At 66.7% G+C, this 113,134-nt stretch carries 101 protein-coding genes and 2 tRNA genes (2 of these 103 cut by a window edge); 51 read left to right on the top strand and 52 right to left on the bottom strand.

Annotated features, from left to right (window positions below; translation table 11 throughout):
- Positions 1-773 carry the 5' end (the start) of a TonB-dependent siderophore receptor gene (locus ASE63_RS03370; RefSeq protein ID WP_056796342.1) on the bottom strand. The gene continues 1,453 nt to the left of window position 1, outside the view, so 773 of the gene's 2,226 nt are visible here — the first part of the coding sequence; the start codon lies at positions 771-773; its stop codon lies beyond the left edge, outside the window.
- Positions 774-1,031: 258 nt separating this feature from the next.
- On the opposite strand from ASE63_RS03370, the gene ASE63_RS03365 reads away from it, so the two are divergent.
- The gene (locus ASE63_RS03365; RefSeq protein WP_244491254.1) at positions 1,032-1,880 is read left to right on the top strand and encodes an AraC family transcriptional regulator; all 849 of its coding nucleotides are present in this window, start codon (positions 1,032-1,034) and stop codon (positions 1,878-1,880) included.
- A gap of 307 nt (positions 1,881-2,187) precedes the next feature.
- Positions 2,188-2,805 (top strand): helix-turn-helix transcriptional regulator, encoded by a 618-nt coding sequence (locus tag ASE63_RS03360; protein ID WP_056796336.1) that lies wholly within the window; start codon positions 2,188-2,190, stop codon positions 2,803-2,805.
- 6 nt (positions 2,806-2,811) lie between these two features.
- Here the strand turns inward: ASE63_RS03360 and ASE63_RS03355 are convergent, their stop codons facing one another.
- Genes ASE63_RS03355 through ASE63_RS03345 form a run of 3 tightly spaced genes read right to left on the bottom strand, consistent with a single transcriptional unit; the run spans position 2,812 to position 5,320 of the window.
- A complete protein-coding gene (locus ASE63_RS03355; RefSeq protein WP_056796332.1) occupies positions 2,812-3,834 on the bottom strand; it encodes a biotin-dependent carboxyltransferase family protein in 1,023 nt (340 codons plus the stop codon).
- Complete coding sequence (locus ASE63_RS03350) at positions 3,831-4,565, bottom strand: carboxyltransferase domain-containing protein (RefSeq protein WP_056796329.1); 735 nt, start codon at positions 4,563-4,565, stop codon at positions 3,831-3,833. Before ASE63_RS03350 ends, ASE63_RS03355 begins: the two co-directional genes overlap by 4 nt.
- Positions 4,562-5,320, bottom strand: a complete 759-nt coding sequence (locus tag ASE63_RS03345) for a 5-oxoprolinase subunit PxpA (protein WP_056796326.1) — start codon at positions 5,318-5,320, stop codon at positions 4,562-4,564. The genes ASE63_RS03350 and ASE63_RS03345 overlap by 4 nt, the downstream gene beginning before the upstream one ends.
- 226 nt (positions 5,321-5,546) lie before the next feature.
- On the opposite strand from ASE63_RS03345, the gene ASE63_RS03340 reads away from it, so the two are divergent.
- The 3 genes from ASE63_RS03340 to ASE63_RS03330 all read left to right on the top strand — a co-directional run bounded on the left by ASE63_RS03340 (position 5,547) and on the right by ASE63_RS03330 (position 9,007).
- Positions 5,547-7,466: a PAS domain-containing sensor histidine kinase gene (locus ASE63_RS03340; protein WP_056796323.1), complete on the top strand. Its 1,920-nt coding sequence runs from the start codon at positions 5,547-5,549 to the stop codon at positions 7,464-7,466.
- A 197-nt stretch (positions 7,467-7,663) separates the two neighbouring features.
- Positions 7,664-7,963, top strand: coding sequence for a hypothetical protein (locus ASE63_RS03335; RefSeq protein ID WP_156410157.1), 300 nt, complete (start codon positions 7,664-7,666; stop codon positions 7,961-7,963).
- A gap of 375 nt (positions 7,964-8,338) precedes the next feature.
- Positions 8,339-9,007 (top strand): SGNH/GDSL hydrolase family protein, encoded by a 669-nt coding sequence (locus tag ASE63_RS03330; RefSeq protein WP_082609598.1) that lies wholly within the window; start codon positions 8,339-8,341, stop codon positions 9,005-9,007.
- Between the two features lie 528 nt (positions 9,008-9,535).
- Here ASE63_RS03330 and ASE63_RS26365 read toward each other — a convergent pair.
- From ASE63_RS26365 to ASE63_RS03300, 7 genes are all read right to left on the bottom strand, one after another.
- Positions 9,536-9,964: a DUF4440 domain-containing protein gene (locus tag ASE63_RS26365; RefSeq protein ID WP_162261707.1), complete on the bottom strand. Its 429-nt coding sequence runs from the start codon at positions 9,962-9,964 to the stop codon at positions 9,536-9,538.
- A gap of 254 nt (positions 9,965-10,218) precedes the next feature.
- On the bottom strand, positions 10,219-11,052 hold the full coding sequence (locus ASE63_RS03320; RefSeq protein ID WP_056796310.1) for a hypothetical protein: 834 nt from the start codon (positions 11,050-11,052) through the stop codon (positions 10,219-10,221).
- Positions 11,049-14,105 carry a type ISP restriction/modification enzyme gene (locus ASE63_RS03315; RefSeq protein ID WP_162261706.1) on the bottom strand — a complete coding sequence of 1,019 codons (3,057 nt, stop codon included), beginning with the start codon at positions 14,103-14,105 and terminating at the stop codon, positions 11,049-11,051. Before ASE63_RS03315 ends, ASE63_RS03320 begins: the two co-directional genes overlap by 4 nt.
- Positions 14,023-14,895, bottom strand: a complete 873-nt coding sequence (locus ASE63_RS26360) for a DUF6538 domain-containing protein (protein ID WP_156410156.1) — start codon at positions 14,893-14,895, stop codon at positions 14,023-14,025. Before ASE63_RS26360 ends, ASE63_RS03315 begins: the two co-directional genes overlap by 83 nt.
- Positions 14,896-14,986: 91 nt before the next feature.
- A tRNA-Thr gene (locus ASE63_RS03310) sits at positions 14,987-15,061 on the bottom strand.
- Between the two features lie 210 nt (positions 15,062-15,271).
- Positions 15,272-15,982: a ligase-associated DNA damage response endonuclease PdeM gene (pdeM, locus tag ASE63_RS03305; protein WP_244491253.1), complete on the bottom strand. Its 711-nt coding sequence runs from the start codon at positions 15,980-15,982 to the stop codon at positions 15,272-15,274.
- Positions 15,979-18,468 (bottom strand): ligase-associated DNA damage response DEXH box helicase, encoded by a 2,490-nt coding sequence (locus tag ASE63_RS03300; protein WP_056796295.1) that lies wholly within the window; start codon positions 18,466-18,468, stop codon positions 15,979-15,981. The genes pdeM and ASE63_RS03300 overlap by 4 nt, the downstream gene beginning before the upstream one ends.
- Before the next feature lie 206 nt (positions 18,469-18,674).
- On the opposite strand from ASE63_RS03300, the gene ASE63_RS03295 reads away from it, so the two are divergent.
- The gene (locus tag ASE63_RS03295) at positions 18,675-19,154 is read left to right on the top strand and encodes a VOC family protein (RefSeq protein WP_056796681.1); all 480 of its coding nucleotides are present in this window, start codon (positions 18,675-18,677) and stop codon (positions 19,152-19,154) included.
- 10 nt (positions 19,155-19,164) lie between these two features.
- Here the strand turns inward: ASE63_RS03295 and ASE63_RS03290 are convergent, their stop codons facing one another.
- Complete coding sequence (locus ASE63_RS03290; RefSeq protein ID WP_056796678.1) at positions 19,165-20,124, bottom strand: methyltransferase domain-containing protein; 960 nt, start codon at positions 20,122-20,124, stop codon at positions 19,165-19,167.
- A 77-nt stretch (positions 20,125-20,201) separates the two neighbouring features.
- Here ASE63_RS03290 and ASE63_RS03285 point away from each other — a divergent pair, with 77 nt between their 5' ends.
- On the top strand, positions 20,202-21,215 hold the full coding sequence (locus ASE63_RS03285; RefSeq protein WP_056796676.1) for a ligase-associated DNA damage response exonuclease: 1,014 nt from the start codon (positions 20,202-20,204) through the stop codon (positions 21,213-21,215).
- Between the two features lie 7 nt (positions 21,216-21,222).
- On the opposite strand, the gene ASE63_RS03280 is transcribed toward ASE63_RS03285, so the two are convergent.
- Entirely contained in the window at positions 21,223-21,990 is a 768-nt protein-coding gene (locus ASE63_RS03280; protein WP_162261705.1) for an SGNH/GDSL hydrolase family protein, read from the bottom strand.
- A gap of 114 nt (positions 21,991-22,104) precedes the next feature.
- Here ASE63_RS03280 and ASE63_RS03275 point away from each other — a divergent pair, with 114 nt between their 5' ends.
- From ASE63_RS03275 to ASE63_RS03265, 3 genes are all read left to right on the top strand, one after another.
- Positions 22,105-23,742 carry a cisplatin damage response ATP-dependent DNA ligase gene (locus tag ASE63_RS03275; protein ID WP_056796287.1) on the top strand — a complete coding sequence of 546 codons (1,638 nt, stop codon included), beginning with the start codon at positions 22,105-22,107 and terminating at the stop codon, positions 23,740-23,742.
- A 128-nt stretch (positions 23,743-23,870) separates the two neighbouring features.
- Positions 23,871-24,551 (top strand): response regulator transcription factor, encoded by a 681-nt coding sequence (locus ASE63_RS03270; RefSeq protein ID WP_056796284.1) that lies wholly within the window; start codon positions 23,871-23,873, stop codon positions 24,549-24,551.
- Positions 24,552-24,632: 81 nt separating this feature from the next.
- Complete coding sequence (locus ASE63_RS03265; protein WP_056796281.1) at positions 24,633-24,902, top strand: DUF6460 domain-containing protein; 270 nt, start codon at positions 24,633-24,635, stop codon at positions 24,900-24,902.
- A gap of 33 nt (positions 24,903-24,935) precedes the next feature.
- Here ASE63_RS03265 and ASE63_RS03260 read toward each other — a convergent pair whose 3' ends face one another.
- Both ASE63_RS03260 and ASE63_RS03255 read right to left on the bottom strand, forming a co-directional pair.
- Positions 24,936-26,024 (bottom strand): quinone-dependent dihydroorotate dehydrogenase, encoded by a 1,089-nt coding sequence (locus ASE63_RS03260; protein ID WP_056796278.1) that lies wholly within the window; start codon positions 26,022-26,024, stop codon positions 24,936-24,938.
- Positions 26,021-26,365: a DUF952 domain-containing protein gene (locus ASE63_RS03255; protein WP_056796674.1), complete on the bottom strand. Its 345-nt coding sequence runs from the start codon at positions 26,363-26,365 to the stop codon at positions 26,021-26,023. Before ASE63_RS03255 ends, ASE63_RS03260 begins: the two co-directional genes overlap by 4 nt.
- Positions 26,366-26,532: 167 nt before the next feature.
- Between ASE63_RS03255 and ASE63_RS03250 the strand changes: the two genes are divergently transcribed.
- On the top strand, positions 26,533-27,162 hold the full coding sequence (locus ASE63_RS03250; protein WP_056796670.1) for a helix-turn-helix transcriptional regulator: 630 nt from the start codon (positions 26,533-26,535) through the stop codon (positions 27,160-27,162).
- A gap of 12 nt (positions 27,163-27,174) precedes the next feature.
- Here ASE63_RS03250 and ASE63_RS03245 read toward each other — a convergent pair whose 3' ends face one another.
- The 4 genes from ASE63_RS03245 to ASE63_RS03230 all read right to left on the bottom strand — a co-directional run bounded on the left by ASE63_RS03245 (position 27,175) and on the right by ASE63_RS03230 (position 33,742).
- On the bottom strand, positions 27,175-28,635 hold the full coding sequence (locus tag ASE63_RS03245; protein ID WP_056796275.1) for a HAMP domain-containing sensor histidine kinase: 1,461 nt from the start codon (positions 28,633-28,635) through the stop codon (positions 27,175-27,177).
- Positions 28,636-28,645: 10 nt separating this feature from the next.
- Positions 28,646-30,094, bottom strand: coding sequence for an FAD-dependent oxidoreductase (locus tag ASE63_RS03240; RefSeq protein WP_244491252.1), 1,449 nt, complete (start codon positions 30,092-30,094; stop codon positions 28,646-28,648).
- A 240-nt stretch (positions 30,095-30,334) separates the two neighbouring features.
- Complete coding sequence (locus ASE63_RS03235; protein WP_082609592.1) at positions 30,335-32,662, bottom strand: EAL domain-containing protein; 2,328 nt, start codon at positions 32,660-32,662, stop codon at positions 30,335-30,337.
- Positions 32,663-32,785: 123 nt separating this feature from the next.
- A complete protein-coding gene (locus tag ASE63_RS03230; RefSeq protein WP_082609591.1) occupies positions 32,786-33,742 on the bottom strand; it encodes an enoyl-CoA hydratase-related protein in 957 nt (318 codons plus the stop codon).
- A 342-nt stretch (positions 33,743-34,084) separates the two neighbouring features.
- Here ASE63_RS03230 and ASE63_RS27045 point away from each other — a divergent pair, with 342 nt between their 5' ends.
- The 8 genes from ASE63_RS27045 (at position 34,085) to ASE63_RS03195 (ending at position 40,452) form a co-directional block, all read left to right on the top strand.
- Positions 34,085-34,333, top strand: coding sequence for a hypothetical protein (locus tag ASE63_RS27045; protein ID WP_156410155.1), 249 nt, complete (start codon positions 34,085-34,087; stop codon positions 34,331-34,333).
- Positions 34,334-34,388: 55 nt separating this feature from the next.
- Positions 34,389-35,678, top strand: a complete 1,290-nt coding sequence (murA, locus tag ASE63_RS03225; RefSeq protein WP_056796268.1) for a UDP-N-acetylglucosamine 1-carboxyvinyltransferase — start codon at positions 34,389-34,391, stop codon at positions 35,676-35,678.
- 31 nt (positions 35,679-35,709) lie between these two features.
- Positions 35,710-36,156, top strand: coding sequence for a DUF2948 family protein (locus tag ASE63_RS03220; RefSeq protein WP_056796265.1), 447 nt, complete (start codon positions 35,710-35,712; stop codon positions 36,154-36,156).
- A gap of 33 nt (positions 36,157-36,189) precedes the next feature.
- Positions 36,190-37,482 (top strand): histidinol dehydrogenase, encoded by a 1,293-nt coding sequence (gene hisD, locus ASE63_RS03215; RefSeq protein ID WP_056796262.1) that lies wholly within the window; start codon positions 36,190-36,192, stop codon positions 37,480-37,482.
- 37 nt (positions 37,483-37,519) lie between these two features.
- Complete coding sequence (locus ASE63_RS03210) at positions 37,520-38,008, top strand: UPF0262 family protein (protein WP_056796259.1); 489 nt, start codon at positions 37,520-37,522, stop codon at positions 38,006-38,008.
- 4 nt (positions 38,009-38,012) lie between these two features.
- On the top strand, positions 38,013-38,459 hold the full coding sequence (locus ASE63_RS03205; RefSeq protein WP_056796255.1) for an arsenate reductase ArsC: 447 nt from the start codon (positions 38,013-38,015) through the stop codon (positions 38,457-38,459).
- A 155-nt stretch (positions 38,460-38,614) separates the two neighbouring features.
- The gene (locus ASE63_RS03200) at positions 38,615-38,983 is read left to right on the top strand and encodes a hypothetical protein (RefSeq protein WP_156410154.1); all 369 of its coding nucleotides are present in this window, start codon (positions 38,615-38,617) and stop codon (positions 38,981-38,983) included.
- Positions 38,980-40,452 carry a methyl-accepting chemotaxis protein gene (locus ASE63_RS03195; protein ID WP_056796249.1) on the top strand — a complete coding sequence of 491 codons (1,473 nt, stop codon included), beginning with the start codon at positions 38,980-38,982 and terminating at the stop codon, positions 40,450-40,452. The genes ASE63_RS03200 and ASE63_RS03195 overlap by 4 nt, the downstream gene beginning before the upstream one ends.
- 5 nt (positions 40,453-40,457) lie before the next feature.
- On the opposite strand, the gene ASE63_RS03190 is transcribed toward ASE63_RS03195, so the two are convergent.
- The 6 genes from ASE63_RS03190 to ASE63_RS03165 form a co-directional block, all read right to left on the bottom strand.
- Positions 40,458-41,675: a phosphopentomutase gene (locus tag ASE63_RS03190; RefSeq protein WP_056796246.1), complete on the bottom strand. Its 1,218-nt coding sequence runs from the start codon at positions 41,673-41,675 to the stop codon at positions 40,458-40,460.
- Between the two features lie 3 nt (positions 41,676-41,678).
- Positions 41,679-43,307 (bottom strand): ABC transporter ATP-binding protein, encoded by a 1,629-nt coding sequence (locus ASE63_RS03185; RefSeq protein WP_056796244.1) that lies wholly within the window; start codon positions 43,305-43,307, stop codon positions 41,679-41,681.
- A complete protein-coding gene (locus ASE63_RS03180) occupies positions 43,304-44,476 on the bottom strand; it encodes an ABC transporter permease (protein WP_082609590.1) in 1,173 nt (390 codons plus the stop codon). Before ASE63_RS03180 ends, ASE63_RS03185 begins: the two co-directional genes overlap by 4 nt.
- 1 nt (position 44,477) lies before the next feature.
- Complete coding sequence (locus tag ASE63_RS03175; RefSeq protein WP_056796238.1) at positions 44,478-45,563, bottom strand: microcin C ABC transporter permease YejB; 1,086 nt, start codon at positions 45,561-45,563, stop codon at positions 44,478-44,480.
- A gap of 6 nt (positions 45,564-45,569) precedes the next feature.
- Positions 45,570-47,441 (bottom strand): extracellular solute-binding protein, encoded by a 1,872-nt coding sequence (locus tag ASE63_RS03170; protein WP_056796236.1) that lies wholly within the window; start codon positions 47,439-47,441, stop codon positions 45,570-45,572.
- A gap of 198 nt (positions 47,442-47,639) precedes the next feature.
- Entirely contained in the window at positions 47,640-48,182 is a 543-nt protein-coding gene (locus ASE63_RS03165) for a cytochrome c family protein (RefSeq protein WP_056796666.1), read from the bottom strand.
- A gap of 202 nt (positions 48,183-48,384) precedes the next feature.
- Here ASE63_RS03165 and ASE63_RS03160 point away from each other — a divergent pair, with 202 nt between their 5' ends.
- Together ASE63_RS03160 and ASE63_RS03155 are read left to right on the top strand one after the other, a co-directional pair.
- Positions 48,385-49,128 carry a 3-deoxy-manno-octulosonate cytidylyltransferase gene (locus tag ASE63_RS03160; RefSeq protein WP_056796233.1) on the top strand — a complete coding sequence of 248 codons (744 nt, stop codon included), beginning with the start codon at positions 48,385-48,387 and terminating at the stop codon, positions 49,126-49,128.
- Between the two features lie 2 nt (positions 49,129-49,130).
- Complete coding sequence (locus tag ASE63_RS03155) at positions 49,131-49,982, top strand: prephenate dehydratase (RefSeq protein WP_056796230.1); 852 nt, start codon at positions 49,131-49,133, stop codon at positions 49,980-49,982.
- Positions 49,983-49,998: 16 nt separating this feature from the next.
- On the opposite strand, the gene nudC is transcribed toward ASE63_RS03155, so the two are convergent.
- On the bottom strand, positions 49,999-50,955 hold the full coding sequence (gene nudC / locus ASE63_RS03150) for an NAD(+) diphosphatase (protein WP_056796227.1): 957 nt from the start codon (positions 50,953-50,955) through the stop codon (positions 49,999-50,001).
- A gap of 60 nt (positions 50,956-51,015) precedes the next feature.
- The gene (gene mmsB, locus ASE63_RS03145; RefSeq protein ID WP_082609589.1) at positions 51,016-51,975 is read right to left on the bottom strand and encodes a 3-hydroxyisobutyrate dehydrogenase; all 960 of its coding nucleotides are present in this window, start codon (positions 51,973-51,975) and stop codon (positions 51,016-51,018) included.
- Here mmsB and ASE63_RS03140 point away from each other — a divergent pair.
- Complete coding sequence (locus ASE63_RS03140) at positions 51,963-52,241, top strand: type II toxin-antitoxin system RelE/ParE family toxin (protein ID WP_056796221.1); 279 nt, start codon at positions 51,963-51,965, stop codon at positions 52,239-52,241. The two genes, mmsB and ASE63_RS03140, sit on opposite strands and share 13 nt — an antisense overlap.
- Positions 52,216-52,560: a HigA family addiction module antitoxin gene (locus tag ASE63_RS03135; protein WP_056796218.1), complete on the top strand. Its 345-nt coding sequence runs from the start codon at positions 52,216-52,218 to the stop codon at positions 52,558-52,560. The genes ASE63_RS03140 and ASE63_RS03135 overlap by 26 nt, the downstream gene beginning before the upstream one ends.
- 2 nt (positions 52,561-52,562) lie before the next feature.
- Here ASE63_RS03135 and ASE63_RS03130 read toward each other — a convergent pair whose 3' ends face one another.
- Complete coding sequence (locus tag ASE63_RS03130) at positions 52,563-53,717, bottom strand: isobutyryl-CoA dehydrogenase (protein ID WP_156410153.1); 1,155 nt, start codon at positions 53,715-53,717, stop codon at positions 52,563-52,565.
- A 184-nt stretch (positions 53,718-53,901) separates the two neighbouring features.
- Positions 53,902-55,398 (bottom strand): CoA-acylating methylmalonate-semialdehyde dehydrogenase, encoded by a 1,497-nt coding sequence (locus tag ASE63_RS03125; protein ID WP_056796215.1) that lies wholly within the window; start codon positions 55,396-55,398, stop codon positions 53,902-53,904.
- Between the two features lie 121 nt (positions 55,399-55,519).
- On the opposite strand from ASE63_RS03125, the gene ASE63_RS03120 reads away from it, so the two are divergent.
- A complete protein-coding gene (locus ASE63_RS03120; protein WP_156410152.1) occupies positions 55,520-56,440 on the top strand; it encodes a LysR family transcriptional regulator in 921 nt (306 codons plus the stop codon).
- A gap of 25 nt (positions 56,441-56,465) precedes the next feature.
- On the opposite strand, the gene ASE63_RS03115 is transcribed toward ASE63_RS03120, so the two are convergent.
- The 3 genes from ASE63_RS03115 to ASE63_RS03105 form a co-directional block, all read right to left on the bottom strand.
- Positions 56,466-57,764: a diguanylate cyclase gene (locus ASE63_RS03115; RefSeq protein ID WP_056796655.1), complete on the bottom strand. Its 1,299-nt coding sequence runs from the start codon at positions 57,762-57,764 to the stop codon at positions 56,466-56,468.
- A gap of 151 nt (positions 57,765-57,915) precedes the next feature.
- Positions 57,916-59,661, bottom strand: a complete 1,746-nt coding sequence (locus ASE63_RS03110; protein WP_056796212.1) for an iron ABC transporter permease — start codon at positions 59,659-59,661, stop codon at positions 57,916-57,918.
- Positions 59,658-60,638 carry an ABC transporter substrate-binding protein gene (locus tag ASE63_RS03105; protein ID WP_056796210.1) on the bottom strand — a complete coding sequence of 327 codons (981 nt, stop codon included), beginning with the start codon at positions 60,636-60,638 and terminating at the stop codon, positions 59,658-59,660. The genes ASE63_RS03110 and ASE63_RS03105 overlap by 4 nt, the downstream gene beginning before the upstream one ends.
- A gap of 217 nt (positions 60,639-60,855) precedes the next feature.
- Here ASE63_RS03105 and tal point away from each other — a divergent pair, with 217 nt between their 5' ends.
- From tal to ASE63_RS03090, 3 genes are all read left to right on the top strand, one after another.
- Positions 60,856-61,812, top strand: coding sequence for a transaldolase (gene tal / locus ASE63_RS03100; protein WP_056796206.1), 957 nt, complete (start codon positions 60,856-60,858; stop codon positions 61,810-61,812).
- Positions 61,813-62,154: 342 nt separating this feature from the next.
- Positions 62,155-62,715 carry a YceI family protein gene (locus ASE63_RS03095; RefSeq protein WP_056796204.1) on the top strand — a complete coding sequence of 187 codons (561 nt, stop codon included), beginning with the start codon at positions 62,155-62,157 and terminating at the stop codon, positions 62,713-62,715.
- A complete protein-coding gene (locus ASE63_RS03090; RefSeq protein ID WP_082609587.1) occupies positions 62,712-63,263 on the top strand; it encodes a cytochrome b/b6 domain-containing protein in 552 nt (183 codons plus the stop codon). Before ASE63_RS03095 ends, ASE63_RS03090 begins: the two co-directional genes overlap by 4 nt.
- Positions 63,264-63,295: 32 nt before the next feature.
- Here the strand turns inward: ASE63_RS03090 and ASE63_RS03085 are convergent, their stop codons facing one another.
- The 5 genes from ASE63_RS03085 to ASE63_RS03065 all read right to left on the bottom strand — a co-directional run bounded on the left by ASE63_RS03085 (position 63,296) and on the right by ASE63_RS03065 (position 69,865).
- A complete protein-coding gene (locus tag ASE63_RS03085) occupies positions 63,296-63,799 on the bottom strand; it encodes a hypothetical protein (protein WP_056796199.1) in 504 nt (167 codons plus the stop codon).
- A gap of 107 nt (positions 63,800-63,906) precedes the next feature.
- Complete coding sequence (locus tag ASE63_RS03080) at positions 63,907-65,577, bottom strand: thiamine pyrophosphate-binding protein (RefSeq protein ID WP_056796197.1); 1,671 nt, start codon at positions 65,575-65,577, stop codon at positions 63,907-63,909.
- A 110-nt stretch (positions 65,578-65,687) separates the two neighbouring features.
- Entirely contained in the window at positions 65,688-66,872 is a 1,185-nt protein-coding gene (locus ASE63_RS03075; RefSeq protein ID WP_056796194.1) for a CoA transferase, read from the bottom strand.
- A gap of 111 nt (positions 66,873-66,983) precedes the next feature.
- Positions 66,984-68,201 carry an acyl-CoA dehydrogenase gene (locus ASE63_RS03070; RefSeq protein WP_056796191.1) on the bottom strand — a complete coding sequence of 406 codons (1,218 nt, stop codon included), beginning with the start codon at positions 68,199-68,201 and terminating at the stop codon, positions 66,984-66,986.
- Between the two features lie 143 nt (positions 68,202-68,344).
- Positions 68,345-69,865 (bottom strand): aldehyde dehydrogenase family protein, encoded by a 1,521-nt coding sequence (locus ASE63_RS03065; protein ID WP_056796188.1) that lies wholly within the window; start codon positions 69,863-69,865, stop codon positions 68,345-68,347.
- Positions 69,866-70,109: 244 nt separating this feature from the next.
- Between ASE63_RS03065 and ASE63_RS03060 the strand changes: the two genes are divergently transcribed.
- From ASE63_RS03060 to ASE63_RS03050, 3 genes are all read left to right on the top strand, one after another.
- Positions 70,110-71,024, top strand: a complete 915-nt coding sequence (locus ASE63_RS03060; RefSeq protein WP_056796186.1) for a LysR family transcriptional regulator — start codon at positions 70,110-70,112, stop codon at positions 71,022-71,024.
- 87 nt (positions 71,025-71,111) lie between these two features.
- Positions 71,112-72,332 carry an FAD-binding oxidoreductase gene (locus ASE63_RS03055; protein WP_056796183.1) on the top strand — a complete coding sequence of 407 codons (1,221 nt, stop codon included), beginning with the start codon at positions 71,112-71,114 and terminating at the stop codon, positions 72,330-72,332.
- A gap of 57 nt (positions 72,333-72,389) precedes the next feature.
- Positions 72,390-72,896: a DinB family protein gene (locus ASE63_RS03050; protein ID WP_056796181.1), complete on the top strand. Its 507-nt coding sequence runs from the start codon at positions 72,390-72,392 to the stop codon at positions 72,894-72,896.
- A gap of 19 nt (positions 72,897-72,915) precedes the next feature.
- On the opposite strand, the gene ASE63_RS03045 is transcribed toward ASE63_RS03050, so the two are convergent.
- Complete coding sequence (locus ASE63_RS03045) at positions 72,916-73,452, bottom strand: hypothetical protein (protein WP_056796179.1); 537 nt, start codon at positions 73,450-73,452, stop codon at positions 72,916-72,918.
- A 165-nt stretch (positions 73,453-73,617) separates the two neighbouring features.
- Between ASE63_RS03045 and ASE63_RS03040 the strand changes: the two genes are divergently transcribed.
- Entirely contained in the window at positions 73,618-74,250 is a 633-nt protein-coding gene (locus ASE63_RS03040) for a LysE family translocator (protein WP_056796652.1), read from the top strand.
- Positions 74,251-74,375: 125 nt separating this feature from the next.
- Here ASE63_RS03040 and ASE63_RS03035 read toward each other — a convergent pair whose 3' ends face one another.
- A complete protein-coding gene (locus tag ASE63_RS03035) occupies positions 74,376-75,326 on the bottom strand; it encodes a hydrogen peroxide-inducible genes activator (protein ID WP_056796177.1) in 951 nt (316 codons plus the stop codon).
- A 128-nt stretch (positions 75,327-75,454) separates the two neighbouring features.
- On the opposite strand from ASE63_RS03035, the gene katA reads away from it, so the two are divergent.
- The 3 genes from katA to ASE63_RS03020 all read left to right on the top strand — a co-directional run bounded on the left by katA (position 75,455) and on the right by ASE63_RS03020 (position 79,678).
- Positions 75,455-76,954, top strand: coding sequence for a catalase KatA (gene katA, locus ASE63_RS03030; RefSeq protein ID WP_156410151.1), 1,500 nt, complete (start codon positions 75,455-75,457; stop codon positions 76,952-76,954).
- 218 nt (positions 76,955-77,172) lie between these two features.
- On the top strand, positions 77,173-78,378 hold the full coding sequence (locus ASE63_RS03025) for a M20 family metallopeptidase (protein WP_056796173.1): 1,206 nt from the start codon (positions 77,173-77,175) through the stop codon (positions 78,376-78,378).
- Positions 78,379-78,589: 211 nt separating this feature from the next.
- A complete protein-coding gene (locus ASE63_RS03020) occupies positions 78,590-79,678 on the top strand; it encodes an acyltransferase (protein WP_056796170.1) in 1,089 nt (362 codons plus the stop codon).
- Here the strand turns inward: ASE63_RS03020 and ASE63_RS03015 are convergent.
- Both ASE63_RS03015 and otsB read right to left on the bottom strand, forming a co-directional pair.
- The gene (locus ASE63_RS03015; protein WP_056796167.1) at positions 79,650-81,491 is read right to left on the bottom strand and encodes a glycoside hydrolase family 15 protein; all 1,842 of its coding nucleotides are present in this window, start codon (positions 81,489-81,491) and stop codon (positions 79,650-79,652) included. The genes ASE63_RS03020 and ASE63_RS03015 overlap by 29 nt on opposite strands.
- A gap of 2 nt (positions 81,492-81,493) precedes the next feature.
- Complete coding sequence (gene otsB / locus ASE63_RS03010) at positions 81,494-82,291, bottom strand: trehalose-phosphatase (protein ID WP_056796649.1); 798 nt, start codon at positions 82,289-82,291, stop codon at positions 81,494-81,496.
- A gap of 294 nt (positions 82,292-82,585) precedes the next feature.
- Here otsB and ASE63_RS03005 point away from each other — a divergent pair, with 294 nt between their 5' ends.
- The 5 genes from ASE63_RS03005 (at position 82,586) to prmC (ending at position 88,937) form a co-directional block, all read left to right on the top strand.
- Positions 82,586-84,160: a trehalose-6-phosphate synthase gene (locus ASE63_RS03005; RefSeq protein WP_082609585.1), complete on the top strand. Its 1,575-nt coding sequence runs from the start codon at positions 82,586-82,588 to the stop codon at positions 84,158-84,160.
- Between the two features lie 182 nt (positions 84,161-84,342).
- Positions 84,343-86,610, top strand: a complete 2,268-nt coding sequence (ptsP, locus tag ASE63_RS03000) for a phosphoenolpyruvate--protein phosphotransferase (RefSeq protein WP_056796165.1) — start codon at positions 84,343-84,345, stop codon at positions 86,608-86,610.
- 54 nt (positions 86,611-86,664) lie between these two features.
- Positions 86,665-87,750 (top strand): peptide chain release factor 1, encoded by a 1,086-nt coding sequence (prfA, locus tag ASE63_RS02995; protein WP_056796163.1) that lies wholly within the window; start codon positions 86,665-86,667, stop codon positions 87,748-87,750.
- 69 nt (positions 87,751-87,819) lie between these two features.
- Complete coding sequence (locus tag ASE63_RS28180) at positions 87,820-88,098, top strand: hypothetical protein (protein ID WP_244491251.1); 279 nt, start codon at positions 87,820-87,822, stop codon at positions 88,096-88,098.
- Complete coding sequence (gene prmC / locus ASE63_RS02990) at positions 88,068-88,937, top strand: peptide chain release factor N(5)-glutamine methyltransferase (protein WP_056796646.1); 870 nt, start codon at positions 88,068-88,070, stop codon at positions 88,935-88,937. Before ASE63_RS28180 ends, prmC begins: the two co-directional genes overlap by 31 nt.
- 263 nt (positions 88,938-89,200) lie before the next feature.
- On the opposite strand, the gene ASE63_RS28175 is transcribed toward prmC, so the two are convergent.
- Positions 89,201-89,599, bottom strand: a complete 399-nt coding sequence (locus tag ASE63_RS28175) for a hypothetical protein (RefSeq protein WP_244491249.1) — start codon at positions 89,597-89,599, stop codon at positions 89,201-89,203.
- On the opposite strand from ASE63_RS28175, the gene ASE63_RS02985 reads away from it, so the two are divergent.
- On the top strand, positions 89,579-90,328 hold the full coding sequence (locus ASE63_RS02985) for a hypothetical protein (protein WP_244491248.1): 750 nt from the start codon (positions 89,579-89,581) through the stop codon (positions 90,326-90,328). The genes ASE63_RS28175 and ASE63_RS02985 overlap by 21 nt on opposite strands.
- Positions 90,329-90,387: 59 nt before the next feature.
- On the opposite strand, the gene ASE63_RS02980 is transcribed toward ASE63_RS02985, so the two are convergent.
- Together ASE63_RS02980 and ASE63_RS27665 are read right to left on the bottom strand one after the other, a co-directional pair.
- Positions 90,388-91,173, bottom strand: coding sequence for an MOSC domain-containing protein (locus ASE63_RS02980; protein WP_056796158.1), 786 nt, complete (start codon positions 91,171-91,173; stop codon positions 90,388-90,390).
- 98 nt (positions 91,174-91,271) lie between these two features.
- Positions 91,272-91,616, bottom strand: a complete 345-nt coding sequence (locus ASE63_RS27665) for a DUF2293 domain-containing protein (RefSeq protein ID WP_056796156.1) — start codon at positions 91,614-91,616, stop codon at positions 91,272-91,274.
- 174 nt (positions 91,617-91,790) lie between these two features.
- Between ASE63_RS27665 and clpB the strand changes: the two genes are divergently transcribed.
- Both clpB and ASE63_RS02965 read left to right on the top strand, forming a co-directional pair.
- Complete coding sequence (gene clpB / locus ASE63_RS02970) at positions 91,791-94,409, top strand: ATP-dependent chaperone ClpB (RefSeq protein WP_056796154.1); 2,619 nt, start codon at positions 91,791-91,793, stop codon at positions 94,407-94,409.
- A gap of 101 nt (positions 94,410-94,510) precedes the next feature.
- Positions 94,511-95,167 carry a class I SAM-dependent methyltransferase gene (locus ASE63_RS02965; RefSeq protein ID WP_082609582.1) on the top strand — a complete coding sequence of 219 codons (657 nt, stop codon included), beginning with the start codon at positions 94,511-94,513 and terminating at the stop codon, positions 95,165-95,167.
- Here ASE63_RS02965 and metW read toward each other — a convergent pair whose 3' ends face one another.
- Positions 95,168-95,800 carry a methionine biosynthesis protein MetW gene (metW, locus tag ASE63_RS02960; RefSeq protein WP_280137432.1) on the bottom strand — a complete coding sequence of 211 codons (633 nt, stop codon included), beginning with the start codon at positions 95,798-95,800 and terminating at the stop codon, positions 95,168-95,170. It lies immediately after the preceding gene.
- Positions 95,801-95,963: 163 nt separating this feature from the next.
- Positions 95,964-97,133, bottom strand: a complete 1,170-nt coding sequence (locus ASE63_RS02955) for a homoserine O-acetyltransferase (protein WP_056796149.1) — start codon at positions 97,131-97,133, stop codon at positions 95,964-95,966.
- Between the two features lie 299 nt (positions 97,134-97,432).
- Between ASE63_RS02955 and ASE63_RS02950 the strand changes: the two genes are divergently transcribed.
- The 7 genes from ASE63_RS02950 (at position 97,433) to ASE63_RS02920 (ending at position 103,717) form a co-directional block, all read left to right on the top strand.
- Positions 97,433-98,269, top strand: a complete 837-nt coding sequence (locus ASE63_RS02950) for a chorismate mutase (RefSeq protein ID WP_056796638.1) — start codon at positions 97,433-97,435, stop codon at positions 98,267-98,269.
- Between the two features lie 160 nt (positions 98,270-98,429).
- A complete protein-coding gene (gene hisC, locus ASE63_RS02945; protein WP_056796147.1) occupies positions 98,430-99,530 on the top strand; it encodes a histidinol-phosphate transaminase in 1,101 nt (366 codons plus the stop codon).
- Positions 99,530-100,489 (top strand): prephenate/arogenate dehydrogenase family protein, encoded by a 960-nt coding sequence (locus tag ASE63_RS02940; protein ID WP_056796143.1) that lies wholly within the window; start codon positions 99,530-99,532, stop codon positions 100,487-100,489. Before hisC ends, ASE63_RS02940 begins: the two co-directional genes overlap by 1 nt.
- Positions 100,490-100,589: 100 nt before the next feature.
- Positions 100,590-100,665: transfer RNA gene (locus ASE63_RS02935), tRNA-Thr, on the top strand.
- Between the two features lie 808 nt (positions 100,666-101,473).
- Entirely contained in the window at positions 101,474-102,337 is an 864-nt protein-coding gene (motA, locus tag ASE63_RS02930; RefSeq protein WP_056796140.1) for a flagellar motor stator protein MotA, read from the top strand.
- A gap of 22 nt (positions 102,338-102,359) precedes the next feature.
- Positions 102,360-103,235 (top strand): flagellar motor protein MotB, encoded by an 876-nt coding sequence (locus tag ASE63_RS02925; protein WP_056796138.1) that lies wholly within the window; start codon positions 102,360-102,362, stop codon positions 103,233-103,235.
- Positions 103,236-103,384: 149 nt separating this feature from the next.
- The gene (locus ASE63_RS02920; RefSeq protein WP_056796135.1) at positions 103,385-103,717 is read left to right on the top strand and encodes a hypothetical protein; all 333 of its coding nucleotides are present in this window, start codon (positions 103,385-103,387) and stop codon (positions 103,715-103,717) included.
- A gap of 15 nt (positions 103,718-103,732) precedes the next feature.
- On the opposite strand, the gene ASE63_RS02915 is transcribed toward ASE63_RS02920, so the two are convergent.
- From ASE63_RS02915 to ASE63_RS02890, 6 genes are all read right to left on the bottom strand, one after another.
- On the bottom strand, positions 103,733-104,659 hold the full coding sequence (locus ASE63_RS02915; RefSeq protein ID WP_056796132.1) for an acetamidase/formamidase family protein: 927 nt from the start codon (positions 104,657-104,659) through the stop codon (positions 103,733-103,735).
- 158 nt (positions 104,660-104,817) lie between these two features.
- Positions 104,818-106,137 carry a TRAP transporter large permease gene (locus ASE63_RS02910; protein WP_056796129.1) on the bottom strand — a complete coding sequence of 440 codons (1,320 nt, stop codon included), beginning with the start codon at positions 106,135-106,137 and terminating at the stop codon, positions 104,818-104,820.
- Positions 106,134-106,646 (bottom strand): TRAP transporter small permease, encoded by a 513-nt coding sequence (locus ASE63_RS02905; protein WP_056796126.1) that lies wholly within the window; start codon positions 106,644-106,646, stop codon positions 106,134-106,136. The genes ASE63_RS02910 and ASE63_RS02905 overlap by 4 nt, the downstream gene beginning before the upstream one ends.
- A gap of 82 nt (positions 106,647-106,728) precedes the next feature.
- A complete protein-coding gene (locus ASE63_RS02900) occupies positions 106,729-107,718 on the bottom strand; it encodes a TRAP transporter substrate-binding protein (RefSeq protein WP_056796123.1) in 990 nt (329 codons plus the stop codon).
- A 317-nt stretch (positions 107,719-108,035) separates the two neighbouring features.
- On the bottom strand, positions 108,036-110,036 hold the full coding sequence (locus ASE63_RS02895) for a biotin carboxylase N-terminal domain-containing protein (protein ID WP_056796121.1): 2,001 nt from the start codon (positions 110,034-110,036) through the stop codon (positions 108,036-108,038).
- 8 nt (positions 110,037-110,044) lie between these two features.
- On the bottom strand, positions 110,045-111,619 hold the full coding sequence (locus tag ASE63_RS02890) for a carboxyl transferase domain-containing protein (RefSeq protein WP_056796634.1): 1,575 nt from the start codon (positions 111,617-111,619) through the stop codon (positions 110,045-110,047).
- A gap of 183 nt (positions 111,620-111,802) precedes the next feature.
- Here ASE63_RS02890 and ASE63_RS02885 point away from each other — a divergent pair, with 183 nt between their 5' ends.
- Together ASE63_RS02885 and ASE63_RS02880 are read left to right on the top strand one after the other, a co-directional pair.
- Positions 111,803-112,978, top strand: coding sequence for an acyl-CoA dehydrogenase family protein (locus ASE63_RS02885; protein WP_056796119.1), 1,176 nt, complete (start codon positions 111,803-111,805; stop codon positions 112,976-112,978).
- A 148-nt stretch (positions 112,979-113,126) separates the two neighbouring features.
- Positions 113,127-113,134: the 5' end (the start) of a TetR/AcrR family transcriptional regulator gene (locus tag ASE63_RS02880; protein WP_056796116.1), read on the top strand. 640 nt of this gene lie beyond the right edge of the window; only the first 8 of its 648 coding nucleotides appear in the window; it begins with the start codon at positions 113,127-113,129; its stop codon lies beyond the right edge, outside the window.

Raw genomic sequence — 113,134 nt, 5'->3', positions numbered from 1 at the left:
CGGGTCGCCCCGGTCGGCTGGTAGGCGATCTGCGGCAGGATGAAGCCGCGAAAATCGCGGGACACGTCGGTGTACTGGTCGCCGCCGCTGAGGCGCCCGGTGAGGCGCGTGCTCCAGACGCCTTGCTTGTCGCTGACGCCGATGTCGACATTGGTATAGGCGTTGCCGAACTGGGTGATTCCGGCTTCGACCAGCCCGAAATTCTTGCCGTTTGGCCGCTTGCTGACGAGGTTGACGATGCCGCCGGGGTTGCCGCCGCCATAGAGCACCGAGGAGGGGCCCTTCAGCACCTCGACGCGCTCAAGCTGGAACGGGTCGATCTGGAAGCCGCCGAAGCCGAAGGCGTAGTTCGACAGCCCGTCGAGGAAGACGCCGCTCTGCGTCGCCTGGAAGCCGCGAATGAAGATCCAGTCGGTGTCCGGGTCCGGCCCGAAGGGCTGGGCCGTCACGCCAGAGGTATAGCGCAGCACCTCGTCGACCTTCTGCGCGTTGCGGTCCTCGATCTCCTGCCGGCCGATCACGGAGACCGATTGCGGGATCGCGGTAATCGGCGTGTTCGTCTTCGAGCCGGTGGCCGTGCGCTGGGGAACATAGCCGTTCACCGGTCCAGTCGCCGTCTCGGCCTGGCCTTCGACGACGACCGCATCGAGCTGGACGGTCCCGCCCGGCGCCGCGGGAGCCTGCGCGAAGGCGGCAGGGCCGCACGTCAGGGCGGCGAGCGAAACGGCTGATGCAAGAATAGATCTGATTTTCTTTGATCTAAGGTAGTTCATTTTTAGATTCCGTCCCAAATAAAGGCGGCAATGTTGATCTATTCTGATTTAGAATGGTTCAAAACAAGCTGCGCTCGAAGCTGTTTCTCCGTAACAGCTAATCCATCGGGCGGATTGATCGTTTCTGTTGTGTATTGAATATTCCTGGGTGTCGACCCGCTAATTCATGTGGCATAGTTGTATTTTGGCCGCTCGCCGGCGCCAGGTCGGGAAATGTCAATGTCGTTCCAGCCGCGGATGAAGTCTGTGCGAGAAGGCGTGTCGGTCCTCGATCCGCTGAAATGCCGCGTGTTCAACGGGATCGTCGCCGATCTCTGGTGCGCTCAGTGCGACCGGGACGCGCGCGGGGAATATGTCTCGGCGGATCCGCGTCTCTTCATCGTCCTGGATAGGGTCGGGGGCGAATTCGAGACGCGGCTCGACCGGCTGCGGGGCAAAGCGAGCCCGTCACGGCCGGGCTCGATCAGCTATCTGCCGGCAGAGGTCCCGGTCTGGGGGCAGACGAATGAGAGCCTGCGGATCAGGCATCTGGACCTGCATTTCAACCCGGAGCTGATCGCCGAGCGTCTCTCGGAGCGCCTCGACGTCGCCCTGCTGGCGCAGCCCCGTATCATGTTCGAGAACGAGCGCATCATGGCGCTGGCGCACATGATCGCCGCCGAATGCGCCGCCTCCGATGCCCGGCATGATCTCTATGGCGACAGCCTCGCGCTGGCGCTGCTGATCGAGCTCTTCCAGGTCCGTCGCGCCCAGCCGCGCAAGCGTTCGTCGCTGACACCAGGGCAGTTGCGTCGCGTGACGGATTACATCTCTGCCCATTGCGGCACCAACATCCGGCTTCAGGATCTCGCTGCGCTGGTGGACATCTCCCAATCCCACTTCAGCCACGCCTTCAAAGCGGCGACCGGCCTGCCGCCGCATCAGTTCCAGCTGCAGGCGCGGATCAGGCGAGGGCAGGACATGCTGGCCGCGGGCGAGCATTCGCTGACCCAGATCGCCGTCGAGACCGGCTTCTCCGACCAGGCCCATTTCACGCGCGTGTTCCGCAAGGTCGTCGGCGAGACCCCCGCGGCCTGGCAGCGCGCGCGGCGCAGCCTCGTCGCCTGAAGCTTGATGATTCTTCGTGGAAGCACGCCGTCATCCTGGGCGACCTGAGGGCGTCCCAGGATCGGTCATGGCCTGCCCTGTGACCGATCCCGGAGGTGCGCGGCTTCGCCGCTTGTCCAGGATGAGGGCAGGTTTCTAACGGACCTCATCCGGCGCTGGGTTACCGTTACGCGAGAGAACAGCCCCGCTCGTTGAACCTCCGGCCACCCTGACGCGACGAAAGGGGGACGGAACTCTTCCGCCTGTCATACCCGGAAACGGCTGCCAGGATACCGCGAAGACAATCGAGCTCGGGGAACATCTGCGTATGTCCATGATCTTCTCCCTCTCCCCCGCGACGGGCTATGTCCCCCTCCCGCCGCGCCATTCCCAGCCCGAAGCCGAGGATGCGGGGCGCGGCGCCAAGCCGCTTTTCATTATCGACGCCGACCTGCGGGTGCATTTCAGCAATCAGGGCGCTGCGGCCCTGGCGCGGGAGGGCCTCGGAGCGGGAGGCCGCTTCGTCTGCGCCGACAAGCTCTTCGGGGCCCGCCTCCAGACCTGGCTCAAGCGCCGCTGCGCCGGCGCCGCGCCGGAGGAGATGCGCCTGCCGCTGTCGATGCGCTGCGGCCGCCAGATCGTGATCGATATCGTCCATCTCGGCGGCGCCGGCATGGACCTGTTCGTGCTGACGGTCGACGATCCGCAGCGCTCGCTTGATCGCAATGTCGAGCAGGTTGCGGATGCCTGCGGGCTGACACCGACCGAGGCGCGCATGCTCGGCCTGATTGTCAAGGGGCTTGATACGGTGGTCGCCGCCAAGAAGCTCGGCATCGCCCGCACCACGGCGCGCACGCATCTCCAGCGCCTCTTCGCCAAGACCGGAACCGCCCGCCAGAGCGAGCTCGTCCGCTTCGTCGCCACCTTCGTCGAGGAGGCGGGCTGAGGCCCGTCATTCCCGCGCCCGCGCGTCCACCCAGCCATCGACCAGGTTCAGCCCGAACAGGAACTCGGAGCTGAACCGGTTGCGTATCAGCGGCTCGATCGTGATCTCACGGGAGAGGAAGCCCTGCTCGGCTGCCCGCGCCTGGACCGCCTCGGCATGGGAGACGGCCCTGAAGGCGAGGCGCGTCCCCGGTCGTGCCTGGGCCAGCCGTCCGAGATCGGCACCGATCACCGTCGCGATCTTGGGATAGCCGCCGGTCGATTGGCGGTCGGCCATCAGCACGATCGGTAGTCCTTCGCCCGGAACCTGGATCGCGCCCATCGCGACGCCGTCGGACGGGATGTTGAAGCCGAGCTGGTGGCTGAGCCGAGGCCCTTCCAGGAAGCAGGCCATGCGGTCACCGCGCGGCGAGATCGTCCAGGGTCCGGCCAGGAAGACCGCGATCTGGTCCGCCGAGAAGTAGTCGTCCTGCGGGCCGAGCAGGACACGGATCGTCTCGGCCGGCCGCTCCAGCAGCGGCGCGACGATGCGCCCGGTTGCGATCTCCCCGGCCGCCGCACCGATCGCAAGCCGGTCGCCGGGCTGCAGCATGCGCCCGTCGAGGCCGCCCATCCCGGTGCGTGTATGCGTCGCGCTGGAGCCCAGCACCTGCGGCAGCTCGAATCCGCCGGCGATGGCGAGATAGCTCCACATGCCGGCGGCCCCGGCCCGCAGCTTCAGTTTCCCGCCCGGTTCCAGTCGCATGACCGCCGCCGACGGCATGGCCTGCCCGTCCAGCGTCACCTGGAAGGCCCCGCCGGCGATCGAGACGGTGACAGGGCCGTCCTCGGCCGAAACCTCCATGCCGGCCAGCGAGACCTCGATGGCGGCGCTGCCGGGAGCATTGCCAAGCGCCCGGTTTGCCAGCGCATGGGCAAAAGGGTCCATCGGCCCGGCGCCGGTCACGCCGTAGCGCAGATAGCCGTGGCGCCCGCCATCCTGGACGGTCGAACCGGGGCCGGCAGAAACAATGCGCAGCATCGCCGTCATGGCGTCTGCCTGCGGGCGACGATCTCGCCGCTCTCCGCCCGCGCCTCAAGCGCCGCGAAGGTCGCCGTATCGATCGGCTCGAAACGCAGGCTGTCGCCGGGCTCGAACAGAAAGGCGCTGGCGCGATCGGGCGCATAGAGACGCTCGGGCGTGCGGCCGACGACATACCAGCCGGTCGGCATGGGAAAGCTCGCGATCGCGCTCAAGCCTCCGCCGACCAGGATCGCCTTGCTGTCATGCGGCGGGCGCGGCTTGGTCCGGCGCGAGATCGCCAGCGCCTCGGGCAGGCCGCCGAGATAGGTGAAGCCCGGCGAGAAGCCGTACATGTAGACGCGGTAGCGCGCCGCGGCATGCAGCCGCGCCGCCTCCGCCGCCGGGAGTCCGAGCAGCCCGGCCATCTCGGCGAGGTCTTCGCCATGCGGTAGCTCGTAGCAGCAGGGCACCGTCCAGAGCGCGGCGGCGGTCTTGCGGGCCACCGGCGCGTGCAGGTGCTGCTCGACCAGCGCGATGAGCTTTGCGCGGTCGAGCTGCAGCGGATCGTAGTGGATCATCAGCGAGCGATAGGTCGGGACCAGCTCGCGCAAGCCCTCCGGCGCGGCCGCCGCCAGCGCGGCATCGAGGGCGAGCACCCGGTCGCTGATATCCGCATCGACCGTGCGGCCGAACTCGACCACCAGCGCCGCCTCGCCGGCGTCGAGGAAGAGCGGAGGCGTGGCCGGCGCGCCGTTCATCCGAAGGAGGCGACCTTGACGCCCGCCTCTTCCAGCGCGGAACGGACCCGGCGGGCGGTGGCAACGGCGTGGCTCGAATCGCCATGGACGCAGATCGAGCGGATCGGCGTCGGCAGGCGCCGTCCCGAGAGGGTAATGATCGCACCCTCCGACACCATGGCGACGACGCGGTCCGCCGCCTCCTGCGGATCGCTGATCATGGCGCCCGGAAGGCTGCGCGCGACGAGAAGGCCTTCCTCGGTATAGCCGCGATCCGCGAAGACCTCCTGATGCACCCGCAGGCCGGCGGCCTCGCCGGCGGCGACCTGGGCGGTGAGTGCGGTCGCGAGAAAGGACAGGCCGGGGTCGACAGCCTTGATGGCGCGCGCGATCGCGTCCGCCACGGGGCGCTCTTCGCAGGAGATGTTGCCCAGCGCGCCATGCGGTTTGACATAGGTGATGCGGTGGCCGGAATAGGCGGCCAGCGCCGCCGCCGCGCCGATCTGGTAGGCGACGAGGCGTTCGATCTCGCCGGCCGAGAACGGAATCCGCCTGCGGCCGAAGCCCCAGAGGTCCGGAAAGCCCGGATGCGCGCCGACCGCCACGCCGCGTTCGCGCGCGACCGTGAAGGCATGGGCCATGATCTCAGGGTCGCCCGCATGCAGGCCGCAGGCGATGTTCGCGGAGGTCACGATCGAGAGCATCGCGTCGTCGTCGCCGCAGCGATAGGCGCCGAACCCCTCGGCGAGGTCCGCGTTGAGATCGATCGTCGTCATGCAGCGCTTCTCCTCAAGCCGGGCTCGCGCCGGTGCGGCCTCGAATCCCCTCAGATTACGACGATCCGCCCCGTCCGAGATAGACATCGCTTGGCTCTGCGAGGTGCCCGCGTTATCGCCGAGGCGGTTCTCCGCGAGATCGCAATTCGTTGTGGCGGCAAGGAACCCGGGCGCCTCTCCAGCGTTGATGCGCTGGCCCGAAAGACCGGGGCTGGGGAACACGGCGGTGGAAGAGCTGGATGTCAACGAACGCTATCGCCTGCTCGTCGAGGCGGTGACGGATTACGCGATCTACATGATCGATACTGACGGCCGTGTCGCAAGCTGGAACGCCGGGGCACGGCGCTTCAAGGGGTATGACGACCAGGAGATCATCGGGCGCCCCTTCTCCGATTTCTACACCCCCGAGGACCAGGCCGTCGGCCTGCCTGCGCACGCCCTCCAGAAGGCCCGTACCCAAGGCCGTTTCGAAAGCGAGGGCTGGCGGGTCCGCAAGGATGGCACCCGCTTCTGGGCGCATGTCATCATCGACCCGGTCCTGCATCCGGTGACGGGTAATCTCCTGGGCTATGCCAAGATCACGCGCGACCTGACCGAGCGCAAGCAGCGGGAGGATGCGCTGCGCCGCAGCGAGCAATCGTTCCGGCTGCTGGTGCAAGGCGTCACCGACTACGCCATCTTCATGCTTGACGAGCAGGGGATCGTCTCAAACTGGAATGCCGGCGCAGAGAGGATCAAGGGCTATCTCCCCGAGGAAATCGTCGGCCGGCACTTCTCGATATTCTACACCGAAGAGGACAGGGAGGGCGGCCTGCCGGCGCGGGCCCTGGACATCGCCCGCTCTGCCGGCAGCTTCGTGACTGAAGGGTGGCGGGTGGCCAAGGGCGGAAAGCGCTTCTGGGCCGCCGTGGTCATCGATCCGATCCGCGACGATGGCGGCACGATCATCGGTTTTGCGAAGATTACCCGCGACATGACGGCGAGCAAGGAGGCCGAACGGGCGCTCGCCGCTGCGAGCGAGGCGCTCTACCAGTCGCAGAAGCTCGAGTCGCTCGGCCAGCTCACCGGCGGCGTCGCCCATGATTTCAACAATCTGCTGACCGCGGTGATCGGGAGCCTGCAACTGCTGAGGAAGCAGGTGACGGATGACCGCCAGCAGCGCCTGATCGACAATGCGCTGGAGGGAGCGACGCGCGGGGTCACCCTGACCCAGAGAATGCTCTCCTTCGCGCGCAAGCAGGAAATCCAGCCGCGTCCGGTGGAGCTGCTGGAGGCGGTCTCCGGGATGCGGCCGTTGCTGGATCGCTCGCTCGGGCCGGAGATCCAGCTCGACATCGCCATTCCCGACGGCCTCCTGCCGGCATTCGTCGACCTCAACCAGCTCGAGCTCGCGATCCTCAACCTGGTCGTCAATGCACGCGACGCCATGCCGGCCGGGGGCACCATCACGATCCGGGCCGAGGAGCGGACGGTTCCGGCGGAAGGACCGGACGGTCTCGCGGCCGGCGATTATCTGTACCTGTCGGTGATCGATACCGGCGCAGGCATGGCCACCGATACGCTGGCCAAGGCCGTCGAGCCCTTCTTCACCACCAAAGGTGTAGGCAAGGGCACGGGGCTGGGGCTTTCCATGGTGCTCGGAACGGCCGAGCAGCATGGTGGCCGGCTACAGCTCGAAAGCAGCCCGGGCCAGGGCACCGCGGCGCATCTCTGGCTGCCGGCGAGCGAGCCGAGGGCAGGCCACCCCGAAGCTGCTGCCGCCGCGCCGGAGGCGACGGCACGAACGCTCAAGATCCTCGCCGTGGACGACGACGGTCTGGTGCTGATGAACACGGTCGCCCTGCTGGAGGATCTGGGGCATCAGGTCATCGAGGCCCAATCCGGCAAGGAGGCACTCGCGATCTTCGACGCCAGCGTGGATCTGGTCATCACCGATCATGCAATGCCGGGCATGACCGGCGCCGAACTCGTCGGCGAGCTGATCAACCGCCGGCCCGCTCTGCCGATCATCCTTGCGACCGGCTATGCCCAGCTGCCAGCGGGCCTGCCCGCCACGGTGAAGCGGTTGGCCAAACCGTTCTGGCAGAACGAACTCGACCAGGCGATCGCGGCTGCCATGAGCCGAGATCGCGAGCCGGCGCGTTGAGGAGCGCACCCGAACGACGCTGAACCGCCGGATCTGTCGGAGGATATTGGAGCGGGCAAAGCCCTCGGAGCGTCCCATCATGGTGCGTGTAGGACACATCGCCACGCATCCCTGAATAGGTCGCTTGAAGGGCGAAGCTCCCGCTTGTGTGACGGCTAACCAAGGGTTAGGTTTCGTGCCCCGGGGGGGACGGATGGATGTCGGGTGCGCGCGCGCGGCCATGGTCGTACCATGTGCTGGTCCTGGTCGAGGGCGAAGAATCCTTGTCGAGGCTCGGTGCGATGGAGGTCTGGCTTCGCCAGTGGGAAATTCCCTATCGGGTTGTGTCGGTGCCTCGCAATGATGGTGCGATCCGGGTCTGCTTCTCCGAAGACAAATACGCTCGGGCGTTCCAGATCAAGTTCGGCGCGCTTCGTGTTCCAGCGGATGCCTGTGCCGCTGCGCAAGCGGCCGAATCCTCAAGAATCGATGTCTGCCAGCTCGTCGAGGGCAAATAGCGGGCCTGCCGCCTCCGATAAGCCAGGTTCGATCAGCGCTGGCGCGGACGCATGTTCCCCGCATCGGCGCTCCACGCCGGTCTTCTCAGCAGCTTATATCCGGCTGCCCTGCCTTCAGTGCGGCGGCATTTCGGCGCAAATGGAATTGAACCTGACGTAGCTCAAGCCTATAAGCTCCGGTTGCGCCGACAAAAACTGAATACAGGCGCGCAAATCTGGGGCGGGGGCTCCTGGCATGACGGTTATTGGCTTGACTGCAGCTGCACTGGTCGTGCTGCTGCCGGTCATTGGTTTTGTTGCCTATTGCCGAGCATCGAGCATGGGCGCGCCAGGTGGAAGCGAGACATCCTCGGCGATTCCGTTCGGTAACGTTCGATGAAGCGCTCTTTACTGATTGTGTCGGCATTGCTGCTTGCCGCCGCTGCCGGCGCTGGCTTCAGCAGGGTGAACGGGTCCGCGAAATCGAGCGCCAGCTCTTATCATGAGGCCCGCTCGCAAATCGTTGGCGCCCATCTGCGGCAGCTTCCCGGTGACTACATTCTTTTGATGGGAGACTCCCATGCCGAAAGCTGGTTCACGCCGATGGGGTGCAATCTCCCCGTTGTGAACGCGGGTCTCGCGGGGGCGACGGCCCAGTCCTATTCTCGCTTTTTCGCGACCCTGACCCTGCCGCGCCCGCCGCGTGCAATGATCCTGACGATCGGCACGAATGATGCGCAAATCCGCCGTATCGGCGATCCGGACGAGGCGGTTGCAACCTACCAGCGCACGGTCGAGGCGCTCCTGAAAAGGGCGGCGGAGCAGACCGAAAACGTCATCGTAACACCTGTCCCGCCGCTCGATCCCAAGCGCGCCAGCGGCTTTTCGCGTGAGACAGCGTTGCGCTTCTCGACCGTCCTGGAAAACACATGCCGCAAGCAAGGGTGCCGCTTTGTCGATCCGTTTCCTGAGGGGACGGAGCTGTTCGATGGCGTCCATCTCGTCGATTATGCAAGGTCCTACGGAAATATCTGGGCTGCGCTGTGCCCCGCAATCAGCCGCTAGAGTGATCGGCCCGTTCGCCGGCAAATGGCAGAGAATTCAGGCTTTTTCGTCCGAATCGGGCGGTCCGTGATGGTGCGTCAGTCGATCATGTTGCTTGGGTTGGCTTCAGCGCTTACCGGATGTGTCTCCCTGACGGCAGCGACACCAATCACGGGGCAAAGTCCGGTGCCGCCCGGCTGGAAAGCCCGGATCGTGTCCGGCGCGTCGGATGTGTGAAATGATCCCAGCTCCATTCACGATGCCGAAATCTCGTGGACGGTCCAGGATCCCAACAGCTCCGAGCGCCTGGTTTGTGTTCGCGCCCAGAGGCGCGACGCAAACGGCCAATGGGAGAAGAAAATGTGTCTGATCTCATTCAGCAAGACGGACTTCATTCTGCGCGGCAGCTGGAACAGCCCGTTTTGCGCCAATCCGTCGCTACACTGGCAGCCGTTTCCGGAAATCCGAGCCGCCCGAGGGTAATGCGTCGATGACCCGCCGGCCTGCACCGGCGGGCCTTGTCGTAAATCGCCGCACTCGGGGGCAGTGCTACTGATCGAGGTTCCAGGTGTGGAGGGCTGTGCGCCACTGGCCGTCCTCCCGCTTGAGGACATTGACCCAATGGCCGGCCAGCTTCTTTCCGCCGGCATCGGCTTGCCAGCGCCCATAGGCATAGCCCTCGTTGCCCTCTCCATTGCCGCCCTGGACCGTGATCCTGTGGTCCTTGACGCCTCCCTTGATGAAGCCCCCGAACAGTTGCGCGGCTCCCTCCTGGCCGGTGACCGGCTGGCCGCCGGCGGGCAGGATCACGGCGTCGCGGGTGTAGGCTTTCGAGAGTTTGGTGGCGTCACTGGCATTGAAGGCTGCGTCCCGCTGGGCCGCGGCCGCCGCCGCTTGTGTTTTGAAGTCCTGCGCGGATGCTGCTCCTCCAGCGAATATTCCGGCAACAACAAACAAACACCTGGTGACTGGTTTCACGGCTCCCTCCCTTGTGAGATGCCACCCAGCATCAGGAAATATGCGCTCGAACCCCTTTCAAGGCTACGCCATTTCGCAAAAGCGCCTTATGGCGCCGGATAACGCTATGATTTCAGCGCTTGGGGCTGGTGCTGCGAGAGAGGATTGAAATCCCTCAATCTCAGCCTTTCCATCTGATTATAAAGGGTTTTTCAGCCCGAAATTTCGATCCTATGTACCTCTTGCAGGTATCAGTGGCAATACCAGCTTTTTGGTCAATCGACAGGATCGACGCTGTAGACGTTCGTAATGCGATAGGCGTGTGGGCTTCCCCGGACAGTCTCGACGTTCACATCGACGACAAACGCCTTCTTCAGCGGATTATCGTCCTCGCGTAGTTCGGATTTGATGCGCTGGCCTGCCAATTCGGATGCATAGACCAGCTTGAGCGGTCGCTCGCTGATGGTCCCAATGATACCTTTCTCACCCGCCGCCCGTCCGGCGCGAGCCGCGTCTAGACTAGCCTGATGTAGTGACATCACAACTTGCTTGTATTCGCTTTGGGAGGGGGCTTGGCGCTCGATTTGCTCAGCTGCGATATTGTCTCGAACAATCCGTGCCTGATGCGTGCTCACTGCAAATTCGCTTCGCACCTCTTCACCGGAGCCGTCGCGGCGTACATAGCGTGCCTTCATCTCCAACGATCCGGATGGATCCTTGGCAATGGCGGTGACCGCCCGATAGAAACCTTGCAGGTCTTTCAATGAAGCGTCTGGGTTGCGTCCGCCCGGCGCGAGCCAAGGACTAATCTTGGCTCGAACCATATCGACAAAGTCGACGATCGTCTTGACCCGCTCCATGTCGGAAACGATGGGGGCAAGGACCGCGACAACATCGACGATAATGGAGCCAGAGCGGACTGTCTTGACGATCAGCTTCGCTTCTTCATCGTCCGTTTCAGCATGCGTGCGCTCATAGTGCCGCCGAAACTGTTCTTCGAAGGTTTGTAGGCTTTCGATGAAATCACGAAGCTCAACGGGGTCATTTGTATCAATCCTGATGGTCAGGATCGCATCCGCATCACCGATGGCAGCCAACACATCGCTCATGCGCTCTCCGGCATCTCGCGCTTCTTCCGCTTCGCCTTTGCGTCGCGGGCGGCCTTCCTTGCCTCTTCCCGGTTGGCTATCATCGCGGGCGTCAGTTTCTGGGAGATGCCTCGCTTCTTAGTCTTGGCGGTCCTGCGTTCGCGCGCGGCATCGCGCGAAAGGTCCAACGCCTCGTATGTCTGAGCATCGGCAGCGCAGGCGAGATAGCTAGCGTCCAACGCCGGACCCATCGTGAGAATCGCCGCAATTCGGCGCACCGTCTCGGAAACGTAAAGCGCTTCGTCAAGCTTGAGCGGGCGGCCAAGAACGGATTGCTCGCGGTAGCTCAGCCATTTCTTGATGACCTGATAGCCGCCAAGCGTATAGTCCCAAACCTTCTCGGGGACATTGGCCCAATAAACGTCAGTGTTGAGAAGCACGTCATAGGTCTTGCCCCCGATAAGCCCGAGCAGGGTATCGAAGGGCATCCCCTGCTGCATGGCTTCTGCTTCGAGCGCGGCGCGTTCCTCGGGCGTGTAGTCCCGCAGGAGGGTTAGGCCGCGACCGGGCATGACGATTGAGCCCCCGCCGGCATTTTGGACCGAGCCCCAGCCGGCCGTTAGCGCGAGGTCAGCGGCTTCAATCGCTGCATCGCCTCGCTTCGTCGCGACGCCAAGCACACGTAAGCCGATCCGCAACGTCCCTATCGAAACGCCGGGCGCTGGCGTCTCGGGGTTGAGAAGCGTCGCCAATGTCTCGCCGAGATCAGCCGATAGCTTGAGCGTTTCCGCCATGCCAGGGATTGGCACGCGAGGCCAGTCCATGCGCAATGCGCCCTCGTTGTCCGCTCGATAAGCTGGGGAATGCAACAGGGCTATCGCAGCGTAAAACGCTGCCTGCGGTTGCTGTCCTCGATCCTTGAGGAACTTATGGACTCCACGTGGGGTATTGGGCGTCAGGCTACCAGATTGCGCATCCTTAACGAACAACGGGAAATTGGTCGAGCCCCGGTCAATTAGGTCGAGACATGCGATCGGCCCCGTAATCTGAGAGGATTGCCAATCGCTACGCGGCTTTTGCTGAGTTGATAACGCAAGATTTCCTTCCGAAACGTGGGGCAAATACTCTGCACGCTTTTCATCGAGCAGCTTGGTTTCCGGCTCCCAATAAAGCCAGCGCACATCGAAAGGACGGTAGACATAACGCCTGATGTGCCCCGGCTCCACGCCGCGCTGTTGCAATCTCGCGCGCGTCGCAATGGGATCGAACCGATCCGAGCTGGCCATTACCTGAGGGTAACGCTTCTGAACATCGTCATTGCTTATCTTCGGGTTGAAATAGTCGGCGATGCGACGGGCTAGTGCATTTTCGTCGATATCGACAAGAAATTCGTCGCGGCTGGTCTTCACGCCGGGAAAGGAAGTCGGGAAGAGGTCGGGTAGGGATGTCCAATCAAAATAACCCATACCTGCAGATGCCGCAATGAAGGGTAGTCCTAATTCCAATATCGGTGTAATTTTCTGATAGAGAAGAGCTGATTTTACTTCAGAGCTATCTAATAATTCTTTACGTTTTTTAGTGCCCCAAAGGTCTCTATACTCTATGCTGTTGATAGATTGATGATCTTGTTTCCGAACCAGCGTCGAAATCGCGGTGCCTTTTCGGATCCCTTCGCGATTATGCTCAGTGGAAAAGATGGATGGATCGGGTGCGCCGTCGGGCGTTTTCTTGCCAGTCTTCCGACTGTCTCCGTTCAGATTATCGATACGCACGATGTCGAATGCTTCGAGGTACCGCTCACGCATTGCAGGATGCGAGAGACCGTCCAACCATTCTGAATTTGTAATGAGGCAGACGACGCCTTCGCCGGCATCCCCATAGTGAAAGCGCATATCGTCCGACAAGAGGTCCTTTTTCTCTACCGTCAGCTTCTGGACGATACGCCGCTCGGCCATGCGGAAGAAGCGAACATACGGGTCATTGAGCCCTTGTCCCTCGGGTCTGCGCACCTTCTTGGGATTTTTGTAGGCGTTGGTCAGCGCGCGCTCTTCGGGGCCTTCGGTGACGCCCGCGAACCCGTTGTACGGTGGGTTCCCGATGATCACGAGAATCGGCGAATCCTGCTTCACTTTATCGGCGGCTGCGCGCTCTTGTTCCAGTTCGGGGAAGGGCAGCGGCTTCGAGACATGCGGCTCCCACCCCGTCAGCGCGTTGGTGAGAAACACCCCCGCGCGTTCGGTACCGGCATCAAGCGAGACGCCCATCTCGCGAAGAGTGAGGCCAACCTGAAGATGCGCCACGACAAAAGGCGCGGGCATGATCTCGAAGCCAAAAACGCGATTTAGCGCTGCTTGCTTGACCTTCTGCCCCTTCAACCCGCCCAGCGCCTTACCGTCCAACGTGGTGCTGATCCGCTTGAGCACGGCCGCAAGGAACGCGCCTGTGCCGCAGCATGGGTCCAGCACGTACACTCGATCGGACGCCAGACCGTCATCAATGCCCAAATCCTCGCGCAGTGCCATATCGACCCGCGCGACCATGTACTTCACTACTTCGTTCGGCGTGTACCAGACTCCAAGTTCCTTCCTCAGTTCGGGGTCGAACGCTTCGAGGAAAGGCTCATAGAAAAACTGCACCGCATCGGCGTCGTTGAAGCGCTTGAAGAATTCCCCGGTGTCGACCCGGTTCAAAGTAGCAGCGGTCCAATCCAGCACTTCGACAAGTCGAAGGGGCTGCAAGTGCATCGGGCTCGCCATCTGCTGGAAAAGTGTGCGGATGAAGGGCACGGTCAGGTGCCAAACCGCTGCCCGCCAATCAAACCTAGGCGAAGACCGTGGCACCTCGCGGGCCCAAAGCACCCATGCGGAGAACACGCCATAGAACAGCGTTTGCACAAGGGTGGAACGAAAGAAGTGATCCCCCTTCTCGGCTTCAAACCGGACGCCTAGGGCTTCCTCAAGCGACGACCGGACGTTCACTAGCGCCGGCATGTCACCTGCCTCCTCGACGCGTTGCAACGCGTCGCGGGCAATCGCCTTGGTCTTGAAGATCGTGCACCCAGCTCGAAATTTCATCGTGGGTGACGTCGAGAGCGTCCTCATTGCCACGATGGTTGGTGAAACTCGCCGCCTCGCGCCGGAATTTCGTAAACGTCTTCTCTCTCACGATCTTGCCGCCCGTTCCACGGGTGCGTGCGGCATGCTCATCGTCAATGATCGACTTGAACGTGATCGGATCTTGAGGCTTAGCAGGGGCCACCTCAGGCGCGTCCAGACGGGGGTAGCGGCGCATCGAATAGTCGCGGTGCGCCATCGCCTCAACGTGCTTGAATGCGTCGCGGACGGCGAGACCGATATCCTCTAGCAGTTCATCGTGGCTTTCGTCGGTGATCCGCCACCCGCGCTTTGAAAGCGCCTCGTCAACGAAGTCCCCGACCAACATGTCCAGCAGTTTGATGCGGGCCTCACGGTCGTGGTCCAGCTCGAGTGCTACGTCCATTGCCCCGGCGAAATCCTGCCACTGCTCCGGCTTGCCCGGCTCATGCTCATGACGGGCATTGATTTCCCGATGAACCTCCCCGGCAAGAGCCTGTCGCTCCATGGACGACAAGGTTCTAGGGCCATTCCTCAAGGTGAGCCAAAATTTCTCGATGGCGTCGTGGGCCTCGACGAAGCGCCGCTTGGCTTCGGGCCGGTCTTTCGTGCCAAGGCTAACCTTCGCGTGGGTGCCGATCTTGATCGGGTGCAGCTTCCCCGACACCGGAACGCTGATCCGTTCGCCTCTCGCTTTAGCGGCAAGGTCGGCTGGAACGATGATCCGGCAGTAGAAGGTGCCGGTTTTCGGATGGGGCCAAGGCTCAGGCATTTTGAGGCTCAAAGGTACCACCCCCATGTACCACCGGGGGCCGGAAAACCTCAAAGAAATCAGAAAGTTCAACGTTGTCAACGTTGGGTGCTGGTGCTGCGAGAGAGGATTGAACTCTCGACCTCTCCATTACCAATGGAGTGCTCTACCACTGAGCTACCGCAGCAGGATCGATCGGCCATGGTGTCTGGCGGTCGCCATAGGCGAGGTCAGCGCGGGCGTCGTTCCGAAGCGGCGTCCTGATGCCACAAGCCCTGCGCAGAAGCAACCCGTCTCGTCGCGGTTATGACAGTGATATCGACAGTGATGTGCGCGGGGCGCCGTCGGTCGCCTGGCGGCAGGCCTGTCGGCCGCGTGTTGGCGGGCTTGGGCCGGCTCAATCGGGCAGGAGAAGGCGTGGATCGATGCGGAAAAGCCGGGCATCGCCGAGCATATGGGCGCTGAAGCCTACGCCCAGCAGGGGGCGGAAGGCCGCGTCGCGCAGGTTGAGCCCGCCCGCATAGGCGCCCATCGCCGGCATGACGCAGCGCCGCCCGGAGATCGCGAAGCTGCGCCGGCGCAGCGCCCGCCCGCGCATCCTCACCTTGGCGGCGGGGTGGAGATGGCCGGCGATCTCGAAGCCCTTCTCGGCGGCATCCGGCTCGTGCCGCAGCGTGACACCGGACAGCATGATCGTGGCCGCTGTGTCCCCGCCCATGGTCCCGCTGATCTGCGGATCGTGGTTGCCCGTTACCCAGAGCCAGTCGCGGCCGGCCTGCAGCCGACGCAGCGCGGCGAGATCGGCGGCATTGATGCGGGTTTCCGCCCCGCCGTCATGAAAACTGTCGCCGAGCGCGATGATGCGGGCGGGGGCGTGGCGTGCGATCGCGGCTGCAAGCGTGGCCAGCGTCGCGGCGGAATCATAGGGCGGCAGGAAGACTCCGCGCGCGGCATAGGCCGAACCCTTCTCCAGGTGCAGGTCGGCGACGACGAGCGTGCGCTCGTCCGGCAGCCACAGCGCGCCGGAGATGTCGGGCAGGGCCGCGAGCCGCCCCAGCATGAAGGCCGGCGCGATTCGCGATACGGCCACGGTCGCCGCTACGTTCACGCCATCGCCTCTTCCGTCAGCATCGCTTCCGCCTCCGCCAGGATCTCGTCCGCCGCCTCGCCATAGACCGCCTCGCGCCCGATCTCGAGCATCACCGAGACGCCGAGCGGCGAGACATGGTCGAGCGGCTGATGCACGATTCGCCCGCTGATCCGTGTCAGCATCTCACCGAGCCGGCGAATGTCGAGCAGGCCCGTCGCCGCATCGGCCCGTGCCGCCTTGAGCAGGATGTGGTCCGGCTCGTGCCGGCGCAGCACGTCGTAGACCAGATCGGTCGAGATCGTCACCTGCCGGCCGCTCTTCTCCTGGCCCGGAAAGCGCCGCTCGATCAGCCCACCGATGATCGCGCAGGAGCGGAAAGTGCGCTTCATCAGCGCCGATTCCGCCATCCATGCCTCGAGATCGTCGCCCAGCATGTCCTGCGCGAACAATTCGTCGAGATCGAGCGCGCCGCGCGCGATCGCGGCGGTTATGTCGCCGAGCGCCCAGCAGGCCATGCCGTAATCGTTGCAGACGAAGCCGAGCGGACGCATCCGCGCTCGCTCCAGCCGGCGCGTGAGCAACATGCCGAGCGTCTGATGAGCGAGGCGGCCCTCGAAAGGGTAGGCGACGAGGAAGAAGCGCCCGCCGCGCGGGAAGGTTTCGACCAGCAGTTCGCCGGGTTTGGGCAGGCGCGATTTCAGCTTCTGTGCGTGCAGCCAGGAGGAAACCTCCTCGGGCAGGGTGTGCCAGAGGTCGGGCGAGGCCAGCATGGCGCGCACGCGGGCGGCGAGGAAGGTCGAGAGCGGGAACTTGCCGCCGTCATAGGAGGGGATCTTCGGGTCGGTGCCGGCGGCGGCGCGCGAGCAGACCGCCTCGTTCTCGACGATCCCTTCGAAGCGCAGCACCTCGCCGGCGAAGATGAAGGTGTCTCCGGCGACCATGGTCTCGGCGAAATACTCCTCGATCTCGCCGAGGATGCGTCCGCCCCGGGTGATTATACCCGGCTGTCCCGCCTTGCCGGCACGCGCCCGGCCGAGCCTGACCTTCAGCATCGCAGCCTCGACGATGGTGCCGACATTCATGCGGTATTGCTGGATCACGCGGGCATGGCTGGCGCGCCAGAGACCGGCCTTGTCCTGCCGGAGCTTGGCGAAGCGCTCATAGCTCTTCAGCGCATAGCCGCCGGTCGCGACGAAATTCACGACCGCGTCGAAATCCTCGCGGGCGAGCTCGGCGTAGGGCGAGGCGGTGCGGACTTCCTCGTAGAGAGCATCGGCCTCGAAGCCGTCCGAGCAGGCGACGCCGAGGACATGCTGGGCGAGGACGTCGAGCGCTCCCAGGCGGGGTGGCGGGGTGTCCTGCGCGGCCTCGTGCACCGCTTCCAGCGCGGCGCGGCATTCCAGCAGCTCGAAGCGGTTGGAGGGGACGAGCAGCGCCTCCGAGGGCTCGTCCATGCGGTGGTTCGAGCGGCCGATGCGCTGGATCAGCCGGCTTGCGCCCTTGGGCGCGCCGAGATTGACGACGAGATCGACATCGCCCCAGTCGATGCCGAGATCGAGCGTCGCGGTGCAGACCACCGCCTTGAGCCGTCCCTCCGCCATCGCGGCCTCGACCTTGCGGCGCTGCTGGGCATCGAGCGAGCCGTGATGCAGCGCGATCGGCAGGTTGTCGTCGTTGAGGTTCCACAGGGCCTGGAAGGCGAATTCCGCCTGCATGCGGGTGTTGACGAAGACGAGGGTCAGCTTGTGGCTGCGGATCGCCTCATAGACCTCGGCCATCGCATGCAGGGTCGTATGGCCGGCGATCGGCAGTTTTCGCGCGGTGTCCAGGATTCCGATGCGCGGCTTCGCGCCGCCCGCCACGGTGACGAGGCCTGCCGGGGTCGTGGCGCCGCCGAGATAGAGCTGCAGGTCGGCGGGCTCGCGCACGGTGGCGGAGAGGCCGACGGCGGAGACCTGCGGCGCCAGCGTCTTCAGCCGGGCGAGATCGAGCGCGAGCAGGTCGCCGCGCTTGGATGTGACGAGCGCGTGCAGTTCGTCCAGCACGATGCGGCGGAGCGAGGCGAAGAACGGCGCGGCGTCGCGATGCGAGACCAGCAGCGCCAGCTGCTCCGGCGTCGTCAGCAGGATGTCCGGCGGGCGCTGGATCTGGCGCGCGCGCTTGGCGGCGGAGGTGTCGCCGGTGCGGGTCTCGATGCTGATCGGCAGCGCCATCTCGCGCACCGGCGCCTCGAGGTTGCGGGCGATGTCGACCGCAAGCGCTTTCAGCGGCGAGATATAGAGCGTGTGCAGGCCGCCTTCATCTCCGCGACCACGCTCGGCAAGCTCCACCAGCGAGGGCAGGAAGCCGGCGAGCGTCTTGCCGGCGCCGGTCGGTGCGACGAGCAGCGTCGAACGGCCGGCACGCGCCTCCTTCAGCAAGGCGAGCTGGTGCGGCCGCACGCTCCAGCCGCGGCTTGAAAACCAGGCGTCGAAAGCGGGCGGGAGCGGGGAGGGGGCGGCCATGCCGGCCGAAGATAGGGCGGGAGATGGGGGAACGAAAGGGGAATGCAGCGCGTCGGGAGGCTGACCCTGCCGCCAGCTCTCGGCAAGATGTGCTGCGGAACGTGCTGCCGCTTGTCGCATTCCTTGAGGTGTGCACCATCCCGATGGCCCGTCGAATTCAACAATTCGACGGGCCGAACCTGCTCCAGCAGAAGAAGGATCCCGTCATGGCGATTGCCAAGAACACGATCTGCCTCTGGTACGACAAGGATGCCGAGGCCGCCGCCCGCTTCTATGTCGAGACCTTTCCGGACAGCGCCATGGGCGCCGTCCATCGGGCGCCGACCGACTATCCCTCCGGTAAGGCCGGCGATGTGCTGACGGTGGAGTTCACGGTCGCGGGCATCCCCTGCATCGGCCTCAATGGCGGGCCTGTCTTCAAGCCCGACGAGGCCTTCTCCTTCCAGATCGCGACCGACGACCAGGAGGAAACCGACCGCTACTGGAACGCGATCGTCGGCAATGGCGGGACGGAAAGCGCCTGCGGCTGGTGCAAGGACCGATGGGGCCTGTCCTGGCAGATCACGCCGCGTGTGCTGACCGAGGCGATGGCTGCGGGCGGCGAGGAGGCGAAGCGCGCCTTCACCGCGATGATGGAGATGGGCAAGATCGACGTCGCCGCGATCGAGAAGGCCCGGCGCGGCTGAGAGGCTGCCGTCAGCGCCGCTCCGCGACGACCAGCAGCCCCGGCACCGGAGCGCCGCGATCCTGACGCGTGCTGGCGGGCTCGACGAGTATCGGGGTCAGCCCGGCTTCCACCAGCCTCTCCCGTAGCCAACCCTCCGCATGCGCGAACCGCCGATCCTGACCGACGACGACGCCCTCGCCCTCATGGCTCTGCACCGTGAAGGCGAACAGGCCGCCGGGCTCCAGCACGCGCGCACTCTGGGCGAAGCAGGGCGCAAGCTCGCCGAGATAGACGAAGACGTCGGCCGCGACGACGAGATCGGCGGACGCGTCTGGCCGGCTGGTGAGGAAGCCGGTCAATCCGGCGACAGCAAGCTTGTCGTAGAGCGGCGTGCCGTCCGGGGCCAACTTGGTCCGCGCTCGCTCGATCATGCGTGGCGAGAGATCGCAGCCGGCGATGAAGCCGCTCTGCTCGTGGATCGCTTCGCCCATCAGCCCGGTACCGCAGCCGAGATCGTAGACGATATCGAACCGGAACGGCCGGCCCGCGTTGCTGCAACAGCGGACCAGCGCCGCCTTCAGCAAGGCAGGGGCACTGTAGTGCAGGGTTTGCGTCAGATGGCTGTCGAAGCGGTCGGCATAGGCGTCGAACAGGGCGCCGGAGAAGTTCTCGGAAGTCGCCTGCTCTGCCGGCAGCGCGCCGATGCGCGCCAGATCGAGCCTGGCTCCGAAATGGTCATTCGGGTCGAGGTCGAGGCATTGCCGCCAGGCCGTGGCGGCCTCCTCGTTGTGGCCGAGCGCTTCCTGCGCCAGCCCGTAGAGATGCCAGGCGGCGGTGAAGCCGTAGGCCTCGGTCAGCGTCTGGTCGAGGATCTCGATGCAGGCCTGGGCGTCTCCATCCTTCAGGGCGGCTTCGGCCCAGACATAGCGGCGGTCGAGCGTCGGGTCGCCGGAGCTGGCGAAATGCGAGGGAGAGCCCTTTTCGATCATGCTCGTGGGCATAACCGAGGACTATGACGCTGGCCAGACAAAGCGCCCGCTGGCGCCCCTCCGAACTTCTGGTGCCGATGCCGGCCGGGCTCTATTGCCCGCCGGCCGACATCTATATCGACCCCGTCAGGCCGGTGGCCCGCGCGCTGATCACCCACGGCCATTCCGACCATGCCCGCTCCGGCCACGGCTCCGTTCTGGCGACGCGCGAAACCCTCGCGATCATGGCGCTGCGCTATGGCGAGGGCTTCACCGAGGCGCAGCAGGTGGCGGTACCCGGCGAGACGATCCGCATCGGCGAGGTCGATTTCCGCTTCGTGCCGGCCGGCCATGTGCTTGGTTCGGCCCAGATCGTCGTGGAGAGCCGCGGCCTGCGCATTGTCGCCTCGGGCGACTACAAGCGCGAGCGCGACCCGACCTGCGCCGGCTTCGAGCCGGTGGCCTGCGATATCTTCATCACCGAGGCGACCTTCGGCCTGCCGGTGTTCCGCCATCCGCCGGCCGCTGGCGAGGTCGCCAAGCTGCTGGAATCGGTCAGGCTCTTTCCGGAACGCAGCCATATCGTCGGCGCCTATTCGCTCGGCAAGGCGCAGCGCGTCATGGCGCTGATCCGCGAGGCCGGTTACGAGCAGCCGCTCTACATCCACGGCGCGGTCGAGAAGATCACCGGCTTCTACGAGAAGGAAGGCATCGCGCTCGGTGAGATCAGGCCGGTCGCGCGCACGGATCGCAAGGCGCTTGGCGGCGAGATCGTGATCTGTCCGCCCAGCGCCGCCCAGGACCTCTGGGCGCGCCGGTTCCCCGACCCCGTCACGGCCTTCGCCTCGGGCTGGATGCGGATCAGGGCGCGGGCGCGGCAGAAGGGCGTCGAGCTGCCGCTGGTGATCTCGGATCATGCCGATTGGGACGATCTCCAGGCGACCATCCGCGAGACGGGCGCCGGCGAGATCTGGGTCACGCATGGCGAGGCCGAGGCGCTGGTGCACTGGTGCGGCACGGCCGGACTCAAGGCCAAGCCGCTCCATCTCGTCGGCTATGGCGACGAGGGCGAGGCCGAGCCTGTCGAGGAGGCCGCCGATGCGGCCGTCTAGTTCTGGATCAGCGCGATGCGGCGACCACCGGGCGGGCCGGCGAGGCCATGCCGGCCATGGCGTTGGCCATGTCGCGGGCGAGGCAGTCATAGCCGGCATCGCTCATATGGAAGCCGTCGGTCGAGAGCGCGGCCTTGAAGGCCTCGGCGTCGAACTGATGCCATTCGCGCATCGCGGCATAGCGGCCGAAGACCGGCACCGCCTCCCGCCGCGCGATCTCGCCGATCGTCTCGACATAGGTGCCGTAGCGCTGCGGCTCACGCACCGTCGGGAAGAACTGCGGGTCGAGGATGGCCAGGGCCGGACCGGCTTCGCGCACGGTCGCGATTCCGTCCGCGACCATCGCCTTGAAGGCGTCGAGATCGCCGCCCCTGACGGCATCGTTGGTGCCGACCTGCCAGATCACCAGGTCGAAGGAACGTTGGGCGAGCGCTGTCTTCAGCCGCAGCAGCGTCTGCGGCGCGGTTTCACCGCCGATGCCGGCATTGACGATCTCGATCTGCGATTTCGGCCAGCTCCTGCCGAGCAGGGCCTGCAGGCGGGCGGGGTAGGTCTTGTCCTTGGCGCTGGCACCGACGCCCTCGGTCGAGGAGGAGCCGATCGCCAGAATCGACAGCTGCTGGCCTTGCGCGACCTTGGTGGACAGCGAGGCCAGCGTCGCGTTCGAGCGGATGATCGGCGTCTCGCGGCAGGAGAAGCCCGCTGCCTGGGCGGCCCCGACCGAAAGCGCAGCGGCGATGACAGGCAAGGCAAGCAACCGAATTGCGGCACGCATCGGCGAGGGTCCCCCCGTGTATGACTTTGCCGGTAAGGTTTTCCGCATGAACGGTCGCTGAACGATGCGCTGCGATACGCCCGATCTTCGGGAGTGTGTCCGGAGGGCCACGGCATGAACCGCTTCGCCTGGCTGCTCGATCGGCTGGCCTATGAGCCGCGCCGCAACGCCAAGCTCGCCCTGATCGCCGATTATCTGCGCACGACGCCCGATCCCGACCGCGGGCTGGCGCTTGCGGCGATGACGGGCGGGCTCGCCTTCCCCAATGCCAAGCCCGGCCTGATCCGCGCTTTGATCGCCGAGCGCACCGATCCGGTGCTGTTCGCGCTTTCCTACGACTATGTCGGCGATCTCTCGGAAACCGTCGCGCTGATGTGGCCGGCACGGCACGGCGCCAACCAGGTGCCGCATCTGCCCGACGTGGTCGACGGGCTGCGCAATGCCGGCAAGACCGACCTGCCGCGTCTCGTCTCGTCATGGCTCGATGCGCTCGACGAGACCGGGCGCTGGGCCCTGCTCAAGCTGATCACCGGCTCGCTCAGGATCGGCGTCTCGGCCCGCCTCGCCAAGACCGCGGCGGCGAGCCTCGGCGGCGTCTCGGCCGACGAGGTCGAGCATGTCTGGCACGGGCTGGAGCCGCCCTATGTCGCGCTCTTCGCCTGGCTTGAAGGGCGCGGGCCGCGGCCCGAAGCCACCGACCCCGCGCCGTTTCGGCCGGTCATGCTCTCGCACCCCGTCGAGGAGGGCGATTTCGCGCGGATGGAGCCGGCCGCGTTCCAGGCCGAGTGGAAATGGGACGGCATCCGCGTCCAGGCCGTCAGCGGAACACGCCCCGACGGCACCCGCGTCACCCGGCTGTTTTCCCGCACCGGCGAGGACATCGCCGCCTCCTTCCCCGACGTGGTCGAGGCGCTGACGCTGGACGGCGCCCTCGACGGCGAGCTTCTCGTGCGCCGCGACGAGACGGTGCAGAGCTTCAACACCCTCCAGCAGCGCCTCAACCGCAAGAGCGTGACGGCGAAGATGCTGGTCGAATACCCGGCCCATATCCGCGCCTACGACCTGCTGATCGACGGCGAGGAGGATCTGCGCGACCTGCCGCTGTCGGAGCGTCGCCTGCGCCTCGAGGGCTTCGTCGCGAAACTCGCGAGCCCGATCGTCGATCTCTCGCCGCCGATCGCCTTCGCGAATTGGGACGAGCTTGCGGCAGCCCGGGCCGATCCGGCCGCCGCGGGCGCCGGCAGCGACGCGGAAGCGGTCGAGGGCTGCATGATCAAGCGCCTCGAATCGCCTTATCTGCCGGGTCGTCCGAAAGGGCATTGGTGGAAGTGGAAGCGCGAGGCGCGGCTCGTCGATTGCGTGCTGATGTATGCCCAGCGCGGCCACGGCAAGCGCTCGTCCTTCTATTCGGACTTCACCTTCGGCGTGTGGCGGACCGGCGAGGAGGGCGCCGATGAGCTCGTGCCGGTCGGAAAGGCCTATTTCGGCTTTACAGACGAGGAACTGGTCGAGCTCGACCGCTATGTCCGCAAGCACACGCTGAACCGCTTCGGCCCGGTGCGGGAGGTGAGGCACGAGGCGGAAACCGGCCTCGTCTTCGAGGTCGCCTTCGAGGGGCTGCAGCGCTCGACGCGGCACAAATCCGGCCTTGCCATGCGCTTCCCCCGGATAAGCCGCATCCGCTGGGACAAGCCGCCGCGCGAGGCTGACCGGATCGAGGCGTTGGAGAACCTCCTGCCGGCTTCGGGCTGAGAACGGCGCGGCGTCATCCCAAATGCGGATTTCGCCCTCCCGCGCGATGCTTTAGCCGGCGGTGGCAAGCTTGAGGTCGGGCGCCGATCTGGGGCAGGATAGCGGCTGGGCAAGGAGATCGGTTTGATATGAAGCGGCAGCCTTCGACACGCATCGTGATCGCGGATGATCACCCGCTCTTCCGGGGCGCGCTGCGGCAGGCCGTGTCCACGGCGATCGAAGGTGCCGATGTCAGCGAAGTCGGCTCGCTCGAGGCGCTCACCGAGGCGCTCGACGGTGGCGGCGACGCCGATCTCGTGCTTCTCGACCTGACGATGCCGGGTGTCCAGGGCTTTTCGGGCCTGCTCTTCCTGCGCGCGGACCACCCCGAGATCCCGGTCATCGTCGTTTCCGGCAATGACGATCCGTCCGTGATCCGGCGCTGCATCGAGTTCGGCGCGCTCGGCTTCCTGCCGAAGACGGCGGATGTCGAGCAGATGGGCGAGGCGATCCGGGCGGTGCTCGAGGGCGGCGTCTGGACCCCGCCGGGCATCGATCTCAATGCGCCCGTGGATGCCGAGACCGCGACCATGGTCCGCAATCTCTCGACGCTGACGCCGCAGCAGGTGCGCGTGCTGATGATGCTGTCCGAAGGGCTCCTGAACAAGCAGATCGCCTATGAGCTCGGCGTCTCCGAGGCGACGGTGAAGGCTCATGTCTCGGCCATCCTGACCAAGCTCGACGTTGACAGCCGCACCCAGGCCGTGATCGCTGCCGCCAAGATCGCCGGCACCGCCTGGGCCACGGCCGGCGCCTCAACGACCTCTTGATTTCGACGGCGTCAGCCCCGGTCAAGCGGCCGGGGGCTCCGACCGGGAATCAGGTCTACGCGTATTGGGAATAAGTCAGCCATGGCCAACGGCAACATCGATCGCTTCCTCGGCGGCTCTCCGCTCTCCGTGCTCGTGCGGCTGCTCTTCATCTCGCTTCTGGTCGGCGCCGCCATGGCCTTTCTCGGCCTGTCGCCGCGCGGGCTCTACGAGGTCGTGGCGCGCTTCGTGCGTTCGCTCGGTGATCTCGGCTTCGGCGCGGTGCGCGAGGTCGGGCAATGGGTCATCGCCGGCGCGTTGATCGTGGTGCCGCTCTGGCTGCTGGCGCGGCTCTTCGCGGCGCGGCGCTGAGCGCTCTCCGGGCGAGCGGCGGATCGATCCGCCTCAGAGGCGCTCGCCGCGCGCGATCGCCTGCGCGTCGCGCCCGACCAGCGCGCTGAGCTTCGACAGGCCTGCCTTGCGCGCCTCGGTTGCGAGCCCGGCCTTGACCGTCTTCACCAGCCCTGGCCCCTGGAAGACCATCGCCGAATAGAACTGCACGAGATCGGCGCCGGCCCGGATCTTGGCGAAAGCGGTGGCGGCCGAATCGATGCCGCCGACGCCGATCAGCGGGAACTGGCGCTCGACCCGCAGGAAGGTCTCGGCCAACAGGCGCGTCGACGGCTGGAACAGGGGGCGGCCCGAGAGCCCGCCCGTCTGGGTCTTCTCCACGCTGCGCAGGCTTTCCGGCCGCGCCACCGTCGTGTTGGACACGACCATGCCGTCGATGCCGCGCTTGCGGGCGACCGCGACCATGCCGTCGAGCTCAGGTAGCGTCAGGTCGGGGGCGATCTTGAGCAGCATCGGGGTGAGCCGGCCGCCGGCGGCGGCCTCGTCGCGCGCGGCGAGTGACCGCGCGATCAAGTCGTCGAGCGCCGATTCGGCCTGCAGGTCGCGCAGGCCGGGCGTATTTGGCGAGGAGACGTTGATCGTCAGGAAATCGGCGAGCGGCGCGAGCCGCCGCGTCAGCACGGCGTAATCGGCGGTGCGATCGGTTGAATCCTTGTTGGCGCCGAGATTGACGCCGACGATGCCGCCGCGCGCGCGCCTTGCCGCGAGCCGCTGCGCCACCGCCTCCATGCCCTCGCTGTTCAGCCCGTAGCGGTTGATCACGGCCTCATCCTCGATGAGGCGGAACACGCGTGGCTTCGGGTTGCCGGGCTGGGGCAGGGGCGTCACGCCGCCGACCTCGACGAAGCCGAAGCCGAGCCCGAGCGCGCCGTCGACGGCCTCGGCATGCTTGTCGAAGCCGGCTGCGAGGCCGACCGGATTGGCGAAGGACAGGCCGAAGGCCTGGGTCGCGAGGACCGGGTCGTCGGCAGCCGGGCGCAGCGACGGGGCGGCTGCGAGCGCCGCGACCGTCAGCCGATGCGCGGCTTCGGCGTCCATGCGATGGATCAGGGGACGGGCGAGGCTGAACAGGGAACCGATCACGCGACGTCCTCCGGAATGATGTGCAACCCGTCCGGGCCGTCTTGCAGCGGCGCCACCCAGCGCACGATCCTCGGATCGAGCGGAGCGTAGAGATGCGGGAACAGGGCGCCCCCACGCGAGGGCTCGTAGCGTAGGGCCGCACCGAGCCGGGCATCGTCGACCGCGATCAGCAGCAGCCCGCGCTGGCCGGCGAAGTGCTTCGCGGCGGTATCGCGCAGCTGCGCGCCCGTCGAGAAATGGATGTAGCCGTCGGCGAGGTCGATCGGCGCGCCGGAAAAACGACCGGCGGCCTCGGCCTCGCGCCAGAGCGCGTCGGGACAGATCTTGTAGATGAGCGGCACGCGTGACCTCGCCGGATAAAGCTGGCGGACGGCATAGCGGCTGCCGGGCGGCTTGGGCAATTTTAATCCGCCGGCCCATGCAAATCAGATTGAAGTCTTATCGGATAGGGGATATTTCCTATTTCGATCCCCGCCCGATCGGCGACCTCTCCTGCAAGGGCTTCGCGGTGCTCTCCCACGACCAGATCTGGAGCGCGATCGACGCGCTTGCCGAGCGCTACGGCTTCACTGCCTCGGGCCTGGCGCGCAAGGCGGGGCTCGACGCGACCACCTTCAACCGCTCCAAGCGCATCGGCCCGGACGGGCGCGAACGCTGGCCCTCGACCGAATCGATCGCCAAGATCCTCGCCGCGACCGGCGCTTCCCTCGACGAGTTCATGAGCGTGGTGATGCGGCGCGGCGTGGCGCCGGTCCGCACCATCCCGCTGATCGGCTTCGCCCAGGCGGGGTCGGGCGGCTTCTTCGACGATGGCGGCTTCCCCGTCGGCACCGGCTGGGAGGAAGTCGCCTTTCCGGGGGGCACCGACGAGAAGGCCTATGCGCTCGAGATATCCGGCGATTCGATGCTGCCGCTCTATCGTGACGGCGACACCATCATCGTCTCGCCGACGGCAACCGTCCGACGTGGCGACCGGGTCGTGGTCAAGACCGTCGAGGGCGAGGTTCTGGCCAAGCAGCTCAAGCGCCAGACCGCCAAGACGATCGAGCTCGCCTCGCTCAATCCGGATCATGCCGATCGGCTGCTGAACCTCTCCGAGATCGCATTCATGGCCCGCGTGATCTGGGCGAGCCAGTAGGTCGCGTCGATCTCAGGCAGCGGCCTGCCGCCGTGACGGCAGCGTCACCCTGAACACGGCGCCGATCTCCGACGGCTCGAGTGCGATCGCGCCGCCATGAAGGCGTACCAGCTCCGCGGCGACGGCGAGGCCAAGCCCCGTTCCGCCGGGCGTGACCGAGCCGCGGAAGGCCTGGAACAGGTTTGCCCGCGCGCGCTCGGGCACGCCGGGGCCGTTATCGGCGATGCGCAGGATGACGGAGCCGCTGCCGTTCTCCGCCCTGACGGTCAGCGTCGGCTGCCCGTCTTCCGCCGTGCCGGCCTGGGTCAGCGCCTGCACCGAATTGCGCATCAGGTTGAGCAGGACGCGCGCCATCTGGTCAGGGTCGCAGGGCACGATCAGCTCGGACGGAGCCTCGTTGCGGAAGACCAGCTGCTTGTTGTCGGAGAGCCCGAGCATCTCGGCCTGTTCGGTCACGAGCTGGCGCAAGGCCACATCCTTGAGGACGGGGGTCGCTTCCGCAGCCCGGCCATAGGCCAGCGTCGCCTGGCAGAAATCGATGGCGCGGCCGAGCGTGGCGATCAGCCGGGGCGCGAACCGCCTGATCTTGGCGTCGCGCGTCTCGGTGAGCTGATCCGACATCAGCTGCGCCGCCGCCAGCATGTTGCGCAGATCGTGGTTGATCTTGCTGACCGCGAGCCCGAGCTCGGCGAGATGTTTCTTGGTCCGCAGTTCGCCGGCGAGCGTCATCTGCATGCGGGCGAGCGCGCGTTGCGCCTCGCCGATCTCGTCGGCCCGCCGCGTCGGCTCGATGATGCGATGCGGGTTCTCTGGGTCGATCTCGAATTCCATCACATTGGCGGCAAGCTGGCGGATCGGCCCGACGATCATCCAGTTGAGGGCGACATAGACGGCGACCGCGCTCAAGCCCGAGATCAGCAGCGAAAGCAGCAGGAGGGTGCCGGCAAATTTCAGCAGGGCGCGCCGCAGCGGCGCCTCGTCGATGATCAACTCGACGAAATCGGCCCCGCCGACCGCCTCGCCGATGACACGGATCGGTAACTCCGCTGGCGGCAACACCAGCGTCTCCAGCGTTTCGCGGATCGAGCCGAGCCAGCTGAGGCTGCGCAGGTCGACGGTGCGGGCGACGGCGGCCGGCGGCATCGAATCCAGGCTGAGGAGACGGCGTGCGCCGCCGACGCGCGCCGCGATGGCCCGCGCGCCGACGCCCATCAGCAGGCGGTTCTCGCTGCCCTCGGGCAGGCCTTCCTCGGGCGCGCCTTCGAGGACGAGCACGGCGATCTGCGCCGCCGCAAGCCGGTCGTTCAGCCAGTTGCGCCGGAAATTGGCGACCGAGGGCAGATAGATCAGCACTTCCGCCAGCATGACGAAGAGCACCGTCAGGACGAGCAGCTTCGCCGACAGCCCGAGCCGGGTCAGGCCGCGCGGCAGGCTGACGGAGAGCTGATTCCTGTTGGACAAATGTGAATCCATCGCGCCGATCCTACCCGAAACGGCGCAGGAAGCCGATGAGCCGGCGCAGACCGGGCTTCGTCGCCATGGGAACGAGGAAGGAGGTCGCGGCCCGTTTCGAAATCTCCGGCAAGGTCGGATGCGGCATGACGAGCTGTGCCATCTCCGACGCGGTCATGCCCGCCCTGAGTGCGAGGCTCCAGGTCGCGATCAACTCGCCCGCTCCGGCGCCGACGATGCTGACACCCAGCACGCGGCCCTTGGCGTTCGTCACCAGCTTGACGAAGCCGTCGGTCACCCGCTCCGCTTGCGCGCGTTCGCTCTCGGCATAGGGCCAGCGTAGCACGCGGATCGCGCCGGCACGGCTACGCGCCTCGTCCTCGGAAAGGCCGATGCGGGCGAGCTCCGGCCGGGTCAGCGTGACATGCGGCACCGCCGCCGGCTCGAACCGGCCCGGCAGCCGGAAGAGCGCATTGCGCAGCACGAGTCTGGCATGCTCCTCGCCGACCTGCCCACCACCAGGAGCGCCGGCAGCGCCGCCGATGGCGTAGACGCGCCGGTTCGTGCTGCGCAGCCTCCGGTCCACCTTCACGCCGTCCGGGCCATGGGCGATGCCCGCGAGTTCGAGGTCGAGAGCCTCGATCGCCGGCCGGGGGTCGGCGGCGACCAGGAGATGCGTGCCTTCGACGGTCTGCTCGGCGCCAGCTTCCGCGCTGGCGAAGGTGAGTCGCACGCCACTCCTGACGGCTTGCGCCTGCACGAGCTCTACCTGCTCATGCAGGGCGATGCCTTCGCGCAGCAGAGCCCGGCGCAGGATCGAAACCGCTTCGGGGTCTTCCCCGCTCAGCAGGCGAGCCTCGTCGATCAGCGTGACCTCGCTGCCGAGCCGCCGCATCGCCTGCGCGAGCGCAGCCCCGGCCGCGCTGCCGCCGAGCACGAGAAGGCGCTCCGGCCGGCGCGTCAGCCCGGCCAGCGTCGCGGCGGTGAGGCAGGGCACCTCGCCGAGTCCCGGGATGGCGGGTGCTGCGGTGTTTGCCCCCGTGGCGATGACGAAACGGCGAGCCTTGATCCTCTGCTCGCCCACCGCAAGCGTGCTGCGGCTGATGAAGCGGCCCTCGCCGCGGAGCACGATCGCGCCCAGCGCGGTCATCCGTTCGGACGAGGCATTCGGCACAGCCGCCGCGAGTACCCGTTGGACATGGTCGTGGACCCGCGCGTAGTCGATCGCCAGCTCGCCGGCGGCGACGCCGAAACGGCCCGAATCGCGGATGGCTTGCGCGGCTGCGCCGGCCGCGACCAGTGCCGTGGTCGCCGTTCCGCCGACATCGCCGCCAATCCGGTCGCGCTCGACCAGCACCACGGGTACCCCGAAGGCGGCCGCTGCCGTCGCAATAGAGAGCCCCGCCGTACCGGCGCCGATGACGCAGAGATCCGGCGTCAGGACAGCGGGCTTGGCAGCCGACGCCGCGCTATCGCTCACGCCGCCCCCTCCATCCTTCGTATCCGCGAAGGAACGCCAGGCCGGCCTCGGCGGTCTGGGATTGGTGGGCTGGCGGGCGAAGTCATGCTGGCTCCCAGGCTCCTGACGTATCTGAATGCTGCAGATGCGTTGCCGGGTGAGCAGAATCAAGCGCGGATCGGCTGCAATCAGGGTGGGAAGCGCTCGGCGCGCCGGAAATTTCCTCGCCTCGGCGCCTGGCGTCGCTTCGCCGCGCTGCGCTCAGGCGACGTTGCGGCCCTTGGGCGGGTGGACATTCGGCACCGGCTCCGGCCTGCCGAAGAGATAGCCCTGCGCGCGCTGCGCCCCGAGCAGCTGCACGGCGACGCGCTGCTGCTCGGTCTCGATACCTTCCACGACGACATTCATCGAAAGGCGGCGCGCAAGCTGGCAGACCGCCTCGATGATCGCCTTCGAGGCCTCGCTCGAATGGACGGTCCGGGTGAAGCTCTGGTCGATCTTCACCTGGGCGAACGGATAGGTCGAGAGATAGGCCAGCGACGAGTAGCCGGTTCCGAAATCGTCCAGTGCGAAGGTAATGCCGATCGTCCGCAGCTCGTCCATTGCTGCGAGCGTCGTCTTGTTGTCCTCGATGAGCAGTGATTCCGTCACCTCCAGAGTCAGCCGGCGCGAGCTGAGATCGGACGAAATCAGGGCATCCTTCACCGCCTGGACGAGGCGGCGCGGTTCGCGGAACTGCAGCGGCGAGATGTTGACCGAGACGCCGATGTTGTCTTCCCAGGAGGCGGCGTCCTTGCAGGCCTGCCGGATCGCCCAATCGCCCATCGTCGCGATCAGCCCCGACTGTTCCGCCACCGGAATGAACAATCCGGCCGGCACCATGCCCCGCGTCGGATGGCGCCAGCGCATCAGCGCCTCGCGCGAAACGGTTTCGCCCGTCCGCAGGTCGATGATCGGCTGATAGTAGAGCTCGAGCAGGCCATCCTCGCAGGCCTGGCGCAGATCGACCTCGATCTCGTGCCGCTCCAGCATCTCCTCGGCCATGGCCGGGTTGAAGAACATCAGCGTGTTGCGGCCGGCGGCCTTGGCCTTGTAGAGCGCGGTATCAGCGTGGCGCAGCAGGTCGGCCGGGGTTGCGCCGTCGAAGGGGGCCATCGCGATGCCGATGCTGGCCGTGACGTAGACCGTCTTGTTGTCGATCGTGAAGGCCTTGGTCATGGCGTCGATCATGCGCTGGGCGATGACCGTGACCACGGCGTGGTTCGCCGCCGGCAGGATCAGCAGGAACTCGTCGCCGCCGAAGCGGGCGAGGACATCGCTGCCGCGGATCGCGCTCTGCAGGCGACTGGCGGTCTCCATCAGGACGCGGTCGCCGATGTCGTGGCCGAGGCTGTCGTTGACCTGCTTGAAGCCATCGAGATCGAGATAGAGCAGGGCGAAGGGGTCGCCGGTGCGCTCCAGCCGGCCGAAAGCTTCCGCGATGTTGCCGTTGTACTCGAAGCGGTTGGCGAGGCCGGTCAACTCGTCGAAGCGTGCCATCTGCTCGATGCGCGCCTCGGTCGCCTTCCGCTCGGTGGCATCCTCGGTCGACATCAGCACGCCGCCCTCCGCCGCCGGAGCGAAGGTCACGACGAGAACCCTGCCGCCGCGGGTCTGGATTTCGCGGTTCGTCGTCTGCTGGGTGCGCTGGATCTCGACGAGCGCCTCCCTGAGGTCGCGCAGCTGTCCGGCCGCGACGACCTGGCGTTCGACCAGAAAGCGGCCGATCGCGGTGATCGGGGTGCCGGGCAGCGCGAGCGTCTCGGGCAGCCCGTAGAGGGCCCGGTGCGGCGCATTGCTGACCGCGAGCTTCAGGTCGCGGTCGAACATCGCCAGCCCATGGATCATCGTGTTGAGCGCGGCGTCGAGCGTGAGGTTCTGCGAATGCAGGGCCGAGGCCAGTGCTTTCGACTGCTTGGTCGCGTCGCTCAGGGCGACGAGATTGCGGTGCAGCGAGTTCGTGATGGCGATGTTGGCCGCCACGTAGAGAAAGGTGAAGTAGCCGATGTACTGATAATACGGGTTATGGGCCTGGATCAGGCCGATCGCCATCGGCACGCAGAAGGTCAGCAGCTGGACTGCGACGAATTTCGGCCGGCCAGCGTTTCGCGCCACATAGCCGGAGGCCATCGCGATCGTCGAGGACACCGAGGTGATATGGGCGGCCGGATCGTCCGTATGCGCCAGCGCGGCATAGCAGCTGTAGCCGAGCACGGCGCTGAAGGCCGTAGCGCCCAGGAAATAGTCGCGGTCCCAGCGCCGTGTTTCCCAATAGCCGTCCTTGGAGTGGTCGGCCCGGCGATAGGCGACGAAATGAACCAGGCGCAGGGCGACGACCGCCGACACCAGGAATGTCAGGTTCAGGAACAGGTCGAGGCCGGTCGACACCCAGCACAGGAAAGGCGTCAGGATGCCGGCGACGCCGCCCGGGATGATCGAGGCCGGCGAGGAGAATAGCGAATTGACCAGCAGCGCGTAGCCGGGCAGGTCGAAACCTTCTCCCGGCTCGCGCAATCTGGCGTTCCATAGTCGCTTCAGCGCGCCCGCCATCCACTCTGCCCTTGCGGTCGCAGGGACGCGCGCTGGCCGCGCCCGCGATCCCCGCCGCTCGCAGGATGTAGGGGCTTAGAGGTAAATGTTTGGTGTGGGGGCGCTCTGCCTGCCCTTGCGGGCTCAGCTGCCGGGCGTCAGGGCGGTCGAGGCGGCCTGCTGGTAGACCCGCGCGAGCATGCGGTCCTGCGTCTGCGCAATCCGCTGCAGCTTCGAGATCGCGCTCGGGCTGAGCCGCAGCATGCAATCCGTCCAGAGCTGGCCGAGATCCGCAAGCTCCGCCTTCAGATCGCCCGCCCGGTTGTTGAAGGCCGAGAACAGCGCGGTCTTGGCGGCATGCATCGGCAGCGAGTCGCTGGCATATTTGCGGATCCAGGCTTCGCCGGTGCCCGTCGGCACGACGGCCTCCAGCCCGCCGGCCTCCAGGAATTCCTGGGCGCTCATCTCCTCGCCGGAGAGAAGCATCTGCTCGGCAGCGCGCGGACCCATCCGGCGCGACAGGATCGCGACCGCGGTGATCGGGAAATGGTTGAACTTGATTTCCGGGTAGACGAAGGAGGCCTGCTCCTCGGCGATCATGACGTTGCATGAACGCGGCGCGTCGATGCCGCCGCCGATCGCCTTGGCGTGGATGGTGGACAGCGTCACCACGAGCCCCTTCAGCCCGCTCGCATTCATCACCGCCCCCTCGGTCGAGAGCCGCGCATACTCTGCGAGCGCCGCACGGTCGTTCTTGGCCAGGCAGTCGAGATAGAAATCGAGATCGCCGCCGAGCGTGAAGAACGGCCCCGTCCCCCGGAAGGCGAGGAAGCGAACCGGGGCGCGCTGATACTGGTCGGGGGCTCCCCAGAGCGCGAGGATCGCATTCTGGATCTTCACGAGGCTGTCGAGCAGCTGGAGCGTGAAGACCGGTTTCAGCTCGGGCTGGATCGTCACCCAGAGCGTCTTGATCTCCGGCTCGTAGCTGAGCCGCGTCTCGGGCAGGAAGCCGGCCTTGTGCCGGATCGCCTCGGTGACCTCGCAGCTCTCGCGAACGGCGGCGGGGGCGAGATCCATAATGGAACCGAAAGACTGAAACATGCCGTTGATCCCGCCTTAGCCACGCATCGAGGACGTTGGCCTCACGGTAATCGAAGTTAATGAACTGTAAACGAAATCTGGCAGAAATGGTTAATTACATTCATCTTTATTTCCTAACGTGATGTTCTGGGCTGGAAGCTGTGCCGGGCGCGAACAACGGCGGAGCGCCCCGCGCCGCAGAGCAAGCCGCATGCCCGACAAGCGTCGCTCCAGAGCCCCCGGACAGGGGGGCAAAAACCGCATCCTGGCAGGTGCGGCGACATGAGAACGCGAGGGGGAGGGGCTTCCTGTTGCATCCCGGGACAAAAACGTCGGAATCGGTGCGTTGATGGCGGGCTGCGCTTGTCCGGCACCGCGCATGCGGCTAACCATGCGCCGCGAATTCGCCGCGATCCGAGCGTTGAAAGCCGGTACCGAGTTGATGCCGTGAGCCGCCAGACAAACGCAGACGACGAGAAGAAGGCGCGCCTCGCCGCCGCCCTCCGGGAGAACCTGAAGCGCCGCAAGGCCCAGGCCCGGGCTCGACGTGCGGAAGAGGCGCCCGCGCAGGAGCCGGCACCACAAGCCCAGGCCGACTCGAAACGGTCCTGACCGAGATTCCCCAGCGCCGCCGGCCTCCAGCCGGCAGGCTTAGCAGGACCTGACGATGGACAAGATCCGCATCACCGGCGGCCAGCGCCTCAATGGCGCGATTCCGATTTCCGGCGCCAAGAACGCCGCCCTGCCGCTGATGATCGCGAGCTTGCTCACGGACGAGACGCTGACGCTCGCCAATGTGCCACGCCTGTCCGATGTCAGCGCCCTCTCGCGCATCCTGTCGAACCACGGCGTCGACCGCTCGATTGCCGGAAAGCGCATCGGCCAGTCGGCCGAGACCGGGCAGACGATCGCGCTGACCGCCCGCCAGATCGTCGATACCTGCGCGCCTTATGAACTGGTCTCGACGATGCGGGCGAGCTTCTGGGTGATCGCGCCCATTTTGGCGCGCATGGGCGAGGCCAAGGTCTCGCTGCCCGGCGGCTGCGCCATCGGTACGCGCCCGGTCGACCTGCTCCTGATGGCGCTGGAGAAGCTCGGCGCCGAGATCGAGATCGAGAACGGCTATGCGCTCGCCCGCGCCCCCAAGGGGCTGAAGGGAGCTGAGATCGTCTTCCCGAAAGTCACGGTCGGCGGCACCCATACGGCGCTGATGGGCGCGGTGCTGGCGCAGGGCACGACGGTGATCGACAATGCAGCGCGCGAGCCGGAGGTCGCCGACCTCGCCGCCTGCCTCGTCAAGATGGGCGCGAAGATCGAGGGCGCCGGCACGAGCCGGATCGTCGTCACCGGCGTCTCGCGGCTCGGCGGCGCGCATCATGCCGTCCTGCCGGACCGCATCGAGACCGGAACCTATGCCATGGCGGTCGCCATGAGCGGCGGCGATGTGCTGCTGGAAGGCGCGCGGGCCGATCTGCTGCAGGCAGCGCTCGACGTGCTGGTCAAGGCGGGCGCCGAGGTCACCGAGACGAATGAGGGGATCCGCGTGCGCCGCAACGGCCAGCCGCTGGAAGCCGTCGATGTCGACACCGATCCGTTCCCCGGCTTCCCGACCGATCTGCAGGCGCAGTTCATGGCGCTCATGACCAAGGCGAAGGGCACCTCGCGTATCCGCGAGACCATCTTCGAGAACCGCTTCATGCATGTCCAGGAGCTGGCGCGCCTCGGCGCGAAGATCAGGCTCGACGGCGATGCCGCCCATGTCGAAGGCGTCGCCAAGCTGACGGGCGCTCCCGTGATGGCGACGGATCTGCGTGCCTCGGTCTCGCTCGTCATCGGCGGGCTCGCCGCCGAAGGCGAGACCATGATCAACCGTGTCTACCATCTCGACCGCGGTTTCGAGGCGCTGGAGGCGAAGCTGACGCGTTGCGGTGCGCAGGTCGAGCGCATCTCCGGTTGACGTCCGCGGAAGGCACCGCCAGAACACGTTCATGTCGGACGATGCCGCAGACCCGCTGAAGCTCATCGCGCTCGACGCCGATGACCTGGCGATCGTTTCAACCCACCTTCAGGATGCCGTCCTGAAGGTGGCGGATATCGTCTGGCTGCCGGCGGAAAAACGCTTTGCGCTTGCCGCGCGCCGTTTCGACTGGGAGGGCGTGCCGCAAGGCCATCGTCGTCGTCGCTTGTCGGCCCTGCATTTCGACCGCGTCCTGTCCGTGCGCAGCACGAAGATCGACAAGGCGGCGCCCGATCAGGTGCTGAACCTGCTGGCGATCGGCTTTGCCGAGCGGGACACGCCGGCCGGGGACGTGACCCTGCATTTCTCGGACGGCGCCGCGATCCGGCTCGAAGTCGAGTGCATAGAGGCCCAGATGAAGGACCTCGGCCCTGTCTGGGAGGCGCTGGCGACGCCGGGCCATCCCGACGGCGCCTGAGCCGGTTCTGCGACCAAAATTCCGGGGATAGCGATGCCGATCAGGCTCGATGACAGAAGCGCCGCCTTCGAGCGCGAGTTCCGTGACCTGCTATCGGCCAAGCGCGAGGTTTCCGAGGAGGTCGATCGCGTCGTCGCCGACATCATCGCAGCGGTGCGCGAGAACGGCGATGAAGCCGTCATCGACTATACCGGACGCTTCGACCATCTGGCCCTGACGTCGCAGACGCTGCGCGTCTCGCAGGACGAGGTCGATGCGGCCGTCGCGGCCTGCCCGCCGGCCCAACTCGCCGCGCTCGAGATCGCGCGCGACCGGATCGAGGCCTATCACAGCCGCCAGAAGCCGCAGGACGCCTGGTTCATGGACACAGCCGGCGTCGAAAGCGGCTGGCGCTGGAGCGCCGTCGAGGCCGTCGGCCTCTATGTGCCCGGCGGTACGGCGAGCTACCCGTCCTCGGTGCTGATGAACGCCGTGCCGGCCAAGGTCGCCGGTGTGCCGCGCATCGTGATGGTCGCCCCGACGCCGCGTGGCGAAACCAACCCGCTCGTGCTGGCCGCCGCCCGCCTTGCGGGCGTCGACGAGATCTATCGCATCGGCGGCGCGCAGGCCGTCGCGGCGCTGGCCTATGGCACGGCGAGCATCGCCCCGGTCGCCAAGATCGTCGGGCCCGGCAACGCCTATGTCGCCGCCGCCAAGCGCCGCGTCTTCGGCCAGGTCGGCATCGACATGATCGCCGGCCCCTCCGAGGTACTGATCATCGCCGATTCCAGCGCGAATCCCGACTGGATCGCCGCCGATCTCCTGGCCCAGGCCGAGCATGACGTTTCGGCCCAGTCGATCCTGATGACGGACGATGCCGGGCTCGCAGCCGAGGTCGAGAAGGCGCTGCGGGCGCAGCTGCAATCCCTGCCGCGCGTCGGGATTGCCGCGAAGAGCTGGGAGGAGTTCGGCGCGATCCTGCTGGTCGCGGATCTGGAGGCCGCGGTACCGCTGGTCGACCGGCTGGCGCCGGAGCATCTCGAGATCATGACGGCAGACCCCGAGCGTCTCTCCGGGCTGATCCGCAACGCCGGCGCGATCTTCCTGGGCGGGCATACGCCGGAGGCGATCGGCGACTATGTCGGCGGTCCCAACCATGTGCTGCCGACGGCCCGTTCCGCCCGCTTCTCCTCGGGGCTGGGCGTGCTCGACTTCATGAAGCGGACATCGCTGCTGAAATGCGGACCTGACGCCCTGCGGGCCCTGGCGCCGGCCGTGACGCAGCTTGCGGAAGCCGAGGGCTTGCAGGCGCATGGCCGTTCCGTGACGATCAGGCTCAATCTCTGAACGCAGGGTTCCCGCCGCGGCCGGGAGCGGAGACGCCATGGACCAACCCGATCCGCCCACGAAGCATTGCCTGGTCGGCGTCACGCTCGACCCGTCCTCGCTCGGCGGCGGCACGCCCGACCAGGAGCATGAGCGGGCGGTCGCGATCTATGACCTGATCGAGCGCAACCGCTTTGCCGTGCCGGGGCATGACGGCGGGCCCTATCTCGCCCATCTCGCCATGGTCGAGCGGCGGCTGGCCTTCGAAATCAGGGAGGCGGACGGGTCTCCTGTGGTCACCCACCATCTGTCGCTCACGCCGTTCCGCCGGATCGTCAAGGATTATGCGATGGTGTGCGAGAGCTACTATGCCGCGATCCGCACCGCGACGCCCTCGCAGATCGAGGCGATCGACATGGGCCGCCGCGGCCTGCACGACGAGGCGGCCGGCATCCTCGTCGATCGCCTCGCCAGCAAGGTCGAGATCGACTTCGACACGGCCAGGCGGTTCTTCACCCTGATCTACGCACTGCACTGGAAGGGCTGAGCGCTTGGAGCCGGCTCCCGCGCGCAGGGTCCAGAGCGTCCTGTTCATCTGCGCGCATAACGCCGTGCGCTCGCCGATGGCCGAGGCGATGGCCAAGCATTTCTTCGGCAAATCGGTCTATGTCCAGTCGGCCGGGGCGCGGCGCGGCGTGCTCGATCCCTTCGCGCTTGCGGCGCTGGACGAGATCGGCATCGACGCCCATCGGCACAAACCCAAGTCGATCGAGGATCTGGCGGAGTGGGAGGGGTTGAATTTCGACCTGATCATCACGCTGTCGCCGGAAGCTCACCACAAGGCGCTAGAGCTGACGCGTACCATCGCCGCCGAGGTCGAATACTGGCCCACCGTCGATCCCACGGTCGTCCAAGGCTCGCGCGAGCAGATGATGGAGGCCTATCGGGAGGTCCGTGACGGGCTGATGCGGCGGATCAAGACCAGGCTGGCGGCCTGACCGCTCGCTGCCAGATCACGTTGCGGCGTGGCAACGTGACGACACCGCTATACTGATTCTGCTTCCGCCATAAGGAACCCTTAACCGGAACCGATCCAATTGAATTGTCTGATGGAGGACAGCCGGTGGGCGATCCTCGGGCACGCAGGCAATCCATGGAATCAACGACTATGATGCGCTCGTCGCGGGGTGCGACGTTGTCTGGCCGCGAGCGTGCCGCGCTGGCGCTGGCGTGTCTCGCCAGCATCATCGTGCCATTGCTCGCCTTGCCCGGCGCCTCGCTTGCACAGCCCGCGCCGCTCGCCATCGTCTTTCCGCCATGGGTCTCGGGCGAAGAGGCGATCGCCCGCAGCCTTTCCGCCGGGCATCGCGTGCTGCGCCCCGGCCGCACCGCCTCGATCGTCGTCGTGGCTCCGGCGGATTCGATGGCGCCTGAGCGGCCGGGTGGGGCCATCATGGTGCTCGCCCTGGCCGGACTGGCCGGTTGCCTCGATGCGGCGGTGTCCGGGCGGGCCGCTTCATGACGCGGAGCCTCGAAAACTGGAATCTCGATGTCGTCCGGCAGCGCGTTGCCTGGGTCCTGCTGGGGCTCGGCTTCCTGCATGTGCCGCTGGTGGCCCTATCCTTCTGGCTCCGCGGGGAGGAGGTCTTCCTACCCGCGAGCCTGGCCTTCCTGCTCGCCGCTGGAGCATTGCTGCTCTACAGCCGCTGCGGCGCGGCGATCGTCACCCAGCTCTTCATCGCGATGGTGCTGATCGCCCAGGTCTCGATCCTGGTATTCAGCATGGCCGGCCACCCCTGGCAGCCGGACATGCACATGTATTATTTCGCTGTGCTGGCGGTGCTCGCCGGCTTCTGCGACTGGCGGCCCATCGTCATGGCCGCGGCTTTGACGGCGATGCACCATCTCGTCCTGCAATATGCGCTGCCTTCGGCGGTTTTCTATCAGGGCGGTGATCTGTGGCGGGTGATGCTGCATGCCGTCGTGGTGGCGGTGGAGACCGTCTTCCTCGCGACTGTCGCGGTCATCATGGAGCGCATATTCCTGATGAACGAGCGCAACCTTGCGGTCGCGCACGAGATCGCCGCGCGCGAGCGCCAGACCGCCGAGCGCGAGAAGAGCCTGAGCGACGAAACGAGCCGGCGCGCGGAGAAGCTGCGCGAGATCGTCGAGGGCTTCCGCGCCAGGATGGAGCGGGAGATGGCGGTGCTGGACCGGGCGGCCGGCCTGATGCAGGAGGAGGCCGTGGCCCTGACCGGCACCTCGGATCGAGCCCGGCGCAAGACGGTGCTGGTCTCGGATGTGGCGGACAAGACCATGAGAGGGATCGAGCATCTCTCGGCGGCGAGCGACGAGCTGGCGGCTTCGATCGGCGAGATCGGTCGCAATGTCTCGCATTCCGTTGAGGGGTCCACCGCAGCCGCGGAGCTGGCGCGCAAGGCCAGCCAGGAAATCGAAAACCTGGTGCGCAACAGCAGCAATGTCGGCACCGTGGTGGAGCTGATCCGCGGCATCGCGGCGCAGACCAGCCTGCTGGCCCTGAATGCGACGATCGAGGCGGCGCGCGCCGGCGAGATGGGGCGCGGCTTCGCCGTCGTCGCCAGCGAGGTCAAGACGTTGTCGGCGCAGACGGCGAAGGCCACCGACGATGTTTCAGCCCAGATCGGCGCCATGCAGGAGGCCTCCCAGCGCTCGCTGACGGCCATTCGCGACATCGTCCTGGCGATCGGCAATGTCGAGCGCGTCGCTGATGCGATCTCGGTTTCGGTCGGGCAGCAGGGGCAGGCGACCTCCGAGATCGCCCATCAGGTCAGGATTTCGTACGAAGGTGCCAGACGCGGCGCGGATGTTGTCGACAGCTTCGAGGCGATGACCGAGGGCGCCCATGGGGCGGCCCAGCAGGTGCAGGAGGCCGCGCAGGCCCTGGCGACACAGGCGCGCAGCATCCGCGAAGAGGTGGCGAGCTTCTGCGGGGACGTTGCCGCGGCCTGAGCCTCTTACCAGGCTCGCCCGGGCCCGACCGGGCCGATCCCGAGCCATTGCGCGAGCGAAGCCGCAATGTCCGCGAAGCTCTCGCGCCGGCCGAGCGGTTCCGCTGCGATGCCCGGGCCGAAGGCGAGGATGGGCACATGCTCGCGGGTATGGTCCGTGCCGGGCCAGGTCGGGTCGTTGCCGTGGTCGGCGGTGATCACGGCGAGATCGCCCGGCCGCAGCCTGGCTTCCAGCCGCGGCAGCATCGCGTCGAAGGCCTCGAGTGCCGCCGCATAGCCCGGAACGTCGCGGCGATGGCCGTATTCGGTGTCGAAATCGACGAGATTGACGAAACAGAAGCCGCCATCCGGCAACTGGTCCAGCGCGGTCAGTGCCGCCTCGAACATGGCCGCATTGCCATAGGGCTTGATCTCCTCGCCCGTGGCGCGATGGGCGAAGATGTCACCGATCTTGCCGACGGTGACGATCGCCCGCCCTACCGCCGCCAGCCTGTCGAGAATCGTCTCGCCCGCTGGCGGAATCGCGAAATCCTTGCGGTTTCCCGTACGGCTGTAACCTGTCTCGGCGGAGCCGACGAAAGGCCTGGCGATGACGCGCCCGATCCGCAGCGGATCGACCAGGCGCCGCACCTCGCGGCAGAGCGCATAGAGCCGGTCCAGTCCGAAATGCTCCTCATGCGCCGCGATCTGCAGCACGGAGTCGACGGAAGTGTAACAGATCGGCTTGCCCGTCCGGATATGCTCCTCGGCCAACTCCTCGATGATCGCGGTCCCCGAGGCATGCTTGTTGCCGAGGATGCCGGGAATGTCGCCCTCGCGGATGATCGCGGCTACGAGATCGGGCGGGAAGGAGTTGTCCAGCGCAGTGAAATAGCCCCATTCGAACGCGACCGGACAGCCCGCGATCTCCCAATGCCCGGACGGGGTGTCCTTACCCTGGCTGCGCTCGACGCCGTAGCCATACCGCCCACCCGTCATGGCCGGCTTCGCGGCCCCGACGAGCGGCTGCCCCGTCGAGACTTCATAGGCATGGGCGAGGCCGAGGCGGATAAGGTTAGGCAGGGCGAGGGTGCCGTTGCGCAACCCTTCGCGGTCGCCGCGGCCGTCCGCACAGCCCTGCGCGATATGGCCGAGCGTATCGGCGCCTTCGTCGCCATAGAGATGCGCGTCCTCGGCTCCGCCGCAGCCGACGGAATCGAGCACGATCAGGATCGCGCGCGCCATGCTTCAGTCTCTCACCGCGGTCGCTGCAGCCGGTTCGAGGTTGAGCGCGGCGGCGAGCAGCGCCTGCGTATAGGGCTCGCGCGGCTCCGAGAAGATCGCCTCCGCCGGTCCTTCCTCGACGACCTTGCCGTTCTGCATCACCAGGACGCGATGAGCCATGGCCCGCACGACCTTGAGATCGTGGCTGATGAAGAGATAGCCGAGCCGGCGCTTGGCCTGCAGGCCGCGCAGCAGCTCGACGATCTGGACCTGAACCGACATGTCGAGTGCCGAGGTCGGCTCGTCGAGAACGACGAAGCGCGGATCGAGCGCCATGGCGCGGGCGATCGCAATGCGTTGGCGCTGGCCGCCGGAGAATTCATGCGGATACCGGTCCATGGCGGAGGGGTCGAGCCCGACATCGCTGAGGGCCTGCGCCACGATCTCGCGCTGGCGCTCATAGGACAACTCGTTCTGCTGCACGGTCAGCCCTTCCGCCACGATGTCGGCCACCGACATGCGCGGCGAGAGCGAGCCATACGGATCCTGGAAGACCACCTGCAGATCCTTGCGCTTCGGCCGCACCTGCTTGCTCGACAGCCCGTCGATACGGTCACCCAGGAAGAGGATCGGACCTTCCGAGGAGATCAGCCGCAGGATCGCCAGGCCGAGCGTGGTCTTGCCCGAGCCGGATTCGCCGACGACGCCGAGCGTCTCGCCCTCTCGCACCTTGATCGAGATGCCGTCGACCGCCTTCACATGGCCGGTCGTCCGGCGCAGGAAGCCGGTCTTGATCGGGAACCAGACCTTGATCGGCCCGGCATCGACGAGCGTCGCGGCATCAGCCGGCACCGCCGCCGGGCGGCCCTTCGGCTCCGCTGCCAGCAGCCGCTGGGTGTATTCGTGCTGCGGGTTGCCGAATATCTCGGCCACCGGCCCCTGCTCGACGATCTTGCCCTTCAGCATGACGCAGACCCGGTCGGCGATGCGCCGCACGATGCCGAGGTCGTGGGTGATGAACAGCATCGCCATGCCGAGCCGGCTCTGCAGCTCCTTGAGCAGCTTCAGGATCTGCGCCTGCACCGTCACGTCGAGCGCCGTGGTCGGCTCGTCCGCGATCAGCAGTTCCGGCTCGTTGGCGAGCGCCATCGCGATCATCACGCGCTGGCGTTGCCCGCCGGAAAGCTGGTGCGGATAAGCCTCGAGCCGGCTCGCCGCATCGCGGATGCCGACGAGCTCAAGCAGCTCGAGCGTTCGCGCCCTGGCTGCGTCGCCACGCAGCCCCTTGTGTAGCTCCAAAATCTCGCCGATCTGCCGCTGGATCATGTGCAGCGGGTTGAGCGAGGTCATCGGTTCCTGGAACACCATGGTGATGTCGTTGCCGCGCACCTTGCGCATCGCGTCCTCATCCGCTCCGAGCAGGTCCTGGCCGTTGAAGACGACCCTGCCGGAGGGGTGGTGGGCTGCGGGATAGTTCAGCAGCTTGAGGATCGACAGCGCCGAGACCGACTTGCCCGAGCCCGACTCGCCGACGATGGCGAGCGTCTCGCCCTTGGCGAGGTCGAAGGAAACGCGGTCGACGGCGAGCGTCTCGCTCCCGCCCTGGCGGAAGGCGACAGAGAGGTCCTGGACGGAGAGGAGGGGTGCGCTCATGCGAACGTCTTCCGCGGGTCGAATGCGTCCCGGACCGCCTCGCCGATGAAGATCAGCAGCGACAGCATCAGCGCGATCACCATGAAGCCGGAGAGACCGAGCCAGGGCGCCTGCAGGTTCGACTTGCCCTGCGCCAGCAATTCGCCGAGCGAGGGCGACCCCGGAGGCAGGCCAAAGCCGAGGAAGTCGAGCGAGGTCAGCGTCGTGATCGAGCCGTTCAGGATGAATGGCAGGAAGGTCAGCGTCGCGACCATCGCATTCGGCAGCAGGTGCTTGACCATGATGGCGCGGTTCGAGAGCCCGAGCGCGCGCGCGGCGCGGACATATTCGAAGTTGCGCGCCCGCAGGAACTCCGCGCGTACCACGCCGACGAGCGCGACCCAGGAGAACAGCAGCAGAATTCCCAGCAGCACGAAGAAGCTCGGCGTGATGATCGCCGCGACGATGATCAGCAGATAGAGCGCGGGGATCGAGGTCCAGATCTCGATGATGCGTTGGAAGATCAGATCGGTCCAGCCGCCGAAATAGCCCTGTATAGCGCCTGCTGTGATTCCGATCACCGAGGAGAAGCCGCACAGGATCAGCCCGAACAGGATCGAGATGCGGAAGCCGTAGATCAGCCGCGCGACGACGTCGCGGCCCTGGTCATCGGTGCCGAGCCAGTTCCATTCGAGGTCGCGGCAGCCCGTTCCGCCGGTCCGCTCGGCGATTGTCTTGCACTGCTCGTCCTTGAGCATCCAGGTCGGCGGCGCCGGCGCCGGCACCGGCAGGTCGAGATTATGTGTGCGGTAGCTGTAGCGTATCGGCGGCCAGATCGCGAAGCCGTTCTCGCCGATCTCCTTGGCGATGACGGGGTCGCGGTAATCGGTGGTGGCGAGGAAGCCGCCGAATTTTTCTTCGGGATAGTTCACGGCGACCGGGAACAGCCACTCGTCCTTGTAGCGCACGACCAGCGGCCGGTCGTTGGCGAGGAACTCCGCAAAGAGCGAGAGCACGAACAGCACGAGGAATATCCAGAGCGACCACCAGCCGCGCTTGTTCGCCTTGAAGCTGTTCAGCCTGCGCCGGTTGATCGGCGAGAGCTTGAGCCAGCCCGCGCGGTCCGGCGCGGGTGGGAGAGCCGCGTGCGTGGCGGCAGGCGGCGGAGCTTCCAGCAACGTGTCGCTCATCTCAGGTTTCCCGCGTCTCGAAATCGATGCGGGGGTCGACCCAGGTGTAGGTCAGGTCGGTGATGAGATGCACGAGGAGGCCGATCAGCGAGAAGATGTAGAGATTGGCGAAGACGACCGGATAGTCGCGATTGACGATCGCCTCGAAGGACAAGAGGCCCAGCCCGTCGAGCGAGAAGATCGTCTCGATCAGCAGCGACCCGGCGAAGAGCGCACCGACGAAGGCCCCGGGAAACCCGGCGATCACGATCAGCATCGCATTGCGGAAGACATGCCCATAGAGCACGCCGCGTTCGGACAGCCCCTTCATCCGGGCGGTCAGGACATATTGCTTCCGGATTTCGTCGAGGAAGGAGTTCTTTGTCAGGAGCGTCGAGGTTGCGAATGCACCGAGCGCCATCGCGGTGACCGGCAAGGCGATGTGCCAGAGATAGTCGACGATCTTCCCGAAGAAGCTGAGTTGCGAGAAGTTGTCGGAATGCAGCCCTCGCAAGGGGAAGATCTGCCAGAAGGACCCGCCGGCGAAAAGCACGATCAGCAGGATTGCGAACAGGAAGCCGGGAATGGCGTAGCCGACGATGACGACCGCGCTCGTCCAGGTATCGAAGCGGGAGCCGTCCTTCACCGCCTTGCGAATGCCGAGCGGGATCGAGACGGCATAAGAGAGCAGCGTCATCCACAGGCCCAGCGAGATCGACACCGGCAGCTTTTCCTTGATGAGCTGCAGCACCGGCGCGTCGCGGAAATAGCTGCGGCCGAAATCGAAGCGGACATAGTCGCCGAGCATCTTCAGGAAGCGCTCATGCGCCGGCTTGTCGAACCCGAACTGCTGCTCGAGCTCCTTGATGAAGGCGGGGTCCAGCCCCTGCGCGCCGCGATAGGAGGAATCGCCGGACTGGGCCCCGGCATCGCCGCCCCCGCCGCCGACGCGGTCGGACACGCCGCCGCTATTGGGGTTCTGGAGCTGCGAGATCACGCGCTCGACCGGCCCGCCCGGTGCGAACTGCACAATCACGAAGGAAATCAGCAGGATGCCGAACAAAGTCGGCACCATCAGCGCGAGGCGGCGGGCGATGTAGCTCAGCATGCCGCCTTAAGCCTTCCCGATCCGCTTCGCCTTCTCGGCGTTGTACCACCAGATGCCCGGCGCGCCGGAGCCGTATTTCGGCTTGGTCTGCGGCCGGTCGAACATGTCCCAATAGGCGAGCCATTCCTCGTCATTCCACCACATCGGGATCCAGTAGCGCCCGGCCCGCAGCAGCCGGTCGAGGCATTTCGCGGCGACGACGACTTCGGCATAGCTGTCGGCCTGACCGATTGCCTCGATCATCGCGTCGATCGCCGGGCTTGAAACGCCGCCGAGATTGCGCGAGCCCGGCGTCTTGGCGGCCTGCGAGCCGTAGACGACCCTGAGCGTGTCGCTTGGGATCGCGCTGCCGCTGAGCGCCATGCTGATCACGTCGAAGTCGAACTCCTGCGTTCGCCGCTGATACTGCGCCGGGTCGACCAGGCGCGAGGTGGCGTTGATGCCGAGCCGCTTCAGATTGGCTTGGAAGGGCTGGGTGTGCGGCTGGAGCGCCCCTTGGGAGTCGAGGAACTCGATCTCGAAGGGCTGGCCGTTCGGCAGCTTCAGGACGTTGCCCTCGCGCTTGCAGCCGGCCGCGCGCAGCATTTCGTCGGCGCGGCGCAGCAAGGCGCGGTCGCTGCCCGAGCCATCCGAGACCGGCGGCAGCCAGGGCTCGCCGAAGACCTCGTCCGGGACCTTGCCGCGGAACGGCTCGAGCAGCGCAAGCTCTTCAGTGGACGGCTTGCCGACGGCCTTCGAATCCGAATTCTCGAAATAGGAGGTCATGCGCTCATAGGAGCCGAACATGATGGTCTTGCGCGTCCACTCGAAATCGAAGCAGAGCCCGAGAGCCTCGCGAATTCGCGGATCGGCGAATTTCTCGCGGCGCAGGTTGAAGATCCAGCCCTGCGAGCCGACAGGGTCGGTCTTCGGCAAGGCTTCCTTCTTGACCTTGCCCTCGTGGATTGCCGGAAAATCGTAGCCGGTCGCCCAGATGCGCGAGGTGAATTCCTCCTGGAAGGTGATGACGCCGCTCTTGAAGGCCTCGAACGCCACCTGCCGGTCGCGGAAATACTCCCAGCGCACGCGGTCGAAATTGTTGACGCCGATATTCACGGGCAGGTCCTTGCCCCAGTAATCCGCGACGCGTTCGAACTCGATGAAGCGGCCCTGCTCGAAGCGGCCGACCTTGTAGGCGCCCGAGCCGAGCGGCGGCTCCAGCGTCGAGGCCTCGAAGTTGCGGTTCGACCAGAATTTCTCCGAGAAGACCGGCATGCCGGCGACGATGAGGTGCAGGTCGCGGCTGCGCTTGGGCGAGAGTTGCGCGATGAAGACATCCTCGCTTTCGGCCGTGGCCGAGGCCAGTTCGTTGAGCATCAGGCGAAAGGAGGGGTGGCCCTTGCTCTTCAGGATGTTCATCGAGAAGGCGACGTCGGCTGCGGTGACGCGCGTGCCGTCATGGAAGCGCGCTTCGGGCCGCAGCCGGAAGCGATAGGTCAGCTTGTCGGCCGACACCGAAACGCTCTTCGCCAGCAGGCCGTAGAGCGTGCCGGGCTCGTCGCCCGATCCGGACATCAGGCTGTCGAAGCAGGCATCCATGCCGGCCGCGCCGTCGCCCTGCAGCACGAAGGTGTTGAGCGTGTTGAAGGTGTCGAAGCTCTGGTTCCCACTGCCGCGCTTAATCTGGATCGTCAGCGTGCCGCCCTTCGGCGCCTTGGGGTTCACATAGGGGAAATGCGGAAAGTCCGGCGGCAGGCCGAGCTCGCCGAAGGTCGAGAGGCCGTGCAGCTCCGCCTCCTGCGCGAAGGCACGCCCGCTCAAGCCGCCCGGCAGCGCCGCTCCCGCCGCGGCGAGCATGCCGGCTTCGAGAACGCGGCGGCGGGTGATGCGGGTCGTCATCTTGGCGCTTCTCCTCATCGACGGGCGCACGAATCGCCCCTGGATTGGTGTCGCGCGCCCGGGGAGCGGGCGCAACCATGACACACGACGCCATCGTGGCGGCAACAGCATGGCCGGTGCAAGAAAAACGCCGCAAAACGAAAAGCCGGGCAACTGGCCCGGCTTCACGAATTCATCAGCGCTGATCAGGAATGCCGCTCAGGGCGTCGGCAGCGGCTTCGGCGCGTCGGCCAGCGTGTTGAGATAGGCGACGACGTCGGCGCGGGTGTCGGGGCGGCTCATGCCGGCATAGGCCATAATGGTGCCGGGGACATAGGCCTTCGGATTCTTCAGGAAGCTGTCGAGCGCCTCGGCGTCCCAGTTCTTGTCGTTGCGGCCTTTCATCGCCGCCGAATAGTTGAAGCCTGCGACGGCACCCTCGGCGCGGCCATAGACGTCGAAGAGATGCGGGCCGATCTTGTTGGCGCCACCCTTCTCGAAGGTGTGGCAGGCCTTGCATGCGCCGACGGCCTTCTCGCCCTTGGCCGGATCGGCCTTGGCGAGGCGGACCGCGATCGGCTCGTCGGCGACGGGAGCAGCGGCCGCGCTGGCTCCGGCAGCGGGCTCGGCGCTCGGCAGGTCGAAGCCCGGCACGGCCGGCTTCTTCGGCGCGAACACGATGCCGGCGACCATGTTGAGGCTCATGACCACCAGAAGCGTTGAGAGTGCCGCACCGGCGATCTTGTTGGCTTCGATATTCATCGTATCCGAACCCTCGGCCACCGGCGCAGGGCGCGGGAGGCAATACAGCGCATTGGCCGGGGCCTCGCAGCGCCGACACAGGAGCGTTGCTTAACCGCTTTGCGCGCTTCATTGCAACTCGTATAAGCACGCTCCGCTTTGAGACTATTTGCCGCTTCCCGTCGCGCCCGCGCGCCGCTGCCACCGAGTCCCTCTCGCCGCCATGCCTGACCCGCTGATCCTTATCCCCGCGCGCATGACCGCAACGCGCCTGCCGGGCAAACCTCTCGCGGATATCGGCGGCGAGGCGATGATCGTCCATGTCTGGCGGCGGGCCGTCGAAGCGGGGATCGGCCCGGTGGCGGTCGCGACCGATTCCGCCGAGATCGCCGCTGCCGTGGAGGCCGCCGGCGGCGTCGCGGTGATGACCCGCGACGATCACCCCTCCGGCTCGGACCGCATCAAGGAAGCCGCCGACATCCTCGATCCGGCGGGCAGGCACGACGTCATCGTCAACGTCCAGGGCGATCTGCCGACGATCGATCCGCGCGTCATCGCGGCCTCGGTCGGCCCGCTATCGGATCCGGCGGTCGATATCGTGACGCTGGCTGCGGTCATCACGCGCGAGGAGGAGAGCACGGAGCCGAGCGTCGTCAAGGCGATTGCCAGCGAGATCGGCGCTGGCCGCATGCGCGCGCTCTATTTCACCCGCGCCACGGCTCCGAGCGGCGAGGGGCCGCTCTATCACCATATCGGACTCTACGCCTATCGCCGCCGGGCGCTCGACCGTTTCGTCGCGCTGCCGCCGTCGCCCTTGGAGAAGCGCGAGCGGCTGGAGCAACTGCGCGCCGTCGAGGACGGCATGCGCATCGACATCATCGTCGTCGACGACGTGCCGCTCGGCGTCGACACGCCCCATGACCTCGATCGCGCCCGCGCGATCCTCGAAGCCCGCGCCGGAGCCTGACCATGTCCGTCATCGTGTCCTATCAGGGCGAGCCCGGGGCCTTCTCCTCGCAGGCCGCCCTCCAGGTCTTCCCGGATTGCGAACTCCTGCCCTGCGCGACCTTCGAGGACGCGCTGGCCGCGGTGTCCGACGGCACGGCACGCTATGGCATGATCCCGATCGAGAACTCGATCGCCGGGCGCGTCGCCGACATCCATCACCTGCTGCCGCGTTCGGGCCTGCACATCATCGGCGAGCACTTCCTGCCGATCCGCTTCCATCTGATGGCAGTGAAGGGCGCGACACTGGCGACGCTCAAGACCGTGCAGAGCCATATCCATGCGCTCGGCCAATGCCGAAAGATCATCCGCAAGCTCGGTCTCAAGGCCGAGGTCGCGGCGGACACGGCTGGCTCCGCCAGGCAGGTGGCGGAAGCCGCGGATCTCACCCGCGCCGCGATCGCGCCGCGCATCGCCGCGGAAGTCTACGGCCTCGAGATCCTGATGGAGGACATCGAGGACGAGAAGCACAACACCACCCGCTTCGTCGTGCTCTCGAAATACCCCGAATTCGCCCGCCAGGGCAGTAAGACGCTGACGACGCTGATCTTCCAGGTCCGCAACCTGCCGGCGGCGCTCTACAAGGCGATGGGCGGCTTCGCCACGAACGGCATCAACATGACCAAGCTCGAAAGCTACATGGTCGACGGGGCCTTCTCGGCGACCATGTTCTACGCCGATGTCGAGGGACATCCGGACGACCCGGCGCTGCGCCGCGCGCTCGACGAACTCGCCTTCTTCTCGAAGGAGGTGAAGATCCTCGGCGTCTACCCGGCCAACCCCTTCCGCGACAGCTTCCCCGAGGCCGGCGCGTAGCGGCCTGCCTCGCCGCTTACGGCTCTTCCCCGTCGACCGCCCACGCCCTCAGTAGGGTGTTCGCGATGGCGAGGTGCTGCGGGCTTGTGAACCCTTCCGTATGCGCGCCTTCCAGCATCTGGAGGGCTTCCTCCCGCGAGAACCAGCGCCCGGCCTCGAGCTCGGTCATGTCGAGCACGATGTCGTCGTTGAGGGCCTGGGCGATGCAGCCGATCATCAGCGAAGATGGGAACGGCCAGGGTTGCGACGCGATGTAGCGGACGGTCCCGACGCGCAGGCCGGCCTCTTCCCAGCTCTCGCGGCGTACGGCATCCTCGAAGGTCTCGCCCGGCTCGACGAAGCCGGCGATGCAGGAATACATCCCCGGCGCGAAGCGGGCCTGCCGTGCGAGCAGGCAGCTGTCGCCCCGCGTAACCAGCATGATCACGACCGGGTCCGTACGCGGGAAGTGCTGGGCGCCGCAGGCGCTGCATTCTCGCTTCCAGCCCGAGGCGCCGAGGCTGGTCGGGCCGCCGCACTGAGCGCAGAAACGGTGCCGGGCATGCCAGTCGAGCAGCGCCTTGCCCTGGCCGAGCGGGCCGAGTTCGTCCTCCGGCACGAGGCGCTTCAGCGCGACCGAACGCAGATCGGTGACGAAGAGTTCGGGCCGCTCCCGCAACGGCTCGACGAGCGACCGATCCAGCAACCGGCCGAAGCGCGGCGCTCCGTCGGGCGCGAGGCCGAGGAATGCCTCTTCCAGCCCTTCGCCGAGGGACTCCGTCTCGCCATGGCTGAACCAGACCGACAGAGCCTCGCCGTCGATGCGCTTCAGGATCGGCGTATCGCCTGCGACGACCGCGATCCGCGTGTCGGACCGGTTGCGAAGCGCGCCTACCGCGTCGTGCTTGTTGCGCAGGTCCTCGCGCCGGTCGAGCTTGTTGACGGCGAACCCGGTCAGGGCCGAGCGTTCGCGGGGGCGGGAGGCGTCGTTCATGTCAACCGTCCTAACCCCGCGCCATCATCTCACGCAAGCACGCTTCCGGGCCGGCGGCTTTCATGTGGCATCGCGGCCGCGCAGCAGATGCACGATGGCCGAGAAGTCGGCGCCGCCTTCACCCCAGGCATTGTGCAGCCCGTAGAGCTGCGTCGCGGCCGCGCCGAGCGGCGTCGAGGCGCCGGCCGCTTGGGCCGCCTCCTGCGAAAGCTTGAGGTCCTTCAGCATCAGCGCCGAGGCGAATCCGGGCTTGTAGTCGTTGTTGGCGGGGGAGGTTGGAACCGGTCCCGGCACGGGGCAATAGGTCGTCAGCGACCAGCATTGCCCCGAAGAGGTCGAGGCGACGTCGAACAGCGCCTGGTGCGAGAGGCCGAGCTTCTCGGCCAGCACGAAGGCTTCCGAGACCCCGATCATCGAGATGCCGAGGATCATGTTGTTGCAGATCTTGGCCGCCTGGCCATTACCGGCCGCGCCGCAATGCACGATGCGCCGCCCCATCGCCTCGAGGACCGGCGCGCCGATCGCGAAGGCGTCGTCCGAGCCGCCGACCATGAAGGTCAGCGTGCCGGCGGTCGCCCCGCCGACGCCGCCCGAGACCGGCGCATCGAGCGAGAGGCAGCCATGCTCGTCCGCCATCGCATGCGCCTTGCGCGCGCTGTCGACATCGATGGTCGAGGAATCGATCAGCAGGGCACCCTTCTTCACCTCCGGCAGGATGTCGGCCCAGACGGACAGCACATGCTTGCCCGCCGGCAGCATGGTGACGACGATGTCGGCCTCGGCCACGGCCTCTTGCCCCGAAGCGGCGATGCTGACGCCGAGCTCGGCTGCTGCCTGACGCGACGCCTCGACGAGATCGAAGGCGCGGACCTCATGCCCCGCCTTGACGAGGTTGCCGGCCATCGGGCCGCCCATATTGCCGAGGCCGATGAAGGCGATGGTGGTCATGCTGCGTCTCCTTCCATTCTTCTTGACGGAATATCTCTTGCGGAATAGCTTTTCCGTCGATGATCCGATCATTCGCGCAACGCGATGCCGAGTTGCTGTTCAATGACAGGCCGCTCAGGCTCTTCGCGGCGATCGAGCGCGTGATCCGACGCAAGCTCCTGTTGCTGCACGCCGCCGCCAGGCTCGACGATCTGCGCATTCCTCCGGGTAACAGGTTGGAAGCGCTGCGTGGCGACAGGGCAGGACAATATTCGATCCGGGTCAACGACCAGTGGCGGATCTGTTTCAACCGGGAAAACGGGGAGGCGCATGATGTCGAAATCGTCGACTATCACTGATCCGGAGCCGAGCCGGCACGCCGGTGACCTTGCCCTAGAGCCGATTCCGCCGGGTGAAATCCTGCTCGAGGAATTCATGAAGCCGCTCGGCGTCAGCCAGAACCGGCTGGCGCGCGATATCGACGCTCCCGTCAGCCGCATTGCCGGCATCGTCAAGGGCGAGCGGACGATCACGGCCGACACTGCGCTGCGCCTCGCACAGTTCTTCGGAACCTCGCCGGAAATGTGGCTGAAACTGCAGAGCGACCATGACCTGCGCATCGCCCGGCTGGCGTCCGGCCGAGAGATCGAGAGGCGCGTGAGGCCGCTCGCCGCATAGGCTCAGTTCCCCTTCGCCCGGCCAACGAGCCCTCGGGCGACGATCATCCGCATCACCTCGTTGGTGCCTTCCAGGATCTGGTGGACGCGCAGGTCGCGAACGATCTTCTCGATGCCGTAATCGGCGAGGTAGCCGTAGCCGCCATGAATCTGCAGGGCCTGGTTGGCGACCTCGAAGCCTGTGTCGGTCGCGATCCGCTTGGCCATCGCGCAGAGCGTCGTTGCGTCCGGCGCCTTGGCGTCGAGGGATGCGGCCGCGCGCCAGAGCAGGGTGCGCGCCGCCTCCAGCTCCGTCGCCATGTCGGCGAGCGTGAACTGCAATGCCTGGAAATCCGCGATCCGTGAGCCGAAGGCCTTGCGCTCCTTCGCATAGGCGAGTGCCTTGTCGAGCGCGCCCTGCGCTCCGCCGATCGAGCAGGCACCGATGTTGAGCCGCCCGCCATCGAGCCCGGCCATGGCGATCTTGAAGCCGACGCCCTCGTCGCCGAGCCGGTTGGCGGCGGGCACGCGGCAGTTCTCGAAGATCACGGCGCGCGTCGGCTGGGCGTTCCAGCCCATCTTCTTCTCGTTGGCGCCGAAGGAGAGGCCGGGCGTATCCTTCTCGACCACGATGGTCGAGATGCCGGATGGTCCGGCCTCGCCGGTGCGAACCATCACCACATAGATGTCGGCAACGCCGGCGCCGGAAATGAACTGCTTCTGCCCGTCGAGGATATAATGGTCGCCGTCGAGAACGGCCCTGGTCTTAAGCCCGGCGGCGTCGGAGCCGGCGCCGGGCTCGGTCAGGCAGTAGCTGGCGAGATGCTCCATCGTGCAGAGCTGCGGCAGGAAGCGCTGACGCTGATCATCCGAACCATAGCGGTCGATCATCCAGGCGCACATGTTGTGGATCGAGATATAGGCTGCGACCGTGGGGCAACCGGTCGAGAGCGCCTCGAAGATCAGCGCTGCGTCGAGCCGCGATAGCCCCGAGCCGCCGACATCCTCCCGGATATAGATGCCGCCCATGCCGAGCGCGGCGGCAGCGCGCATCTCCTCGATGGGGAAGTGCTTCTCCTCATCCCAGCGCAGGGCATGGGGCGCCAACGTCTCGGCAGCGAAGTCCTGCGCCATGTCGCGGATCGCGATCTGGTCTTCGGTGAGAGCGAAGGCGTTCAAGGCTGGCGCTCCTGATGGTTCGGCATCGACCGCTGTGACCTGGCATGCCGGGCGTGTCGCGTTACGCCCATGAGAACTCAGGGCTGCCGCACCGGCAAGGTGTAGCCCCGGCGCTGGGCGCCGGGGCTATTGTGCGTGAGGCTGAAGGGACGCGCGGAGCAGCGGTGCTCTGCGGCGCAGCCTCTCAACCCATCGTCGGGATGACGAAGCTCGCGCCGTCCTTGATGCCGCTCGGCCAGCGCGCCGTCACCGTCTTGGTCTTGGTGTAGAAGCGGATCGAGTCCGGCCCGTGCTGGTTCAGGTCGCCGAAGACGGAGCGCTTCCAGCCACCGAAGGTGTAGTAGGCAAGCGGCACCGGGATCGGCAGGTTGATTCCGACCATGCCGACCTGGACCTTCGAGGCGAAGTCGCGCGCCGCGTCGCCGTCGCGAGTGAAGATCGCGGTGCCGTTGCCGTATTCATGGTCGTTGGTGAGCTTCAGCGCCTCGTCATAGCTCTCGGCGCGCAGCACGGAGAGGACGGGGCCGAAGATCTCTTCCTTGTAGATCCGCATGTCCTTGGTGACGTTGTCGAACAGGCAGCCGCCGACATAGAAGCCGTTCTCGTAGCCCTGCATCTTGAAGTCGCGCCCGTCGACGGCGAGCGTCGCGCCTTCCTCGATGCCGATGTCGACGTAAGCCTTGATCTTCTCCATCGCCGCTTTGGTGACGACCGGGCCGTAATCGGCCGAGGCGTCGGTCGAGGGGCCGATCTTGAGGCTCTCGACACGTGGGATCAGGCGCTTCACCAGCTCGTCGGCGGTCGCCTTGCCGACCGGGACCGCGACCGAGATCGCCATGCAGCGCTCGCCGGCCGAGCCGTAGCCGGCGCCGATCAGCGCATCGACCGCCTGGTCCATGTCGGCGTCGGGCATGATGATCATGTGGTTCTTGGCGCCGCCGAAGCACTGCACGCGCTTACCATTGGCGCAGCCACGGGTGTAGATGTACTCGGCGATGGGCGTGGAGCCGACGAAACCGACCGCCTTGATCTCGGGATGGTCGAGGATGGCATCGACCGATTCCTTGTCGCCGTTGACGACGTTGAGGATGCCGGGAGGGCCACCGGCCTCGATGAAGAGCTCGGCGAGGCGCATCGGCACGCCCGGGTCGCGCTCGGAGGGCTTGAGGATGAAGGCGTTGCCGCAGGCGATCGCGGGGCCGAGCTTCCAGAGCGGGATCATCGCCGGGAAGTTGAACGGCGTGATGCCGGCGACGACACCGAGCGGCTGGCGCAGCGAGTAGATGTCGATGCCGGGGCCGGCGCCGTCGGTAAACTCGCCCTTCATCAGGTTGGGAATGCCGAGGCAGAACTCGACGACCTCGACGCCGCGCTGGATGTCGCCCTTGGCGTCGGGAATCGTCTTGCCGTGCTCGCGGGCGAGCAGATCGGCAAGCTCGTCATTGTTCTGCGCGATCAGGTCGAGGAATTTCATCAGCACGCGGGCGCGGCGCTGCGGGTTGACAGCGGCCCATTTCGGCTGCGCCTCGGCGGCGTTCTGCACGGCCTGGTCGAGTTCCGACGTGCTCGCCAGCGCGACCTTGCCGATCACCGAACCATCCATCGGCTGATAGATGTCGGCCGTGCGGCCTGAGGTTCCCGCGACATGCTTGCCGCCGATGAAATGCCCAACCTGACGCATCGCGTCCTCCCTACGAATGGTGGTGTCTCGAAACCGTACTCTCCCCTACCATTCCTGTTTTCGCACGGCTATAGCGAGACTGGGCTTGTGCTGTGCGGAAAAGCAAATACGGAGGAGCGCGGTGGAGCGGTTCGACTGGGATGATCTGCGGTTCTTCCTCGCGGTCGCGCGCTCGGGGCGCCTGACGGCCGCCGCCCGCCGGCTCGGCGCCGACCATGCCACCGTCTCCCGCCGCGTCACCGCGCTCGAGGAGGCGCTCAAGGCGAAGCTGTTCGAGCGGCGGCCGCAGGGCTATACGCTGACGGCCCATGGCGAGCGGCTGCTGGCCAAGGCGGAGAGCATGGAAACCGAGGCGCTGGCGATCCAGAGCGATATCGGCGGTGCCGATATGGCGCTCGCCGGCACGGTCAGGATCGGCGCGCCCGATGGTTTCGGCACGAGCTTCCTCGCCCCGCGCCTTGCCGGGCTCGCCGGCGCCTATCCCGGCCTCGAACTCCAGCTCATCGCCATGCCGCGGCTGCTCTCGCTGTCGAAGCGTGAGGCGGATGTCGCGATCACGCTCGCGCCGCCCAAGGAGGGCAAGGTGGTGGCGCGCAAGCTCTGCGACTATCGCCTCGGCCTATACGCCGCCCAAGGCTATCTGAATTCGATGCCGCCGGTCGCGCAGGCGGAGGACCTCTTCGCACATCGTATCGTCGGCTACATCGACGATCTGATCTTCGCACCGGAGCTCGACTATCTCGACGAGGTCGCCAGGGGCCTGCGCGCGCAGGTGCAAAGTTCGAGCGTCCTGGCGCAGATGAATGCCGTCGTGGGCGGTGCCGGCATCGGTGTGATCCACCATTTCATGGCCGCGAGCGAGCCGCGGCTGGTGCCGGTGCTGCCAGAGGCGGTTTCGATCACGCGCTCCTTCTGGCTTCTCGTCCATGCTGACCTGAAGGACGTTGCCCGCGTGCGCGCGACCGTCGATTTCGTCGTGCGCGAGGTCAAAGCGAGCCGCGCCCTGCTGATGGGCGAGGCGCCGGCTTCAGTCGCGGCCTAGGGCGTGGCCGTAACGAGTGCGGACCCTAGGCCTGAACGCGGTTCCGCCCCGCCTGCTTGGCGGTGTAGAGCGCCCTGTCGGCCTTGCGCATCGTCAGGTCGAGGCTGTCGGTCGCCGCCACCTCGGCCAGGCCGATCGAGACCGTCAGGCGCAGGGCCAGCTTGCCGACGAAGATCTGTCGTCCGGCCACGCCGGCTCGCAGCTCTTCGATGATCGCGGCTGCGTCGGCTTCACGCATGCCCGGCAGAAGCAGCGCGAATTCTTCCCCGCCGAGCCGGGCGAGGAGATGCGGCCGCGCGTCGAGCGAATCGCTCAGATGGCCTGCGAAGATGCGCAGCGCGTCATCGCCGGCATTGTGGCCGTGCTCGTCGTTCAGCAGTTTGAAGTGATCGATGTCGAGAATGGCGACGCAGGTCGGCTGGCCCGCCCGCTGGGCTTCGGCGACGAGCTTGGGCCCCTTCTCGAAGAAGTAGCGCCGGTTGAACAGCCCCGTCAGGTAGTCGTGCCAGGCAAGGTCGTGGAGCTGGCGCATCCGCAGCAGCGTCTCGGCATTCGAGGCGATGCGGCACTGCAGTTCCTCGAGCACGAAGGGGCGCGCGATGAAGTCATGTGCACCCGCCTTCAGGAACGCCGCCGAGGTGGTCCGGTCTGTCGAAGAGGAGATGCCGATGACGCGCACCTGCTCGGCCGGGTAGCGGCGGCGGATGCGGCGGGCTAGCTCGAAGCCGTCCATGTCAGGCATGTTGTAGTCGGCAACGACGAGCCTGATGGCCTGATCCTGCTCCAGCATCGTGAGCGCATCGGCGCCGGAGCCGACCTCGACGACGGTGTATTGCTGGCTCGTCAGCATCTGGCCGAGCAGCCTGCGGGTGGTGGTCATGTCATCGACGACGAGGATGCGGGTCTCGCGATTGGTCAGCGCCCGCTTGACCGAGCTGACGAGGTTGCCGAGCGCGAACTCGGAATCCTTCAGCACATAGTCGAAGACCTCGCGCTCCATGATGCGGGCCCGCGTCGCGAGATCGAACGTGCCGGTGAAGACGATGGTGGGAATGCCATGGCTCACCGTCCAGTCGAGCGCCTCGCCATCGGGCGCGTCCGGCAGGTTGAGGTCGACGACGGCGATCGCATAACCTTCCTGATCCTGCAGGATGGCGTGGCTGAGGTCCTTCAGGCAGCCGCAGCTCGTCACTTTCAGGCCAGTCTCGGCCTCGATCATCTGGCGCAGCGCGATCGAGAAAGTCTTCGAATCCTCGACGACGAGAACCCTGCGCCTGTCCTGCGGGTGGAAAAGCGGCTGTCGTTCCGCGGTACGCTGCGTCATATCTTCGTCCTGCAGGGCGCATCGGCACCAGGGGCCGAAGGCGCTGGCGGCGTAGGCCATCGCCGCGCATGCTCCTGCTCTATCGTCAGGTCGTTAACGCCACCTTGTCAGGCGCTGTCCCGCCCCTCTGCCGCTCCTGGCGAGGCATGTGTCAGATGCGCCAGGGCAGCACGTCCTGTGGCAGACGCTTGGCCAGCAGGTCCAGCGTCAGCATCGCCAGCAGGATTACCGCCGACGCGCTGATCGCGACCGCCGCGGCCTCCCCGGCCAGCCCCGCTTCCTTCAGCGAGAACAGCACGACGCCGAGCGTCTCGGTGCCCGAGGACCAGAGCAGGGCGGAGACGGTCAGTTCGTTGAAGGCGACGAGGAAGACCATCAGCGCGCTGACCGTGGCGGCAGGGGCGAGGATCGGCGCCACGATGAAGCGCAGCATCTGCCAGAGCGTGACGCCGTCGAGCCTGGCCGCTTCCTCGTGATGCGCCTCGATCTGCGCCATGGCAGCCAGCGGCGCCTTGAGCGCCAGCGGCATGAATCGCGCGAGATAGGCGAAGAGAATGATGAAGGGCGTCGCATAGATGCTGACACCGAGCACCGGGAGCGGTTTCAGGAACATCAGGATGCAGGCGATGGCGAGGACCACGCCGGGCAGCGCATAGGGCAGCTCGATCACCACCTCGACCGCGCGCCTGGCCCGGCCCATGCGCCGCTCCAGCGCATAAGCGAAGCCGATCGAGAGCAAAGCGAGGATCACCGCGGCGCTGCCTGCGAACAGCAGGGAATTTCGGAAGGCGCGCACCGTAACGTCCTGCCGCAGCAGCACTTCGGTGAATTTGTCGAAGGTCAGGCTCTGCCAGCTCAAGGCTACACCAAGGGCCGGCGTCAGTGCCTCGCCGAGCAGGGCGAGGAAGGGCAGGCCGAGCTTGAGCACGAGCAGCAGGCACAGCCCGCTAGCGACGAACGGCCGCGCCCGGCCGAGCCGCCAGAACGGCTGCAACGGGCGCTCGATCTCGACCTTGGCGCCGGCGCGGCGCGTCGCCAGGAGGCCGGCGAGGATGCCGACGCCTGCAACGAGGGCGACCAGGACCGAGAGCGCCGCCGCGTCCGGCAGGCCGGCAGGCCCGAAGCTGGACAGGCGCCGGTAGATCAGCGTGGGCAGCGTCAGATAATTCACCGGCAGGCCGAGCAGCGCCGGAATGCCGAAATTGCCGATCCCCGCGACGAAGGCGAGGAGCGCTGCTGCCGCGATCTGCGGCCGCAGCACCGGCAGCAGGATGCGCGCGACGATGGTGGCGGGGCCTGCTCCCTCCATCTCGGCTGCCTCGATCAGCGAATGCGGCACGCTCCGCAGCCCGGTCCATAACGTGATCGCGACCAGGGGCGCGTGATGCAGCGCCATCACCAGCGCGATGCCGCCGCGCCCGAGCAACGGGTTCGGCGTGCCCGGTGCGGGCGACAGGCCGAACAGCGCCAGGATCGGCGAATGCGGCGCGAACAGGCTGAGGAAAGCGAGCGCCGCGACCTGCGGCGCGATCATCATCGAGAAGACGAGGCAAAAGGCGATCGGCCGCTTGCCGCGCACATCGGTGACGGCGAGCAGGATCGCGGCGGTGCCGCCGATCAGCAGGGCGCCGAGCGCCGAGAGAAAGGCGGTCTCCAGCGAATGCAGCGTCGCATTGACCGCGGCACGGCTGCCGATCTCCGCCAGTGCCGCCTCGGGCGCGAACTCTCCGCCGGGGGCGAAAGCGGCACCGGCGAGCCGCAGCATGGGCAGGGCTCCGAAGAGCAGCGCGCATGCCGCGACCAGCACCGGCAGGCCGTAGCCGGACGGCAGGCTCAGGCCCCGCCGGTGAGGGCGGGTTCCGAGGTCCTTCCAACCGCTATGGGCGGCCAGCGTCACTCGAAGATCGCGCTGAAGCGCTTACGTGCCGCGGCTTCGTCGGCCAGCGCCTTGGCCGCGTCGAACGGCATCAGCTTGATTGCGTCGCGGCCGGGATAGCCGGCGGGCAGGGCGACGTCCGGATGGGCCGCGACATAGCCTTGCTTCAGCGCCAGCGCCTGCCCCTCCTTCGACAGCAGGAAATCGACGAAGGCCTTGGCGGCTTCCGGGTTCTTGCTGGTTTTCAGGATCGCGACCGGTTCGCTCACGGCGGAGACGCCTTCGCTGGGGAAGACGAACTCGACCGGCGCGCCCTTGGCCTTCTCGCGGATCGGCATGAAGTCGACGATCATGCCGTAGAGCTTCTCGCCGGTCGCGACCTGGCGCAGGATGTCGCCATTCGCGCCGGCGGCGAGCGCGCCGTTCTTCTGCAGGGCCTCGTAGAAGCTCCAGCCGGTCGGCAGGTTGCTCGTCAGCGTGATGGTGTGGATCATCGCGGCGCCGGAATTCAGCGGGCTCGGCATGGCGACGAGGTTCTTGGCTTCCGGCTTGGTCAGGTCCAGCCAACTCGTCGGCTTGAGCGTGGCCTTGGTGTTGTAGACGATGCCGGTGGTGATCAGCTTGGTCGCGAACCAGAACTTGGCCGGGTCATGGGTGCCGGCGGGATACGCGGCAACGTCCGCCTTGTCGTGCGCCAGCAGGCGGCCGTCCTTCTTCAGGCCTTCCATCGTCACGGCATCGGCGATCAGCAGCAGGTCGGCCTGGGGTGCCCCGGCCTCGATCTCGGCCCGGAGCTTGGCCATGACGCGCGGCGTGCCGTCGCGCACGAAGCTGATCTCGACCTTGGGATATTTCGCCTTGAACGCATCGATCGTCTGCTGCGCGTCGGTGTTGGGCTGGCTCGTATAGAGGACGAGCTTGCCTTCGGCCGCGATGGCCGGCAGTGCGCCCAGGGCGAGGGCGGCGGTGATGATTGCGGTCGACGCCAAGTAGTGCATGTGAAACTCCTGAACGGATGCCCCGAACGGGCCCGCGCTGGCCGTAATCTGCCCATATGACAGTTCCATGAGGCCTGCATCATCGATTGTCATGTCATCGGCGGGCGCAGGTGAGGCATCGCCGCGCAGGGCTGCCCTGTTTCGGTCGGCTTGACCCTGCCGGCCCGACGCCCCACGTTCGATCCTATCCACCTATACGATCCGCGACAGGACAGCCATGACCGCCTCCAAGCTCGAACAGCTCCGCAAGATGACCACGGTGGTTGCCGATACCGGCGACATCGAAGCGGTCAGGCGCCTGAAGCCAGTGGATTGCACCACCAATCCGACGCTGCTGTTCAAGGCGGCCGAGACGCCGGCCTATGCGCCGCTCGTCGAGGAGGCGATCGCCTGGGGCAAGAAGGCCGGCAGCGGCGACAAGGTCGTGCAGGCGGTCTGCGACCGGCTCGCCGTCACCTTCGGAACTGAACTGACGAAGATCGTGCCCGGTCGCGTCTCGACCGAGGTCGATGCCGACCTCTCCTTCGATACGCAGGCGACGCTTGACAAGGCGCGCGCCATCATCGCCGCCTATAAGGAGCGCGGCATCGAGAAGGAGCGCATCCTGATCAAGATTGCCTCGACCTGGGAAGGCCTCCAGGCCGCCAAGGTGCTGCAGGCCGAGGGCATCGACTGCAACCTGACCCTGCTATTCGCCCTGCCGCAGGCGGTCGCTGCCGCCGATGCCAAGGCCTTTCTGATCTCGCCTTTCGTCGGGCGCATCCTCGATTGGCACGTCAAAGCCGGCGGCGGCCCCTACACGGCCGAGACCGATCCGGGCGTGGTCTCGGTCCGCTCAATCTACGCCTACTACAAGACCTACGGCATCGACACCGTGGTGATGGGCGCCTCCTTCCGCAATACGGGGGAGATCGAGGCGCTCGCCGGCTGTGACCGCCTGACCATCGGGCCCGGCCTGCTCGACGAACTGGCGGGAGCGACCGGCGACCTGGCGCGGCGGCTCGACGCCAAGGCGCCGGGCGAGGCTCCGGCGAAGCTTGTTCTGGACGAGAAGGCCTTCCGCTTCGCGATGAACGAGGATGCGATGGCGACGGAGAAGCTCGCCGAGGGCATCCGCGGCTTCGTCAAGGATCTGCGCAGCCTGCGCAAGCTGGTCGCTACCCGGCTGGGCTGAGCTGTTTCAAGGACTTCAGTCCTCGTCATCCCCGCGGTCATTCCGGGGCTTCGCGAAGCGAAGAGCCCGGAACCATGACCGCTTTACCGGCAGGAAAAAGCAGGCCCGCCAACGTGCCTTTTCCTGAACCGGCAATGTTCGCGGGTTCACGGCTCAGGCCTGGGCCAACCGTGGAACGGCTCACGGGTCCGTTAAGATCAGCAGCTCGCGCTTCGCCCGGGCTGCTCGAAGCGCGCCCGTCCCTGTGCGGCGGTTCCCGCTCTCCATGTCGCGGCAGTCACCTTTGCGTGTGCGCGGAACGCCAGCCTCCGCCGCGCCATCATCGGCGCGCAGGCTGCCCGGATGCTGCGCGGATACGTCATCGGCTTGGCCCTGCTCATCGGCGGCGCGGCGCTCGCGCAAGCCTCGTGGTCGCTGCGCCCCGGGACGACCGAGGTAAGCTTCGTGGCAAAGCGCTTTGGCGTTCAGACCGCCTCCGGCCGCTTCCAGCGCTATGATGGGGTCGTCGCGCTCGACTTCGAGCGGCCCGAGCGGAGCCGCGTCCGCTTGCGCATCGAGACCGGCTCGCTTGAAACCGGAACGGCGCTTGTCGACGGTTTCATCAAGGGCGAGACGATGCTCGATACCGCCCGTTTTCCCCAGGCGACCTTTGTTTCCGATGAGGTCAGGCGCAGCGGCGAACGCAGCCTCGTCATCCGCGGGCAGCTCACCTTACGGTCGATCACCCGGCCCGTGACCGCGACAGTGGTGGCGGAAGAGGATCCTGCGGCCGCCCAGCGCGGCGCGCGCCTCTCCTTCCATGCCACGGCCGCCTTTTCTCGCGCTGCCTTCGAGATCGGCCGCGACGTCAATATCGTCGATGACGAGGTGGAGATCGCGATCAGGGGCAGGATCTCGCAGTGAGAACGGTGCAGCGCCTGCGCTGGCACCCCGCCTTGGTCATCCTGCATTGGAGCACCGCGCTGCTCGTCGTCGGCCAATACGGGCTGTCCCGTTTCATGCGCGACGAAAGCCGCGACCTGCTCTCCCGCTTCGCGCTCTACCAATGGCACAAATCGATCGGTCTGACGGTCGCCGGGCTCGTCCTCCTACGCCTCGTGCTGCGACTGCTCCTGCCGGCGCCTGCGCCGATGGATCATGCAGAATGGCAGCGGCTGGCGGCGCGCGCGGTCCATATAGGACTCTATGGCTGCCTGATCGCGCTTCCGGTCTCGGGCCTGCTCATGGCGGCGGCGGCGCCGATCCAGATCCCGACCGTGTATTTCGGCTGGTTCGGCGTGCCGCATCCGATCGGGCCCGACAGGCGCGTCTATGAACTCATGCTGCGCCTGCACGAACTGGTCTTCGATCTCCTGAGCCTGCTCGTGCTGCTTCACCTCGCGGCGATCGTAACCCACCAGTTCGTCTGGCGCGACGGGTTGCTGCGCCGAATGTGGTTCGCGCGGGGCTGAGTCGGTGCCTCGCCAAGGCGCGCGCTGAATGCCTACTGTACCGAAGCGGCCTCTACCTGCACGGAAGGCCTGGGCGGAGCCGAGGTGGAATCGAAGAAGTTGCGCCCGCCAGCCGCTGCGGCCTGCAGCTGCTGCTTCCAGCCCTTGCCGTCCTTGCCGCCGAGGGCGGTGAAATCGGCATCGCGGATTCCGTCGCGGCCGCGCCCCTGATAGACCATCACGCCGTCGGCAGTGACGATGATGTCGCCGCGTCGCAGCGTCGGGTCCTTCAGATACCAATGCGGATCGGTGGCGGGGTCCAGCTGGACAGCGGGCGGCTTGGGCTTGGAGGAGGCCTCCGGAGCCCGGTGCTGCTGCTGCCGGTGCGCGCGCGGACGCTCGTCATCATATTCGTAGATCGGCGTGGCCCGCAGGCGCTGGCCTCCGCCGAAGATCGCCCGGGCGAGCTCCTCAAAAGGGTTCGCCTGAGCGCCCGGAATGCCGGCAGCGGACAGTGCCGCCACCAGTCCGACCAATATCACGTGCCGCCGCACCATCGCCGTCGTCCCCGCTTGTTTGCAGTTCAACGACTGATGGTCGCTAAAGGTTCAACGGAGGTTCACCGACGCGGTTAAGTTTTTTCAGCATTCCGCGCCTGCGCCGTTTACGCCTTCGCCGCGAAGGCTTCCGCCCGGATCGTCGAGAGCGATTTCGCGGGCGTGATCGCCTCCGGGTCGAGCAGGCAGTGGATGATCGAAGGCTTGCCGGACGCCACCGCGCGCTCGAAGGCGGGGCCGAACTCCTCGGTCTTCTCGACGCGCTCGCCATGGCCACCGAAGGCCTTGGCATAGGCCGCGAAATCCGGGTTCTTCAGCGTCGTTGCCGAGATGCGGCCGGGATATTCGCGCTCCTGATGCATCCGGATGGTGCCGTACATGCCGTTGTCGACCACGACCACGACCACTGGCAGATCGTATTGCACGGCGGTCGCGAAATCCTGCCCGTTCATCAGGAAGCAGCCATCGCCGGCGAAGGCCACGACGGTCCGCTCCGGATAGAGTCGCTTGGCGCCGATCGCCGCCGGTACGCCGTAGCCCATCGAGCCCGAGGTCGGGGCGAGCTGCGTCGCGAATTTGGTGAAGCGGTGGAAGCGATGCACCCAGGTCGCGTAATTGCCTGCGCCGTTGCACATGATGGCGTCGTCGGGAAGGTGGTTGCGCAGCCAGCGCACCATTTCGCCGGGATGGAACGAGCCGGCGACCGGGGCAGGCTGCTCGCTCCAGCCGAGATAGGATTCATGCGCCTCGGCCGAGGCGCCCGCCCACGGGATCTCCTGAGGCGGATGCACCGTTTCAAGCGCCGCGCAGAAGGCCGTGGGGGAGGCGTTGATGGCGAGCGACGGCCGGTAGACGCGGCCGAGCTCCTCCGGGTCCGGATGGACATGGACGAGCGGCCGGCCCGGGTTGGGGATCCCGAACAGCGTGTAGGACTGGCTCGGCATCTCCGAGAGGCGCCCGCCGACGAGTATGACGAGATCGCTCTCCTTGATCCGCGCGAGGAGCTTCGGGTTCGGGCCGATGCCGAGATCGCCGGCGAAGTTCGGGTGGTCGGCCGGGAACAGCATCTGCCGGCGGAAGGAGACCGCCACCGGCAGGTCGAAGCGCTCGGCGAAGCGCTGGAAGCGCTCGATCGCCTGCGGGTTCCAGCGCGAGCCGCCGAGGATCGCGACCGGCTTCTTCGCCGCCCAGAGCCGCTTCTGCAGGTCGATGGTCTGGAGCAGCGAGGGGTGCGTCTCGGTCACCTGGTAGGGCTCGGCGTCGACCGTCTCGACCACGTCGGTCAGCATGTCCTCCGGCAGCGCGATCACGACCGGGCCGGGGCGGCCGGAGGTGGCGACATGGAAGGCGCGGCTGATGATCTCGGGGATGCGCTCGGCCTGGTCGATCTCGGTCGCCCATTTGCACATGGTGCCGAAGACGGCGCGGTAGTCGAGCTCCTGGAAAGCCTCGCGCTCGCGCATCGAGCGGTCGATCTGGCCGACGAACAGGATCATCGGCGTCGAATCCTGCTGCGCGATGTGCACGCCCGGCGAGGCATTGGTCGCCCCAGGCCCGCGCGTGACGAAGCAGATGCCGGGCTTGCCCGTCAGCTTGCCGGCTGCCTCGGCCATCATCGAGGCGCCGCCTTCGGCCCGGCAGATCGTGACCTTGAGATTGGCGTCGTGCAGCGCGTCGAGCACGGCGAGATAGCTCTCGCCCGGGACGCAGAAGGCGTCGGTCGCGCCGTGGAGGATGAGTTGGTCGACGAGAATCTGCCCGCCGGTGCGCTTAGCCATTGGAATCGTCCTATGCGGTTGACGTCATTGCGAGCGCAGCGAAGCAATCCAGTCTCGTAGAGCACGATGGCTCCTGGATTGCTTCGTTGCGCTCGCAATGACGGTTGCGGTCACGAACGCGCCCCACCCCAGGCCGGGTCGTTCAAGATCTCGTCTTCATGCTCGCCAAGTTGCGGGCTCGGGCGCGGTGAGACCTGCCGCATGCCGTTCATGACGATCGGCGAGCCGACGGTCGGGATCGTCCCGCCTTTGGCGAGTGCGCTCGTCAGATCGACCTTCACGCCACGCGCCTTCACCTGCGGGTCGGCGAAGACCTCGCCGATGTCGTTGATCGGCCCGGCCGGCACGCCGACCTTCTCCAGCGCAGCCAGCAGATCGGCTTTGAGATAGCGTTGGCAGAGCAGATGAAGCCGCTCCGTCAGCGGGACGCGGTTCTTCACCCGCGAGCGGTTGTCGATATAGGCCGGCTCGTCCGCCAGCGCCGCCTCGCCCAGGACCTCGCAGAGCTTGCGCCACTGCCCGTCATTGCCGGTGGCAATGATGATGTGTCCGTCCGCGACCGGGAAGACGTCATAAGGCACGATATTGGGATGGGCGTTGCCGAGGCGCGGCGGCGGATTGCCGGAGACCAGATAGTTCATCGCCTGGTTGCCGAGCACGGCCACTTGGGAGTCCAGCAGCGCCATGTCGAGCGTGGCGCCTTCGCCGGTCGCGTCGCGCTGGCGCATTGCGGAGAGTATGCCGACCGTTGCGTAGAGCCCGGTATAGATGTCGGCCACCGCATAGCCCGCCTTCATCGGCGCGCCCTCGGGCTCGCCGGTGACGGACATCGGCCCGCCCATACCCTGCACCAGGAAGTCGTAGCCGGCGCGCGGGGCATAGGGTCCGGTCTGGCCGAAGCCGGTGACCGAGCAATAGATCAGCCGCGGGAACTCCTTGCGAAGCGACGCGGCATCGAGCCCGTATTTCTCGAGGCCGCCGACCTTGAAGTTCTCGACCACGACATCGGCATGGGCCGCGAGCCTGCGGACCAGCGCCTGCCCATCCGGCGTGCGGAAATCGGCGGTGATCGAACGCTTGCCGCGATTGGCCGCGTGGAAATAGGCGGCGGACAGGTTCTCGCCGTTCTCGCCCTCGACGAAGGGAGGACCCCATTTCCGGGTGTCGTCGCCCTCCGGCGCCTCGACCTTGACGACATCGGCGCCGAGATCGGCGAGGAGCTGGCCGATCCAGGGGCCGGCGAGGATGCGCGCCAGTTCGAGAACGCGCAGGCCGGCTAGAGGAGGGGTGGTCATGGGCGGCCTCGGCTCGACGTCATGGTCGGGCTTGACCCGACCATCTCCGGGAAGTTCACGCGGGACGAGATGCCCGGGGCAAGCCCGGGCATGACGGTCCCGTGGCAGGCCTCAGAAGAACGCCTGCAGCCCGGTGACGGCACGGCCGAGGATCAGCGCGTGGACGTCGTGCGTGCCCTCATAGGTGTTCACCGTCTCCAGGTTCGCCGCATGGCGCATCACCTGATATTCGATCGAGATGCCGTTGCCGCCATGCATGTCGCGGGCCTGGCGGGCGATGTCGAGCGCCTTGCCGCAATTGTTGCGCTTGACGAGCGAGATCATCTCCGGGGCCATCTTACCCTCGTCCATCAGGCGCCCGACGCGAAGCGAGCCCTGCAGGCCGAGCGTGATCTCGGTCAGCATGTCGGCGAGCTTCTTCTGGTAGAGCTGCGTCTGGGCCAACGGCTTGTTGAACTGCTTGCGGTCGAGCCCGTACTGGCGCGCGCGGTGGAAGCAGTCCTCGGCGGCGCCCATCACACCCCAGGAAATGCCGTAGCGGGCGCGGTTGAGGCAGCCGAACGGGCCCTTCAGGCCGGAGACGTTCGGCAGCAGGTTCTCCTCCGGCACGATGACGCCGTCCATGACGACCTCGCCGGTGATCGAGGCGCGCAAGCTGAGCTTGCCGCCGATCTTCGGCGCCGACAGGCCCTTCATGCCCTTTTCGAGGATGAAGCCGCGGATCTGGTTGTCATGCGCGGCCGACTTCGCCCAGATGACGAAGACGTCGGCGATCGGAGAATTCGAGATCCACATCTTCGATCCCGTCAGCTTGTAGCCGTCGGCGACCTTCTCGGCCCGGGTCTTCATGCCGCCGGGATCGGAGCCGGCATCCGGCTCGGTCAGGCCGAAGCAGCCGACCCATTCGCCCGAGGCGAGCTTGGGCAGGTACTTCTTGCGCTGGTTCTCGTCGCCATAGGCGTAGATCGGGAACATCACCAGTGAGGACTGGACGCTCATCATCGAGCGATAGCCGGAATCGATGCGCTCGACCTCCCGCGCCACGAGCCCGTAGGAGACGTAGTTGGCGCCGGCGCAGCCATATTCCTCCGGCACCGTGACGCCGAGCAGGCCGAGCTCGCCCATTTCGTTGAAGATCGAGCGGTCGGTCTTCTCGTCGAGATAGGCGTCGTGGATGCGGGGAGCGAGCTTCTCCTGCGCGTAGGAGCGCGCGGTATCGCGGATCAGGCGCTCGTCCTCGGTCAGCTGCTCGTCGAGCAGGAAGGCGTCGTCCCAGGTGAACTGCGCGAGCTTGTGGCTGGCGGCGTGGCTGCGGGCGGCTTCGGCCATGGTGTTGTCCCTTCCCTCGTCTCGTTCGACTGCGCTCGGCGCGATCGTAAGGCGTCATTCTCGGGCTTGCCCCGAGAAACTCGAGACCAGCTAGCTGGTTTCCGAGATGGCCGGGTCAAGCCCGGCCATGACGGCCTGGTCGATCAAGCATCCACGTCGAAGCTGACGCCCTGCGCAAGCGGTAGCGTGGTGCCGTAGTTCAGCGTGTTGGTGGCGCGGCGCATATAGGCCTTCCAGGCGTCGGACCCGGCCTCGCGGCCGCCACCCGTCTCCTTCTCGCCGCCGAACGCCCCGCCGATCTCGGCACCGGAGGGGCCGATATTGACGTTGGCGATGCCGCAATCCGAGCCCTCGTCCGAGACGAACAGCTCGGCCTCGCGCATGTTCAGCGTGAAGATCGAGGAGGACAGGCCGGCGCCGACCGCGTTCTGCATCGCGATCGCCTCGTCCAGCGACTTGTACTTCATCACATAGAGGATCGGGGCGAAGGTCTCGCGCTCGACCGGGCCGCACTGCCGGGGCATCTCGATCAGGGCCGGGCGGACATAGAAGCCGCCGGAGCCGACATCGACCTTCTCGCCGCCATGCACCTTGCCGCCTTCGGCACGCGCTTCGCCGAGCGCCTTCTGCATGCCCTGATAGGCGGCTTCGTCGACCAGCGGGCCGATCAGCACGCCCGCCTCGCGCGGATCGCCGATCTTCACGGAGCCGTAGGCCTTGATCAGCTTCGGCACGAGCTGGTCGTAGACGCTCTCATGTACGATCAGGCGGCGCAGCGTGGTGCAGCGCTGGCCGGCCGTGCCCATCGCCGCGAAGGCGATGCCGCGCAGCGCGATGTCGAGATCGGCGGAGGGCGCCACGATCGCGGCGTTGTTGCCGCCGAGCTCCAGGATGGCGCGGGCGAAGCGGGCGGCCAGTTTTTGTCCGACCTCCTTGCCCATGCGGGTCGAGCCCGTCGCCGAAACGACCGGGACGCGATGGTCCTGCACCAGGATGTCGCCGATCTCGCGGCCGCCGATCAGCACTTCCGACAGGCCGACGGGCGCCTCGGGGCCGAAGCGCTTCATCGTCTTCTCGACGATGGCCTGCACGGCGATGCCGGTCAGCGGGGTCTTCTCGGATGGCTTCCAGACGACGCTGTCGCCGCAGACGAAGGCCAGCGCGGCATTCCAGGACCAGACGGCGACCGGGAAGTTGAAGGCCGAGATCACGCCGCAGACGCCGAGCGGGTGCCAGGTCTCCATCATGCGATGGTTCGGACGCTCGGTCGCGATGGTCAGGCCGTAGAGCTGGCGCGACAGGCCGACCGCGAAATCGCAGATGTCGATCATCTCCTGGACCTCGCCGAGGCCCTCCGAGACGATCTTGCCGGCTTCCAGCGTCACCAGCAGGCCGAGATCATCCTTGGCGGCGCGCAGCTCCTCGCCCAGCAGGCGCACGAACTCGCCGCGGCGCGGTGCAGGCACCTTGCGCCAGGCAAGGAAGGCAGCCTGCGCGCGGCCGATCGCGGCCTCGGCCTCGGCGGGGCTCGTCTCCTTCAGCGTCGCGACGGTCTCGCCGGTGATCGGCGAGCAGGCGGTGAGCCCGGCGCTCGCATAGGCGCCATCGCTGACGCCGAGGCGCTTCAGAAGGGCGAGGGCGTCCTTGGGAAGGGGAGAGGTCATGTACCTGCCTGATCGCTGGTGTTCATCGAGAGCATAGCCCTCATCCTGAGGAGCGACCGCAAAGGCTCGCGTCTCGAAGGATGTTCCAGATGCTTCCGGAGCCTCATGGAGCATCCTTCGAGACGCAGCCTTGCGGCTCCTCAGGATGAGGGCTCGGGAAAAGCTTGCCCGAGGCTCAGGACAATGCCCCCTTCCGCCTGCCCGGGGCAACCGATATGTTCTCACGACTTGATGAGAATTTATCATGGATATCGAAATCGTTCCCGGCCGGCTTTCGGTCCCCTCCCTGTCCGCGCTTGCCGCCTTCGAGGCGGCCGCTCGCCATGGCAGCTTCACGCGTGCGGCCGAGGAGCTCAACCTGACGCAGGGTGCCGTCAGTCGCCAGGTCGCGCATCTGGAGAAGCTGCTTGGCGTGGCGCTCTTCCAGCGCGCGCGCCAGCGCGTCAGCCTGACGCCGGCCGGCAATGCGTATGCCGCCGAGATCCGTGACGGGCTGTCCCGGCTGGCGGCCGCGACGGTTTCGGCCATGGCGTTCCGCGGCGCGTCCGGCGTGCTCAACCTCGCCATCCTGCCGACCTTCGGCACGCGCTGGCTGATTCCGCGCCTGCCGCGCTTCACCGAGGCTCATCCGGGCATCACCATCAACTTCACCACCAAGCTCGTGCCCTTCGATTTCGGCCGGGAGCAGCTGGATGCCGCGATCCATTTCGGTGATGCCGTCTGGCCCGGCGCGCGGCTGCACCGGCTGATGGGCGAGGAGATCGTGCCGGTCGCCGCCCCCTCGCTCGTCGCGCGGCTGGGCCTGGCCGCGCCGGCCGACATGCTGCGCGCGCCGCTGCTGCAGCAATCGACCCGCCCGCGCGCCTGGGCCAACTGGCTGGAACAGCAGGGCCTGCCGCCGCAGCGGGCCTTGATGGGGCCGCGCTTCGAGCAGTTCGCCATGGTCTCGCAGGCCGCGGTGGCCGGGCTCGGACTGGCGATCGTGCCGCGCTTCCTGGTCGAGGAGGAGCTGCGTTCCGGCGCGTTGCTCATCCCCTTCGACCGGCCCGTCACCGGCTCCGGGGGCTACTACCTCGTCTATCCCGAAACCCGCGCGGAACTGCCGGCGGTGATCGCATTTCGCGACTGGCTGCTAGGCGAATGCGCCGCCGCGAACTGACTCGACAAGCGCGTGGCGCCACGCCATTCATGCGCAGAGTTCACTAACCGGGCCGCGCCTGCGGACCCGCCTCTGCTTGGGGCCGCCATGTCGTCTTCCGAAAGCGCCGATGTCGTCATTTGCGGAGGTGGCGCCATCGGCTCCTCCGTCGCCTATCATCTGGCGGCCGATCCGGGCTTTTCCGGCAAGGTCATCGTGGTCGAGAAGGATCCGACCTACCGCTACGCCGCCTCCGCGCTCTCGGCCGCCTCGATCCGCCAGCAATATTCGAGCGCCGTGAACATCCGCATCTCGCTGCACGGCATCGATTTCCTGCGCGATATCGGGGCCTGCCTGGCCGTTGATGGCGAGATGCCGGTGATCGACCTGCATGAGGGCGGCTATCTCTATCTGGCAGGCGAGGAGGGCGCGCCCGTGCTCGCCGCCAACCAGACGCTGCAGGCGGCCGAGGGCGCGGATATCGCGCTATACGACCCGGCCGCGCTGCAAAGCCGCTTTCCCTGGCTGAACACCGAGGATCTCGCCTGCGGCAGCTTCGGCGTCAGCGGCGAGGGCTGGTTCGACGGCTGGGCGGTGCTGCAGGCCTTCCGCAAGAAGGCGCGCTCACTCGGCGTCGAATATCGCCAGGGCGAGGTCGCGCGCTATGTCGTGGAGGGTGGCCGCGTGGTCGCGGTCGAGCTTGGCGACGGCAGCCGCATCGCCTGCGGCAGTGTCGTCAACGCGTCCGGGACACATGGCGCCAGGCTCGCGGCCAGCGCCGGCGTCAGGATCCCGGTCCGCTCGATGAAGCGCTACGTCTTTTCCTTCCTCTGCAAGGGTGAGGTCGACAACTGCCCGCTGCTGATCGACCGCACCGGCGCCTGGTGCCGGCCGGAAGGCAGGCGCGGCAACGACGGCCAACTCTTCATCGGCAGCTGCTCGCCCCTCAGTGCCGAGCTGGACGAGGAGTGGATCGAAACCAGCCCCTCGGTCGAGGATGTCGACTGGGCCTTCTTCGAGGAGACGGTCTGGCCTGCTTTGGCCTATCGCATTCCCGCCTTCGAGCAGATCAAACCCGGCCGCGCCTGGGCCGGGCCCTATGACATGAACGAGCTCGACCACAACGCCATCATCGGCCCGGCCGTCGGCGTCGGCGGGCTCTATCTCGCCAATGGCTTCTCGGGCCACGGCCTGCAGCAGGCGCCGGCGGTCGGCCGGGGGCTTGCCGAGCATATCCTGCATGGCGGCTATCGCAGCCTGGACCTGTCCGATCTCGGCCATGAGCGCATAGTGGACGGCAGGCCCATGCACGAGGCCAACGTCATCTGAACGCCCATGATCGAGCGAGCACCGACATTGCCGCTACCCGTCGCCGGAGGCCGGGCCATGATCGACAACAGCTACGTCCGCACCATGGCGCGCTACAATGCATGGCAGAACGACAATCTCTATCAAGCGGCGGCGACGCTCGGTGACGACACGCGCCGGCAGGACCGCGGCGCCTTTTTCGGCTCGATCCAAGGCACCTTCTGCCATCTGCTCTGGGCCGACCGCATGTGGCTGTCGCGCTTCGCCGGGACACCGAAGCCGAGTATTCCCGGAGCCGAATCGGCCAGCATGATCGCGCTCTGGGACGACCTCGTCGCCGAGCGTCGCGTCACCGACACGGTGATCTCCGACTGGGCGGCGGGGCTGGCGCCGGACTGGCTTTCCGGCGACCTGACATGGCTTTCCGGCATCTCGCGACGCGAGCTGACAAGGCCGAGAGCCCAGCTCGTCGCACATATGTTCAATCACCAGACGCATCATCGCGGCCAGGTTCACGCCATGCTGACGGCGGCCGGCGCCCGACCAGGGGATACCGACCTGATGCTGATCGACCTGGTGGATTGAGGCGCCGCCGCGCATTGGATCAGGCCGGTCGGGCCTCGGCGTCCTCCGCCCGTCGCGAGCGGGTACGCCCCTGTTCCGGCAGTTCGGTCGTCTCGCGGTCGGCATGCTCCTTCGGCACGGCCGCGGTCGCATTTTGGCTCAGCCTCTGGAACAGGCCGAGCCCGACCATCGCCGTGACGGCGAGGAAGACGAGAAGGCCGGGATAGATGATGTCGTGCATCGTGTCGCGCGAGGTCTTGGCGATCAGCACCAGGGATTCCAGGCTGAGTGCGACGATCATGATGGTCATGAACTTGGTCAGCGATCCCCGCGCCTCGGCCGGTCGGCGCAGTTCGCGATTCGAGACGACCTCCTCCTCGAACAGGAACTTTCCGACATCGGCCACCGCGACCGCGATGATGATCAGGCCGATGCCGTCCAGCATCGTTTCGAGCGCATTGTCGCCGGTCCAGTAACCGGTCGCGGTGCGCCAGACCGCGACGCCGATCAGCGTGATGGATGCGGAGAGAAGCGCGAAGGCTATGGTCGTGTAGAGAACGCGGCTGAACAGCGTCATGGATGCCCCCGATCCGGAGAAACCCGGTCCGGTCAGACAACCGGAGCGATCCGGCGCAGGTTCCGCTTCCGGCAACCAGACGCCGGCGAGGGAGCCGCCATGCCGCTGCGGCATAGGCGCTTGCGGCGCCATCATGCCAAGCATGCGCGCCTCAGGAGCTCCGCCATGCCCGACATCACCCAGCTCGCCGCCTTCGCCCTGATCTGCCTGGGCATGGTGATCACGCCCGGGCCCAACATGGTCTACCTGATTTCGCGTTCGATCGCGCAGGGGAGGGGCGCCGGCCTGATCTCGCTCGGCGGCGTGGCGCTGGGCTTCTTCGTCTACATGCTGAGCGCCGCCTTCGGCATCACTGCGCTGCTCTTCGCGGTTCCCTATGCCTATGACGCGCTACGGATCGCCGGTGCGCTCTATCTGTTCTGGCTCGCCTGGCAGGCGCTGAAGCCCGGCGGCCGCTCGCCCTTCCAGCTCCGCGACTTGAAGCCTGACCGGCCGCGCAAGCTCTTCGGCATGGGCTTCCTCACCAGCCTGCTCAACCCCAAGATCGCGATGCTCTACCTGGCGCTGCTGCCGCAGTTCATCGACCCGGCCGCCGGCAGCGTGCTGATGCAGTCGCTGCTGCTGGGCTCGATGCAGATCGCGATCAGCGTCTCGGTCAATGCGATGATAGCGATGGCGGCAGGCGGCATCGCGGTGTTCCTGCGGACGCGGCCGTTCTGGTCGCTGGTGCAGCGCTGGCTGATGGGCACGATGCTGGCTGGCTTCGCGTTGCGCATGGCGCTGGAAAGCCGGCGGTAGCGCATGTTTCGATCGGACTGAGCATCATTTTCGTCATTGCGAGCGCAGCGAAGCAATCCAGTGAGACGTAGAGCACTGCCGCCTCTGGATTGCTTCACTGCGCTCGCAATGACGGCACCGACCCGTCAGCCCAGCCTGATCGGCTGAGGCTCGATCGGAATGTCCCGGCTCGCGGGCCCGGAAAGTTCTCCGCCGACTTCCGTCAGGATCCGGCCCAGCGCCTCGAAATCCTGCTGACGCGGCGAGGTTCGTCGCCAGGCCAGCCCGATCGAGCGGCTCGGCTCCGGCGCGGCGAAGCGGAACAGCCGCACCGGCATGTCCGGCCGTAATTCGATCGGCAGGGCCATGGCCGGCATCAGCGTCGTGCCGAAGCCGTTCGCCACCATCTGCATGATCGTCGAGAGGCTGGAGGCACCGTATTGCCGCCGGGAGCCGCTGCGCGGCGCGCCGCAGAAACTCAGGGCCTGGTCGCGCAGGCAGTGGCCCTCTTCGAGCAGCAGCAGGTTGTCGCCGGAGAGGGCCTGTTGCGGCGTGACCTCGGCGCCCTCCGAGCCTGGCGCCGTCGGCATGACGAGCAGGAACGGATCGTCGAAGAGCGGTAGTGTCTCCAGCCCGGTGCGGTCGATCGGCAGCGACAGGAGCGCGACGTCGAGGCGGCCATCCACCAGCTCGTCGAGCAGGGTATGTGTCTGCGATTCCCGCAGCCTCAGCGCCAGCCCCGGATGACGGCGCTGCAGCAGCGGCAGCGTCGCCGGCAGGAGATAGGGCGCGATGGAGGGGATGACGCCGAGATCGAGCTCGCCGCTCAGCAGGTTCGGGCGGTGGCGGGCATGGTCGACGAGGTCGCTCGCCTCCAGCAGGATGCGCTGCGCCCGCTCGGCGATCTCGCGGCCGGTTTCGGTCAGGGTTATCGCACCTCGCTGGCGCTCGACGAGCTGGCAGCCGAGCTGAGCCTCCAGCTCCTGGATCTGCAGCGAGAGCGCCGGCTGGCTGACATGGCATTCCTGTGCCGCCCGGCCGAAATGGCGGTGCCGAGATACGGCGCAGAAATAGCGGAGCTGCTTCAGGGTGATCATGTCGATTTGATAAACTTATCGATAGGGCGCGTAAACGGTATTGGACATTGTCGTCACGAAGGACTGTTAGTTCGTCCAATTCGAATCTGGGCCGGGCCGCTTACGCCCGGCGATCGATGGAGGACAGCATGTCGAAGACGATGACCACGACGGCCGGTGCGCCGATCCCTGACAACCAGAATTCGATCACCGCCGGCGAGCGCGGCCCGGTCCTGATGCAGGATTACCAGCTCATCGAGAAGCTGGCCCACCAGAACCGCGAGCGCATCCCCGAGCGCGCCGTCCACGCCAAGGGCTGGGGCGCCTATGGCACGCTGAAGATCACCGGCGACATCTCGAAATACACCAAGGCCAAGGTTCTCCAGCCCGGCACCGAGACGCCGCTGCTGCTGCGCTTCTCGACGGTGGCCGGCGAGATGGGCGCCGCCGACGCCGAGCGCGACGTGCGCGGCTTCGCGATCAAGTTCTACACGCCGGAAGGCAACTGGGACCTCGTCGGCAACAACACGCCGGTCTTCTTCGTGCGCGACCCGGTGAAGTTCCCCGACTTCATCCACACCCAGAAGCGCCACCCCAAGACCAACATGCGCTCGCCCACCGCGATGTGGGATTTCTGGTCGCTGAGCCCCGAGAGCCTGCACCAGGTCACCATCCTGATGTCGGATCGCGGCCTGCCGACCGATGTGCGCCACATCAACGGCTATGGCTCGCACACCTTCTCGTTCTGGAACGACAATGGCGAGCGCTACTGGGTGAAGTTTCACTTCAAGACCCTGCAGGGCCACCGTCACTGGACGAATGAGGAGGGCGAGAAGGTCATCGGCAAGACCCGCGAGTCGACGCAGGAAGACCTGTTCAATGCGCTGGAGCGCGGCGACTATCCGAAGTGGAAGGTTCAGGTCCAGATCATGCCGGAGCTGGACGCGGAGAAGACCGCCTACAACCCCTTCGACCTGACCAAGGTCTGGCCGCATGCCGACTATCCGCCGATCGACATCGGCGTGATGGAGCTGAACCGCAACCCCGAGAACTACTTCGCCGAAATCGAGAACGCCGCCTTCTCGCCGTCGAACATCGTTCCCGGCATCGGCTTCTCGCCCGACAAGATGCTGCAGGCCCGCGTCTTTTCCTATGCCGATGCCCATCGCCACCGGCTCGGCACGCATTACGAGAACATCCCGGTCAACCAGCCGAAATGCCCGGTCGCGCATTATCATCGCGACGGCCAGATGAACACCTATGGCGGCATCAAGACCGGCAATCCGGACGCCTATTACGAGCCGAACTCGTTCGGCGGGCCGGTCGAGGCGCCTGCCGCCAAGGAGCCGCCGCTGAAGATCTCGGGCGATGCCGATCGCTACAATCACCGCATCGGCAACGACGACTATTCGCAGCCGCGCGCGCTGTTCAACCTGTTCGACGCTGGCCAGAAGGCGCGGCTGTTCTCGAACATTGCCGCGGCGATGGGCGGCATCCCGCAGCATATCGAGGAGCGCCAGCTCGCGCATTTCGACAAGGTCCATCCGGAGTACGGCAACGGCGTCCGCGCCGCGCTGGCCAAGTCGGACGGTCGCGAGCGCCCCGCGATCTCGGTGACCGAGAACACCCCGCAGCAGGCGGCAGAGTAATCCGGTCTCCGGGTTGAATATCGGGCCGCGGCGCAAGCCGCGGCCTTTTTCTTGGAAGAGCCTCGTAGACGGGCTTGCCCCGACCATCTCTGAAACCAGCCGCCGTTCGGAACGAGCTTCTCGGGTCTCGGCCTTCCTTCGCCCGAGAATGACGGCGGTTTCCCGGCGCGCCGCGCTGGTCTAGCTTGCGCCGGATTTTCCCGAAGGAGCCTGCGCCTATGTCCCTCACTGCCGAAGAACAGAAAGTCGTCGACTGGCTCGGAAGCCGCAAGGAGGCGATGGTCGCGCTGCTGCGCGAGATGGTCGACACCGATTCAGGTTCCTACGACAAGGCCGGCGTCGACCGCGCCGGACAGGTGGTCGCCCGCTTCCACGAACTCAACGGCCTGGCGGTCGAGATCATCCCGGACGCGACCTATGGCGACGCGGTCAAGGCGCGCCTGCCGAACCCGACCGCCAACGACCAGCGCCCGGTGCTGCTGCTCGGCCATCGCGACACCGTCTTCCCCAAGGGCGAGCCGACGCGCCGGCCCTTTTCGGTCAAGGACGGCCGAGCCTACGGGCCGGGCGTCGCCGACATGAAGGCCGGCATCGTCATCGAGGCCTTCGTCGCGGCCGCCTTCGCCGAATGCGGCGGGCTCTCCGCGCCGCTGACGGTGCTGACCACCTCGGACGAGGAAATCGGCTCGCCGTCCTCGCGCGCGGTCATCGAGGCGGCGGCGCGCGAATCGCGCTGCGTTTTCAATGCCGAGCCCAGCCGCCTGCCGGCCGGCAGCGACTTCGCCCGCGACCATCGCCAGTCGGTCACCAGCGGCCGCAAGGGCGGCGTCTTCATGCGCGCCGAGTTCACCGGCAAGCCGGCGCATTCGGGCGCGAATTACGAGAAGGGCGCCTCGGCCATCGTCGATCTCGGCCACAAGATTCCGAAGCTCCAGGGCCTCACCGACCTCGAAAAGGGCATCACCGTCAATGTCGGGCTGATCGGCGGCGGCCAGACGGTCAACACGGTCGCCCCCCACGCCTGGTGCGAGATCGACCTGCGCTACGTCACCGCCGCCCAGCGCGGTGAGATGGTCGCGAAGATCAAGGCCATCATCGAGACGCCCGAGGTCGCCGGCACCGGCGCCACCCTTTCGATCAAGGGCGAGTTCCTGCCGCTCGAAGGCACGGCGGAGTCGCAGAAGCTGTTCGAGACCTATCGCGACGCCGCCGCCGGCTTCGGCATGGCGACCATCGCCGAATTCACCGGCGGCTGCGCCGATTCCGGCTTCACCGCGGCGCAGGGCTGCCCGACGCTCTGCAGCGTCGGCCCGATCGGCGGCATGGCGCATACGCCGGACGAGTTCCTCGAGGTCGAGAGCATCGTCCCCGCCGCGCAGACGCTGGCGCTGGCGGTGATGCGGGCGGCGAAGCTGATGGAGTGAGCTGCGCGGTTCGTCCTCTGCGGCCGTCTCAAGCGCTTCCTTAACTGCAGGAGAGACGGCGCTCCGCCAGGTTCGTCGGCTTTCCGCGGACCAGAAGCGAACGATCTCCGACGCGGCCAAGCGGTACATAAATGTAGCGAAAACTTGTCAATTCTGGGTCTGAATGTTTCTATGGCGGTCGAGGCGCCACCACGGGACGACAGACCGCCACATGACATCCGGTCTCCGGCTCGACAGCCTGCAGATGCTAAGGGCGGCAGCCGCCGGCCTCGTACTCGTTGAACACACTGCGAACGCGGTCTCGACACGCTATCTGGGCCTCGCACCGCAGGATTCGCCACTGGCGGTATTTCCGTTCGCAGCAGGCGTCGACATCTTCTTCGTCGTTTCGGGCTTCATCATCGCCTATTCCAGCGGCGCCCTCTTCGGCAGCCCTGGCGCGTGGCGCAGCTTTCTCCTGCGCCGCTGGGCTCGCGTCGCGCCGCTGTACTGGCTCATGACCGGCGTGATGATTCTCGCCTTCGCCGCGATCGGCAGCGAAGCCTGGAGTAACGCGTCCTGGTGGTCGGTTGCCGCCTCCTACCTCTTTTTGCCCGCCACCAATGCGGAGGAGCGCATCTTCCCGATCCTGACGATCGGCTGGACGCTCAACTACGAGATGGCATTCTATGGGCTCTTCGCGCTCACGCTGGGCTTCCGCCAGAGAACCGCGCTGAGGCTGGTGGCGGCGGCGCTCATTGTCTCCGCAGCACTGGGCGCATTGGTCGGCCCGGCCTCGCTCGCGCTGCGCTTCTATACGGACCCGATCATCGTAGAATTCGCCGCCGGCATTGCTCTCTACGGGCTGCTCTGCACAGGCCGGTTGGCCTTCGCCGGAATGACGCGACTGCTGCTCGTCGTGCTGGCACTGGCAGGGTTGGCTCTGTCCGTCGGCGACCCCGGGCCTTGGCGCTGGCTCGCCTGGGGTGGCCCGGCGACGCTGTTGGTCGCGGCCGCGATCGGCCCCGCGCCCTTGCAGGGCGGCTTTGCCCGCGCAATACGCTTGGGGGGCGACTGGTCCTACGGCATCTATCTGGCCCATTTCCCGATCGTCATGATCGGAGCGATGGCCTGCCAGGCCCTGCTGCCGAAGGCGGCCTGGGTCTGGTTTGGCTTCTTTCCAGCCTTCGTACTGATCGCCACGCTCTCCACTGCGGCATTGCTGCACCGTTTCGTCGAGCAACCGGCCATGGATTGGGCGCGCAAATCAGCGCGCGCCGGGATCGGCGCATTCAGAACGCCTCTTCCCAGTTCCGGCTGAGCCGCATCGCGGAGTTGATCAGCCCGACATGGGAATAGGTCTGCGGGAAGTTGCCCCAGAGCTCGCCGGTTTCGAGATCGGCGTCCTCGGAGAGCAGACCGAAGCTGTTGCGGCGCTTCAGGATGCGCGCGAACAGCGCCTTGGCCTCCTCGCGCCGGCCGATGGCATGCAGCGCATCGACATACCAGAAGGCGCAGATCAGGAAGCCGGTGTGCATGTAGCCGAAATCGTCCTGCGTGGCGTAGCGTAGGAGGAGGTCGCCACGGGTCAGGTCGCGGCCGATCGCCTCGACGGTCGCGACGAAGCGGGGATCGTCAGCCTTGACGAAGCCGAGCTCCGCGAACAGCAGCAGGGTCGCATCGAGGTCGTCGCCGTCGAAGGTCGAGACGAAGTGGCCCTTCTCCTCGTTCCATGTGCGCGCGAGAATCTCCTTCTTCAGCCGCTTCGACTCGGTCTTCCAGTATTCCTTGCGGTCGGCCCGCCCGAGCGTACCGGCGATGCGCGCGAGCCGGTCGCTGGCGGCCCAGCACATCACGCTCGAGAAGGAATGCACCGACTCCTTGTGCCGCAGCTCCCACGGGCCGGCATCCGGCTTGTCGAAGAAGGCGACGGCGAGCTCGCCCATCCGCTCGAGCTGGCCGAAGAGCGATTCCTTGCCGGGCTGGATCAGGCGCTGGTCGAAGAAGGAATGCGTCGCCGCCAGAACGACGGCGCCATAGCCGTCGTTCTGGATCTGCGTCGCCGCGCCATTGCCGAAGCGCACCGGCTGGTGGCCGCGATAGCCGGAGAGATTGGGTGCCTCGAACTCGTCGAGCACGCCGCCCCGGGTGATCGGATAGAGCGGCGGCAGGTGCTCGGCGCCGCTCTCCGTGAAGGTGTCGACGATGTTGGTGATGAAGCCGAGATAGTCCTCCATCGTCCGCGTGGTGCCGAGGCGGTTCAGCGCATGGACGACGAAATAGGCATCGCGCAGCCAGCAGAAACGGTAGTCCCAGTTGCGCTGCGTGCCCGGCGCCTCCGGAATCGAGGTGGTCAGCGCAGCCACGATCGCGCCGGTCTCCTCGAAGGCGCACATCTTCAGCGTGATCGCGGCCCGTATGACCTCGCGCTGGTATTCGAAGGGCAGCGACAGCGAGCGCACCCAGTCGCGCCAGTAATCCGTGGTCTTGTCGAGAAACTCGCGCGATGTCGTCTCGATCTCGGCCCGCAACGCCTCGTCGGCCCCGATGAAGAAGGAGAACGGCCGGTCGACGGCAAAGGGAACGCCATCGGCGACATAGGAGATCGGTGCGTCGGTGGTGAGGCGGATCGTCTGGTCCGCGCCGACGAAGCGGACATGGTTGGAACCGCGCGTGATCTCGTCCGGCTCCTCGCCGAGCCCCAGCGTCGGCTTCACCACCACGCGGATGCGCGGCCTCCCCGAAACCCGCCGTACCCGTCGCACCAGCTGCGGCGGCCGGAAGAAGCGCTCATAGCGCACGAAGCGCGGCGCGAAATCGAGGATCTCGATGGCGTTGCCATGATCGTCCGAGAGCACCGAGGACAGGATCGCGGTGTTGTCGAGGTAGCTCTGCTCGCAGCGCGTCATGCCGACGAGATCGATCGCGAAGACGCCCTTGCGCGGCATGGCGTCGCCATCGGCCGCCTGGTTGTCGATCAGCGAGCAGAAGACCGGGTCGCGGTCGAAGCGCGGGAAACAGCCCCAGACGATGCGCGCCTGGCGGTCGATGAGGGCAGCGATGGAGCAATTGCCGATCACGCCGAGGTCGAGCGAGGCGGAGTGCGGCCCCGTGGCCGTCGTCGATATTGTCATCGTCACCCTTGGGAGAAGCAGGAGGCGGTCAGGCTGCCGCGCTCGGCGGCGTCGAGAAGAATGGTGCGCAAGCCCGTCGGCGAGGCAATGCGGATCTTGGCGCGGGTCTCGCCTTCGCCGATCCGGATCGAGAGGCCGCCCAGCGCATTCACGGCCTCGAACCCGTCCTCGTCGGTGATGTCGTCGCCGATGAAGACCGGCATCCGTCCGGCATAGGGGGCGGCCTGCATCAGATGCGCGATGGCGGTGCCCTTGCTCGCCGAGGCAGGCACCAGCTCCGCCACGGATTTCCCCTCCTGCAGCCTGACGCCAGCGCCCATGCGCGCGGCAACGGCACGCATCAGCTCGAGCGCCTCGTCCTTGAGCTGGGGCGCGAGCCGCCAATGCAGCGCGGCCGAGATGCGTTTGTCCTCGATGATGATGCCGACATTGCTGTTGGCAAAACGCACCATGTCGCGCAGGGCGCTGCGCATCGCTTCCGGCGCATCGGCCTGCGCGCGGATCTCGCCGTCGAGACGCACCTGCGCGCCATGCAGGCCGGCGGCGTCGAATTTATAGGGCTCGAGTGCTGCATCGAGGAAGGAGACGGGCCGCCCGGAGACCAGCGCAAGCGCACCGCTGAGGCTCGTGCGCAAGGCGTCGAGCGCTGCCGGCACACGCCGGTCGAGCCTGACCTCGTCGGGAGCCGGAGCGATTTCGACGAGCGTTCCGTCGAAATCGAGAAACAGCGCAATCGCAGGCTCGCCAGCGGGCAAGTCTTGGATATCGCTGACAGTTCCGGGGTCGATCAAATTCGTCATCATCGCCTGTCTGACCAAGAAAGCCGGCGGAAACGCGGCGCCGGCCTCGCGCCAATCCTTCTTATCTGCTTTGCTATCGGCGCGCGCGATATTCATCTTCGCGAACTCGCCACATTTCGCCTTCAATTTGCCCGGGCTGCCTCGCTTTCTGCGCAAGGCTGCCATCGCGTCGCCGGAGACCGGGCGCGTCCACGGAAACATTACGTTCGCAGCAGCGTTCTGTTCCTGCTCAGGTGTCGAAATTCGGGCAGTCGCGCGATTTCGCCGCCATCGGCCAAGGAGAACCGTACCGCTATGCGCCTCGTCATCGTCTCGAACCGCGTCACCATCCCGGAACGTAACGAGAAAGCCGCGGCTGGTGGATTGGCGGTGGCTCTGCGCGAGGCGCTCGAGCAGCGGGGCGGACTCTGGTTCGGCTGGAGCGGAGGCGTGAGCGAGTCGGCGGCCGCTCCGAACGTGGTGCAGCGCGGCAAGGTCACCTACGCTGTCACCGACCTGACGGAGGCTGAGCGCCAGTCCTACTATCTCGGCTTCTCCAACCGCGCCTTGTGGCCGTTGATGCATTACCGGCTCGGGCTGACGGAGTTCTCGCGGGCCGACTATGCCGGCTATCTCGCGGTCAATCGGCGCTTCGCCAAGGCGCTGATGGGGATGCTGCAGCCGGACGACATCATCTGGATCCACGACTACCACCTGATCCCGCTGGCAGCCGAACTGCGTCGCCGCGGCGTCACCAACCGGATCGGCTATTTCCATCACATCCCCTGGCCACCGGCGGAGGTCTTCGGAGCTCTGCCCTTCGCGGCGACCCTGGCCAGCACCATCGCGGCCTATGATCTCGTCGGCATGCAGACGGCGATCGACGTCAACAACCTGATCGGCGGCCTCGTTGCCATGTGCGGCGGCAGGAGCGACGGGCGGAAGGTCCGCGTCGGACGCCGCGAGACGCTGGTGCAGGCCTTCCCGATCGGCATCGACGTCGATGCCTTCCGCAAGCTGGCGGCGGCATCCGTACGCTCGGCCACGACACCGCTCAAGACGACGCGCCAGTCGCTCGGCGAACGCAAGCTCGTCATCGGGGTAGACCGGCTCGACTATTCCAAGGGCATCGTCCAGCGGCTCGAGGCCTTCGGCCAGTTCCTGCGCAGCCACCCCGACCAGCGCGGCCGCGTCGGCATGCTGCAGATCGCGCCGCCTTCGCGCTCGGATGTCCCAGAATATGCCGAGCTCGACCGGCAGTCCGACGAGGTCGCGGGCCGTCTCAACGCGGCGCTCGGCGAGTTCGATTGGACGCCGATCCGCGTCGTCAAGAAAGCCTATTCCCGCAACGCGCTCGCCGGCTTCTACCGCCGCGCGCAGGTCGGGCTCGTCACGCCGATGCGCGACGGCATGAATCTCGTCGCCAAGGAGTACATCGCCGCGCAGGACCCTGCCGATCCGGGCGTGCTGGTGCTGTCGCGCTTCGCCGGCGCGGCCCAGCAGCTGGGCGAGGCGCTGATCGTCAACCCGTTCGACACGCATGAGGTCGCGGAAGCCATCCGCACGGCTCTCGCCATGCCGAAATCCGAGCGCGTCCGCCGCTTCGAGCGTCTCTACGCCACGATCGACGCGACCGATATCGACTGGTGGACGCGGCGCTATCTGGATGCGCTGTCGGGCGTCGACATGGCGGTGCCGGAGATCGTCCCCCCCGCCAAGGCAAAGCCGAAGCCCGCTGTGCTGGCTCCGAAGCCGAAAGGGGCCAAAATCCGGGCAGCCAAACCACCGGCGGCGACCTCGGCTGCCAAAGGGCCCGGAGCCAAGGGCCCCGCAGCCAAGAGGCCGGCGGCCCATACCGTTGCGCCCGCCGGCACGCCACCTTCGGCCTGACCCCGCCCTGCGCCCTGAGGTGATGACCGGAAAACCGTCCTGCGGCTGGGCCTTGCGGAAGGTGGGCTTCGCTCGCTAGAACGCGGCGAAGCGCTGGGCGTGCTTGCGACTCGGCTGCGACGGTGTCAGGTCTGCTAAACGTCGGCCGTGATAGCCGGGAGGCGGGCGGAGGAATTTCGAGAATGCGAGGCGCTCACGGAGGATCGGGCGTTCTACTGCGCCGCCTCCGAGAGGTGATGGCGGCGTCGATCAGCCCGCAGGAGCGGCTGGATCGGCTCGTCGTCCTCATCGCCGGCAATCTCGTCGCCGAGGTCTGTTCGGTCTACGTCCTGCGCGAGGACGGGTCCCTCGAACTCTACGCCACCGAGGGGCTCAACCGCGAAGCCGTCCACCTCACGACCATGCGCGCGGGCGAGGGCCTCGTCGGCCTGATCGCGCGCGAGGCCGAGCCGCTGGCGCTGTCCGACGCGCAGGCCCACCCCGCCTTCTCCTACCGGCCCGAGACCGGCGAGGAGATCTATCGCTCCTTCCTCGGCGTGCCGATCCTGCGCGGCGGCGCGGTGATGGGCGTCCTCGTCATCCAGAACCGCGCCTCGCGCCTCTACAGCGACGAGGAGATCGAGGCGCTGCAGACGACCGCCATGATCATGGCGGAGATGATCGCGGCCGGCGGGCTGAAGTCGCTGGCCCGGCCCGGCGCGTCGATCGGGCTCGACAGGCCGATCCACAGCGTCGGCGTGACGCTGGCGGACGGCGTCGGCCTCGGCCATGCCGTGCTGCACGAGCCGCGCGTCCCGATCAGCAATCTGATCGCCGAGAATCCGGCGGCCGAGATCAAGCGCCTCGAGGCCGCGATCGCCGAGATGCGGGCCTCCATCGACGAACTGATCGCGCGCGGCGACGTCGCCCATATCGGCGAGCATCGCGACGTGCTCGAGACCTTCCGGATGTTCGCCCATGACCAGGGCTGGCTGCGCCGCATGCGCGAGGTGGTGCTGACCGGCCTGACGGCCGAGGCGGCGGTGGAACGCGTCCAGTCCGACACGCGCGCCAAGATGCTGCGCCAGACCGATCCCTATCTGCGCGACCGCCTGCATGATCTCGACGACCTCGCCAACCGCCTGCTGCGCACGCTGGCGGGCAAGGCCAACGGCGTCCCGCATGAGGAGCTGCCCGAGAACGCCATCCTGGTCGCGCGCTCGATGGGGCCGGCGGCCCTGCTGGACTACGACCGTGCGCGCCTGCGCGGCGTCATCCTGGAGGAGGGCGGCCCGACCAGCCATATCGCCATCGTGGCGCGTGCGCTCGGCATCCCGGCCGTCGGCGAGATCCTCAACGCGACCGCGCTGATCCAGTCCGGCGATGCGGTCATCGTCGACGGGCAGGCGGGCGCGGTCCAGATTCGCCCGCAGCCCGATGTCGAGAACGCCTACAAGGACAAGGCACGGCTGCGCGCCCGCAAGCAGGAGCAGTACCGCAAGCTCAAGAGCCAGCCTGCCGTCACCAAGGACGGTGTGCCGATCGTGCTTCAGATCAATGCCGGCCTGCTCGTCGATATGCCGAACCTGGAGGCCACTGCGGCGGCCGGCGTCGGCCTGTTCCGCACCGAACTGCAGTTCATGGTGGCCGAGCACATGCCGACCACCAGCGAGCAGCAGGCGCTCTATGCCGCTGTGCTCGACCAGGCCGAAGGCAAGCCGGTGACCTTCCGCACGCTCGATATCGGCGGCGACAAGGTGCTGCCCTATATGGAGCGCATCGAGGAGGAGAACCCGGCGCTCGGCTGGCGGGCGATCCGCATCGGTCTCGACAAGCCGCGCCTGCTGCGCGCCCAGCTGCGCGCCCTGCTGCGCGCCGGCGCCGGCCGCGACCTCAAGATCATGCTGCCGATGATCGCGACGGTGGACGAGTTCCAGCGGGCCCGCACCATCGTCAGCCGCGAACGCGCCATGCTGGAGAAGAAGGGCCATGAGCTGCCGCTCAGCCTCCAGCTCGGCGTCATGGTCGAGGTGCCTTCGCTGCTCTTCGAGCTGCCCGAGATCGTGCGCGAGGCGGACTTCCTGTCGATCGGGACCAACGACCTGATGCAGTTCCTGTTCGCGGCCGATCGCGAGAACAAGCGCGTGGCCGAGCGCTTCGATCCGCTTGGCATCGGCGCTCTGCGCGCGCTGCGCAGCATCGTCGAGGCCGCGACGGAAGCGGGCTGCCCCATCACGGTCTGCGGCGAGATGGGCGGCAAACCGCTCGAGACGATGGCGCTGATCGGCCTCGGCTACCGCGCCTTCTCGATGTCGGCGGCGTCCATCGGCCCGGTCAAGGGCATGCTGCGCTCGCTCGATGCGGGCAAGCTCGCCGAACGGCTCGACTGGATGCTGGCCTCCGGCGAGGGCGTCACCAGCCTGCGTCCGCAGCTCGCAGCCTTCGCGGCCGAGACCAAGGTTCCCGTCTAGCGACGCTCGCCCAACAAGCCCGGGCCGTCCCGTTTCCTGTTTTTCGAGTTCCCCATGTCCCTTCAGCTACCGCAGGATCGCCTCGACGCCATCGTGGCCCGCCATGCCACCGCGACGGCCGAGATCAACACGGCGACCGATGCGACACGCACGGTCGAACTCGCCAAGGAACTGTCCGAACTCGATCCGGTGGTGGCGGCGATCGCGACCTGGCGACAGGCGCAGACGAGCCTCGCCGAAGCCGAGGCGCTGATCGACGATCCTGCGACCGATGCCGAGTTCCGCGAGCTGGCTTATGAGGAGCGCGACTCGGCCCGCGCCGAGATCGATGCCCGCGCCCGGGAGATCCTGATCGCGCTGCTGCCGAAGGATGCCGCCGACGAGCGCGGCGTCATCCTGGAGATTCGCGCCGGGACGGGCGGCGACGAGGCCTCCCTCTTCGCCGGCGACCTGCTGCGCATGTACCAGCGCTATGCCGCCCAGAAGGGCTGGAGCGTCGACATCCTCTCGGAAAGCGAGGGTACGGTCGGCGGCTTCAAGGAGGTGATCGCCGAGATCGCCGGCAAGGGCGTCTATGCGAAGCTCAAATACGAATCCGGCGTCCATCGCGTCCAGCGCGTACCAGATACCGAGGCGAGCGGGCGCATCCATACCTCGGCCGCGACGGTGGCGATGCTGCCGCTCGCCGGCGATGTCGACATCGTCCTCAACGACGGCGACATCCGCATCGACACCATGCGTGCCGGCGGTGCCGGCGGCCAGCACGTCAACAAGACCGAATCGGCCGTTCGCCTGACCCATATGCCGAGCGGCATCGTCGTCGTGGTCCAGGACGAGCGCTCGCAGCACAAGAACAAGGCCCGCGCCTATGATCTGCTGCGGGCGAAACTCTACGACATGGAGCGCAACCGTGCCGACGCCGAGCGCTCGGCGGACAGGCGCTCGCAGGTCGGCTCCGGCGATCGTTCGGAGCGGATACGCACCTACAACTTCCCGCAAGGACGCGTCACCGACCACCGCATCAACCTGACGCTCTACAAGCTCGACGAGATGATGCAGGGGCTGGTCTTGGACGACATCATCGATGCTCTCACCGCCGAGCATCAGGCCAGGTTGCTGGCAGATGAAGCGATCGGGTGAGCGCGATGAAACCTCTTCGATGCTCCCGCGTTGTGCCGGTATTGACAACGCAAACAGGGGGACCTTCGGATGATCAAGATTTTCTCCAGCTTCGCGGTGGCCGGGTTGATGGCCGGCATGCTGGCGATCCCGGCCCAGGCTCAGGGCACGATGGATCGCGTCGAGCGCTCGATGGAGCGCGGTCTGAAGCGCGCGACGGCGGGTCAGGCGGCACCTTTGACCGGCTCGATGACGCAAGCTCAGGCGCGCAAGGCCTGCCAGCAGGAAATGGCCGGGACGCGCGAGAGCAAGGCGGCGCTGCGCAAGAAGATGACGACCTGCGTCAACGGAAAGATGCAGGGCAACTGACAAGGCGATCTGCCGACGCGCGCCGGGAATTGGCAGCCAGACTGCGCGAGGGCGGCAGCGAAAGCGCCGCCCTCGACGCGCGTCTGCTGGTCGAGGGCGTCGTCGGCGAGCGCGATCCGGACCCTTTCAGGATTCTGAGCGGCTCCGAAGAAGCCCGGCTTGAAGTCTTTGCTCGACGCAGGCTCAAGGGCGAGCCGGTCTGGCGCATCTTGGGCGAACGCGAATTCTGGGGGTTGCCCTTCCGGCTTTCCGCCGCGACGCTGGAGCCGCGGCCCGACACCGAGGCGGTGGTCGATGCTGTGCTGGAACGGCTGCCGGAGCGCCGGCAGGCGCCGCTCTCCGTCCTCGACCTCGGAACCGGAACGGGCTGCCTGCTGATCGCGGTGCTGAGCGAATTTCCGCAGGCTACAGGGCTTGGTATCGATCTCTCGCAGGAGGCCTGCGCGACGGCGCAGGGGAACGCTGCGCTCAATGGCCTTTCGGACCGTGCGCAATTCCGGCAGGGCTCATGGACCGAAGGGCTCGACCGGCGCTTCGACCTCATCCTGTCGAACCCGCCCTATATCCGCAGCGGCGATATCGAGACGCTCGACATTTCGGTCCGCGAGCACGATCCGCGCCTCGCGCTGGACGGAGGTGATGACGGGCTCGCGCCCTATCGCGTCTTTGCAAGGAGGCTCCCCGAGGTGCTGGCTCCAGGCGGCCTGGTCGTGCTCGAGATCGGCGCCGGGCAGGAGGCCGATGTGGTGTCGCTCATGCGCGAGGGCGGCTTCGACTGGCGGGGCTCGCGCCGCGACCTCGGGGGGCATCCGCGCGCCCTGGTCTTCGCCCTGTGCTGAAATAACGCGGGCATTTGTGCGAATTTGCTTGGAAAGCCGCGCGAAACCCGCTATGCACAAGTTCAGCCGAAGCTGGTGTCGTCAGCGCCGGGCCTTGGGCAGCTCACTTGGCAGCCAGGCGTTATTTCCGGACATGTCCGTGGATCGACAGGACTGACAAACCAGATTGGACACCGAAGGCGCTGAGACGCCGATCGGCTTATGGGACTGAAGTTCCCTTTTGGAAAAGAGCGCGTGAAGACCAGGAACGGCGTAACGCCACTTCAGGTCACTTTTACCCGGCGCAGCGCCGCAACCCGCTGCACGCCGGAACGCGCATGATGACCCCACGGTTGCCTTGAGCACAGAGCGCGAGATAGACGCGAATGAGACCAGGTCAGAACCGGCGCATGCGCGGCCGTAACAACAATAATAACAACAACAATAACAGCGGCGGAAACCGGAAGTCTCCTAACCCGCTGCAGCGGAGCTACGAGTCGAACGGGCCGGATGTCAAAGTCCGCGGTACCGCTCAACACGTTGCGGAGAAGTATCTGCAGTTGGCGCGCGACGCGCAGTCGTCGGGCGATCCGGTTGCTGCTGAAAATTACTTCCAGCACGCTGAACATTATTACCGCATTCTGCTGGCCGCGCAGGAGCAGATGGCCCAGCAGTTCGGCCACAGCTTCCCGCCCAATCGCGCCTTCAACGAGGATGCCGACGAGGGCGAGGAGGAGAGCGAGGATGAGGGCCAGGCTTTTCAGGCCGGCGGCCCCCAGCCCGATCCGCGCAATCCCGCCGGCAGCGTGAACGGCAACGGCTACAACCCCAATGGCGGCCAGCGCTTCGAGGGCGAGGGCGGTGAAGGCCAGTCCAACGGCCAGCGCTTCGACCGTCAGCCGCGCAACAACGACCGCAACAACCGTCGCTTCGACCGCAACGATCGTCAGGACCGTGGCGAGCGTCGCTTCGAGCGGGGCGAGGGCGGGCAGAATGCGCCGGGCGGCTATGCCCCGCGTCCCGATGCGCCGCGCTCGGACATTCCTGTGCCGGGCGAGGCTCCCGAAGCCGCCGCGCAGCCAGCCCAGCCCGAGCGTCGCTTCGAGCGTCCCGAGCGTGGTCCGCGCCCCGAGCGCCGCCCCCGCCGCGAACGCGAGCCGGAACTCGATTCGGATCAGGCCGATGAGGGCACTGCCGCCCTGCCGTCCTTCCTGACGACGCCGGTGCGCGTGCCGGTGGCTGCCCCCGTAGCAGTGGAGGCCCCTCCGGTCGCCGCTCCTGTCGAGACGCCGGCCGAGGCCGCTCCCGAAGCCGCTCCGGCAGAGGTCGCGGTCAAGCGTCCGCGCAAGCGCCGTTCGCCGCGCGAGGTGATGGATGCGCTCGGTTCCGAGACGGACAGCACGCCGGAGTGAGCGGCATTCCTGCAGTCGATCGATGATCAAGGGGCCCGCGAGGGCCCCTTTTTCGTGGCCTATGCGACGCCCAGAACGGCGGGCGCCTCGACCAGTTCCAGCCGCTCGCCTTCGACGAGCCTGCCGCCGCTGAGGACCCGGCAATAGATGCCGCAATCGACATGGCCGAAGGTGGTCATCAGCGTCTTCGGCAGTTGCAGGTCGCGCTCGCCGGTCTGCGGATCGACATTGGTCGCGGCGCAGCGTTCGATCCGCTTGATCACCTGCAGCCTGGTGCCGGACGGCGCTGTCAGCTCGCGGCCGGCGAGCTCCAGCTCCGCCCAGGGCTCCAGCCCCTCGACCATGATGTTGCCGCGGAACCGCAGTGGATCGACCGGCCGGCCGAGGCGCGCCGTCAGGTCGGCGACGCTGGCGAGGTTGATGATCGAGACGAAGCCCGAGCGCGAATCGGTGAAGCGATAGCCCTCGGGCGCCTGCAGCAACCGGGGCACGCCTCGCAGCGCTCCCGGCATGAAGTCCTCGAAGAACGCGGTGATGCCGTCGCGCCCGCTCTGTGTGACGGTGCTGGCCCGCAGGACCTCCTGCCCGTCCCGGGCGATGACGAGATCGCGGCTGTCGTCGTCATAGCGCGTGCGCAGCGTTGCCAGCTCCTCGTTGCGCATCAGCATCAGGTACTTGATCTTGGGCTGGTGGACGGGCTCGGCCGGGTCGAACCCCGATGGCCCGTTCTCGATCGCGAAGAGCCGGTCGCCCGGAAAGTAGCCGCCCTCCCGGAGAGCGGCGGAGGTCAGGCGTTCAGGCGACAGCCCCTTGACGGGATAGCGATAGAGCGAGGCGATGCGCATCAGGGAGATTCCGGTCCGGAACGGGATTGCAGATTAGCGCATCCGCCCGGGAATCGGCATGCGGTTTCGGCAGGCCGGTGCAGGATCGAACGCCTCGGTCACCGGGTTGAAATGCGGCTTCGGACGGCCTCCTCCTCCACCTCAGGGAGATCGGCAACCGAACGTTGGCAGCCCCAGCCGGCGAGCACGGCATCGGTCTCCTCGACGACGAAGAAGCGCGCCGCCTCGCGGTCATAGCCATCGGCGAGCAACTGCTCGTAATCGGTATGGACATGGCGCACATGGCTGCCGAGTGCGAGCCAGAGCGCCGTCGTCGGCGGCAGGTCCTTCATGTGGCGCCGCTCTGCGAGCGCGACCACGGCCTGCGCATCGGAGAGCGGAATCCCCGGTGCCAGCGCCCGGAGCGCCTTGCGGATGGATTGCTGTCGCTGGGTGCCTGCCATGGCCCATCCTGCGCGCCGGATTTGATCCAGGTCAATTGCGTGCCAGCCCTCTTCCGTTGCGCGGATGCCACACCTATCTCTGATGCCGAGGGGCGGCCCGATCGGGAGCTCCATCCTGACGAAAGGCAACCGGACGACGCTGCTACGGGGCGCTCCGGTGGGCGGAGTGATGAGATGAACATCGAGAAATACACCGACCGGTCGAAGGGTTTCCTCCAGGCGGCGCAGACGATTGCGCTGCGCGAGGGCCACCAGCAGTTCACGCCGGAGCATCTGCTCAAGGCGCTGCTCGACGACAATGAGGGCATGGCTGCCGGGTTGATCGACCGCTCGGGCGGCAATGCCAAGCTCGCCCTGCAGCTCACCGATGCGGCGCTGGCCAAGCTGCCGAAGGTTTCGGGCGGCTCTGGCGGCCTGAACCTGACGCCTGCGCTCGCGCGCGTCTTCGACACCGCCGAGAAGGCGGCCGAGAAGGCCGGCGACAGCTTTGTCACGGTCGAGCGGCTGTTGCTCGCGCTGGCGGTCGAGAAGGACAACGAGGCCGGCAAGGCGCTCGCCCGCGCCGGTGTCACACCGCAGAATCTGAATGCCGCAGTCGAAGCGATCCGCAAGGGCCGGACTGCCGATTCCGCCTCCGCCGAGCAGGCCTATGACGCGCTGAAGAAGTACGCCCGGGATCTCACCGCGGCTGCTCGCGAGGGTAAGCTCGACCCGGTCATCGGCCGCGACGAGGAGATTCGCCGCACGATACAGGTGCTGTCGCGCCGGACGAAGAACAACCCTGTTCTCATCGGCGAGCCCGGCGTCGGCAAGACCGCCATCGCCGAGGGGCTCGCGCTGCGCATCGTCAATGGCGACGTGCCCGAGAGCCTGAAGGACAAGGAACTGCTAGCCCTCGACATGGGGTCGCTGATCGCCGGTGCGAAGTATCGCGGCGAGTTCGAGGAGCGGCTCAAAGCGGTGCTGAACGAGGTTTCGTCCTCGGATGGCGGCGTCATCCTGTTCATCGACGAGATGCACACCCTCGTCGGCGCCGGCAAGACCGATGGCGCGATGGACGCGTCCAACCTGCTGAAGCCCGCGCTTGCGCGCGGCGATCTGCACTGCGTCGGCGCGACCACGCTCGACGAGTACCGCAAATATGTCGAGAAGGACGCTGCCTTGGCGCGGCGCTTCCAGCCCGTCTTCGTCGACGAGCCGACGGTCGAGGATACGATCTCGATCCTGCGCGGCCTGAAGGAGAAATACGAGCAGCACCACCGCGTCCGCATCACCGATTCGGCGCTGGTCTCGGCCGCGACGCTCTCGAATCGCTATATCACCGACCGCTTCCTGCCCGACAAGGCGATCGACCTCGTCGACGAGGCCTCGGCGCGGCTGCGCATGCAGGTCGACTCCAAGCCCGAGGAACTGGATTCGATCGACCGCGAGATCGTCCGTCTGAAGATCGAGCACGAGGCGCTGAAGAAGGAGAGCGATGCCGGGTCGAAGGAGCGGTTGAAGCGGCTCGAATCGGAGCTCGCCGATCTCGAATCGCGATCCGCCACGATCACCGCGAAGTGGAAGGCCGAGAAGGACAAGCTCGGCGCCGCAGCCGAACTCAAGACAAAGCTCGACAACGCCCGCAACGAACTGGCCCAGGCGCAGCGCAAGGGCGAATACCAGCGCGCCGGCGAGCTGGCCTATGGCGAGATCCCGCAGTTCGAGAAGACGTTGGCGGAGATCGAGGCCATCGGCGACAGTTCGGGTATGGTCGAAGAGGCCGTCACGGCCGACCATGTCGCGCAGATCGTCAGCCGCTGGACCGGCGTGCCTGTCGATCGCATGCTTGAAGGCGAGAAGGAGAAGCTGCTGCGCATGGAAGAGGTCCTGGCCGCCCGCGTGGTCGGCCAGCGCGAGGCGGTCGAGGCCGTTTCGACCGCGGTCCGCCGGGCGCGCGCGGGTCTTCAGGACCCCAACCGCCCGATCGGCTCGTTCATGTTCCTGGGCCCCACCGGCGTCGGCAAGACCGAGCTGACCAAGGCGCTGGCCTCGTTCCTGTTCGACGACGACACCGCGATGGTGCGTCTCGACATGTCCGAATACATGGAGAAGCACTCGGTCGCCCGTCTCATCGGCGCGCCTCCCGGCTATGTCGGCTATGAGGAAGGCGGGGCGCTGACGGAAGCGGTGCGGCGCCGACCCTATCAGGTCGTGCTCTTCGACGAGGTCGAGAAGGCGCATCCGGACGTCTTCAACGTCCTGCTGCAGGTGCTCGACGACGGCCGCCTGACCGATGGGCAGGGCCGCACGGTCGATTTCCGCAACGTGCTGATCATCATGACCTCGAATCTCGGTTCGGAATTCCTGGTGAACCAGGCCGAGGGCCATGACAGCGAGGAGGTCCGCGACGAGGTGATGGGTGTGGTCAGGCAGGCCTTCCGGCCTGAATTCCTGAACCGTATCGACGACATCATCCTGTTCCACCGGCTGCGCCGGGAGGATATGGGCGCGATCGTCGACATCCAGATGGCCCGCCTCGCCAGGCTCCTGGTCGATCGCAAGATCACGCTGGAGCTGTCGAGCGAGGCCCGGCAGTGGCTCGCCGACAAGGGCTACGACCCGGCCTATGGTGCGCGCCCGCTGAAGCGCGTCATCCAGAAGTCGGTGCAGGACCCGCTGGCCGAGCTCCTGCTCGCCGGCAGGATCCATGATGGCGAGACGGTGCCGGTCACGGTCGGCCCGTCGAGCCTGATGCTCGGCGATATCGCGGCGGTGAAGGAGAAGCGCCCCGCCGGTGTGCCGCTGAACTGACGTCGCCACGAGCTCGGGCGCCCGCTGCCGCAAGGCCGGGCGCCCATTTGACGCTTGGGCATTGGCGCGAGGGCTCTTTGCTGCTACCGGCGCAGCCGGGAATGGCGAGAGAGGGTATTGGGGTGCTGCGCGAGACCTTGAAGCGGCTCGAGATGCGAGCCCGGACGCGTATGCCCGAGCCGATCCGCCGGGCCTACCGTCTCGCGCGCAGCCTCGGCGATGCTCATCCCGTCCCCGGCCTGCCCGAGGAACTCCTTGCCGACTGCACCTTCTGCGCCTCCCGCGAAGCCATGCTGGACCGTCTGCCCAAGGGGGGGCGGATCGCAGAGCTCGGCACCTATCGCGGCGATTTCGCGCGGCAGATCCTTGCGCGCTGCCGGCCCGCCGAACTGCATCTCGTCGACATCGACTATTCCCTGTTCGATGCGTGGGATCTGACCGGCAGCGAGGTCGTCCGCCATCTCGGCTTCACTCATCAGGTCGTCGCCGGCTTCCCCGACGCGCATTTCGATTTCGTCTATATCGATGCCGACCATTCCTATGAGGGCTGCCATCGCGACGCTCTGGCGGCCGCGCCCAAGGTTCGGCCGGGCGGCTATCTCGTCTTCAACGATTTCGCGCATATCGACCCCTGGCTCGGGCGATACGGCGTCCATCGCGCCGCGACCGACTTCGCGCGCGCGGCCGCCTGGCCGATGGCCTTCTTCGCCTTCCAGCCTGCCGGGCTCTACGACGTCGCCTTCCAGCGGCCGGAGTAGTCAGGCCTGGCCCGGCCGCTTCAGCAGGAATACAGCCTGCGCGCCGAAGAGATTCCAGAACCACCAGGGCGCGCTGACGCCGACGCGACCGCCTGCCGCGTCGAGCGCGACCGCGCGCTCCTTCACCGCGCCGATCGCGTCGCAGAGCGTGACGAAATCGCGGATCGTGCAGAAATGGATGTTGGGCGTGTCCCACCAGCTATAGGGCAGGGCGTCCGTCACCGGCATGCGGCCGAGGAAGAAGACCTGGCCGCGCATACGCCAATGGCCGAAATTCGGGAAGGAGACGATGGCGCGCCGCCCGATGCGCAGCATCTGCTCCAGCACGAGGCGCGGGTTGCGCGTCGCCTGGATGGTCTGGGAGAGGATAACGTAGTCGAAGGAATCGTCCGGGTATTCGTAGAGGTCGGTGTCTGCATCTCCCTGGATCACCGAGAGCCCGCGCGCGACGCAGCCGGCAACGCCTTCGCGCGACAGCTCGATTCCCCGCGCATCGACATTGCGCGTCTCGGCCAGCAGCGAGAGCAGCTGCCCATCGCCGCAGCCGACATCGAGCACGCGCGAGCCCGGCGCCACCATCTCGGCGACGAGCTTCAGGTCGATGCGGTTGGTGTGGAGGTCGGGTGTCGTCACAGTGCTCTCCACCTGTCATTCCGGGGCGGCCCAAAGGGCCTAACCCGGAACCCACGACCGGATGAGGCCGATCGAACGAGCGTCCTTTCTCGCCGGGCCCGGTCGTGTGTTCCGGGTTCTTCGCGGCGCGAAGCCCCGGAATGACAATGGAATGCGCTCATCGTCACAGCCCCCGCGCCCTTGCCGCTGCGTCGATGAAGCCGCGCGTTGTCGCGAACAGGTTCGGCTCTTCCAGCAGGAAGGCGTCATGACCCTTGTCGCTCTCGAGCTCGACGAAGGACACCGAGGCGCCGGCCGCGTTCAGCGCATGCACGATCGCGCGGGAATCCGTCGTCGGGAACAGCCAGTCGGAGGTGAACGAAGCCACGCAGAACCGCGTCTTGGTGCCGGCAAAGGCTTTCGCCAGCACGCCGTCGTGGTCCGCCGCAAGATCAAAGTAATCCATCGCACGGGTGACATAGAGATAGGAATTCGCGTCGAAGCGCTCGACGAAGGAGAGCCCCTGGTAGCGCAGATAGCTCTCGACCTGGAAATCCGCGTCGAAGGAAAAGGTCGGCGCCTCGCGGTCCTGCAGCTTGCGGCCGAATTTACGGTGCAGCGCCGCTTCCGAGAGATAGGTGATATGCGCGCCCATCCGCGCCACGGAAAGCCCCTTGGAAGGCCGCGTGCCCTCCTCGAGGTAGCGGCCGCCGCGCCAGTCCGGATCGGCCATTACAGCCTGCCGGCCGACCTCGTGAAAGGCGATGTTCTGCGCCGAATGCTTGGCGGCGGTCGCCAGAGGCAGGGCCGAGAAGACGCGGTCCGGATAGCTGGCAGCCCATTGCAGCACCTGCATGCCGCCCATCGAGCCGCCCGCGACGCAGAACAGCGTCTCGATGCGAAGCGAGTCGATGAGATGCCGCTGCGCCCGCACGATGTCGCGGACCGTCACCATCGGGAAGGCGAGCCCCCAGGGCTTGCCGGTCTCGGGGTTGGTCGAGGCGGGCCCCGTGGTGCCAGTGCAACCGCCGATCACATTGGCGCAGATCACGAAGAAGCGGTCGGTGTCGATCGGCTTTCCGGAGCCGATCATCGAGGTCCACCAGCCGCCCTTGCCGGTAATCGGATTTCGGCTCGCGACATGCTGGTCGCCGGTCAGCGCATGGCAGACCAGGATCGCGTTGGACCGGGCCTCATTCAAGGTACCATAGGTCTGGTAGGCGATCTGCCAATGGTCGAGCACGACGCCGCAATCCATCATCAGGGGCGTGTCGGGGCCGAAGCGCACGAGCTCGCTTGTGGGCTCGTTGGCCTCCTTTAGCGGGTCGGCCAGGCTCGAGGAGAAATCGCTCATTCTTGTCCGCTTCGACGGGATAGTTTGTCTTGCCGGTCAGCTTGTTCGAAAAATCGAACTCTAGCGATGCCGCGATGTGCGCGTTCTGTCAACGCGGCGATGCGTATGGCGGCTTTGCCAAGGCGTGAAGGGAGCGCTAAGAGCCTAACCCAACCTTGAGCCCTCATCCTGAGGGGCCGCGAAGCGGCGTCTTGAAGGATGTTCCAGCGCCCTCTGGATCATCCTTCAAGACGCAAGCCTGACGCCTGCTCTTCAGGATGGAGGCTGAGGAATTCAGCCGAGAAGCGCGTCTTGCCATCATGACCGAAGCCGCTCCGACGACCCTTGCCGATCTGCGTTCCGAGATCGACCGCATCGATGCCGAGATGCATGCGCTGCTGATGGAGCGCTCATCGATCATCGAGACGCTGATCTCGGTGAAGAAGACGCAGGCCTCGGGCTCGGCCTTCCGCCCCGGCCGCGAGGCCGACATGATGAAGCGCCTCGCCTTGCGCCATAAAGGGCTGCTGCCGCTCGATACGATCGAGGGCATCTGGCGCATCATCATCGCGACCTTCACCTATGTGCAGGCGAATTATTCCGTCCATGCCGACGTCTCGGGCGGCGATGCGGCGATGCGCGATTCCGCTCGCTTCCATTTCGGCTTCACGGTTCCCTTCGTCACCCATGAGGATGCCCGTGCCGTCATCCGGGCGGTGGCGGATTCGCCCGGCGATCTCGGCATCTTCCGCATGGACCAGGGCGCCAGCGCCGGCATCTGGTGGCGGGACCTGATCGGCGCGGACGCGCCTAAGATCATCGCGCGGCTGCCCTTCATCGAGCGGCCGAACCACCCCGCCGGAACTCCGGTCTACTGCGTCGCGAAGCCGTTGGCTGATGCCGCCATGCGCGAGATCGTGCTCTATGCGGCGCGTGTCGAGCGCTGGTCGGAAAGCCTGCGCGCGGGCCTCGCCCAGCATCTCGCCGAGGTCTCGGCCTCCGCCGCCGACGGCTCGCATCTCTCGCTGCTGGTCGCGGCCGCGGGCGAGACCGATCAGGATGCCATCCGCAAGGCGCTGGAGCCCGCGGGCCTGAGCGACTTCTCCGAGATCGGCAGCCACGCCGCCCGCTTCGCCTTCAAATCCGTCCGTTCGTAAGTTCTCATGCTCCTGATCTGATCATCCTCGACGCCGTCATCCCGGGCGACCAAAGGGAGACCCGGGATCCATGCCGGAACGGTTCAGGCATGGATCCCGGATCTCCGCTTCGCTCCGTCCGGGATGACCGTGCGGGGGTGGAACCCGAAAGCCCAGCGCCATGACCGCCGCCTCCCGCCCCGTTCCCCGCCCCGGCGTCCTCGACATCGAGGCCTATGTTCCCGGAAAGTCGGCCGCGCCGGCCGGCGTCAAGCTGCACAAGCTCTCCTCCAACGAGACCCCGCTCGGGCCGAGCCGCAAGGCGATCGAGGCCTTCGCCGGCCTGGCCGGAAAGCTCGAACTCTACCCCGACGGCTCGTCGACTAAGCTCAAGCAGGCGATTGCCGGCCGCTACGGCCTCGACTCCGCCCGCATCATCTGTGGCAACGGCTCGGATGAATTGCTGGAGCTCGTCACCAAGGGCTATATCGGCGAGGGCGACGAGGGCGTCTTCACCGAGCACGGCTTCCTCGTCTACCGCATCGCGATCCTGGCGGCCGGTGGCAAGCCCGTCGTCGTCGCGGAGAAGAACTACACCGCCGATGTCGACGCCATCCTCGCGGCGGTGACGCCGAAGACGAAGATCGTCTTCCTCGCCAACCCCAACAACCCGACCGGCACCTATCTGCCCTTCGACGAGGTCAAGCGCCTGCATGCCGGGCTGCCGTCGAACGTCATGCTCGTGCTGGACGCCGCTTATGCCGAATATGTCCGCCGCAACGACTACGCCTCCGGGCTCGAACTGGTTGCCGAGAGCGAGAACGTCGTGATGACGCGCACCTTCTCGAAGATTTATGGCCTTGCCAATCTGCGCATCGGCTGGATGTACGGCCCGGCCCACATCATCGACGCGCTGGAGCGCATCCGTGGCCCGTTCAACGTCAACGGCGCGGCGATCGAGGCCGGAGCCGCGGCCATCGCCGACGAGGCGCATGTGGCGGCCGCCATCGAGCACAACGACAAATGGCTGGCCTGGACCAGCGCCGAACTGGAGAAGCTCGGCCTGACGGTCACGCCCTCGGTCGGCAACTTCATCCTGATCCATTTCCCGACGACGCCGGGCAGGACCGCCAAGGAGGCCGATGCCTTCCTGACCCAGCGCGGGCTGATCCTGCGCGGCGTCGGCGCCTATGGCCTGCCCGGTGCGCTGCGCATGACAATCGGCAGCGAGGAGGCGAACCGTCTGGTCGTCGCCGCTCTGGCTGAATTCCTGGGGGCGTGATGGCGCAGTCCTCTCAGTTCGCCCAGCAGAGTTTTGCGCCGCGCCGCTCGGAACCGCTCTTCGGGCGCCTCGCGATTATCGGCATCGGGCTAATCGGCTCCTCGATCGCCCATGCTACCAAGGATCTGAACCTCGCCGGCCGCGTCGTCCTCTACGACCGCGACGCGGTCGTGCGCACCCGCGCGCGCGAACTCGACCTCGGCCACGAGATCGCCGAGACCGCGGCCGACGCCGTGCGCGAGGCCGACCATATCGTGCTCTGCGTGCCCGTCGGCGCCTGCGGTGCCGTCGCGGCCGAGATCGCAGCCGCGCTCAAGCCGGGCGCGATCCTCTCCGATGTCGGCTCGGTCAAGGGCGCCGTGATCGACGCGGTTGCGCCGCATCTGCCCGACGGCGTGCATTTCGTCCCGGCGCATCCAGTCGCCGGCACCGAGAATTCCGGCCCCAATGCCGGCTTTCCGAGCCTCTTCCTCAATCGCTGGTGCATCCTGACGCCGCCGGACGGCACTGACGAGGCGGCGACCGCCCGCACGCGTCAACTCTGGGAAGGGATGGGTGCCATCGTCGAGGTGATGACCGCGAGCCATCACGATCTCGTCCTGGCCGTCACCAGCCACCTGCCACATCTGATCGCCTACAACATCGTCGGCACCGCCGAGGACCTCGCGACCGTGACGCAGTCCGAGGTGATCAAGTTCTCGGCCGGCGGCTTCCGCGACTTCACCCGCATCGCGGCCAGCGACCCGACGATGTGGCGCGACGTCTTCCTGCACAACAAGGACGCGGTGCTGGAGATGCTTGGTCGCTTCAGCGAGGATCTGGCGGTCCTGACGCGGGCCATCCGGTTCGGCGACGGCGAGACGCTGCACAAGCACTTCACCCGCACCCGGGCGATCCGGCGCGGCATCGTCGCGCTGGGGCAGGAGAAGCCGGAAACCGAGAAACTGCGCAAGGACTGAAAAAGAGGGAGGGCGCCCACGGCCTGCCCGGTACGATGCTGTGTTTGCCGGCCATCTCGTCTTGCCAAGCATCGGTCCTGCTGATACAGCCCCACCCGTCGCCGCTTTAGCTCAGCTGGTAGAGCACCTCATTCGTAATGAGGGGGTCGGGGGTTCGAATCCCTCAAGCGGCACCACATTCCCGTTCACCGGCATTCGCAGACGTTCACGTACCGGCCCTAAAGGCCGGTTTTTCTGTGTTTTCGGTCCACTGGCGTTCAGCGGTGTTCGTTGGGATTTCCGGCATACTCGATGAAATGTCACCGGCTCCTCTACCAAAAGGAGAGCGGTGGCCTCGGCCGATATTGAGGCATGAAAGCTGCTCATTCGTGCGTGTGGCCCGGCTGGCGAGCCGGCGACACATGGCGCAAATCGAGTCGGCCTGAAGTGTCGCGCGTTTCATTTCAAGCGCTTCGGCGGCAGCACGCTCCGACCCTTAAGCCTGGTCGAAAGTCGCCGTAGCTGAATTGTCCGACCCATTTTTACCCGAACAATTGAACAAATCGCGGAGCCGCTGACCCGCAGTCAATTTCGTTCTCACCCGCTCCGTTGTGTTCCCCTGAATGCGGGCGATTGAGGACGAAAACGGATCACCACGACAGGACTCCGGCTTCTCTGCCCAAGCTGGTCGCGCAGACATTGGGCATCGGCCAGACGAGCCTATACTCCGAGATCAAAGTTCTTCGAGGCGCTGGCGGATCCGAACCTGCCCGCCAATGCGCGAGCCCTTGGCGAGATTTTCCTGAAGGATCGGCTGGAGCAGTCGAAAATTCCCGAGGGCGTCAAGGAATACATGTACGCCAAGTCCATGGGCTGGACGACGGCGACGACGCTTATAAACCTGCGGGCCCATGGCTCTAAACTCGCCGTTAACCTTGATCGTTCATTCGGACCAGTAGTGGCTTCGCGCGGGCTGTACCTGCCGTGGCGCGAGGGTGGCAAACCATGCGGCTGATCGTCGGCACAATCATCGTCTTCGTCTGCGTCTTCGGCGGCTACGCGGCCATGGGTGGCCACCTCCTCGTCCTTTGGCAGCCGTTCGAGTTCGTTATCATCCTCGGCGCAGCGGTTGGTGCCTTCATCATCGGCAACCCCGCGCCGGTGCTCAAGGCCGTGCCCAGTATGCTCGGCACGATCTTGAAGGGCCCCAAGTACAAGCAGGAATGCTATGTCGAACTGCTGGGGATGCAGTATTCCTTGTACAAACTTGTAAAGCAGAAGGGCATGCTCGCGGTTGAGCAGCACATTGAAAATCCGAGCGAGTCGACGCTGTTCAACGCCTTCCCGACTTTCGCAGCGAACCATCATGCGGTGGAGTTCGTCTGCGACTACATGCGCATGCTGACCATGGGCGCCAACAACGTCCACGAGATCGACGCTATCATGGACGAGGAACTGGAGACGCACCACCAGGAGCAGGAGCGTATCGTTTCGGCCATGCAGTCGATCGCCGACGGAACACCGGCGCTCGGCATCGTCGCCGCCGTGCTCGGCGTGATCAAGACGATGGGAGCGATCAAGGAGCCGCCGGAGGTGCTGGGACATCTGATCGGCGGCGCGCTCGTCGGGACCTTCTTCGGCGTCTTCGTCGCCTACGGCTTCTTCGCGCCCATGGCGGCATCGCTCAAAAGCACCTTCGAGGCGGAATCCAAATACTTCCTTTCCCTCAAGGTGGGCCTTCTCGCCCATATCAGCGGCCAGCCGCCGGTGATGGCGGTCGAATTCGCCCGCAAGGCTCTGATGAGCGACGTCCGCCCGACCTTCAGCGAAGTGGAAGCAGCAACCGCCGCTCTGCCCGCCAACATCTGACCCAATCTCCGGTAGGGACTCGATGACCAAGCCCACCCAGCCGATCATCATCAAGAAGGTCAAGAAGGCCGCTCATGCGCACCACGGCGGCGCCTGGAAGATCGCCTATGCGGACTTCGTGACCGCCATGATGGCGTTCTTTCTGCTGATGTGGCTGATCAGCATGACGACGCAGGAGCAGAAGGACGGCCTGGCGGAATACTTCGCGCCGACGACGGCTCTGAGCCCCAGCACCAGTGGTGCTGGCGGCATCCTGATGGGCACCGCCCTGGACAAGTCAGGCAACAAGTCGTCGGCGCCCCGCGACGCGGCGATGGGCACCACCGGGCAGGAGGACGGAACGCGCCGGACCAACTCGGGCCGCGCCAGCGACCGCGAGGCCAACCGCCCGGCCGCCGACCTGCAGGCCCAACTCAGTGCCGCGGCCAGCATCCGGCAGGCGCTCCAGAGCATGCCCGAATTTGCCGAGCTGTCGCGTAACATCGTGATCGAGCCGAGCAAGGAGGGGTTGAACGTTTCCCTCGTCGACGAGTACGGCCGCCCCATGTTCCGCGAGGGCTCGGTCCAGCCCTACGAGCGCACCCGTCTCGTGTTGGAGGCGCTCGCGCCCGCACTGCGCCAGCTACCCAACCGCCTGTCTGTCACCGGCCATACGGCTGCCGCGCGCCCGGGCTCGGTTCGGGACGTCGAACCCTGGAGCCTCACCAGCGGGCGCGCGCTCGCCGTGCGCGAGATCCTCTCGGGTGCTGGGCTCCCCAACGACCACTTCGTCTCCGTGGTGGGGCGCGCCGATACCGAGCCGGTCTTCCCCGACAATCCCTACCTCCCGCCGAACCGACGGGTGACGATCACGCTGCTCAATGCGGAGCCGCCGCTGCCCCCGAACGTCCTTCGCTGACGACGAGGCGCCTCGGCCGCCTGAGAGTCCGTTTGAGATTGAGCTCAGTGGCTGCCGGACTCGGCTGGCCTGCTTCCACCTTGTGGTGCGTTCCCTTTGCCGGGCCGATGGCATAACAAGCGGTAACGAAGCGATGGAGGCGCCGGACCGTGGCGGAAATCCGATTCACTGCCGAGGAGCGCAGCTATCTGGCGCAGGTCGCCGCATCGAGAACCGGCCTTCTGCCGACGCTCGGCAGCTATCTGCCCTATCTCGCACCCCTCGCGATCTTCGGCGCCTATGGGCTGGCGGCGGAGGATGTTATCGCCATCGGCCTCGCTTTCGTCTGCCTGTTGGCGATCAACCTCTGGTGGATACAGCAGCAGAGCCAACACTCGGCTCTGCTCAAGGCGCTCGCCGCCAAGCTGCTTGGCGAGGCGGAGGCTGAACCGGCAGCGGATGACCGGCAGATTCATGCAACCAGCGCCGGGCCGGGTGCGTGAGGCACGATCCCGCTGCTACCTCAGCAGCGACAGCCCGCGCGTGATCTCGTTCTTCGGCAGGCGGCAGGCCACGCAATAGGCGGGGTTGAAGACGTTCGCGACGTCGTAGCGCACCATCTGACCGAGCAGATGGCTGGCCTCGACCGCATCGATGCCGAGATCCTCGACGAGCCAGCGGATCATCTCGCTCGTTGCCGATTGCAGCGCCTGGTCCAGTGGGCGGCCGCTCGCCAGCGTCATGACGTCCGTCGCGGTTTCGCAGCGCGGCCACTGCCCGCTCGCCTTCTTGCGCAGGTTCAGGGTGAATTCGACCTCGAAGCTGGTCTCGATGCCGGTGCCGACGATCTCGCCATCGCCCTGGCAGGCATGGCCGTCGCCGAGAAAGAGCAGCCCGCCGGGCTCGGAGACCGGGAAGGCGATGGTCGCGCCGGGGCCGAAGGCGCGATAGTCCATATTGCCGCCATAGGGGCCGCTGGTCGCGGTCGAGATCGCCTGGCCGCGCTCGGGCGCGACCCCGAAGCAGCCGAGCATCGGCATGAGCGGGAAGCGCCAGCCCGAGACGCGCTCGGAGGCGCCGATCAGGGCGACCGTGCCGGCCTCGGCGTCGATCGCCCATTCGAAGCGCGTGCTCTTCGCAAGCTCCGCAACCATCCGCGGCTCGACCACCTGGGCCGAGACCGGCGAATAGGTCCAGCCGGTCGCGCGGGTCGGCGTCATCCGCTCGACCGTGACCAGCAGCGCATCGCCGGGCTCGGCACCCTCGATTGCGAAGGGGCCGGTCATCGGGTTGCCGCGTGGGGCGCGCTGTGCGCCCTCGTGATCGGTTCCCGCCGCATCGAGTGTCTGCGTGATCACCGTGTCGCCAGGCGCGACCGTCAGCACGGCCGGGCGGCCGCCCATCACGTTGGAGTAGCTGGTGGGGTGGAAGTGATGGATCGGCATGGGCTTAAGCCTGTCGTCTCGGAGGAAGGGCGCATCCTGCGCCGGGAGCGCGAGCGAGTGAAAGCGTTCCGGCCCCTCCTGTCCATCGCCGCCTGCGCATCGGGACCCACCGCGCGTGGCGGGGCTATACGACCGGGGCCTCGGCTGCGGCCCTGGCTTCAGTTCAGGAATTCCGGCGAGATCAGGCCGGGCAGGAACAGCACGATCTGCGGCCAGAGGATGATCATCACCAGCACGATGCACATCGGCATCAGCATGATCATGACGTCCTTGAGCACGTCGATCATCCGCATCTCGGCCATGGCACAGGCGATCAACAGGCACAGCCCATAGGGCGGCGTCACCAGCCCGAATGCCAGTGAGACGATGCCGATCATCGCGAAATGAACCGGGTCCATTCCTGCCGACAGGGTCAGCGGCTGCAGGATGCTGCCGACGATGATGATCGCCGGGATCGCGTCCAGGAAGCAGCCGACGATGAGGAAGACGCCGGCGACGAGAAAGCCCATGCCGGTGACGCCGAGCCCCCAGGTCGAGACGCCGGCCAGGATGGCCTCCGGCATCTTGTAATAGGCCATCAGCCAGCCGAAGGCGGTCGCGGTGCCGACGCAGAACAGCGCGATCGAGGAGAACCGGCCGCTGTCGAGCAGGGCGGCATAGAACCCCTTCAGATCCATCTCGCGATAGATCAGGATCGACAGGGACACTGCATAGAGAACGGCGATGCAGGCCGATTCCGTCGCTGTGAACCAGCCGAAGACCTTGCCGCCGATGATGATCAGCGGCGTCATCAGGGCGGGAATCGAGATCCACAGCCCCTTGCCGAGTTCGCCCCAGCTCGCGCGCTCATAGGTCGGGTAGTTCCGGAGCTTCGCATAGGCATGCACGGTCGCCATCTGCGCGACAGTGATCAGGATGCCGGGAATGATGCCGGCCAGGAACAACGCGCCGATCGAGGTCGTCAGCGTGCCGCCCCAGACCACCATCAGGATCGAGGGCGGGATGATCACCGCCAGCACGGAGGAGACGGCGGTGATCGCCACCGTGAAGCTGTCGTCATAGCCCTCCTTGCGCTGGGCCTCGATGAAGATGCGGGACTGGCTCGCAGCGTCCGCCGTCGACGAGCCCGAGATGCCGGCGAAGAAAAAGGACAGCACCACGTTGATCTGCGCCAGGGAGCCGGGAAAATGCCCGACCATGCTGCGCGAGAGCCGCATCAGGCGGTCGGTGATCCCGCCGACATTCATCAGGTTGGCGGTCAGCAGGAAGAATGGCACCGCGAGCAGGATGAAGGAGTTGTAGGCGTTGAAGGTCTCCTGCAGCAGGATGCTGGAGGACAGCCGGGGTTCGATCAGCAGGATCGGCAGGCAGGCCAGCGCCAGCGCAAAGGCCACCGGCACGCGCAGCGCCATCAGCCCGAAGAACAGCCCGAACAGGATCAGGGCCGCCTGGCCCGAAGAGAGGACGGAGCCGGTCATGCGCGCGATCCGTTCAGGATGGCGAGGTCGTCCCGCATCATGTCGAGGATGAAGAGGGTCCAGCTCGCGCCGGCGATGGGCCAGGCGATGTGGATCACCCAGAGCGGCAGGTCGGCAAGCTCCGAAGTGCGGTAGAACGCCTGCTCGGTGAATTCGATCCCCATCCAGAGGAAGACGAAGGCGACGATCAGGATGCAGAGCCGCGAGAACAGCCGCAGCAGAGCGTTGCCGCGCGGCGACAGCACCGGCCACAGATCGACGTCGAAATGCGCGCCCTCCCGCACGGCCACGATCGAGCCGATCATGATCGTCCAGCAGAACAGGAACCGCGCCATCTCCTCGGTCCAGATGTAGTGCGGGATGAGGTCGGTGAAGCGCGAGAAGATCTGGACGGTGACCGGGATGATGAGGATCGCGAGCATGGTCGCGAGCAGGGTGCAGAGGATGCGGTAATAGGCGTTGGTGAAACGGCGCAGGGCGCCCGGCGAATCGAGGCTGCTCACGCTCATGGAGGGGCGCGCTCCGGAGAGAGGACTTGCTGGAAGGACGCCGCCGGAGGAATCCGGCGGCGCGACGGGGATCGACGCCGTGTCACTGGACGGCGTTGATCTTCTCCAGGATGGCCAGGGCGTCGATCTCCTTGGCGTATTCGATCAGCACGGGATCGACCGCCTGCTTCATCGCCGCGCGGTCCGCGAAGGGGATGCGTTTCAGCTTGCCGGCCTTTTCCAGTGCCTCGAGCTTGGCTGTATCCTCGCTGGACTCGACCTGCCGGCCATGCGCGCCGCCTTCCTTGCCGCCCTTGACGACGCAGTCCTGCAGGTCCTTCGGCAGCTTGCGGAAAGTCTTGCCGGAGAAGGCGAGGGGGCGGATCGTGATCGCATGCTCGGTCAGGGCGAGCTGCGGTGCGACCTCGTAGAAGCGCATCGCCTCGACGCCGGCGGCCTCGTTCTCGCCGGCGGCGATGACGCCGTTCTGGATACCGTTATAGACCTCGTTATAGGCGATCACGGTCGGAGCCATGCCAGCCGCCTGGAAGGTGCGGCTCCAGATCGGTGCGCCCTGGACGCGTACCTTGAGACCCTTGATCTCGGCCATGTTGCTGACCGGCTTGTTGACGAAGATGTTGCGCGTCCCGCCGCCGGCATAGCCGATCAGCATGACGTCGGAGCGCTTGGCGATCTCGTCGGCGATGGGCTTGAGCAGGTCCTGGTCGAGCACCTTGTTCCAATGCGCCAGGTCGCGGAACAGGAACGGCGCATCGATGAACGGCGCGGCCTTCGAGAAGGTCGACATATGCGCCGGCGAGACGATCGCGTAATCCACAGCGCGCCCGGCCGCCATGTATTCGAAATACTGCTTCTCGAGGCCGAGCTCGCTGTTCTTGTGCAGCACGAAATTGATCGGCTTGCCGTAGCAGGCCTTCACCGACTCGCCGAACTTGGCGAGTGCCTTGGTGAAGGCGTGGTCGTCGTTGAATTGCGAGGCGCCGTGCAGTTCGATGGCCTGCTGGGCGCTGCTGGGTACGGCCGCGAAAGCGAGCGCCGCACCGATCACGCAGGTGATCAGTCTCCTTGGCATCACGTTTCCTCCCGTTGGGGCTCTCTTGTGGAGCTTACGTAGAGGCTATGACGCTTTGATCGGTCTGATCAATACGGTTCTACTATATAGTTTGATATTGTCTGGGCGGAGTGAATTTTCCCGAGCAAAATTGTCGCTCGATTGAGTGTCGAGCCTCCAGGATTCCTTGGCTGTGCGATCGGCGGATGATGCCCGGATGGGCTTGGGCGATGGCGGTCTCGACTACCTCATCGATCTCGCCGCCCGGCGCGCGCGCGGCTGGCGACCGATCTCAACATGAGATGTCGTGCTCGACAAACTGCGTGGCCGCCGCCGGTTCAGCTGCCGGCCTGCTCACCGAACACGACAAGTGTCTCGCCCGCGGCGACGGTGGCGCCGGCCTTGGCCGCAACCCGCGCGACGCGGCCGCCGGCCGGGCTCTTCAGCTCGATGAACAGCTTCATCGATTCCAGCACGAGCAGGACCTGCCCGGCCTCGACCTCTTCACCCTCTACCACATGGATGGCAGCGACGCTGCCCGGCATCGGCGCCCTCAGGCTGCCGCCGTTTTCGCTGCCGGCGCTGCGCGCCGCGGCCTGCGCCTCGACCGCAAGCGCGATGCCGATCCGGCCTTCGAAGCCGCGATAGCGCAGGAGCAGCCCATCCGCGTCGCGGATCGCATGGGCCGCGGCCGTGACCCCGCCGGAGCTGACCGCCCAAGCGGTGCCCCCGCCACGCCGCATTGCGATGTCGTGCCTCGCCTCGCTGCCGCGGACGCGCAGGAAGCCGTCATGCGTCTCGACCCGCAGCCGCGCCGCGCCCTGCCTGCCGCCGACGAGCAGGTGCGCTGTCGCGGGCCGGCCGGCCGCGGCCAGCAGCCGAAAGCCGCCCAGCGATTGCCACGGCCCGGCCGCGCCGGGGCTCGTCTCGCCGGAAGCGAGCCAGAGCGCAGCGGCCACCGCGCGCAACTCGTCGTTCTCTTGCGGCACCGGCTGCCAGCCTCCGGGCCAGCTTTCCTTGAGGAAGAGCGTCGTCGAGGCGCCCTCTGCAAAGGTCGGCTGAAGCAGCGCGTCGATCAAGAAGGGCCTGATGGTGCCGGGGCCGAGCACGACCATCCGGTCCAGCCCCTCGGCGAGCCTGCGCACCGCCGCGCCGCGATCCGGCGCATGGGCGATGACCTTGGCGAGGAGCGAATCGTAATGGGTCGAGACCACGCTTCCGGCCTCCACGCCGCTGTCGACGCGCAGCCCCTCCGGCGCCTGCCAGAGTGCGATCCGCCCCGTATCGGGCCGGAAGTCCTCATCGGCGCGCTCGGCGGTCAGCCGCGCCTCGATCGCGTGCCCCGAGCGGGTGATGGCGTCCTGCTTCAGTGGCAGCGGCTCGCCGGCCGTGATGCGCAGCTGCCATTCCACCAGGTCGAGCCCGGTGATCGCCTCGGTTACCGGATGCTCGACCTGCAGCCGCGTGTTCATCTCGAGGAAGAACACATCCTGTGTTGCGGCATCGACCAGGAACTCGACCGTGCCGAGATTGTCGTAGCCGATCGCCCGCGCCAGCCGCAGCGCATGCCCGTGCAGGGCGGCTCGCGTCTCGTCGCGCAGGTGAGGGGCGGGCGCCTCCTCGATCAGCTTCTGGTTGGCGCGCTGCACCGAGCAGTCGCGCTCGAAAAGATGCACGATATCGCCGTGCCGGTCGCCCGCGACCTGCACCTCGACATGGCGCGGCCGCGTCACGAACTTCTCGATCAGCAGCCGGCCGTCGCCGAAGGCGGCCTGGGCTTCCCGTGCTGCGGCCTGGATCGCACCCTCGAGCTCCGCCTCGTGCTCGACCTTGCGGATGCCCTTGCCGCCGCCGCCAGCCGAGGCCTTGACCATCACCGGCAGGCCGATGCGCAGCGCCTCGCGTCGCAGCGTCCCGGGCGCCTGGTCGGCACCGTCATAGCCGGGCACGCCGGGCACGCCGGCCTCGCGCGCAATCGCTTTCGAGCGGATCTTGTCGCCCATCGCGTCGATCGCCGCGGCCGAGGGGCCGATGAAGGCGATGCCGTTCGCTTCGCAGGCCGCGATCAGGTCGAGCCGCTCCGAAAGGAAGCCGTAGCCCGGATGGATCGCCTGCGCGCCGGTCGCGACGGCGGCTTCGACGATCCTGTCGGCGCGCAGGTAGCTGTCGCGCGCCGCGGCCGGGCCGATCTGCACGGCCGTGTCGGCGAGGCGCACATGCAGCGCCTCGCGATCGGCCTCTGAGAACACGGCGACGGTGCGGATGCCGAGCCTCCGGCAGGTCCGGATGATGCGGCAGGCGATCTCGCCGCGATTGGCGATCAGGACGGTGGAGAACATGGCGCCGCTCACATCCGGTACACCGGCCGCGGACCGGTATCGCGCGGCTCTCCGGCTGCGAGCGAGAGGCACAGGCCCAGCACGTCGCGGGTCTGCGCCGGCTCGATGATGCCGTCGTCCCAAAGCCTGGCCGTGGCGTGATAGGGGTCGCTCTGCTCCTCGAACTGGGCCCGTGTCCTTGCATCGAGCGCCGCAATCGCGGCCTCGTCGGCCGTCCCCTTCAGCGACTGGCGCCGCAGTTCCGTCACCACGGTCGCGGCGACTTCCGGGCTCATCGTGGCGATGCGCGCATTCGGCCAGGAGAACAGGAAGCGGGGCTTAAAGCCGCGCCCGCACATACCGTAATTGCCGGCGCCGTAGGAGCCGCCGATCAACACGGTGTATTTCGGCACGCGCGCATTCGAGACGGCATAGACCAGCTTGGCCGAGTGCTTGGCGATGCCGCCGCGCTCGGCTTCCGTGCCGACCATGAAGCCGGTGATGTTCTGCAGGAACAGCAGCGGGATCTGCCGCTGGTCGCAGAGCTCGATAAAATGCGCGCCCTTGGCCGCACTCTCCGAGAACAGCACGCCATTATTGGCGAGGATGCCGACCGGATAGCCGTGGATATGGGCGAAGCCGGTGACCAGCGTCGCGCCGTAATCCGGCTTGAAGGCGTTGAAAGCGCTGTCGTCGACGATGCGGGCGATCACCTCGCGCACGTCGTAAGGGCGGCGCAGATCGGTCGGCACCAGCTCGGCGAGTTCCGCCGCATCCTGCCGCGGCGCGGCGACGGGCTGCGGCGGCGGCGCGATCCGGCCGATCTCGCCGAGCGCCCCGACGATCTCGCGCAGCTTCGCCAGCCCCTCCATCTCCGTCAGCGCCATATAATCGGCGACGCCCGAGACCTGCGTATGCATCTCGGCGCCGCCCAGCGTCTCGCCATCGACGATCTCGTTGATCGCGGCCTTCACGATCGGCGGCCCGCCGAGATGGATGCGGCCGGTGCCCTTCACCATCACCACCTCGTCGGAGAGCGCCGGGATATAGGCGCCGCCCGCCGTGGCGCCGCCGAAGACGATCGAGAGCTGCGGAATGCCGGCCGCCGACATCCGGCACTGGTTGTAGAAGGAGCCGCCGAAATGGTCCCGGTCCGGGAAGACCCGATCCTGCTCCGGCAGGAACGCGCCGCCGCAATCGACCAGATAGAGGCAGGGCAGGCGGTGCTCCTCGGCGATCTCCTGCGCCCGCAGATGCTTGCGGACCGTCTCGGCGAAGAAGGAGCCGCCCTTTACCGTCGCGTCATTGGCGATCAGCATGCAGGCCCGGCCCCTGACGGTGCCGATGCCCGTCACGATGCCGGCGCCCGGAACCTCGTTGCCGTAGAGCCCCCAGGCCGCGAGCGGCGACAATTCCAGGAACGGCGTCTGCGGATCAAGCAGCAGGTCGATCCGCTCGCGCACCATGATCTTGCCGCGCGACTCGTGGCGCTCGCGGAAGCGGTCGCCGCCGCCCTGCGCGACGAGAGCATGGCGCTCGCGCAAGGTGTCGATCATCGTGGTGAGTGGGGGAGGGGAAACCGCGCTCGTTATCGTGCCACTCATGCCATCCCGCTCCACCGTCATTGCGAGGAGGCGAAGCCGACGAAGCAATCCAGGAGACGTAGAGTGCGGCCGCCCCTGGATTGCTTCGCTGCGCTCGCAATGACGCTTGAACGCCATTGGCATTTCACCTACCGTCCGGTAGGTAGTCAGATCGCGCAGCCGCGGTCAAGCAGGGAGGCTTCCATGTCGGCCGTCGAGAAGCTCAACGAAGGCGCCCGCCGCTCGCCCTATTTCACCGAGGAGCACGAGGCGCTGCGCGACCAGGTCCGCCGCTTCGTCGAGACCGAGATCAAGCCGCACGCGCTGCAATGGGAGGAGGACGGCTTCGTCCCCCGCGCGGTGCTGCAGCGCATGGGCGAGCTCGGCTTCTTCGGCATCCGCTATCCCGGCGACTACGGCGGCTCGGAAATGGACACGCTGGCGACCGTCGTCCTGGCCGAGGAACTCGGCCGCTCGACCTTCTCCGGCGTTGCCATCACGGCGCTGGTCCACACCGACATGGCCTCGGTCCATATCGCCAATGCCGGCTCGAGAGAGCAGAAGGACAAGTACCTTCCGGGCGTCATCGCCGGCGAGACAATCGTCGCGGTCGCCGTCACCGAGCCCGATGCCGGCTCTGACGTGAAGGGCATCCGCACCACCGCACGGCGCGAGGGCGATCATTACGTCCTCAACGGCGCCAAGATGTTCATCACCAACGGCGTCCATGCCGATCTCTACTGCGTCGCCGCGAAGACCGATCCGACTGCCAGGCCCTCGCAATCGGTCTCGATCTTCCTTGTCGAGAAGGGCACACCCGGCTTCACGGTCTCGCGTGCGCTCGACAAGCATGGCTGGCGCTCCTCCGACACCGCCGAGCTCTCCTTCGTCGATTGCCGCGTGCCGGCCGAGAACCTGCTCGGTCAGGAGGGGCGCGGCTTCTACGCGATCATGAGCAATTTCCAGAACGAGCGCACGGTGATCGGCGCCATGGCGATGGGCGAGGCGCAAGCCGCGATCGATCTGACGCTGGACTATGTGAAGACGCGAAAAGCTTTCGGCGCGCCGCTCTGGGAGAAGCAGGCCATCCGCCAGAAGCTCGCCATGCTGACGGCCAAGGTCGAGGCCGGCCGGCAGCTCGTCTATCACGCCGCCTGGCTCGACGCGCAGGGGATCGATGCGACCCGCGAGGTCTCGATGGTCAAGGCCTATTGCGGCGAACTGGTCAACGAGGTGATGTATGCCTGCCTGCAGTTCCATGGCGGCATGGGCTACATGCGCGAGAGCGCGATCGAGCGCATGACCCGCGACGCCCGCGTTCAGGCCATCGGCGGCGGCGCCACCGAGGTGATGCTGGAAGAGGTCGCGAAGCGGCTGTGATCCAGCACGTTTTTTCCATGAAATCCGCGCCGTCGTCCCGGGCGGAGCGCAGCGGAGACCCGGGACCCATTCCTGAGCCTCGCCGGCATAGGCTCCGGAATGGATCCCGGATCGGCGCGGCGTTGCCGCTTGTCAGGGATGACACGCGATGATGGT

This window comes from Allobosea sp. Root381, assembly GCF_001429395.1.
Lineage (GTDB): Bacteria > Pseudomonadota > Alphaproteobacteria > Rhizobiales > Beijerinckiaceae > Allobosea.
Note: the sequence above shows the minus strand (reverse complement) of the source record. Positions and strands in the feature narration are given on the sequence as shown.

Excerpts from the sequence above, each read along its gene's own strand:
- ASE63_RS03045 (WP_056796179.1), bottom strand. The coding sequence starts at position 73,452 with ATGACGCTGTTCAGCCGCGTTCTCTACACGACCATAGCCTTCGCGCTT.
- ASE63_RS28180 (WP_244491251.1), top strand. The coding sequence starts at position 87,820 with ATGATCAAGATTTTCTCCAGCTTCGCGGTGGCCGGGTTGATGGCCGGC.
- ASE63_RS03280 (WP_162261705.1), bottom strand. The coding sequence starts at position 21,990 with ATGCGTGCCGCAATTCGGTTGCTTGCCTTGCCTGTCATCGCCGCTGCG.
- ASE63_RS03125 (WP_056796215.1), bottom strand. The coding sequence starts at position 55,398 with ATGCGTCAGGTTGGGCATTTCATCGGCGGCAAGCATGTCGCGGGAACC.
- prfA (WP_056796163.1), top strand. The coding sequence starts at position 86,665 with ATGTCCCTTCAGCTACCGCAGGATCGCCTCGACGCCATCGTGGCCCGC.
- ASE63_RS03190 (WP_056796246.1), bottom strand. The coding sequence starts at position 41,675 with ATGGCGCGCGCGATCCTGATCGTGCTCGATTCCGTCGGCTGCGGCGGA.
- ASE63_RS03075 (WP_056796194.1), bottom strand. The coding sequence starts at position 66,872 with ATGACCACCCCTCCTCTAGCCGGCCTGCGCGTTCTCGAACTGGCGCGC.
- ASE63_RS03300 (WP_056796295.1), bottom strand. The coding sequence starts at position 18,468 with ATGGCCGCCCCCTCCCCGCTCCCGCCCGCTTTCGACGCCTGGTTTTCA.
- ASE63_RS03175 (WP_056796238.1), bottom strand. The coding sequence starts at position 45,563 with ATGCTGAGCTACATCGCCCGCCGCCTCGCGCTGATGGTGCCGACTTTG.
- ASE63_RS03195 (WP_056796249.1), top strand. The coding sequence starts at position 38,980 with ATGACGCGGAGCCTCGAAAACTGGAATCTCGATGTCGTCCGGCAGCGC.
- ASE63_RS03220 (WP_056796265.1), top strand. The coding sequence starts at position 35,710 with ATGTCGGACGATGCCGCAGACCCGCTGAAGCTCATCGCGCTCGACGCC.
- ASE63_RS03135 (WP_056796218.1), top strand. The coding sequence starts at position 52,216 with ATGTCGAAATCGTCGACTATCACTGATCCGGAGCCGAGCCGGCACGCC.
- ASE63_RS27665 (WP_056796156.1), bottom strand. The coding sequence starts at position 91,616 with ATGGCAGGCACCCAGCGACAGCAATCCATCCGCAAGGCGCTCCGGGCG.
- ASE63_RS03345 (WP_056796326.1), bottom strand. The coding sequence starts at position 5,320 with ATGACGACGATCGATCTCAACGCGGACCTCGCCGAGGGGTTCGGCGCC.
- tal (WP_056796206.1), top strand. The coding sequence starts at position 60,856 with ATGACCGCCTCCAAGCTCGAACAGCTCCGCAAGATGACCACGGTGGTT.
- ASE63_RS03040 (WP_056796652.1), top strand. The coding sequence starts at position 73,618 with ATGCCCGACATCACCCAGCTCGCCGCCTTCGCCCTGATCTGCCTGGGC.
- ASE63_RS03180 (WP_082609590.1), bottom strand. The coding sequence starts at position 44,476 with ATGAGCGACACGTTGCTGGAAGCTCCGCCGCCTGCCGCCACGCACGCG.
- ptsP (WP_056796165.1), top strand. The coding sequence starts at position 84,343 with ATGCGAGGCGCTCACGGAGGATCGGGCGTTCTACTGCGCCGCCTCCGA.
- ASE63_RS03245 (WP_056796275.1), bottom strand. The coding sequence starts at position 28,635 with ATGGATTCACATTTGTCCAACAGGAATCAGCTCTCCGTCAGCCTGCCG.
- ASE63_RS02895 (WP_056796121.1), bottom strand. The coding sequence starts at position 110,036 with ATGTTCTCCACCGTCCTGATCGCCAATCGCGGCGAGATCGCCTGCCGC.
- ASE63_RS03360 (WP_056796336.1), top strand. The coding sequence starts at position 2,188 with ATGTCCATGATCTTCTCCCTCTCCCCCGCGACGGGCTATGTCCCCCTC.
- murA (WP_056796268.1), top strand. The coding sequence starts at position 34,389 with ATGGACAAGATCCGCATCACCGGCGGCCAGCGCCTCAATGGCGCGATT.
- ASE63_RS03235 (WP_082609592.1), bottom strand. The coding sequence starts at position 32,662 with ATGGCGGGCGCGCTGAAGCGACTATGGAACGCCAGATTGCGCGAGCCG.
- katA (WP_156410151.1), top strand. The coding sequence starts at position 75,455 with ATGTCGAAGACGATGACCACGACGGCCGGTGCGCCGATCCCTGACAAC.
- ASE63_RS03290 (WP_056796678.1), bottom strand. The coding sequence starts at position 20,124 with ATGATCGAAAAGGGCTCTCCCTCGCATTTCGCCAGCTCCGGCGACCCG.
- ASE63_RS03050 (WP_056796181.1), top strand. The coding sequence starts at position 72,390 with ATGATCGACAACAGCTACGTCCGCACCATGGCGCGCTACAATGCATGG.
- hisC (WP_056796147.1), top strand. The coding sequence starts at position 98,430 with ATGACCGCCGCCTCCCGCCCCGTTCCCCGCCCCGGCGTCCTCGACATC.
- ASE63_RS02980 (WP_056796158.1), bottom strand. The coding sequence starts at position 91,173 with ATGCGCATCGCCTCGCTCTATCGCTATCCCGTCAAGGGGCTGTCGCCT.
- motA (WP_056796140.1), top strand. The coding sequence starts at position 101,474 with ATGCGGCTGATCGTCGGCACAATCATCGTCTTCGTCTGCGTCTTCGGC.
- ASE63_RS02915 (WP_056796132.1), bottom strand. The coding sequence starts at position 104,659 with ATGCCGATCCATCACTTCCACCCCACCAGCTACTCCAACGTGATGGGC.
- ASE63_RS02965 (WP_082609582.1), top strand. The coding sequence starts at position 94,511 with ATGGCGAGAGAGGGTATTGGGGTGCTGCGCGAGACCTTGAAGCGGCTC.
- ASE63_RS03085 (WP_056796199.1), bottom strand. The coding sequence starts at position 63,799 with ATGGTGCGGCGGCACGTGATATTGGTCGGACTGGTGGCGGCACTGTCC.
- ASE63_RS03355 (WP_056796332.1), bottom strand. The coding sequence starts at position 3,834 with ATGACGGCGATGCTGCGCATTGTTTCTGCCGGCCCCGGTTCGACCGTC.
- ASE63_RS03165 (WP_056796666.1), bottom strand. The coding sequence starts at position 48,182 with ATGAATATCGAAGCCAACAAGATCGCCGGTGCGGCACTCTCAACGCTT.
- ASE63_RS02925 (WP_056796138.1), top strand. The coding sequence starts at position 102,360 with ATGACCAAGCCCACCCAGCCGATCATCATCAAGAAGGTCAAGAAGGCC.
- ASE63_RS26360 (WP_156410156.1), bottom strand. The coding sequence starts at position 14,895 with ATGCCTGAGCCTTGGCCCCATCCGAAAACCGGCACCTTCTACTGCCGG.
- ASE63_RS03210 (WP_056796259.1), top strand. The coding sequence starts at position 37,520 with ATGGACCAACCCGATCCGCCCACGAAGCATTGCCTGGTCGGCGTCACG.
- ASE63_RS03070 (WP_056796191.1), bottom strand. The coding sequence starts at position 68,201 with ATGGCCGAAGCCGCCCGCAGCCACGCCGCCAGCCACAAGCTCGCGCAG.
- ASE63_RS02910 (WP_056796129.1), bottom strand. The coding sequence starts at position 106,137 with ATGACCGGCTCCGTCCTCTCTTCGGGCCAGGCGGCCCTGATCCTGTTC.
- ASE63_RS02885 (WP_056796119.1), top strand. The coding sequence starts at position 111,803 with ATGTCGGCCGTCGAGAAGCTCAACGAAGGCGCCCGCCGCTCGCCCTAT.
- ASE63_RS03335 (WP_156410157.1), top strand. The coding sequence starts at position 7,664 with ATGTCGGGTGCGCGCGCGCGGCCATGGTCGTACCATGTGCTGGTCCTG.
- ASE63_RS03065 (WP_056796188.1), bottom strand. The coding sequence starts at position 69,865 with ATGACCTCTCCCCTTCCCAAGGACGCCCTCGCCCTTCTGAAGCGCCTC.
- ASE63_RS03140 (WP_056796221.1), top strand. The coding sequence starts at position 51,963 with ATGATCCGATCATTCGCGCAACGCGATGCCGAGTTGCTGTTCAATGAC.
- ASE63_RS03060 (WP_056796186.1), top strand. The coding sequence starts at position 70,110 with ATGGATATCGAAATCGTTCCCGGCCGGCTTTCGGTCCCCTCCCTGTCC.
- ASE63_RS03155 (WP_056796230.1), top strand. The coding sequence starts at position 49,131 with ATGTCCGTCATCGTGTCCTATCAGGGCGAGCCCGGGGCCTTCTCCTCG.
- otsB (WP_056796649.1), bottom strand. The coding sequence starts at position 82,291 with ATGACGAATTTGATCGACCCCGGAACTGTCAGCGATATCCAAGACTTG.
- ASE63_RS03350 (WP_056796329.1), bottom strand. The coding sequence starts at position 4,565 with ATGAACGGCGCGCCGGCCACGCCTCCGCTCTTCCTCGACGCCGGCGAG.
- ASE63_RS02890 (WP_056796634.1), bottom strand. The coding sequence starts at position 111,619 with ATGAGTGGCACGATAACGAGCGCGGTTTCCCCTCCCCCACTCACCACG.
- ASE63_RS02950 (WP_056796638.1), top strand. The coding sequence starts at position 97,433 with ATGACCGAAGCCGCTCCGACGACCCTTGCCGATCTGCGTTCCGAGATC.
- ASE63_RS03115 (WP_056796655.1), bottom strand. The coding sequence starts at position 57,764 with ATGACGCAGCGTACCGCGGAACGACAGCCGCTTTTCCACCCGCAGGAC.
- ASE63_RS02940 (WP_056796143.1), top strand. The coding sequence starts at position 99,530 with ATGGCGCAGTCCTCTCAGTTCGCCCAGCAGAGTTTTGCGCCGCGCCGC.
- ASE63_RS02905 (WP_056796126.1), bottom strand. The coding sequence starts at position 106,646 with ATGAGCGTGAGCAGCCTCGATTCGCCGGGCGCCCTGCGCCGTTTCACC.
- ASE63_RS03330 (WP_082609598.1), top strand. The coding sequence starts at position 8,339 with ATGAAGCGCTCTTTACTGATTGTGTCGGCATTGCTGCTTGCCGCCGCT.
- hisD (WP_056796262.1), top strand. The coding sequence starts at position 36,190 with ATGCCGATCAGGCTCGATGACAGAAGCGCCGCCTTCGAGCGCGAGTTC.
- ASE63_RS03270 (WP_056796284.1), top strand. The coding sequence starts at position 23,871 with ATGAAGCGGCAGCCTTCGACACGCATCGTGATCGCGGATGATCACCCG.
- ASE63_RS02985 (WP_244491248.1), top strand. The coding sequence starts at position 89,579 with ATGGCCCAGCAGTTCGGCCACAGCTTCCCGCCCAATCGCGCCTTCAAC.
- ASE63_RS03275 (WP_056796287.1), top strand. The coding sequence starts at position 22,105 with ATGAACCGCTTCGCCTGGCTGCTCGATCGGCTGGCCTATGAGCCGCGC.
- ASE63_RS03295 (WP_056796681.1), top strand. The coding sequence starts at position 18,675 with ATGGCGATTGCCAAGAACACGATCTGCCTCTGGTACGACAAGGATGCC.
- ASE63_RS03170 (WP_056796236.1), bottom strand. The coding sequence starts at position 47,441 with ATGACGACCCGCATCACCCGCCGCCGCGTTCTCGAAGCCGGCATGCTC.
- ASE63_RS03185 (WP_056796244.1), bottom strand. The coding sequence starts at position 43,307 with ATGAGCGCACCCCTCCTCTCCGTCCAGGACCTCTCTGTCGCCTTCCGC.
- ASE63_RS03005 (WP_082609585.1), top strand. The coding sequence starts at position 82,586 with ATGCGCCTCGTCATCGTCTCGAACCGCGTCACCATCCCGGAACGTAAC.
- nudC (WP_056796227.1), bottom strand. The coding sequence starts at position 50,955 with ATGAACGACGCCTCCCGCCCCCGCGAACGCTCGGCCCTGACCGGGTTC.
- ASE63_RS03020 (WP_056796170.1), top strand. The coding sequence starts at position 78,590 with ATGACATCCGGTCTCCGGCTCGACAGCCTGCAGATGCTAAGGGCGGCA.
- ASE63_RS03035 (WP_056796177.1), bottom strand. The coding sequence starts at position 75,326 with ATGATCACCCTGAAGCAGCTCCGCTATTTCTGCGCCGTATCTCGGCAC.
- ASE63_RS03015 (WP_056796167.1), bottom strand. The coding sequence starts at position 81,491 with ATGACAATATCGACGACGGCCACGGGGCCGCACTCCGCCTCGCTCGAC.
- ASE63_RS03200 (WP_156410154.1), top strand. The coding sequence starts at position 38,615 with ATGGAATCAACGACTATGATGCGCTCGTCGCGGGGTGCGACGTTGTCT.
- ASE63_RS03320 (WP_056796310.1), bottom strand. The coding sequence starts at position 11,052 with ATGAGCGATGTGTTGGCTGCCATCGGTGATGCGGATGCGATCCTGACC.
- ASE63_RS03230 (WP_082609591.1), bottom strand. The coding sequence starts at position 33,742 with ATGTTTCAGTCTTTCGGTTCCATTATGGATCTCGCCCCCGCCGCCGTT.
- ASE63_RS03105 (WP_056796210.1), bottom strand. The coding sequence starts at position 60,638 with ATGCACTACTTGGCGTCGACCGCAATCATCACCGCCGCCCTCGCCCTG.
- ASE63_RS03285 (WP_056796676.1), top strand. The coding sequence starts at position 20,202 with ATGCCGGCCGGGCTCTATTGCCCGCCGGCCGACATCTATATCGACCCC.
- ASE63_RS03095 (WP_056796204.1), top strand. The coding sequence starts at position 62,155 with ATGCTGCGCGGATACGTCATCGGCTTGGCCCTGCTCATCGGCGGCGCG.
- ASE63_RS03315 (WP_162261706.1), bottom strand. The coding sequence starts at position 14,105 with ATGAAATTTCGAGCTGGGTGCACGATCTTCAAGACCAAGGCGATTGCC.
- ASE63_RS03080 (WP_056796197.1), bottom strand. The coding sequence starts at position 65,577 with ATGGCTAAGCGCACCGGCGGGCAGATTCTCGTCGACCAACTCATCCTC.
- ASE63_RS03265 (WP_056796281.1), top strand. The coding sequence starts at position 24,633 with ATGGCCAACGGCAACATCGATCGCTTCCTCGGCGGCTCTCCGCTCTCC.
- ASE63_RS03055 (WP_056796183.1), top strand. The coding sequence starts at position 71,112 with ATGTCGTCTTCCGAAAGCGCCGATGTCGTCATTTGCGGAGGTGGCGCC.
- clpB (WP_056796154.1), top strand. The coding sequence starts at position 91,791 with ATGAACATCGAGAAATACACCGACCGGTCGAAGGGTTTCCTCCAGGCG.
- ASE63_RS02955 (WP_056796149.1), bottom strand. The coding sequence starts at position 97,133 with ATGAGCGATTTCTCCTCGAGCCTGGCCGACCCGCTAAAGGAGGCCAAC.
- mmsB (WP_082609589.1), bottom strand. The coding sequence starts at position 51,975 with ATGATCGGATCATCGACGGAAAAGCTATTCCGCAAGAGATATTCCGTC.
- ASE63_RS03160 (WP_056796233.1), top strand. The coding sequence starts at position 48,385 with ATGCCTGACCCGCTGATCCTTATCCCCGCGCGCATGACCGCAACGCGC.
- ASE63_RS02900 (WP_056796123.1), bottom strand. The coding sequence starts at position 107,718 with ATGCCAAGGAGACTGATCACCTGCGTGATCGGTGCGGCGCTCGCTTTC.
- ASE63_RS03025 (WP_056796173.1), top strand. The coding sequence starts at position 77,173 with ATGTCCCTCACTGCCGAAGAACAGAAAGTCGTCGACTGGCTCGGAAGC.